A 115343-nucleotide genomic window follows, 5' to 3' on the forward strand; every position below is an offset into this window, starting at 1 on the left:
AGAGGACCTTTATAAATAATATGAAGAAGGCGCTGAGAAAGCCGGTATCTTTACTTCTGATTATCGGGGGCTTCGTGTATGCAGTTTTTGTTGCAGTGATGCTGGGCAACCTTGTGAATATCATACATTTTGATTCTGTAAAAGGGCTGATTGTCATCATAACAATCTGGACGCTTTATATCTTCCTTGCCAATTTTGCATCATATGCTTCCAGAAAAGGGGTTATTTTCAAACCTTCACATGCACACTTTGTCTTTACGGCGCCGGTAAATCCAAAGCTGATTCTGCTTCACAGTGCATGGATGAATTATCTTGTTTCGATAATCGTCAGTGTTCTGTTTTTCATCGGGGGACTGGCTGTATTCGGGGTGGAACTGTGGAAGATGGTTCTGTTTTTCCTTGTAGAATGTGTTGTGGAAATTATGTTTGAAATCAGTATTATGATACTGATGTATACGAATGACAGGATTCCGGAAAAAGCGAAGATCTGGATCGGCAGAGGCATTAAGGTATTTCTGATTGGAGTTGCCGTTTTTATTGTTCTTTATTTTAAGAAATATGGAGTGTCTGTTGAGAGTGCATCGGCGTTTATTGACTGGCCGGGGCTTCAGATGATACCGGTGGCCGGCTGGAATATTTCTGTCTACCGTCTGATCCTTCTGGGACCGGATACACTGAATGTGATCTGTACCGTTTTATACCTTTTAACGGCAGCGGGTGCGCTGCTGGCGGCTTGCAGGATGAAATGTGACGGCGGGTATTATGAAGATGCAGCAAAGTTCGCAGATGACTATGCAGAGATGAGAAGACGCAAGGTCAATGGCGAGATGGTGATGAGTATCGGTGAGAAGAAAAAGAAGTTCCGCCGGGTCAATGAATCTTTCCGTGCAACAGGTGCAAAAGCGATTTTTTACAGGCAGCTGCTGGAGTACAAGAAGGAAAAGTATTTCATTTTCTCTAAAATGACGGTGATGTGCCTTGCCATCGCAATCCTGTTATCCAGAGTGATGCGGGCGAGTGTGATGAAATCAGGCATGCCTGCAATGTATCTAATGGGGATCATTCTTTATATGACGCTGGTCCTGTCAGGGTATGTTGGAAAATGGGAGAATGAGCTTAAGAGTCCTTATCTCTTCCTGATTCCGGACAGCCCGGTTAAAAAACTCTGGTATGCGACGCTGATGGAGCATATTAAAGCGCTGGTGGACGGCTGTATTTTCTGCATCCCGCTCGGTGTGGCATGGAAAATCAGCCCTGTGCAGATCGTACTTGCAATATTGACATATGCTGTCCTTCAGGCAAACAGGATGTACACGATGGTAATATCGCAGTGTCTGTTGGGAGAATCCCTCGGAAAGACGGGGCAGGGGATCGTCAGGGCACTGATCCAGATGACGATTCTGGGAATCGGTGCGGCAATTTCCGTAGTAGCAGGACTGGTAATTAGTATAGATTTGGTCTTTCCAATTATTCTCATTTATAGTATGATAGTAACAGTAGCCATAGGCCTGCTGGCATCCATACGTTTTCATTCTATGGAACAGCTGGTATAATTAAAAAGGGCTGACAGAATAATGGAGGTAGTACATATGCTGGAAGACAATTACGTAACTTTGGAAATTGGCAAGGCAAAGCATATCGCGCTGGTCGCACATGACGGCAAGAAAAAAGAGCTGGTAGACTGGTGTGATAAGAATAAAGAGATTTTAAAAGGGCACTTTTTATGCGGGACGGGTACAACTGCAAAATTGATTGCGGAGAGAACCGGACTTCCGGTCAGGGGATACTGCAGCGGACCTCTTGGCGGTGACCAGCAGATCGGTGCAAAGATTGTAGAAGGACAGATTGATTTCATGATCTTTCTCTGGGACCCTCTGGAAGCACAGCCTCACGACCCGGATGTAAAGGCGCTGCTTAGAATCGCAGTTGTCTATGACATTCCGATTGCAAACAATCTGGCGACAGCAGATTTTATGCTGAATTCAAAGTTCATGAATGAGCCTTACTGCAGACAGATTGAGAATTTTAACAAGACAATTCATGACAGAGTCGAGAAGATGAAATAATGATTTATTATCAGGAATCCCCTGTAGTATGAAGAAACAGATTCATATTACAGGGGATTTTGCATGTCTGTATGTACCCAGAGAGAGAACGGTAACGATAGGCAGTAATAATTTTGTATTCGCACCATTTTTCGATTGACACAGGGATATGTCCCGTGGTACTATACCAATAGTGCTTTAATACTTTAAAGCGTAACGCTTTAAAGCAAATTAGCAAGGGCAGAGGCATCATAAAAAGGAAAGCATATGAGAGATGAGGAAGAGAGATGGGCGTTAAGTTAATTTTACTGATTGTATTTTTTGCTGTAATGGTAGGTGTGGGCTTCTATGCAAGAAGACACACGAGAAGTGTAGATGGTTTTGTGCTGGGCGGGCGTTCTGTTGGACCGTGGCTGACGGCATTCGCATATGGAACCTCTTATTTTTCAGCGGTTGTATTTGTAGGGTACGCCGGGCAGTTCGGATGGAAATACGGAATTGCATCCACATGGATCGGCATTGGAAACGCGGTGATCGGAAGCCTTCTGGCATGGGTAGTGCTGGGACGGAGGACAAAGGTTATGACCCAGCACCTGCGTTCGAAGACGATGCCGGATTTTTTCGGGGAACGCTATGACTGCAAGGCATTGAAAATCACGGCTTCTGTGATTGTATTTATTTTCCTGATTCCTTACACGGCTTCTGTATACAACGGATTATCCAGACTGTTCGGGATGGCGTTCCATATTCCATACACAGCCTGTGTAGTTGTTATGGCACTATTTACGGCGGTCTATGTTATACTTGGCGGTTACATGGCAACGGCTATCAACGATTTCATTCAGGGAATCATTATGCTGGTAGGAATTGTTGTAGTTATCGGTGCGGTACTGAGCGGAAAAGGGGGATTCCTTCAGGCAATCCAGACAATGGCGCAGATACCGAGTGATGTGGCAGTGACTTCCGGACAGCCGGGAGCTTTTACTTCCTTCTTCGGCCCTGACCCGCTGAACCTTTTGGGGGTTGTAATCCTGACCTCTCTGGGAACGTGGGGGCTGCCGCAGATGATCAATAAGTTTTATGCAATTAAGGATGAGAAGGCGATCAACACAGGGACAGTCATTTCCACTTTGTTTGCAGTCGTAGTTGCAGGAGGTTCTTATTTCCTCGGCGGTTTCGGAAGACTCTTCGATGACCCGGCCATCTATGACCAGACAACAGGCTCAGTAATCTATGACAGTATTATTCCGTTTATGCTTTCGAGCCTGCCGGACATCTTAATCGGCATCGTAGTCGTACTTGTTTTATCGGCATCTATGTCCACACTGTCTTCACTTGTTCTGACGTCCAGCTCTACAATGACTCTGGACCTGCTGAAGGATAATGTGATGAAGAATATGAGTGAGAAGAAACAGGTCATTACCATGCAGCTGCTGATTGTATTTTTCATCGTAATTTCTGTTGTGATTGCGCTGAATCCGCCGACCTTTATCGCACAGCTCATGGGGATCTCATGGGGGGCGCTGGCCGGGGCATTTCTGGCTCCATTCCTCTACGGACTGTACTGGAAAGGTGTGACACGCGCCGCTGTATGGGCAAGTTTTATCGCAGGAGTGGGAATTACTGTTTCAAATATGTTTATCGGATACATTGCTTCACCGATCAACGCGGGAGCGATCGCCATGATAGCCGGACTGGTTATTGTGCCTGTGGTAAGTCTTGTGACCCCGAAGGTGAAAAAAGAGAAGGTGGATGAGATCTTCACGTGCTACGATGAAAAGGTCACAATTACAAAGAAGCGCTCGCTGGAGGCAAACTAAGGAAAGCGAAACGGTTTATACATAAGGATATGATCAGGCCCCGGGCATTTTGCCCGGGGCCTTTAGCTGTAGGGAGCACATAAAGCCGCCGGAATTGCTTGACAGGAAAATGGCAATGTCTTAAGATAAACCTTGTTGGCCAAATTTGTTTATAATAACCGGCCAGATTTTTAAACGATAAAAGAGAGGATCTAAAGAGATATGAAGAGAGAAAAATTTGGTTCCAGACTGGGGTTCATCCTGATTTCGGCAGGATGTGCCATCGGACTTGGAAATGTATGGCGGTTCCCTTATATCACAGGGGTATACGGGGGCGCGGCTTTTGTGCTGATTTACCTGTTCTTCCTTGCAATACTCGGGCTTCCAATTATGATTATGGAGTTCTCTGTAGGCAGGGCGAGTCAGGTGAGTGCGGCTCTGTCATTTGACAGGCTGGAGCCTGCGGGGACAAAGTGGCACTGGTATAAATACGGTGCGATGGCAGGAAATTATCTCCTGATGATGTTCTATACGACCATTGGGGGCTGGATGCTGTTATACTTTGTAAAGATGGCGGGCGGTAAATTTGAAGGCCTGAATGCAGATGAGATCGCAGGGGAGTTTGGTTCACTTACCGCACAGCCGGTGCTTATGACGGTCTGCATGGTAATTGTTGTTGCGCTTTGCTTCGCAATCTGCAGCATAGGACTCCAGAAGGGTGTTGAGAAGATTACAAAAGTGATGATGCTGATTCTGCTTGTACTTATGGTGATACTTGCAGTCCGCTCCGCGACGCTGACGGGGGCTTCTGAAGGGCTTCGCTTCTATCTTTACCCTGATTTTTCCAAGGTAAAAGATGCCGGTATCATGAATGTTGTGTTTGCAGCGATGGGACAGGCCTTCTTCACATTGAGTCTGGGAATCGGTGCAATTGCTATTTTCGGGAGCTATATTGACAAGAAACGCACACTGACTGGAGAGGCGGTCTGTGTCACTGTGTTAGACACATGTGTGGCACTCGTGGCAGGAATGATCATTTTCCCGGCCTGCTTTGCATTCGGAGTCAATCCCGACAGCGGACCGAGTCTGATCTTCATTACACTGCCGAATATTTTCAACTCCATGAGCGGTGGCAGAATCTGGGGAACCCTGTTTTTCCTGTGTATGTTCTTCGCGGCGGCATCCACGATCATTGCCGTATTTGAAAATATTATATCCTTTGCTATGGACCTGACTGGATGCAGCCGTAAGAAAGCAGTACTTATCAATCTGGCTGCAATCATCATCCTATCACTTCCATGCATCTTAGGATTCAACATATGGAGCGGATTCTCACCACTGGGAGAGGGCAAAAACATCCTGGATCTGGAAGACTTCTTCGTAAGCAACAACCTCCTCCCAATCGGAAGCCTGATCTACCTCCTCTTCTGCACAAGCAAAATCGGATGGGGATGGAAAAACTTCCAAAAAGAAGCCAATACCGGAGAAGGCCTCAAATTCCCCCAATGGGCAAGAATATACGTCTCCTGCGTACTGCCAGTAATCGTACTCTTCATCTTCATACAAGGTTACTGGTCCATGTTCCACAAATAGGCTGGGTTAAAGAAGTACATTTAAAAAATGTATCTTTTGACCGGAAATCCCCACCCCGGACGATCTTCACGTCCCACTGGATGAACGAAGCCTGCTGAAAGTCAGGCGGAAAGGCCCCTGCAAGCTGTGTGGCCTGTTCAAATGCATAGAATGCACGTTAGAACCACTTATGTCAAAAACGGCCCTCCAAAGGGAGAAAATCTGTTTTCCAAAACAGATTTTCAGACCACCTGCGCCGTCCAATCATCAAGATTGGACGGCAAATGTGGTCGGTGCCCTGCTGGAGGGCCGTTTTTGGCATTAGTGGTTCTTCGTAAATGAAAAGCATGCGAACAGGCCACACAGCTTGCAGGGGCCTTTCCGCCTGATTTTCAGCAGGCGTACCATTCAATCATTCAGAAATATAAAGATCGTACACTAATTTCCAATTATGGGTGGAAATGTCTGATAACTTATCGTATAATATGCATATGGTTTGAATGTTGGAAAAATAGAATCATTATGTCTTTTAGAAGAAAGAAGGGATTCCATGAATGTAAATGTGCTTCAAAAGAAGCTTCATAAGCATTTTGGAGAGAGTGTTTCGGTCCGGATAGAGAACCGCTGCATTATTGTGTCAGGGCATCTGGACAGCTGGGATAAAATTGTTGCGGCATGCAGCATGTGTGTGAATAAGAAGTCGGGTATGCATGTTGTGAATGATATCAGACTGGACGGGGTGACGATACCAGAGATGCGGATACCGGACGTAAAGGATGATTCTCTTGATAAGAAGAAGCCGGATGTCCTGATCATTGGAGGCGGGATCTCGGGAGCGAGCATTGCGAGGGAACTTTCCAAATGGAAGCTGGATATCCTGCTCGTGGATAAGGAGGCAGATCTTGCAGTGCAGGCGTCAGGCCGCAATGACGGGGAAGTGCATCCGGGAGTCGACCTGAACCGGGGCAGCTTAAAGCAGCATTATGTGCTGAAAGGCAACCGGATGTTCGGCAGAGTCTGCAAGGAGCTCAGTGTTCCCTTTGACCGGTGTGGGCAGTATGTGGGATTTACCGGAAAATGGATGTATCCCCTCATATGGGCTTACGTCTGGCAGCGCAGGCATATCTGTAAGGTGAAGGATACACGGATTCTGAAGCGGGATGAACTGTTTAGGAGGGAGCCGAACCTGAACCCAGAGTTTCAGTTTGCCATATTCAACCCGTCAGCGGGCTGTGTATGTCCTTACGGACTGACAATTGCTTATGGGGAAAATGCGGTGGAGAATGGAGCAAAAGTATCGTTGAATACGGCGGTGCTTGGCATGGAAGTGAAGAACGCAAAGATCCGTTCCGTGACGACGAACCGGGGGACGGTCTATCCGAAGATCGTGATCAATGCGGCCGGAGTGTTCGCGGAGGATGTGGCAAAGATGGCGGGAGACCGCTTTTATTCGATACATCCGAGAAAAGGTACCAATTCTATTCTGGATAAAAAGTCGGGCAGTCTTGTAAAGGGGATTGCATCGATCAAGACACTGAATCAAAATACGAAGCATACAAAAGGCGGAGGCATCCTGCATACGGTTCACGATAATCTGCTTGTCGGTCCGAATGCGGTGGAAACGTATGAGAAAGAAAACTTTGCCACAGAGCAGGGCAGTATTGATGCCGTTTTTGAGAAGCAGAAGCTGACGGCTGGGGCACTGAGCGAAAGAGATATCATTACATATTTTACAGGTGTCAGGCCGGCTACCTTTGAAGAGGACTTTGTGATTGAAAAGGGCAGGAGGACAAAGAACTTAATCCACTGTGCGGGAATCCAGTCGCCGGGACTTACCACGGCACCGGCGGTTGCCCTCGATATTGAGAAGATGGTGGTCAAAGAACTTTCAAAGAGCAGAAAAGTGGAGAGAAACCGGGATTTCCAGCCGGTCAGGAAGGCAGCACCGGTATTGAACCGGCTTTCCGATGAAGAACGGAACCGGCTCATACAGGAAAACCCGGATTACGGGGAGATTGTGTGCCGCTGTGAGGAAATCAGCAAGGGAGAGATACTGGATGCGCTGAAGTCCCCGATTCCTGTGTCGACGATAGATGGGATCAAGAAAAGGGTGCGACCCGGGATGGGCAGATGCCAAGGTGGTTTCTGTATGCCCCTCGTAACGAAGATTATCAGTGAATATGAGCAGATTCCTGCGGAAAAGGTGCGAAAGGCCGGGGCCGGGTCGGAAATTCTGCTTCGTGAGACAAAGCCCGGAAAAGGGGAGGCGGTATCGTGAAAACATATGATGTCATTGTAATAGGCGGCGGGCCGGCAGGTCTTGCAGCGGCAGTGTCTGCGGACAAGAAAGGAGCATCGGTTTTCCTGATCGAGCGTGAGGCCAGACTCGGAGGGATTCTCAAGCAGTGTATCCATGACGGGTTCGGGCTGATACGTTTCGGTGAAAAGCTCTCGGGGCCGGAATATGTAGAGCGGTTTATCAAGGAGTTCAGGGAGCGGGAAATCGATCATAGCCTGCTGACTTTTGTTACGGAAATGAAGCATACAGACGGCGGTTTTGTGCTGAAAGCCGTGAACCGCCGCGGCGTTCAGGAATATTGCGCGAAGGCGCTCGTACTCGCTACCGGGTGCAGGGAGCGGACGGCAAAACAGGTCCAGATCCACGGAACCAGACCGGCCGGGATCATGACTGCTGGGACGGCACAGCATTTTGTGAACCTGCAGGGGAAAATGCCTGCCGGTAAGTGTGTGATTCTCGGAAGCGGGGACATTGGCCTGATCATGGCGAGAAGGCTTACGCTGGAGGGCGCAGAGGTATTGGGGGTCTATGAGGTAAAGCCGACGCCTTCCGGCCTGACAAGGAATATTGTACAGTGTCTGGACGATTATGGGATTCCTCTTCATTTGTCACACACAGTAACGAGGGTCTTTGGGGAACAGAGACTTACCGCCGTGGAAGTGGCGGAAGTGGATTCAAACATGAAGCCTGTGGAGGCCACGAAAAAAAGGGTCGCATGCGACTCATTAATTCTCTCGGTGGGGCTTATACCGGAAAATGAAATGGCGGAAAAGCTGGGTGTACGGCTGGACGCCAGAACGAAGGGACCTGTCTGCGACAATCGATTTATGACAGAGACGGAAGGAGTTTTTTCGTGCGGGAATGCACTGCATGTGAATGACCTGGTGGATTATGTATCCGAAAGCGGGGAACTGGCAGGCGCAGCGGCAGCAGAATTCACACGGCGGGGGGCAGATACGGTTACAAAGCAGGGAAAAAACAGCAGGGCAGTTTCTGTAGAATTAAAGCCGGATACATCCTTACAGTACCTTGTCCCGCAGAAGCTGACACTGTCGGATGAACTGAAACAGGTGGTGTTCTATTTCCGCAGCAGGGAAGTACTAAGCGCGGGAACGCTTGTATTTCTGCTGAACGGGAAGGAGATCTTCCATAAAAAGTACAGGAACTTAAAACCGCCGGAAATGGAACGGCTGGAACTGGACTTAAGCACATTTAAAATTGAGAAAGACAGCCGGATTGAGATTGCGATCCGAAAGGAGGGAGACATTTGAGAGAGCTGACCTGTATTGTCTGCCCCAACGGGTGCAGTTTGAAAGTAGAGGAGAGGGATGGCGTGTGGGAAGTCAGCGGGAACCAGTGTAAACGAGGGGAAGCATTTGCAGTGGAGGAAATGACCCATCCCATGCGGACGATCTGTTCCACGGTCCGTACTGTATTTCCCGGGGTTTCGGTGATTCCGGTGAGGGTGTCTGCGGAGATACCAAAGGAACGGATATTTGACGTGATGAACCAGATCAATCAGGTGACGGTTGACCGGATATGTGGAACAGGGGAGCCTGTCATCGAAAATGTCCTCGGACTGGGCGTGGATGTGATTGTAACAAGTGATATATTAAAAGAGTATGAGAACGCAGAAAGTGTTTCTTAGAAGTACAGCAATGGATGTCAGAAGGGAGAAGATGAATTATGAGCAATAAACCGTATAAAGATTTTGAACCGAAATGGGTGAAAACACCTGCACCGAAAGATAGCTACCGGTCTATTTTCCGCTGGGGGGACCCGGAGTATGTGAAATACCCGAAGGAATCCTTATATAAGATGATGAAGGAAAAATTCAATATGACAGACGAGGATTTCAGGTCCTATGACGGCGATATCGGGATGGACCCGGTGAAGCTGGATGCACCGTGCAATCTTGCCCCGGAGCATATTGAGGCATTGAAAAAGATTGTCGGGGATGAGTTTGTTACGACAGAGGATTATCCGAGACTCGCTGTTGCTTACGGCAAGACGGGGTATGATGCGGCCAGACTCCGCCAGCGGATCATCGAGAATCTGCCGGATGTGGTTGTATATCCGGGAACGACGAAACAGATCGAAGAAATCGTGGCGTACAGTACAAAACACGGCATCCCTCTTTATGTATACGGCGGGGGAAGCAGTGTGACGCGCGGTGTGGAACCGGTAAAGGGCGGGATTTCCCTGGATATGAGGAAACGGTATAATAAGATCGTTTCTTTTAATGAAACCGACCAGACAATTACTGTACAGAGTGGCATGTCGGGTCCAAAACTGGAGCGTGCCCTGAACCATGCACCGCAGCTTATGGGGGCAAAAAGGGCCTACACCTGCGGCCATTTCCCGCAGTCCTTTGAATATAGCAGTGTGGGAGGCTGGGTCGTAACGAGGGGAGCCGGACAGAACAGCACCTATTACGGCTGTATCACGGATATTGTTATGTCACAGAAGTATGCCACCCCGATTGGTAATATCCAGACCAGCCATTACCCGAGGGAGGCGACCGGCCCGAATCTGAACCAGATTATGATGGGGAGTGAAGGAACCTTTGGTGTACTTACAGAGGTGACACTAAAAGTATTCCGCTATATGCCGCAGAACAGGCAGAGGTTTTCCTATATTTTTAAAGACTGGAAGACCGCGCAGGAGGCGGCACGTGAGATGATGCAGTGTGAAGCGGGATTTTCTTCCGTATTCCGCCTGTCTGACCCGGAGGAAACGGACCTGATGCTGCGTCTTTATAATGTGGATGAAACTCCGCTGTGGAAGCTTCTTGATGCAAGAGGATACCGGGATATGGAGAGATGCCTGTTCCTTGGTTTCACGGACGGGGAGAAAGGATTTTCTGAAAATGTGGCTCGCAATATCCGCAGGATTGCCAAAGAATACGGAGGCATGAGCCTGACCTCATTTGTGACAAAGAGCTGGGAAAAAGGGCGTTTCACAGACCCGTATCTGAGAGATACCCTTCTGGACTTTGGAATTATGACCGATACTCTTGAGTGTTCCGTGAACTGGTCCAACATGGGCAAGGTACACGAGGAGGTGCGTAAGGTCTGCCATGCACTGCCGAATACGATTGTCACGACGCATATGTCACACTGCTATCCGCAGGGTGCAAACCTGTACTTCATTTTTATCACAAGGATGGATGATGCGGAGGAATTTAGGAAATATCACAGCACTATTCTGGATGCAATCCAGAAGTCCGGGGCGGCGCTGAGCCATCACCACGGCATCGGCAAAATGTTCGCACCGTGGCTGGAGGGGCAGATCGGCAGAACGGAATACGGCATGATCCGTGCCCTGAAAAATTATTTTGACCCGGGATATAACATGAATCCGGGCGGTACGCTGGGACTGGACCTGAAGGAAGAGGAAAAACGGTTTTTGAGAGAGGACATTCAGTGAGGAATTGCCATGAAAGAGGTCGAAGAAAGGATTGTCCTGACATTTGATGTGGGGACACAGAGCTCCCGTGCCTTATTAATCAATAACCGGGGAGACATACTGGGGAAAGGACAGAAAAAACATGATCCGCCGTATTTCTCAAAAGATGCGGACCAGGCGGAGCAGGATGCCTTGTTTTACTACAGGAATATCTGTGAGGCGGCTCAGGAGTTAAAGTCGTCGGCTGAAGACGGGCTGTGGGACAGGATTGAGGCTGTCTCCGTCACGACGATCAGGGATACGGTCATCTGCGTGGATGAGAACGGAATTCCATTACGTCCCGCAATTATCTGGCTGGACAAACGGAAAGCAGACGGGGCCCCGAAGTTTTCCCAAGTAACGCGTATGATGCTGAAGGCAGTCGGAATGGAAGAGACTGCGAAAATGCAGTTCCAGAAGGCGCACTGCAACTGGATTATGCAGAAAGAGCCTGATATCTGGAAGAGAACCTATAAATATCTGCTGTTAAGCGGATTTCTGACGTTCAAGCTGACAGGGAATATGGCGGATGCGGCGGCCAGCCTGGTCGGAAGGCTGCCGATCGACTGCCAGAGCCGGGGGTGGCAGAACAAAGGCGCCCTGACCCGGCCGGTGTTTGATGTGGAGCCGGATAAACTCTGTGAGGTGAAGGAATCCGGTGAGCTTCTGGGGAAGATTACCAGACAGGCGGCAGAGGATACCGGGTTAAAAGTGGGCCTTCCAGTCCTTGCCTCAGGTGCCGATAAAGCGTGTGAGATTCTGGGGCTGGGCTGTACGTCGAAGGAGAAGGCGGCAATCGGATTCGGAACGACCGCCACGATTACATTTAATATAGAGCGGTATCTGGAGCCGGAGCGGTTTATCCCGCCATATCCATCCGTTATACCGGGATTTTTCAACCCGGAGATCGAGATTTTCAGAGGGTACTGGCTGATATCATGGTTTAAAAAGGAGTTTGCGGAAAAAGAGGTGGAGCAGGCAAAGCTGCAGGGGACATCGGCCGAGGAACTGCTGAATAAGCGCTTAAAAGAGATTCCGGCAGGCTGCGACGGGCTTTTGTTCCAGCCGTATTTTACCCCGAATGTTACGATGCCGTCGGCGAGAGGGGCGATCATCGGATTTTCGGACCAGCATACCAGAATCCATATTTACCGGGCGATTATCGAGGGAATCAACTTTGCACTTATCGAAGGAATGAAGCTTTTAGAAAAGCGCTCCGGCCATGCATTCGAGGAGATCCGGCTTGCCGGGGGCGGCTCGCAGAGCGATGAGATATGCCAGATTACGGCGGATATGTTCGGGATACCCGTAAAGAGAACGGTTACCCATGAGGCCACCGGAATCGGGAGCGCAATGGCGGCCTTTGTGGGCCTGGGAGTATTTCAGAACTATCAGGAGGCACAGGAGGCGATGGTGCATCTGAAGGATACATTCGAACCTGATATGGGCCAGCACCAGATTTATTATGAACTATACCAAGATGTTTTTCAGAACATATATGGAAAACTGGCCCCGTTATATGCAAAGCTGCATGATATTTACCATCGTGACTGATGAAAGAGCAGATCCTGTGCACTGTTTTGGGTGTGCACAGGATCTTTTTTCTTTTTCAGATATTCTTCCACATCAGCAATTGTGATTGTATTCAGATAGTCACTGCACATCTCATTTAATTTTCCGTATAAAGAGTCCATAAAATCTGACATTCCTGACGCGATCATACATTCGTTGTCCCTGTCCCCGCTGTGCCACGACGAGTCTGCAAACTGCACGTCCAGAGCCCTGCTGATATCACCCAGAGTCACTGTTTTGGATTTGTAATAAGCGTAGCCTCCGTTTGCCCGGCCCTCGTGTGTCTCTGCCAGTCCGGCCTTTTTCAACTTCGCCATAACACGCCGTACCCGCACCGGGTTTGTACAGATATTCTGTGCGAGTACTTCACTGGAGATGGTCCCGGTTTTATGGTGGAGAAAAACCATAGCATGTACGGCTACGATAAATTCACTGTTCATGGTGTCCCCTCACTTTCTGTAATATATGCCTGTGATCAGGATTGCTGGATACCTGCAGGAAAATGTTTTACTGCAACTTAAAATATTACAGTTTATACTGTAATAATAGCAGTAACAGTTTAAAATGTCAAGGAGAACCCGGACAGCATCTGCGATTTATTAAGGTTTTAATAGATTTTTCTCTTGACAGGCTAGTAACCACTAGCTATACTGTGTATATAAGCTAGTGATTACTAGCCTGATACTATTTGGTGGAGACAGTGAATAAGATGCATGGTCATCGAATATCACAGAAAGAAGGCGGATATGCAGTCATTTCAATTAGAAGAGTATTTAAGCAGGGGTACGGACCGCATTATAAAAGGGATTCTGAAGGCCTCTTTGAGTAATCCGGGGGAAAGTGCATTTATGATGCAGTATTCGAAAGCAGCGAAGGAGGCCAGAGAACTGCGCAGGGAAGCGGAGGCGCGGGGAGAACATATTCCGCCTTTTTTGATTGCGAGTATTACCAGCCAGTGCAACCTGCACTGTAAAGGATGCTATGCAAGGGCGAATGAGTCATGCGGGGAGTTTGAACGGAACGGACAGCTTGACAAAGAGCAGTGGGGAGATATTTTTTCGCAGGCGGAGGAACTTGGAATCGGATTCATACTGCTCGCGGGCGGGGAACCCCTTGTCAGGCGGGATGTGGTTGAGACGGCGGCCCGGCACAAGCGGATACTGTTTCCTGTATTTACGAACGGGACGCTTATGGATCAGGATTATGTAAAGCTTTTTTCAGGTCACAGGAACCTGATTCCGGTTTTCAGCATGGAAGGGAATCAGCAGAGGACGGATGACAGAAGAGGGGCAGGGGTATACCATACATTACTGGGGACGATGGAATGCATGAGGGAAAAGGGGATTCTGTTCGGAACCTCGATTACGGTGACGAAGGAAAATCTGGACGAAGTGACTTCGGATGAATTTACATGCCGGCTGGCAGGGGCGGGATGTAAGGCGGTGGTTTATGTGGAGTATGTGCCGGCGGATCCAAAGACACAGGGGCTTGCGCCGGATGAAGAAGACCGTATCAGGATGGAACAAAGGCTCATGAAGCTGCGGGAGAAAAAACAGGCGATGCTTTATATTTCGTTCCCCGGGGATGAGAAGGCATCCGGTGGGTGTCTGGCAGCAGGAAGGGGATTTTTCCATATCAATGCAGATGGAGGTGCGGAGCCCTGCCCGTTCTCACCGTTTTCCGATACCAGCCTGAAAGAAACCAGACTGCGTGAGGCATTGAAGTCCCGGCTGTTCGTGAAGCTGCGGGATGGAGAACTCCTGACAGGGGAACATAGTGGGGGATGCGTGTTGTTTGGGCAGGAAAAGGCGGTAAGGGCGCTGGTATCCGAATCAGAGAGGGATGCGTAACAGAGAGGATTACATATGACGACAAAGGAACTGATTATAGAAAAGGCACTGACCCTGTTTGCGGAGAACGGGTATCAGGGGACCAGTGTGAAGAATATTGCGGATGCGGTCGGGATTAAGGACAGTTCGCTTTATAAACATTTTAAAAGCAAGAAGGAAATCTTTGACACAATTGTGCAGGAGATGTCCTCGCGCATGGAGCAGATGTCACTGGGGTATGGTCTGCCGGATGAGGACGGGATGGAGTCTGCAGCTGCCTTATACGGAGCTCTGACACTCGGGGCCCTGCTTGACCTGAGTAAGAAGATTTTCCTGTTTTACCTGAAGGATGAGTTTGCCGCCCGTTTCCGCAGGATGCTGACCATCGAACAGTACCGGGACAGAGAAATCTATGAGGTATACAGGCAGATTTTCATGGAGGCAGGCATCACATATCAGGCAGCGCTGTTCGAAGAAATGTGCCGGCAGGGGATATTCAGGAGCAGTTCCCCGGAGATAATGGCACTTCATTTTTATGCACCGATTTTCTTCCTGCTGAACAAGTATGACCAGGAGCCTGAAAAGAAAGAGGAGGCGCTGAACGTACTCGAGGCACATGTGAGGGAGTTCGCACGTGTTTACCGGCAGAATCAGGATTAGCCGTTAAAGAAACTCTGTGATTTCCAGAGCACGGTCCATTTCTGGTGCTCTACATAATATAGTAAATGAAAGATATATTTGCGGGAGTTTACTACGGCATCGCATTCGTATTCCAGAGTAGGGATGCCGCAGTAATTCTTTTTTTCAAAAGTACGGACATGCAGGTTTGACAGGGTGCGGATGTGGCCATCTGCATCCTGAAATTTTATCATCTTAGGAATGGCCGTCCCTGTGCTTGTATACCAGACCCCGCACGCGACGGGCTCCTGATGTCCCTTGATTTTACCTGCATCCGGTGAATGGACGTTGATGCCAATGCCCATACCCATGATGATACACCTCCTTATCTGATCTGTCTTTTTATCTGTATCCGGCGTAATCTACTCGATCAACAGGCGGGAGTAGTCCACGCTGCGTTTTTCGCGGGAGACCCCTCCTTCCATATGATCGAGGGGCACATCGAGAAACGCGGCCCGCCTGACGGAATCAATCCCGTATCTTTTCCGGATAGAATCAATCGTCCTGTCTAATTGTTCCAGTTTCGCATAATCTGTCGTATCAAACAGACTCATCTGCCTGAGCGTGCCCCCCTCATGAAGCCGGCCGGTATGGATTCCGAGATGCCGGATCGGTGTTTTTTGATCCCAGAGCTGGTCAAAGAGCCGGCAGGCGCAGCGGTAGAGTTCGGTTGTAATATTCGTCGGACTCTTCAGAATCATCTGATGGCTGGCATAGCTTAAGTCATAACTCTTGATGCCGACCGACATTAATTCGGCCTGCACGTCATCTTCCCGCAGTCTCGTCCCGACTGTTTCTGCCAGACCGAGGAGCACGAGGCGGGCTGTATCGGCATCCTCTACATCGAAGGCGATCGTTGTGGAATTGCCGTACCCTTTCTGGGGAGGCGGCGCAGGCTCCACGGGGGAGCTGTCGAGGCCGTTGGCAAAGGCCCAGATGGTCTTCCCGTGCTTTTTTAAGTGGAGGGAGAGAAGATCAGGGTCACTTTGTGCAAGCTCGCCGATCGTATGGATTCCGAGGCGAAACAGCTTTGCGGTGGTTGCCCTTCCAGCAAAAAAGAGGTCTGACACAGGCAGGGGCCACATTTTATCCGGGATTTCTTCGGGGAAGAGTGTGTGCACTCTGTCGGGTTTCTTCATTTCACTGGCCATCTTTGCGAGCAGCTTATTACAGGAAATCCCGATATTGACCGTGAAGCCGAGTTCATTTCTGATGCGGGACTGGATATGCAGTGCCGTATCAAGCGGAGTGCCGAAGAGACTGACCGTTTCCGTCATGTCCATAAACGCCTCATCGATGCTGTACTGTTCCACAGTGGGTGTGTATTCCCTCAAAATTTTCATAAAGGCATCGGAGCATTTCTGATACAGCCCGTAATTGGGCGGCGCCATGTAAAGGGCGGGATATTTCTGCCGGGCCTCCAGAATAGTCTCTCCCGTGCGGATGCCGTATTGTTTGGCCGGGATGCTTTTCGCAAGGATGATGCCGTGCCTTGCGGCCGCATCTCCGGAAATGGCAGAGGGAATCGTGCGCAGGTCCAGCGTACCGCCCAGATGGTGGATGCGGTAGGCGGCCTCCCAGGAAAGATAGGCACTGTTTACATCGACGTGATAGATGACTGGCTGCATGGCATTGCACCCCCCTTTTACCGTTTGCGTGCTTTAAACTGATTATATCAGAACGTATGTTCTATACACAAGTGGGAAAGTTTTCCTGAAAGGGGATGGAAAACGTTGGTATTCCAGTGGAATAGGGGGCAATATCATACTGCTGGTAATAGATAACAATCCCATTGTCATCCAGATAATAATTTTCCGGATGGAAGTTTTTCCGAAGCAGGACCGCGTAATCGTCGAAATAAGAGGACGGGGTCTCTTTTTGGCGTCCGGATATCTGGGATTCGATCTCCTGAAAAATTGTTTCGGTAAAAGAAGGATCGGAGGGAAAAAACTGTTCCAGCGTAAGTCTGGTACAGGTCTTAAAGTTCCATGTATCGGACAGGCGCGTTGTGGATCCGTGTGCGCCGCCCAGATACTCGTACCTGTCGGTGTACAGGCTGACGATGCAGTCCCGGTTACAGGTGGTCTGGTACTCGGACAGGAACTGGTAACTATTAAAAGGTGGCTGGTTATCAGGGATATATTTTGCATTATCCGCGGCCTGTGGAAACAGGATTGTGCGGCAGTACTCCTCTGTTTTACGTGCATACTGAGAATAATACTGATTGATCGTCCTCGCTGCTGCAATGTTGTATGTGGTGTGGAAACAGGGATAGCTGATTTTGTATTGAAAGACGGGGATACCTCGTGAATACATGGTGCGCTGGCATATGTTTGTGGATATGGTCTGCATGGCGGCCTCTTTCGATGGTGTTTTTACAGTATATTGCGCGGGCGTGAAGAAATATGCCGGGAAAAACAGTATCTTAAGGTGATCTTTAGGTTGGATTTATTTTCACTTAAAGTAAATGAACTACAATAAAAGCATCTTAAGAGAAGGAGAGAATGTTTATGAACATGTTATCATGCAGAAATCTGAAAAAAATATACCAGAAGCAATGTGTTGTGAATGGCTTAAGTTTTGCAGTGCAGGAAGGTGAGGCGTTTGCCCTGCTGGGAAGCAACGGGGCAGGGAAGACGACAACGATTAAAATGATTCTGGGACTGATTCCCAAAGACGGGGGAGACGTAGAAAAGCAGGAGAATATCAGAATCGGGTATTCGCCGGAAACCCCATACTTCCATCCGTTTCTGAACGGCAGGGAGGTGCTGGAATTCTACGGGAGCCTCCAGAATATTCCTAAGAAAGAACTGAAAGAGCAGATTCCGGTACTGCTTGAGCGGGCAGGACTGGAGGACAGCAGGACGAAGGTTAAGAATTATTCCAAAGGAATGCTGCAGCGTCTGGCGCTGGCGCAGGCTTTGCTCGGGGACCCAAAACTTCTGATTCTGGATGAACCGTCGGCAGGGCTGGATGCCCTGGGGCGCGTGGAAATGATGCAGACGATCAGGAGCCTTAAGGAGGACGGCAAGACGATTATCATCAATTCCCATATCCTCGGTGATATCGAGCGGGTCTGCGACAGGGGGATTATTATTAAAAAAGGAAACCTGCTCTATGAGTGGGAAAAAGGGAAAGAAAACAGAAGTCTGGAAGAAATTTTTGTAGAGAAAATCGGAGGAATGTAGAGATGGGAATTATGAAAAATGCTTTGAGGGAACGGATCAGGAGAAAAGATATCTATGTTGTGATTATGATTGGAATATTGATCGTCATGATGTGCATGAGCGGTGCGGCCACTCTGTCAATAAATGGGGTATCGGTGACGGAGTTTCAGATGGTCATGCCGCTTGTTATGAATGTCATTTCCGTGCTCGGCGGCGGAATTGCGATTGCGCTCAGCCTGCGGACGATTCCAAATGAATATGAGCGGAAAACGAGCCACCTTGTCTGGATCCGCGGCGTCAGCCAGTGGAAGTACCACGGACAGCTGGCACTGGCGAATATCGTCAGTTCAGTCGGTGCACTGTTTATCCTGTATGCGGGCGTGATGATATTTGCGGCAGTGAGAGGGGAGACTGGCGTCTTGGTAAAAGGAGTTCCGGCATTTCTTATTTTTTCGGTGAGTACGGCGGCAGTCAGCCTGTTTACCAGTGCGGTCAGCCTGGTGCTCCCCTCGATGGCGGCGGGGGTGCTCTGCGCGGCGTTTATGCTGGCAGGGACGATGCACCCGATTCTGGAGACGGTATCCGGGATTGTGTCAGGGGTGTCCAGACAGCTTGTCAGGGCTATCTTATTTATTGTACCTGACCTGTATGCGGCAGAATCGCAGGCAGCGAACCTGCTGTCAGGGAAAACGGTTCAGATACACAGTATACTGGGGGGACTTCTTGTACTGTATGTGTGCGGCCTGCTCTTATTTGTGATCCGCAGGAAGGAGGCGTAGGGATGAAGAAAACAAAAACTGTGCTGTCAGGAAAACAGCTCCTGTGTAAGGGGGCGGCGGTACTGTCAGGGGCGGCGCTTCTTGCAGGCTGGATTCTGACGGGAAACACAGGGATTGCCAGTGAGGATAAGAAAATATATGAAGAAGCTGCGAGTCTGCAGCCGGTTGTGGATGAGATTGGATTTCAGGACTTTAAACTGAAAGATTATCCGGTTGCGATGTATGATGGAAAACATGACTATGTATTCTACGAGGGGGAAATCGAAAAAAGAGAGCCGGTTCTGGAGACATTTGCCGGGACCGCCTATCCGGTGGGGGACCATTTTGAAGTCATCATCCCGACGATGAAGCGGTTTGAAAGCCTGCTGTCTCTTGCAGGCGGTGTGGAAGGGATGGCTTCGGGCAGCGGATACGGGGAAGAAGAACAGACTGCCACGATCTGGCATGAGGCGTTTCATGCATGGCAGCTTAGCAGCCACCAGATTATGGGGGAACGAATGACGCCCGAGGATTTTACGGAGGATATGGAGACGGCTTCCGGTCAGGCAGGAAAAACGGAGGAGGATTTCTTTAAAAAGGAAGTGGACCAGAAAAAGGATGTGAAAAAAGAGCTTGAACAGGAGATGAGGCTTCTTAAGAAGATCGTGACCGGAAGTGCAATGGAAAAAGGAAAGATTGACGAAGTCAGGAATGCTGTATTAGAATATAGGAAGCTTGAAGACGGACGCAGGGAAAAGATGACGCAGGAAGCGGCTGATGCCGAGCGGCGCTGTGAATTGACCGAAGGGACTGCGTATTATGTAGAAGGAATTGTTTTGAAGGCAGAAAAAGGCAGTGACAAAGGCGGCCAGACATACAAGGAGCGGTATCTGGAAACGCTGGATAAATATGAGGACGGACGCGGAAAGTATTACCGGATCGGGATGGCAAAGTGTCTGATTCTCGATCAGCTCTCCCCGGACTGGAAGGAAACGATGGATTTTTCCAAAAGTCTGGACGAGATGCTGGATGAGGCCGTCAGTGCAGTAAAATAAGAGGAGAGGGCGGATATGGTCCGGGGGGAGGATGCGATGGAATATACGATTTTGGCAGCAGATGATGAGATTGAGCTTTTAGATGTACTGGAGCTGTATCTGGGCAGGGAGAATATCCGGATCAGAAAGGCGAAGGACGGAATCGAGGCGATGGAGATTTTCCGCACAGGGGGAATCCATCTGGCGCTTCTGGATATCATGATGCCCGGGCTTGATGGTTTTTCAGTGCTGCGGAAAATCAGGGAAACGAGCAAAATCCCTGCGATTATGCTGACTGCGAAGAGCGAGGACTATGACAAAATACTTGGGCTGGAGCTGGGGGCCGATGATTATGTGACGAAACCTTATAATCCACTGGAAGTGGTGGCAAGGATAAAGGCGCAGCTTAGGCGGAATTATGATTACCATGAAGATACGGCAAAGAAGCCGGATATTCTTCAGGCGAAGGGGGTAGTTCTGAATGCCGGGGAAGGTGTTGTGACGCTTGACGGGAAGGCGCTGGAGCTGACATCCACGGAATTTAAAATATTCAGGCTCTTTCTTAGCAATCCCGGAAGGATTTTTACAAGACAGCAGATCTTCGAACAGGTGTGGGAGGAAGATTATGCTGGTGATGACAACACGGTCATGGTACATATCAGCAATCTGAGGAGTAAACTTGACCAGCCGTCGGGACAGGAAACACTGATTAAAACGGTGAAGGGGCTTGGATATAAGATAGAAAGGGAAACAAAATGAAGCAGAGGAAGAAACAGGGAAGTGTCTTCAGACAGCTGGTAACGAGTTATATTTTATTTGCCGTCCTGCTGGTGGCAGGGCTGTATGTGTGCCTGTTCGGAGTTCTGCTGTCCCTCGGCGGCGGGACTATTGAGTCGCTTGCGCCTTATGACATGATAGATGAGAATGGGCAGGTGAAAGACTTAGGCTCTTTGGAACGAAACGGTATGTGGATCGAAAAGCTGGATGAAGACTATCATATACTGGAGGTGTACGGGCAGAAGCAGGATAAGCCGCAGTCTTATACTCAGGATGAGATTTATGAATACCTGGTCACAGACAACATGGTAGACACGGATACACCGGCCGCCCGGTACCGCGGGTTTATCAATACCATAAAACTGGGCGGGGAGAAGTATTACTATTTCGTAAAAGCAGAAAGAAATATATTGAGCCTGTCATATAACTATAATGCAGCAGGCAGCGGTGCAGGGCAAAGGATCGTAGCTGTATTTTTCGTCGTGTTTACATTGTTCTTCTTTGGAAATTGTTACCTGATGAGCCGCTATCTGTCCCGAAAAATAAAAAAACCACTCAGCGAGATCACGGTTGGGATGGAACAGGTCATCAACCACGGTGTCGATCAGGTACGTCTGGATTTCCGGGCGCAGAAGGAATTCGAGGAAATCCGCGACAGCTTCAACATCATGACCGAACGGCTGGAGAATGAAAAAAGAGAGAAACGCGTACTGGAAGAAAAAAAGAACCGGATGCTGCTAGAACTTTCCCACGACATCAAGACCCCTGTCTCAACTATTAAAAGCTATGCAAATGTGCTCGAGGAGGGACTAATCAGGGAAGAAGACTTGAGAGGATACTACCAGACCATCGATAAAAAGGCAGTCAGGGTCGACGAACTTGTAAATGAAATGTTCCTAATGCTGAAGCTGGACAATCCCGAGTACGAATTTGAAATAAAAAAGACAGATATCTGCGAGTTGCTGCGTACCATATGCGCCGGATATTACGAGGACCTCGAAGCAAAAGGAATCGAAATGCACATAGAAATCCCGGAAACCCCGATCTGGGCCGGCATTGATCAGAAAGAAACGAAAAGGGTTATAGAAAATCTGCTCGGCAACATCATAAAATACAACCAGACCGGACAGGGTGCATGGGTATCAGTAAAAGAAAACAATGAAACAGTAGAAATCCAGATTCAGGATGACGGAGAAGCCATTGCACAAGAAATCCACACAATCATGTTCGACCCATTCGTACGGGGTGACCAGGCAAGATCCTCAAAAGGAGGTACCGGCCTCGGTCTCGCCATAGCCCGGAAAATCGTAGAAAAACTGGGCGGAGAGATAACATATCAGTACGAAGAGGGGAAGAACAGCTTTTTGATAAAACTATTTAAAAAAGAAAGAGCATAATTGGTATGAAGTTTCGGATGGGGACACAATATATGGGGAAAAGGTCAAAAAGTGACAGGGCAGATCCCAAAAAGTGACACCACAAAAGTTAATTGGGGACGTAGTAAAGTTGAGGTTTACTACGTCCCCAATTTCCATGTTTGTATTTCTTTTAAGCGTTCTTTTATTTTTTGTTCTTCTCCCTGCCCGGTAGGGTGGTAGTATTCCCGGTCTTTCAGTGAGTCCGGCATGCACTGCATATGTGTTAGTTTTTCTTCGGTATCGTGTGCGTATTCGTAGCCTTTGCCATATTCTAGTTCTTTCATCAGACGGGTGGGGGCGTTCCGGATCTGGAGGGGGACCGGTTCGGCACGGAGTTCGCGGACGTCTTTTTTGCAGTCTTCGCAGGCTTTGTATAGTGCGTTGGATTTCGGGGCCATTGAGAGGTAGGTGACGGCGTGGGTCAGGTGGACGTCGCATTCCGGCATTCCGAGGAAGTGGCAGGCCTGATAGGCGGCTACGGCTACCTGGAGTGCATGGCTGTCGGCCATCCCTACGTCCTCGCTGGCAAAGCGGATCAGGCGCCTTGCAATATAGAGTGGGTTTTCTCCACCTTCCAGCATCCGCATCATCCAGTAGATGGCGGCGTCTGGATCGCTGTTGCGCATGGATTTGTGCAGCGCGGAGATCAGGTTATAGTGTTCCTCGCCGTTTTTGTCGTAGAGGAGGGATTTCCTGCTGATGCACTGTTCAAGGCCTTCGTTTGTTACGGTAATGCCTTCTGCACTGATTTCTCCGTTGATGACTGCCATCTCCAGTGTATTCAGCGCAGTTCGTGCGTCTCCGTTTGCAAATGCAGCGATTGCCTGTACCTGTTTGGGAGAAATCTGTACATTCTGGCTGCCAAAGCCGGATGGATGGGAAAGTGCATTGTTCAAGAGCCTGACCAGATCTTTCTCCTCCAGTGCTTTCAATACGAAGACACGGCAGCGGGAGAGCAGGGCGGCATTGATCTCAAAGGACGGATTTTCCGTGGTGGCGCCGATCAGGATGATGCTGCCTTTTTCTACAAAAGGAAGAAATGCATCCTGCTGTGCCTTATTGAAACGGTGGATCTCGTCCACAAAGAGGACGGTCCGGATCCCCATGCGCCGGCTGTTCTCGGCCTGGTTCATGACTTCCTTGATTTCTTTGATCCCGCTCGTGACGGCACTGAAATTGATAAAGTCGGCCTTTGTCTGTCCGGCAATGATACTGGCGAGGGTGGTTTTCCCGACGCCCGGCGGCCCCCAGAATATCATGGAGGAAATCTGGTCCCGTTCGATGAGCTGCCTGAGCATCTTCCCCTTTCCAAGCAGGTGCTCCTGTCCTACGAAATTTTCCAGAGAGTCCGGGCGGAGCCGGCTGGCGAGGGGAGCCGTCAGTTTGCGGTCATCAAATAATGTCATTTGTTCCATAGTGAAATTCTCCTTTGTAAAAAACAAGATTAGCGGGTATATCCTAAAATCAGGCGAAATGTGTAAATTGCACTAAAACATATTTGCCGATTCATTGTAATCGCCTTAAAGATCATAAAAGAGGCAGTGTCTGCTGTTCATATTCCGCTTCTTTCTTTAACGGCCCCGGCACTTTATGCAGAATCAGTTCTGTCTGCGAATCATCAAAAATCCATGCATCCAATTCTTCTTCATTTAAAACCAGAGGCATCCGGTCATGAACGTTTTTCATGGAATCATTCGCATCAGTCGTCAGGATGACGAAGCGTACGCCTTTGTCAAATTCTTTATAGAAACCGGCAAGGTAACAAGTCCTGCCATCCGGTTTCCGGAAGGTGTATTTTTCCTTATCACTGTTCCATTCGTAAAAACCGGCGGCAGGAATGGCACACCGTCTTGACTGGATGCTGTCGCGGAAAGTCTTTTTATCGAGTGCAGTCTCAGAACGGGCATTGATAATCAGGTTTGACTTGCCGAAACCCGGGAATCCCCACGTGAAAAGTTCCGCCGCAAATTCATTCTGACGCCCGGTAATGACCGGTGCCTGCCCGGATGGAAAGACATCCCTTTTCCCAGCCCCGGTTAATTTCTGATCGAGATGGCGGACGAGCCGTTCAATTTCTCTGGCTGTCTCGTCATCAATATAATAACGTCCACACATAACAGGTACTCCTTTCAAAATAAAAAAGTCCGGAGGCGGCATGGATACCAATCACCGCTTTCTTGTAGCCGTATCCTGAAAACAGAAATAATCCGGCCGGTGCCGGGACTGTGTATATTCGAACATAATACCGTCCGCATTATAAGTCTGCCCCGTGATCACTGCAAGACAGTTATAGTCATTGAGCTCCAGATATTTTTCATCAATCTCTGTTGCGCGCTCCACCGTCATTTTTCGTTTACTTGTAACAATAGCCATTCCCAATTCATTTTCAATATATTCATAAATGGAATTCCCGGCAATCTCTTTTGTCAGTCCGGGAACCTCGGATTTCAGAAACATATTGATATCCAGAATCAGCGCCTTATCTTCCAGATAACGGACACGCTGAATATAGTACAGCTCACTCATGACCGGAAATCCCGTATTGGCGGCAACCCGTTCATCGGCCGTGATTTCGGCAAAACGGACAACGTCCGTGCGGGTCCTTTTATGATTTCTGACAGCAGATTCTTTAAAGGATTCGATCCCACCGATAGTAAAGGAAGCCTGATCGACCGGCTGGTAAATCACGCGCACCCCTTTCCCGTGCAGAGACTGGACATACCCCTGTTCAGCCAGCTCGGACACGGCCCTGCGGATTGTATTCCGGGAACAGTCATAGATCGTTACCATCGTGTTCTCCGAAGGAAGCAGTTCCTGATAAGGATATTCCTGAGATTCAATTTTCTTTTTTAAATCTTTATATATCGTTTCAAATTTGGCCTTTGGCATAAATATCACCTTTCTAAAGCGTTTTTGCTTGTTTAAACATCTGATTTTATTATAGCTGATAAAAAAAAGAAGTCAAGAAAGCCGTGGGGATTAAAGTATCTATCGCTAATGCATTTATAGAAAAAACTAAGAAATTTCTAAATATAGGTTGACTTGTTTAAACAAGTGTGGTATAAAAGAATTATAGAACTTGTTTAAACAAGATAATGGTAGAAAATAAGACACCTAGAGTAAACAAGATACTGAGCGAATAGTCTGATTGAAAAGTTTGGGAGGAAAAGTCATGGGCAAATATGCAGAGGACGCAAAAGAGCTTCTGGAACTGGTAGGAGGAAGGCAGAACATAGCGGCTGTCTCACATTGTATGACGAGAATGCGGTTTGTGCTTAGCGACCCGTCAATAGCGGATGTGAAAAAGATTGAGGCGATGAAGACAGTGAAAGGCAGCTTCACCCAGTCCGGCCAGTTCCAGGTCATTATCGGGAATTCAGTGGCAGATTTTTATAATGATTTCGTGGCAGCCGCGGGGATTGAAGGGGTATCAAAGGACGCTGTAAAGCAGGCGGCAAAGAAGAATCAGAACCTGCTGCAGCGGGCGGTCACGGCGATCGCCGAAATCTTCGCACCATTGATTCCGGCAATCATTGTCGGAGGTCTGATCTTAGGTTTCCGTAATTGTATTGACAGCTTGTATTTATTCGAGAACGGAACAAAGACACTCTGCGATATCAGCCAGTTCTGGTCCGGTATCGACAGCTTTCTCTGGCTGATCGGCGAAGCGGTATTCCACATGCTTCCGGTCGGAATCTGCTGGTCTGTTACGAAAAAAATGGGAACGACCCAGATGCTTGGAATCGTCCTTGGACTGACACTCGTGTCAGGACAGCTTCTGAACGCATATGCAGTGGCTTCCACGGCGGCAGCAGATATCCCATTCTGGGACTTCGGATATTTTAAAATCAACATGATCGGGTATCAGGCACAGGTCATTCCGGCCATACTTGCAGCATTTACACTCGTATATCTGGAAAAGTTTTTCCGGAAGATTACACCCCAGGTAGTCTCTATGATTGTTGTCCCATTCTGCAGCCTTGTACTGGCAGTTATCGCGGCACATTTTATCCTCGGGCCGGTGGGGTGGAAGATCGGTTCTGCCATTTCCAGTGTCGTATATGCAGGAATTACGGGCTCCTTTAAAGTTATTTTCGGTGCAGTCTTTGGATTCGTGTACGCCCCTCTCGTCATTACGGGGTTGCACCATATGACCAATGCCATCGACCTTCAATTGATCGCGGATTACGGCGGCACGATGCTGTGGCCCATGATCGCGCTGTCAAACATTGCACAGGGCTCTGCTGTTCTTGGAATGATTACGCTGCAGAGGAAAAATGCTGCGGCACAGGAGGTGAACGTCCCGGCCTGCATCTCCTGTTACCTCGGGGTCACAGAACCGGCCATCTTCGGCGTCAACCTGAAACATCTCTACCCGTTTGTGTGCGGGATGATCGGCTCGGCTTGTGCGGCAGTCATCTGTGTAGCAACAGGCACAACGGCAAATGCAATCGGCGTCGGAGGACTCCCCGGAATCCTTTCCATCCAGCCGAAATATATGCTCTCCTTTGCAATATGCATGGCAGTGGCAATCGCAGTCCCGTTCCTGCTTACCGTAATTGTAGGAAAGAAAAAAAGTATGAAAAGATCAGAAACTGAAATGATTCCAGAGGATACAGAAGAACCCGTAAAAGAATTAAAGGCTTTTCTGGACGGCAGAGTCATTCCGTTAAAAGAAGTAGGAGACGGTGTGTTTTCCGAAGGAGTCATGGGAGACGGACTGGCAGTGATCCCGGAAAATGAAACACTGTGCGCCCCGGCAGACGGGACCGTGACGGTGCTGATGGAGGAGTCCAGACACGCCTGCGGCCTGACGCTTTCCAATGGCATGGAACTGCTTCTCCATGTTGGGATCGATACTGTCGACATGAAAGGAGACGGGTTTGAATATCTCGTGAAAGAGGGGGATAAAGTCCGTACGGGAGATCCGCTCATCTGTTTCGACAGAAAAAAAATCAAACAGGCAGGCCATCCAGATACAACGGTGTGCATTATTACGGATGAAGGAGAGGCGCGCGGTATCCAGTTCCATACGGGTATCCGTGCAGAGGCAAATGATACGGCGGTGATTACATTTGAATAAGCAGGAGGAACAGAGCATGGCCGGTTTTAAAGATAAAGTAGTATATCAGATTTACCCGAAATCATTCAAAGACTCAAATGGGGACGGATTCGGGGATTTAAGAGGAATCACGGAAAAGCTGGATTATCTGGAATCACTGGGTGTAGATTACCTGTGGCTGACCCCGTTTTTCATTTCCCCCCAGCATGATAACGGATACGATGTGGCAGATTACTTAAAGATCGATCCGCGGTTCGGTACGATGGAGGATTTGGAGGAGCTGATCAAAAAGGCGGACGAAAGAGGAATCGGCCTGATGCTGGATATGGTATTCAATCATACTTCGACGGAGCATGAATGGTTTCAGAAGGCACTGGCGGGCAGTGAGGAATACATGGACTATTATATCTTCCGGGATGGAGAGAAAGACCGGCTGCCAACAAACTGGATTTCGAAATTCGGCGGGCCGGCATGGGAGTATGTCCCCCATCTGAAAAAATGGTATCTCCATCTGTTTGACGTGACGCAGGCAGACCTCAATTGGGAGAACCCGAAGGTCCGCGGTGCATTAAAGGATGTGATCCGGTTCTGGAAGGAAAAAGGAATCAAAGGGTTCCGGTTTGACGTCGTGAACCTGATATCGAAGCCGGAAGTATTCGTGGATGATTACGAGGGCGACGGGAGAAGGTTTTATACAGATGGGCGGCATGTACACGAATTTTTAAAGGAACTGGTGCGTGATACCGGGATTGAAGACATGGTGACGGTGGGCGAGATGTCATCCACATCGCTGGAAAACTGTATCCGGTATTCCAATCCTAAGGAAAAAGAACTGTCTATGTGTTTTAACTTCCACCACTTAAAGGTGGATTATAAAAATGGAAACAAATGGGAACTGGCAGAACCGGATTTCGCAGCCCTGAAGGAACTGTTCAGGCAGTGGCAGACCGGGATGCAGAATGCGGACGGCTGGAATGCAGTCTTCTGGTGTAATCACGATCAGCCGCGTGTCGTATCCCGCTTCGGGGATGACAGGAAGTACTGGAAGGAATCGGCGAAAATGCTGGCCGCGGCAATCCACCTGATGCGGGGGACCCCCTATATTTATCAGGGTGAAGAGCTGGGAATGACGAATGCCGGGTACCGGTCCATCGGACAGTACAGGGACGTAGAGAGCCTGAATTATTATGAAATCCTGTTAAAAGAAGGAAAAACCACGGACGAGGCACTGGACATTCTGGCAGGGCGTTCCAGAGACAATGGCCGCACGCCGATGCAGTGGAGCGGGGAAGACCATGCAGGGTTTTCGGACGCAGAGCCGTGGATCGGACTGCCTGAAAATTACCGGGTAATCAATGTCCGGGAGGAAGAAAAAGATGAAGACTCGATTCTGGCGTTTTATAAAAAACTAATCAGGCTCAGGAAAGAAAAACCTGTAATTGCAGAAGGAAATATTGAGTTTATCGATGAGGAAGATCCCGGCCTGATGGTATACCAAAGAAGTCTGGGAACCGAGAAACTTCTTGTGCTGTGCAATTTCCGGCCGGAAGCTGTCAGGGTAAAATCAAAAGAGGCACTGGCGGCACTCACGGGTGGATATGATAAAATACTCGGCAATTATGGGGACGGGCCGGAAGATGGCACCTTACGTTCTTATGAGGCAGTTGTTTTATATTCTGTTTCCGTATAAAATTCATGCATACGATATATAATATTTTCCAAAGCAGGCGTATAGGAAGAACGCTTTAAAAGCCGGGAAAGGAAGTAGAAGCAGATGGAATTAAAAGAAATCGAACTGACGCGGATCGACGGTACGAAGGAGAAAATGGAGGACTATTCAGGAAAAGTGCTCCTGATCGTAAATACAGCAAGCAAGTGTGGATTTACCCCGCAATATGCCCAATTAGAGGCGCTCTACAAAAAATACCAGGACAAAGGCGTAGAAATACTGGCGTTTCCCTGCAACCAGTTTAAGGAGCAGGAACCGGGGGATGACAAGGAGATTGATACCTTCTGCCGGAAAAATTACGGAGTGACATTTCCGGTATTCTCGAAAACAGAAGTAAAGGGAGAACATATACACCCCCTGTTCCGGTATTTGACAGAGAAAAAAGGATTCGAAGGTTTTGACAAGGATCATCCGCTAAGCGGCAAGCTTCATGAAATCCTCTCAGAGGAAAATCCGGAATATGAAAAAAGCAATGATATAAAATGGAATTTCACCAAGTTTCTGCTGAACCGGGATGGAACGGTCATTAAACGGTTTGAGCCGACGGCCCCTGTGGAAGAAATCGAGAAAGATATTGAAGAACTCGTGGGGTATGAGGATAGATAAAAGCAGGCAGGAACAAAAAGATAACAACGATAAGGGAGCGGCTGCCAAAGCCGCTCCCTTATGTGGTGATGATGCTAACATTTTTTTAAAAGCCGTACATAGAATTCCACGGTTTTTACGAGTGTATCGACCGGGACACGCTCATTATTCCCGTGGATCATACCCCGCTCCTCTTTGGAAAGCTTCATGGCCGAGAACTTATACACTCTGTCGGTGATCCGGCAGTAATGCCAGGAATCACTGCATGCCATCATCAGATAGGGAGAGACAATGGCATCCTGCCAAGTATCCACAACGGCCTGACAGAGGCGTTTGTATTCCTCGCAGCCGGTGTCTGATTCTGCGGAAGGATTCCTTCCTTCATAGACCGTCACATCAATGTTCGGATTGTGAATGGTCTTTTCCAGATAATCTCTTGCGGATTCCACTGTATCACTGCCGAGCAGGCGCAGGTTCATTCCCACAGATGCTTTCGGAGGAATGACATTGAAGGCTTTTCCACCTTCCATTTTCGTGACGGCACATGTGGTGCGCATCATGGCATTGAGCTCCCCGCCGGATGCCCTGCATATCCTGTCAAACAGTCCCTCAAAACACCAGAGGTTTGCAAAAATGAGTTTGTATGTAAAGGTAGAATAACGGCCCAGTGTATCCAGCATTTCCCGGACCGGTTTTGTAAGCTGCCGCGGGAACGGGTGGTTTTCCACTTCCGTGACGGCCTGTGCCAGTTCCCCGACAATCGTATGTACAGGGGGCATGGAGGCGTGGCCGCCGCCGCTCTTTGCATGGAATTCGATGTTGGTCAGTCCCTTTTCGGCGATACCGATCAGTGCACACTCCTTATCAACGCCCGGGAAAACATTTTCCACAACAGCGCCGCCCTCATCGACGACAAGCGCAGGGCGGATGCCGCGCTGTTCGAATAAATCCACGATGGCGGGGCAGGTCGGCCCGTTGATCTCTTCCTGTCCGGAAAATGCAAAATAAATATCATGCTCCGGAACAAAACCTTCCTGTATCAGTTTTTCAGCGGCTTCCATAATTCCGCACAGAGTCCCTTTTGTATCCAGCGTACCCCTTCCCCAGAGAACACCGTCCTCCACGATTCCATCGAATGCCGGTTTATCCCACTGGGACTCCTCGACAGGGACGACATCATAGTGGGACATTAGCACGACGGGACTGTCAGGGCTTTTTCCCTTCCAGCAGTAAAGCATTCCGTTTTCACCTACAAATTCCCGGGAACATGCTTCATGGATATGTGGGAACAATGCAGGGAGCAGTTCCTGAAACTTACGGAATTCTTCCTTGTCAATCAGAGCGGGATCATTATAAGAAATCGTCCTGCAGCGGATCATTTCTGCCATATCTTTTACAATCTTATCGCTGTCCAGGGCAAGGGCATCACCGGACGGCATGTATCTTTCTTTTGGCTTGTAGCCGAGCGCACGTACAATCAGCACTGCAAGAAAAAGCACAATTAAAATGAGAATAACCCATAGAACTATCATAATAAAACCTCCTTTGTAACTGCTCAGTGACAGATTACAGTTTTCCTTTTTTATAAAGAATCCGGGCACCGCCGATGGCGATCAGTGCACCAACCGGAACAAGGACACCGACAGAACCGGAGAGTGACGGCACCAGCAGGAACAGCACAATCATGAAAATGAGCGGCGCAATCGAAATCTTCCAGTTTTTACTTACATATACGACCGCAAGTCCTCCAAACAGGGAGGGAAGTATATTATCGAAAGCCGGTTTCAAGAGCGGTGAATTTAAGATCGGGGTCAAAGGCACAAGGAGCGCAACGCCCACGGCGATGATCAGGGTTGTAACGATGGATGAGGTGGCAATGGCAATCGTGGACACCACTTCGCCTTCTTCACTTCCTGGTTTCACCTTCATATTCTCCATTGCTGTCAGTGCCGCAGGTACCTTTAAGTTTGTCAGGTTGCCCGTAACAAAAGCGAGGTACGATCCGGCCGTTCCGAGCATGGGGACAAACGTGAGCACTTCGATCAGCCCGACTGTCCAGAAGATCGGGGCAACGCCGAGCAGTCCTTTGAGCACAGGCGTCCATCCCGGCCATGCATCATAGTAGATACAGGCGGCAACAGGGAAGGAAAAGATCATGATAAGAGCCGTGAGTATCCAGATCCGCCCGTAAAGGTGTGTTTTGTCTTCGTAAGTACGATTCGTCTTCATTGATATCAGCCTCCTATCAGTGGTGTAATAAACGCTGCAAATATCATGGCTCCCAGCATACTGACAGGGAGGGCATAGTTTTCCAGCCATTTCATGCTGCATTTTTTAATAAGCAGTCCGCAGACTCCCATGATCAGGGCCGAGAATAAGAGGACGAAGATCGGAATCCAGCCCTTTAAGCCCGAGCGGATATCAGCGAATACCATCCCGAGGAATGCGGAAATCATTCCAAGAAACAGGGCCGTCATCAGGATATCCCCCCATTTGCTGTCCTTGTTCTTGATCTTCATCAGCCCTCCCTGAATCTTGCGGATGAACAGTGGTACCCAGAGAAGCCCCGGGAAGATTCCGAGGGTCATAACCCATGCGATTGCGGTGTATACCTTCGGGTCCGTGATCGTCTCAGATAGTGCAGAGATGCCGAGCGCATTTGCTGTCGTGGTCGCTGCGGGAAGTTCATATGTAATGGCGCCGATCACACTTAAGCGCAGCCACGGCAGCGGAAGCCCCAGAAATTTCGAGAGTGTGATGACTCCAAGCAGTATGGAAAGTGCCGGAGCAAAGGTAAAAATGGCAGTGGAAATCATCGTTTTTTTGATCTTGCCCATGTCCATACCGAGCGATTTCCCCCTCCGGTATGCCCGCACAAGGAAAAATACAGACTGGCAGATAACGAACAGAATGATCATGCCTGCGAGTAAAAATAAAAAAGTGCTGCTGGGATTAAAATTCATGTCTCTCCTCCTTTGATAGTAAGTAAGTACAGGCGGGAACGCAGACTGCACCGTAAGTAAGATGCCGTAATATGGCCCGTACAGGGAAAACCGTTCCACCTGATATAGTCTTTATTATATCACGTGAAGTCTGAAAATAATACAAAATACACTATGAAAAGCAAAAAAATAATTGCAAAAATAAGCAATATATACAAAAAGCAGAGGCGCGGTTCAGCACCTCTGCTTTATTCCCTTTATCATCCCGAAAAGGGATGAGGTCAGAATTTTTCCAGATAAATTTTTTCAATCAGGTTAATGACTGCATACAGCCCCATCGCCATAATACAAAGAAGTACGATAGACATCAGGAGCCAATCCATTTTAAACAGGCGGGACGGCAAAATGACAAAATGTCAGCCTCTTTGTTGACAAAAAGGTAACTTGTTGCTATAATCGAGTAACAAGTTACCAAATAAGGAGGGGCTCATGGAAATAAAAGATTTGATAGAAAGATTTTCAGATTCGCCGGAAAATCAGGGGAAAGCTATTTTCAGCACACTATTTATTGCGGGGAACAGGCTTCAGACAGTTTTTGATAACAATATTCCGGAGGTGTCGCTAAAGCAGTTCATGCTTTTAACGATGATCAGACAGTCGAAGGAACAACTGACATTCACTCAATTAGGCAGGCTTCTTGGCTGTTCCAGACAGAATATCAAAAAATTGGCACAAGCTTTAGAAAAAAAAGGATTTGTCGTCATAAAACAAAGCGAAAATGATCTGCGTGCCGCGGGTATTTATCCGACAGAAAAATTAACCGAATACTTTAATACCGTATTTGCAACATACGAAAAGCAGCTAAATTATCTATTTGAAGTCTATACTATTGAAGAAATCGGACAGTTATTTACTTTGATGATGAAACTGTATGCCGGCATAGACAATCTGGAAAAGAAGCTGCGATAACGAATGGAGACGAAAAGGAGAATAAATATGTGTAAAATTCTGGTACTGTACAAATCGAAATACGGCGCTTCAAAAAAGTATGCCAAAATGCTGAAGGAGGAGTTTTCCTGCGATGTTTTTGAAATCGGAAGCTATAACTTTAGTGGGATAAAGAAGTATGATTTCATTGTGGCCGTCGGCGGCATGTACGCAGGCGGCGTGTCGGTTATGAAATACATACGGAAGAATATCAGGCTTCTTGAAGATAGGAATATCATTATTTTTGCTGTTGGTGCAAGCCCGTTTCATGAAAAAGAATTCGAAGCGGTTAAGGAACATAACCTGAAAAGCCTTCCCTTTGAAATTCCGATGTTCTATGGCAGAGGTGCATACGATGAGACGGTTATGGACTTTAAAGACAGAACCTTATGCAGAATGCTGAAAAAATCGTTGAGCAAAAAAGATCCGAATACACTGGAACCGTGGATGAAAGCATTTTTCGAAGCAGATGGCGGAAGCTATGACTGGACAGAAAGATCCTATTTGGAACCACTCATCGGTTATGTGAAAAAACATGCAGATTCTATCAAAAAATGATTCATAAGTACAAGGCGTTTTCTCATACGCTAAAGTGACAATGGTAAAAGCCGTGACAGACAATGAAAAATGAGAACGCGAAACAGAAAGATGCCGCAGAGATGAGGATTCTCCTTAAGACGGTCGAAATACTGTGCCGTGAGAAATTGATATCCGTGGCCGGGCGAATCCGGGCAGAAAACCAGATATACCGGAGGTACAGGCTTTGACCAGGGCCGTCATATACTGCCGCTGCAGTACTGAGGAAGAGAGCCAGCAGGATGCCCTTTTTAAGCAGGCCGCCGAATCACGGCTTAGCGTGGCACGGCAGGGATGGCTGCTCGTAGATGAATATATAGAAGCAAAAAGCGGGACAACGACGGCAGGGCGGGACGAATATAACCGCTTATACGAAGAATTACAGACGGATAAATTTGACATTGTAGTCATCAAGAGTCAGGACCGGCTCATGCGCAACACAAAAGACTGGTACTTATTTATAGACCGTCTGGTTACAAACGGTAAAAAACTGTTTATGTATCTGGAAGGTAAGTTTTATTCGGCGGATGATGCCCTGATTACCGGGATCAAGGCGATTCTGGCCGAGGAGTACAGCAGGGAGCTTTCGAAAAAGATAAACAATGCCCATTACTACAGACAGCGGGACGGCAGGAAATTCATTCTCCCGTCCCGGACCTACGGATTAAAAAGAAACCCGGATGGGTCGGTTGAGCTTCAAAAGGAGGAGGCAGAAGCAATCCGGATTATGTTTTTCCTATGTAAAAGCATGGGGTGTACTTCAATCGGGCGTTATCTGGAGGAAAACGGAATCCGTGACAGGAACGGAAAAGTATTTCAGGCAGAAACCATCCGAAGGATTATCCGTAATCCGATCAGGTGCGGAACGGTCATTCAAAATAAAAGGCATTTCGACTTCCAGACCGGAAAGACCTTGCAGGTCCCAAAAGACCAGTGGATGATCCATAAAAATGCCGTTCCGGCCATTGTCCCTGAGCAGGAATGGCAGGAGGCAAACGAGGCAATGGACCGGAGAAAAAGGACGTACAGCCTAAATGCGGACCAGCCAAGGGGGAAAAATCCCGGGAAATACCGGCTTTCCGGGAAAATCCGCTGTGGTGAATGCGGCAGTCCTTACTACCGCCGGTACAGAAAGAAACAGAAAAAAACGGCCGCAGTGTGGCAGTGCCGGAATTACATTCATAATGGCAGGAACCTGGCAAAGCAGGACTGTAAAAACAGCCGGGAAACAGAGCCAGAAGAAGGGCGGGGCTGTGACAATATCCATCTGGATGAAGAACGGCTGTCTGCCATACTGGAAAAGGCAGCAGGGCAATACAGTGACGTGGCAAAAGCAGATGTTTCAGAAATCACAGGTATCATCATGCAGATTCTTACAGAAACGCTGGAGCAGGATGACCCGGCCGGACAGGTGGAACACCTGAAAAAAGAGGCAGAACGCTATGCAGGACAAAAACAAAGGCTTTTGGAGAAACTGCTCGAGGATGTGATCACGGATGAAGACTATAAAGAAAAAAGAACGCAAATTGAACAGAAGATAGAAAACATTAATCACCAGTTGGAAAAATTAAACGATGCAGGGAGCACACAGAACATACCGGAACAAAGACTGGAGAAAATACAGAAGCGTTTGGCAGACGGTGCAGTCCGGCAGGCAGAAATCGAGGTAATGCTGGATTACATCGAAGAAATTGAAGTATTTCCGTCCAGACTCGTTCTTACCTGTAAACCTGAAATGCACGGGGCAGAAAAGAATCCCCGTATAGAAATCCCATTGGATGCCGATTTCCAGTATGCATCAAGAAAAGAATCCGAAAATCAGAGGATTCTGGATTACATGCATGATAATCCCCGGATTACTGCAAAGATGATTGCAGAAAAAGAGGAAATCAGCCTGTCCGCGGCAAATGCAAGAATCCGCAGGCTAAAGCGGCAGGGGAGGATCCATTATAACGGGAAGGGCGGACATGGCGAGTGGAAGGTACGCTTCATAGAAAAATGACCGGGGAACGGAAGGGACGGGATAAGTGATTGTGAAATGGCGGAATATGAAGTATAATAAAATATATATGATAATGAATAGGGACGCGTCTGAAAACGTGTCCTTGTATTATATAAAGAGGAATTATTTGAAAGGGATATTGGGAATATGAGTAAGATGGTTAAAAGGGTGCTTGCCATCATCGTTTTGGTGGTTGTGGCAGCCGGGGCCGGGGGTGTGGTTTATGCGCGTATGATACAAAGGCCAGCGGCACCGGTGCCAGCGGATGAGGAAGAAGTAAAGGAGCCTGCGGTGAAGACGGATGAGGAAGAACAGGAGGAGCCGAAGCGCGTGACTGAAAAGATAAGGGTGGCGTGTGTCGGAGACAGTATTACCTATGGTGCAGGTGTGATGACATCCCGGGAGCGGGATTCTTATCCGGCAAAGCTGGCGGGACTGCTCGGGGATGGGTATACGGTCCTTAATTTCGGGGTAAGTGGTTCCACACTGCTGAGTGAAACGAATAAATCATATAGAAATCAGGATGCATTTAAAGAATCACAGGAAGCAGATCCGGATATCGTCCTGATTATGCTGGGTACAAATGATTCGAAGGCATACAACTGGAATGCAGGGGAATATGAAAGACAGCTTCGGGATTTTGTTAACGGATACAAAGAACTGCCGGGCAGTCCGAGGGTATATCTGATGACATGCTGTGCCGCTTTCGGCGCAGACGGCAAAGACGTGGTTGCGTTTCAGGTGAACAAGTCGGTGCTGGCAACGGAGATTGTGGCAATTATTAAAAGAGCCGCAGAAGCATGTGATGTTCCGGTCATAGATATCTATAACACGACAAAGGAACATCCCGGCTACTTTGTGGATGGGGTTCATCCAAATGCAGAAGGTAACGAAGTGATCGCGGAGACGGTATATAAATTTCTTAAGCTGACAGAGAATCAAGAGGATAAAAAGCAGGAAGTACCAAGTGGGAGCATCAGAAAAGATGGGGAGAAAGAAATGTTATGCAGTTACTATTAAAAGATCAGCTATTAATGGAGATAGAAGAGAATGGGCTGTTAACCGCGCCCTGCTTTCCTGAGTGACAGACAATGGGGGCAGGTGTTAGATAGGGCGGCAGTATTAAAATCTGTTTGATGTGTGTTGAGGCGGCCTCAGTGTATCGCACCGGTGTCTGACATTGTGTCACTTACACAACACAGCTGAATACCTGGCTTGAGTAGATAATCAGATATCCCAGTCCGTCCCGTGCGGCCAGAAATTCGCCGATGATCACACCGACAAGGCACAGCCCAATGTTGACTTTCATATTGCTGATGATGGCGGGGATGGAGCTCGGCAGAACCACTTTAGAAAGGGCGTGCCATTTGTTCCCCCGCAGCGTATAGATGAGTTTGATTTTTTCTTCATCTACAGTCGTGAAGCTGGTATATAGATTTAAAATACTTCCGAAGATGGCAACGGACATTCCGGCAACGATGATGGTTGTTTTAGTAGCGCCCAGCCATACGATGAGCAGTGGTGCAAGGGCAGATTTCGGCAGGCTGTTCAGTACGACCAGGTAGGGGTCCAGAATTTCCGACAGCTTTTTACTGCACCATAAGATCACAGCAATCAAAACGCTGATGGCGGTGACGAGCAGAAAGCTGGCAATTGTTTCGTACAATGTGACCCATAGATGGACAAAGATACTTTTATCCAGAACCATCCCCCAGAAACATAAGGCTATTTTGGACGGGCTGCTGAAGATAAAGGAATCAATGATCCCCACATTAGCCGTAAATTCCCACAGAAATAAAAAACTCAAAAGGATTGCCACGCGTGAGACACGCACAATCCTTTTGTGCTTTTTGCGCATATTCAGGTAACTTTGCTGTCCAACAGAGATTTCACTCATTTTGATTCAACTCCCCCCATATAATATTGAAATAGTTTTTAAATTCGGGAGCATTCCTCCGAAGAAGAGGAGTGTCTTTTTCAAGAGTAAATGTGACCGGCACGATTTTGGAAATGTGGGCCGGCCGGTTTGTGAGAATGATTACCCGGTCGGCAAGGCTGACGGCCTCGGATAAGTCGTGCGTTACTAAAAGTGCTGTCTTATGTGCATTGCGTATGATCTGCCCGATGTCATCCCCGACAGATAAACGGGTCTGATAATCCAGTGCGGAAAACGGCTCATCCAGAAGCAGAAGGTCCGGTTCCAACACCAGAGTTCTGATTAATGCGGCACGCTGCCTCATTCCGCCTGATAATTCAGAAGGTTTTGAATTGGCAAATTGTTTTAGTCCATACAATTCCAGCAATTCATTAGCTTTTGCCCGTGTTTTTGCAGAGAGCATATGCTGGATTTCCAGCCCGAGAAGAATGTTGCTGTATACAGTCCTCCATTCAAACAGGTGGTCATGCTGCAGCATATATCCGATATTCATCGTACTTTCTTTCCAGTCTTTTCCATTCATTTTTATCAGCCCTTCTTCCGGTTCCAGCAGTCCTGAAATAATGGACAGGAGGGTGGACTTCCCACACCCGGATGGGCCGACCAGAGCGACAAATTCGCCGGCGGCAATAGAAAAAGAGATATCTGTCAGTGCCTTGGTTTCTCCTTCTAAAGTGTGGTACGCATAATTTATGTTTTTTAATTCAAGTATTGGTTCCATGCAGACACTCCATTCGACAAGTATATAGTTAGTTTATGAGAAAACAGAAGATAGGTGACAAACACTTAATGTAAGAGAACCAAAGGCTGTAAAGTGATTTTAAAGGAAGATTCAAATCTTTAGAAAAGTATGGTATTATAATAAAAGTATGGCTTTTTTTAGAAGAAAGGTGCAGAATCAAGATGAACTATCGAAATATAAACTACCAGAAGGAACTGGACAAACTGATTGATGTAATCCAGAAGGAGGGGCGTGTGCCGACACTTCTGCTTCACAGCTGCTGTGCTCCCTGCAGCAGTTATGTGCTGGAATATTTGTCGGAGTATTTTGAAATTACCGTGTTTTATTATAATCCGAATATTTTTCCGGAAAGTGAATATACGAAACGCCTGCTGGAGCAGCAGACACTGATTGGCGATATGCACTTTAAAAACCCGGTATCTTTTCTGGCAGGGAATTATGATAAAGAGAAATTTTATGAAATGGCGGCAGGAATGGAGCATTTGAAAGAGGGCGGTGCACGGTGCTTCAAATGCTATGAGCTCCGTCTTACAGAGGCGGCCGAGATGGCAGTGAAGGGCGGCTTTGACTATTTTACGACAACGCTGAGCATCAGTCCTTTAAAGAATGCGGAAAAATTAAATTCGATCGGAACCAAGATTGCATCCCGCTATGGGGTAAAGTATCTGCAGTCGGATTTTAAAAAGAAGAACGGGTACAAGCGTTCCATTGAACTGTCAAAGGAATACGGCCTTTACAGGCAGGATTACTGCGGCTGCGAGTTTTCAAGATAATGAATGTAAAAAAGTTCTAAAGAAAGTACTGGAAAAGAGAGCAAAACCGTAAACTTTCATGTGGACATTAACACGTTACTATGATAAACTAATGAGAAAATCACAAAAAGAGAAGAGAGGATAAAGAAATGGCACAGTTATGGGGCGGTCGTTTCACGAAGGAAACAGACCAGTTAGTGTACAATTTCAATGCATCAATATCTTTTGACAAGAAATTTTATGAGCAGGATATCCGCGGCAGTATCGCGCATGTTACGATGCTGGCGAAGCAGAAGATTCTGACAGAGGATGAGAAGAATCAGATTATAGAAGGTCTGGAGGGCATCCGTTCAGATGTGGAGCGAGGTGTGCTTGAGATTACAGATAAGTATGAAGATATTCACAGCTTCGTGGAGGCAAATCTGATTGACCGGATCGGGGACGCGGGCAAGAAGTTACATACAGGAAGAAGCCGTAATGACCAGGTGGCTCTGGATATGAAGCTCTATACCCGTGATGAGATTCTGGAATTGGACAGACTTCTAAAGGAACTTCTGGAAGTTCTGCTGAGGCTGATGAAGGAAAACACAGAGACCTACATGCCCGGGTTCACGCATTTACAGAAGGCACAGCCTATTACGCTGGCACACCATCTTGGCGCTTATTTTGAAATGTTTAAACGTGACCGCTCACGCATGAAGGATATTTATAATAGAATGAATTACTGCCCGCTCGGGTCCGGTGCACTGGCCGGTACGACCTATCCCCTTGACCGAGAGTATACGGCAGAACTGATGGAGTTTGCGGGTCCGACGATGAACAGCATGGATTCCGTATCCGACAGAGACTACCTGATCGAGCTTTTGTCGGCAATGTCAACGGTGATGATGCATCTGAGCCGTTTCTCAGAGGAAGTGATCATCTGGAATTCCAACGAGTATCAATTTGTGGAGATTGATGATGCCTACAGTACAGGGAGCAGCATCATGCCGCAGAAGAAGAACCCGGATATCGCCGAACTTGTCAGAGGGAAGACAGGACGTGTCTATGGGGCGCTGATGTCTCTGCTGACAACCATGAAGGGAATCCCCCTTGCATATAATAAAGATATGCAGGAAGATAAAGAACTGGTATTTGATGCCATCGATACGACAAAAGGATGTCTTGCCCTGTTTACAGGCATGATTAATACCATACGTTTCCAGAAAAAACGTATGGAAGACAGCGCGAAGAACGGTTTTACAAATGCAACCGACGCGGCTGACTATCTCGTGAATCATGGCGTACCATTCCGGGATGCACACGGCATTGTCGGACAGCTGGTACTTCACTGCATCGAGAAGAACATTGCTCTTGATGATATGACACTGGAAGAATACAAGGCAATTTCTCCGGTATTTGAAGAAGATATCTATGATGCAATCAGTATGAAAACCTGTGTAGAGATGCGTAATACAACCGGCGCCCCGGGCAAATCAGCTATGGGGGACGTTATCATGGCGTATGATATGTATCTGAATGTAGAATAAGGATTATCAAATTTTGTGAAAGATAAAGGAGAGGGAAAGATGGAACAGAAATTAAGAGTTGGTATTTTAGGTGCAACAGGAATGGTTGGTCAGAGATTCATCTCCCTGCTTGAGAACCATCCGTGGTTTGAAGTAGTAACAGTGGCTGCAAGCCCGCGTTCAGCAGGAAAGTCCTATGAAGAGGCAGTAGGGGACAGATGGAAAATGGATACCCCGATGCCGGAGGCAGTCAAGAAACTGACTGTACTGAATGTAAACGAAGTAGAAAAAGTGGCGTCTACAGTAGATTTCGTATTCAGCGCCGTGGATATGACAAAAGAAGAAATCAAAGCGATCGAGGAAGAATATGCGAAGACAGAGACACCGGTTGTATCCAACAACAGCGCGCACCGCTGGACACCGGATGTACCGATGGTAATCCCGGAAATCAATGTGGAGCATTTTGACGTAATAGAAGCTCAGAAAAAGCGTCTCGGAACTACCCGCGGGTTCATCGCAGTGAAGCCGAACTGTTCGATCCAGAGTTACGCACCGTGTCTTGCAGCATGGAAAGAATTCGGCCCGAAGGAAGTAGTTGCAACCACGTATCAGGCAATTTCAGGAGCCGGCAAGACATTCAAAGACTGGCCGGAAATGGTAGAGAACATCATTCCATATATCGGCGGGGAAGAAGAAAAGAGCGAACAGGAGCCGTTGAGAGTACTCGGCAAAGTGGAAAACGGAGAGATCGTAAAAGCACAGCTCCCGAAGATTACTTGCCAGTGCATCCGGGTGCCTGTCTTAAACGGCCATACGGCAGCGGTATTCATCAACTTTGAGAAGAAACCGACCAAAGAAGAATTAATAGAAAAACTGGTAAGCTACAAAGGGTTCCCGCAGGAGGCCGAACTTCCGAGCGCACCAAAGCAGTTCATCCAGTATCTGGAAGAAGATAACCGTCCGCAGGTAAAAGCAGATGTAGATTATGAAAACGGAATGGGTATATCCATCGGACGTTTAAGAGAAGACAGCATGTTCGACTATAAATTTGTCGGCCTGTCACACAATACTGTGCGCGGCGCTGCAGGCGGGGCCGTATTATGTGCAGAAACACTTACAGCCAAGAAATATATTCAGGCAAAGTAAATCAGAATTCAAATGAAATGAAAGAGGAGGTTGTCGCAATGGGAATGACAATGACGCAGAAGATTCTGGCGGCTCATGCAGGGCTTGATTCTGTAGAGGCCGGACAGTTGATTGAAGCGAAATTAGACGTGGTGATGGCAAATGACATTACAGGGCCTATGGCTCTGCCGATTTTCAGACAGATGGCAGAACAGGTTTATGATAAAGATAAAGTAGTACTGGTACCGGATCATTTTACACCGAATAAGGATATCAAGTCGGCTGAAAACTCCAAGTCCATCCGCGAGTTTGCAAGGGAGCAGGGACTGAAGTGGTATTTTGAACAGGGAAAATCCGGGGTTGAGCACGCAATCCTTCCAGAGGCTGGAGTGGTTGCTGCCGGGGAATGCATCATTGGTGCGGATTCTCATACTTGTACATATGGCGCTCTGGGAGCATTTTCTACAGGCGTGGGAACGACGGATATTGCAACAGGCATGGCGACAGGGGAACTCTGGTTCAAGGTGCCAAGTGCCATGAAGTTTGTATTGACTGGAAAACCGGGACCGTATGTAAGCGGAAAAGATGTGATCATCCATATTATCGGTAAGATCGGTGTGGATGGTGCACTTTATAAATCTATGGAATTTGCAGGAGAGGGGCTTAAGAACCTTTCTATGGATGACCGTTTTACAATTGCAAACATGGCGATTGAAGCAGGCGCGAAGAATGGGATATTCCCTGTAGACGAGCAGACAGAAGCTTACCTGAAGGAGCATTCTGTTAAGGAATATCAGGTATACGAGGCAGATGAGGATGCGGTGTATGACGAAGTGATCGAGATTGATCTGTCACAGGTACGTCCTACCGTGGCTTTCCCACACCTTCCGGGGAATGCGAAGACGATTGATGAGATCGAAGCAATGGAACCTGTCAAGATCGACCAGGTGGTAATCGGTTCCTGTACAAACGGCAGAATGCAGGATATGCGCAAGGCGGCAGCCATCCTGAAAGGACGTCAGGTCCATCCGGATGTGCGTGTCATGGTAATACCTGCAACACAGAAGATTTATAAGCAGTGTATTGCAGAGGGACTTCTGGATATCTTTGTAGACGCAGGATGTGCAGTCAATACGCCGAGCTGCGGCCCTTGCATGGGCGGGCATATGGGCGTTATGGCAGCAGGGGAAAAGTGTGTTTCCACGACAAACCGTAACTTCGTTGGACGAATGGGACACGTAGATTCTCTTATTTATCTGGCTTCCCCAGAGGTGGCGGCTGCGAGTGCGATTGCAGGATGCATTGCGAATCCGGAGAAAGTAGGTGACAAATAATGAAAGCATTGGGACACGTTTTTAAATATGGAGACAACGTAGATACAGACGTTATCATACCGGCAAGATACCTGAACTCTTTTGATGCGCAGGAGCTTGCAAGCCATGCAATGGCAGACATTGATCCGGACTTTGTAAAGAAAGTAAAACAGGGCGACCTGATTGTGGCAAATAAGAACTTTGGCTGTGGTTCTTCCAGAGAACATGCTCCGTTGTGCTTAAAGACCGCAGGAGTGAGCTGTGTCATCGCGGAGACATTTGCAAGGATTTTCTACCGCAATGCAATCAATATCGGCCTTCCGATCATTGAATGTCCGGAGGCGGCAAAAGGGATCGATGCCGGAGATGAGGTAGAAGTTGATTTCGACAGCGGAAAGATCTATAACCGCACGAAAGGAACGGAGTATCAGGGGCAGGCTTTCCCAGAGTTCATGCAGAAACTGATAGCGGCCGGAGGATTAGTGAACTACACCAATAGTAAGAAGTAGGTGATGGGATTTTTTGGGCGGAGGATGAAGGGGGACGCTTGCCGCGGAACAGGAATGGCCTTGCACGGATGCGGGTTTTCAGTATAACTGCCCCTAAATCAAAATAGAAGCCAACACGATGAACACCGCCGACAAACGCAAGAATGCTTGGATGCATTCTCGCTAAGTCGGCTGAATCGCAGGACTTGATGTCCTGCGATTCGTTCATGTGTTGGCTTCTATTTTGATGAAGGGGCAGTAATTCTGAAAAGACGCATCCGTGCAAGGCCATTCCTGTTCCACGGCAAGCTGGTTCATCCGGCCGGCAGAAAAAATTCTATCACGGGGGGACTTCTACGGCTTAAGTTGGAGGGGGAGGTTACTGGCTATTAAGGGGGAGGAGGGGGATTTTGGTGTTGACTTTTTGAGGGGGATTGGTATAATGGGGTTAATAGTTACCAAAGGGGTATACTAATATGGAAATGTGCTTTCAGGTTAAGGAGGTAGAAGGATGCTATTGTTGTCAAAGAAGGATATTAAAGAGGTTTTTTCGATGAAGGAGGCGGTTGAGGCTGATAAGGAGGCGTTCCGGCTTTTTTCGGAGGGGAAGAGTGAGGTGCCGCTGCGTACGAATATTCAGGTGCCGAAGCATGACGGGTCGTTGTTGTTTATGCCGTCTTTTGTGGAGGAGCTGGATGCGGCGTGTCTGAAGGTGGTGAATGTGTTCCCGAAGAATATTGAGCAGGGGCTTCCGACGACACCGGCACAGGTGCTGCTGATTGATGCGTCGAACGGGCTTGTTGTTTCTGTTCTGGACGGGACTTATGTGACACAGCTGCGGACCGGGGCTGCTTCAGGGGCGGCGTTTGACGTGCTGGCGAAGAAGGACTGTAAGAAAGGGGCGCTGATCGGGACCGGCGGGCAGGCGGCGACGCAGCTTGAGGCAATGGTGGCTGTCCGGGATCTGGACGAGGTGAAGGTATTTGACCTGAATGCAGAAAGATTAGGTGCATTTGTCGATCAGATGAATGAGGAACTGGCGAAGTTTGGAACAAGAATTGTGGCTGCATCAAGCTCTGATGATGCGGTGGAGGATGCGGACCTGCTTGTCTGCGTGACACCGTCTTCCCGTCCGGTATTTGACGGAAGAAAGGTAAAGGCAGGGGCTACAGTGAGCTGTGTCGGCTCTTATCAGCCACATATGCAGGAGATGGACCCGGAAATACTTGTACGTGCATCCAAAATCTATTTTGATTCTGTGGATGCGGTTCTGTCAGAAGCAGGTGATATTCTGATACCTCTGGAGAGCGGGCAGATTACACGCGATGATTTTACCGGGGACCTTGGAGATGTACTTCTGGGGAAAGTACAGGGCCGGGAAAATGATGAGGAAATCATTGTCTTTAAAACGGTCGGCATTGGCACACAGGACCTGATGGCGGCAAAGCGTATCTATGATAAGGCAAAACAGGCAGGGGTCGGCACGATCTGGGAATAGCCGGGATGAAATTGGTATTGATTATTTAGGAGGATTAGAAGATGGAATCATATTGGAACGGAGCAGAGGCGGCACACCGCCGTGTTATGATGAAAGCAGCAGGATATTCTGATTCAGATATCCGCAAAAAACCGCATATCGGGGTACCTAATTCCTATATGGAAGGGTCACCGGGAAGCGCGCACCTCAGGCAGATTGCAGAAGCCGTGAAGCAGGGAATCTGGGCGGCAGGCGGTGTGCCGGTCGAGTTTGGGATACCGGCCACATGCGGGAATATTGCAAATGGAGCCGAGGAACTGAAATATGAACAGGTGGGCCGTGATATCGTGGCGATGTCTGTCGAGTTTGTCTCAAGAGTACATAACTTTGACGGCCTTGTCATGGTGGCATCCTGTGACAATATCATTGCCGGGTGTTATCTTGCTGCCGCGAGAGTCAACATCCCGTCAATGGTTGTGACAGGCGGTTCTATGCAGCCGGGTCACCACTGCGGCAAGACCGTAGTAGAAGCGGATCTGGATGTGGCAAGATTTTCCGGATCTGCAGAAGAAGACCTGATGGAGCTGGAAGAGGCGGTGTGCCCGTCCTTCGGGGCGTGCCCTTCGATGGGAACGGCCAATACCATGCAGATGCTGGGCGAGGTGATGAATCTGGTCATGCCGGGAACGGCTACGATTCCTGCATCTGACAACAGGAAACTGCGCCAGGCGCGGGAGGCCGGCAAGTTTGCGGTAAAACTTGTGAAATCAGGACTGAAACCGTCGGATCTGATTACAAAGGAGATTCTGTTGAATTCGATTATGTTCGATATGGCAGTGGCTGGCTCTACAAACGCGGTGCTCCATATTCTGACGATGGCGTATGAGCTCGGGATTGATATTACACTGGAAGATTTTGAAACATATGCAAAAGAAATACCGTGTATCAATGCGGTTATTCCAAGCGGCCCATATACGGTTGTAGATTTCCATTACGCAGGCGGTGTGCCGAACGTGATGAAAATGCTGGAGAGCCGTCTGTTTACTGATGCCCCGATGATGAATGGCGGGACATGGGGAGAATATCTTTCTGGTGTGAAGGCGCAGCCAAACGAGGTGATTCATACCCTCGAAAAGCCGCTTTTCCATGAACCGGGCCTGAAGATACTGCGTGGAAACCTTTCACCGAACGGGGCGATTGTGCGTCCGACAGCGGTACCGGATTCCGTGAAATACATGAAAGGCAAAGCAAAGGTATTTGACGGGGACAGAAGCGCGTTCGAAGCCATCGAGGCCGGTGAAATCGTACCGGGTGATATCATCGTGATCCGTTATGAAGGCTGTAAAGGTGCTCCGGGAATGAAGGAACTGATGCTGAGCATCGATGCCCTGATCGGGCATGGACTTCATACCAGTGTCGGCCTTGTGTCAGATGCGAGATTTTCCGGATTTAATTTCGGGGCCATTATAGGACATGTATCCCCGGAGGCATATGACGGCGGTACAATCGCACTTGTGGAAAACGGGGATGAAATTATCATTGATATTCCAAACGGCCAGGTATCACTGGAAGTGACAGAAGAAGAATTGCAGAAAAGAAAAGCAAACTGGGTATGCCCGCCGCTGAAGGAAGAAAAAGGATGCCTGAACCTGTTTGCACGCAACTGCAGGCCTGCGGAACAGGGAGGCGCGATGCAGCCCTGGTAGAAAGAACAGAAAATCAAAGGATTGCGTAAGGAGAGATAAGGTATGCTGCTGGAGGATAAGATTTTTTTACTCAATAAAATCGGGCTGACAGACGCTGAGGCGAAAGTATACCTGACACTGCTGAAAAACGGCAGTGCGTCGGGGTATGAGGCCAGCAAATTTTCGGCTGTTCCACGTTCCAAAATTTACAATGTGCTGGAATCCCTTGTCATGAAAGGTTTTATATTGTATTCTGGGGAGGAGAATACCAACCGTTATGCCGCTGTACCGATCGAAGAGATATCAGGAAGGGTGAAGCATGAGACTGATGCGACACTTGAAGAGCTTACTGTTCAGCTGAAGGATTACAGGGCACAGACGGATATGGATGAGTTCTGGCATATTAAAGAATACGAGAATGTATTTGCAAAATGCCGCAGTATCTTAAAGGGAACGCAGTCAGAGCTGCTTCTGCAGATCTGGGAGGAGGACCTTCCAAAACTTCTTTGGCAGTTACAGGAATTAGAAGAAAGAGGTGTCCGGCTTGGAATTGTCTACTTTGGGGAGGCAGAAGAAAACGGGATACCATTGAAACATGTCTGTTTTCATGGGATGCTTCAGGAAAAGAAGGAAGAGATGGGGGGCAGATTCCTGACACTTGTCTCTGATAAACAGGAAGTTGTATTCGGACAGATTATCAGTGACGCGGCGTCCGAAGTAATCTGGACCCGGTCGAAGCCGATGGTTGCGATGGCCGCAGAGTGTGTCCGGCATGACATGTACTTTTATAAGAGTGCGGAACTGTTTACGGACCAGATGCAGAAAGAGCTCGGTGAGGATTTCCATAAGATACGGGAAATATTTTAACAAAGAGAGGATATGGAATGAGACAGGAGAGTACAACAACAGAAAACGTAAAGGGCAGGGCCATTGCCCTGCTTCCCATTGCAGTGTTCCTTGTGATTTTTCTGGGAGCAGGAATCATAACAAAGGATTTCTATGCAATGCCGGCGATTGTTGGTTTCTTAATCGCCCTTTTCGTAGCATTTTTACAGAACAGAAAGTTAAGTTTCGGGGAAAAACTGAAGGTGATAGCAGGAGGTGCGGGGGAGGAGAACATCATAACGATGAGCCTCATTTTCCTGTGCGCGGGAGGATTTTCCGGTGCGGTGACTGCGGCAGGTGGTGTAGAGAGTACAGTTAACTTTGGGCTCTCGATCCTCCCGGCTCGCGTTGCCATTGTCGGCCTGTTCGTGATCGGGTGCTTTATCTCCATTTCAATGGGAACTTCAATGGGAACGATTGCGGCACTTGCCCCGATTGCCGTAGAGATATCGAAACAGACCGGATTTGCGCTTGCCATCTGCATTGGTGCAGTCGTATGCGGAGCAATGTTCGGTGACAATCTGTCTATGATTTCGGATACCACAATCGCGGCAGTCAAGACCCAGGGATGTGAGATGAAGGACAAGTTCAAGGCGAATTTCCTGATTGTGCTGCCGGCGGCAGTTATTACTATACTGATATTCTGGGGGATCACGCGGAATGTACAGCTTGAGGTTACATCAACGATGGATTACAATCTGTGGAAGGTACTGCCCTATATCCTCGTTCTGGTCGGGGCACTGCTGGGAATCAATGTCTTTTTAGTCCTGATCGGAGGGACTGTGGTTTCCCTGATTGTAGGAGTAGCGACAGGCAGTATAGCCCTGCCTGAAATCTTTACCGTGGTAGGCAGCGGGGTAACGTCGATGTACGATATTACGGTGATATCCATTATCGTTGCCTGCATTGTTTCACTCGTGAAAGAATACGGAGGGATCCAGTTTATCCTGAATCTCATAAAAAGCCGCATCAGGGGAAAACGCGGCGGAGAACTCGGAATCGCTCTTCTGGCTTTGTTTGTAGATTTGTGTACTGCGAACAATACCGTGGCGATCGTGATGGCAGGCCCTATCGCTAAAGAAATCAGCGATGAGTTCGAAATCACCCCCAAACGCTCGGCATCACTTCTGGATATCTTTACGTCGGTAGGACAGGGGATGATTCCTTACGGGGCACAGCTGTTGTCAGCAGCCAGCCTGACAGGGCTGACGCCGTTCCACATCATGCCGTACCTGTTTTATCCAATGCTGATGGCGGCCAGCGGAGTTTTATTCATCTTTCTGCGGAAACAGAATTAAGAAAAATTCCTGTACATGCCCGGGTGTGTACAGGAATTTTTTGTGGGCATCCGGTCTGTGCGTCAGCGGTATGCAGAGCGGATGCCCCGCCTTTGTTTTTCTTGAATATAGAGGCAACTTGTGTTATAATGCAGTGCAGTAACAAAGTGAAGAAAAGAATAAAGAGGGTAGAAGAATGAATCTATTATACAAAAGTACAAGGGATGCCAGTAAGACAGTAACAGCTTCCGAAGCCGTATTAAAGGGTCTGGCTGAAGACGGCGGGCTGTTTGTACCGACAAGCATTCCAAAACTGGATGTAACAATGGACGACCTGAAAGACATGAGCTATCAGGACACAGCATATGCGGTCATGAAACAGTTCCTGACGGATTACACGGAAGAAGAACTGAGACATTGTATTAACAGCGCATATGATGAGAAGTTTGATACAGAAGTGATCGCTCCGCTTGTAAAAGTGGGAGATACCTATCATCTGGAATTATTCCACGGGGCTACGATTGCATTCAAGGATATGGCTCTGTCTATTCTCCCGCATCTGCTCACGACGGCCGCTAAGAAGAATCATGTGACGAAGGATATCGTGATCCTTACCGCTACGTCCGGTGATACGGGAAAAGCGGCGCTTGCAGGATTCGCAGATGTACCGGGTACGAAGATTATTGTGTTTTACCCGAAGGACGGCGTAAGCAGGGTGCAGGAACTCCAGATGGTAACACAGAAGGGAAAGAATACTTCTGTAGTGGCTATCCACGGAAACTTCGACAACGCCCAGAGCGGTGTGAAGGCTCTCTTTGAAGATAAAGAACTGGAAAAAGAACTGTGTCAGGCGGGATACCAGTTTTCATCCGCTAATTCAATCAATATCGGACGGCTCGTTCCGCAGGTGGTTTATTATGTGTATGCATACGCGAAACTCCTGCTAAACGAGGAGATCGAGGCGGGAGAACAGATCAATGTGACTGTCCCGACAGGAAACTTCGGTAATATTCTTGCGGCATATTATGCAAAGCAGATGGGGGTACCGATCGCAAAACTGATCTGTGCATCCAACGAAAACAAAGTACTGTTTGATTTCTTCCGCACAGGAACCTATGACAGGAACCGTGAGTTCGTCCTCACTTCTTCTCCGTCAATGGATATTCTGATTTCCAGCAATCTGGAGCGTCTGATTTATGCAATTGCAGGAAATGATGCTGTGAAGAATGCAGAATTTATGAATAAGCTGAAGACAGAAGGCGTGTATGAGATTACTCCTGAGATGAAAGAAAAACTGAAGGATTTTGAAGGCGGCTATGCAACAGAAGAGGAGACGAAAGAGACAATCTCTGGAACTTACCGTTCCACGGGCTATGTGATGGATACCCACACGGCAGTGGCTGCGCATGTATGCAGGGCTTACAGGGAAAGCAGCGGCGATCAGCGTAAGCAGCTGATTGCGTCTACGGCAAGCCCGTACAAGTTTGCAAGAAGTGTGATGACTGCGATTGACAGCTCTTATGACGAGCTGGATGAATTTGCACTGATTGATGAACTGGAGAAGGTATCTGGGGTCGAAGTTCCGGCAGCCATCGAGGAAATCCGCAATGCAGAGATTCTCCACACTATGGAATGTGACGCTGATAAGATGAAAGAAACCGTGAAGGAAATTCTGGGAGTAGAGGTGTAATCTATGGACAGCATGTTTGGTGCAATTAGTATTCTGATATTATGCTGTGGCGTATATAGTCTTTACGCGTGGGCGAAGATGAAAAAAGACGGCCATATCAACGAAGTGCTCCTGCTTGGCAAGAATTTCACCGAGCGGGACTGCAAGGATAAGAGTGCGTATATGCAGAAGGCAGTACCGGCCGTATTGGTTTTAGGGGTTATCACAACCTTGTATGGAGCGATTGACGCAATTCATTTTTATGTTACACCAGTCAGGATACTCGATTTGATTGCTATGGCGGTATTTTTCGTCGTACTGATCTGGTTTATGGTATACACGACGAAGCTGAAAAATAAATATTTTTAGTCAGCGTTGAAAAAGTGTATTAGTGAAACATTTAACAAGGAAGTTGCAGAATAATCTCTGAAAAGTAATAAAATATCAAGAAAAAGATAAATAAACAACGTGAAAATGCAGGAATGAAAAATAGAACTTGCATTTTCACGTTCTTTTTTACTCTTTTTCAAGTATTAGCACGCATAAATGAAACTATGGGCAATATAACTTTCAGTAAAAGTATTGACTTTTCAATATAAACATGAGATAATTGAACAAATTTCGATTTGAAGGAGGAAATTAACACTATGTCAACTAAAGCATATTATCCAATTAGTGAAATTGGAAAAGGCAAACCAGGATTTTCAAAGACAAGATCTATTATTGAAGCAGCATTTTACGGAAACAACGTAGTTCCAGTTAACACATTAAAAGAGGCTTATAACCTTGCAAAGAATTCTCCGGGAACAATCGTAACCGATATGCCTGTATACAGAGGCGAAGAATTTGGCCTTGATGCAGACGCTAAAGTTCTTTTATTCAACGATGGTGCCATCACAGGACGCTACGCAGCAGCACGCCGCATCGCAGGTGAGCCGGGAGTAGACTGTGAGAAATTGGACAAAGTGGCTATGGATGCAATCTACAGCGCACGTTACAAAAAGCTGTATCATGCAACTGTATATGCAGGACTTGATCCTGAATTCATGGTAAAAGTACACCTCCTGATTCCGGAAGGCGAAGAGAACATCATGTATTCCTGGATGCTGAACTTCCAGTACATGTCAGATGACTATGTAAAGATGTACAGAGATTCTGTAGCTGTCGGCGAAGGAAAAGAACCAGACATCTACATCTTCTCAGACCCGCAGTGGGCACCGGTTTCTCATCCGGGAGTTGACTACAGCTGCTTAAGCGACCCGCAGACCCTTTGCTACTTCAACACAGATACAAACTGTGCATGCATCCTTGGTATGAGATACTTCGGAGAGCATAAAAAAGGTACACTTACAATGGTATGGGCAATTGCTAACCGTAACGGGTATGCTTCATGCCACGGCGGACAGAAAGAATATACACTTGCTGACGGAAGCAAATATGTTGCATCTGTATATGGTCTGTCAGGATCAGGTAAGTCTACAATTACACATGCTAAGCATGATGGAAAGTATGAGATCAAAGTTCTTCATGATGATGCTTTCATCATCAACACAGATACATGTGCATCTATCGCGATTGAGCCGACATATTTTGATAAGACTCAGGATTATCCGACAGGATGCGAAGACAACAAGTACTTACTGACAGCCCAGAACTGCTCAGCAACACTTGATGAAGACGGAAAGATCCAGTTAGTAACAGAAGATATCAGAAATGGTAACGGACGTGCTATCAAGTCTAAATTATGGTCACCTAACCGTGTAGATAAGATTGACGCTCCTGTAAATGCAATCTTCTGGATCATGAAAGACCCGACAATCCCGCCGGTAGTTAAGTTAAAAGGATCTTCCCTTGCATCAGTCATGGGTGCTACACTTGCTACTAAGAGATCTACAGCAGAGAGACTTGCTCCTGGCGTAGACCCGAACAAGCTGGTAGTTGTACCTTACGCTAACCCATTCAGAACCTATCCTCTGGTTAATGACTATGAGAAGTTCAAAAAACTGGTTGAAGAGAAGAATGTAGACTGCTACATCATCAACACAGGAGACTTCATGGGCAAGAAAGTACAGCCAAAGGATACACTTGGAATTCTGGAAGCAATCGTTGAGAAGAAGGCTGAGTTCCACCAGTGGGGACCAATTTCAGACATCGAGATCATGGATTGGGAAGGATTCGTTCCGGATATGAACGACCCAGAGTATGTTGGACAGCTGAAAGCCCGCATGAATGACCGTGTAAACGAGATCAAAGCATTCGAGACAGCAAAAGAAGGATATGACAAGCTTCCTGAGGATGCACTTGCAGCAATCCAGAAAGTTGTTGACGAATTAAACTAATAAACAAATTGGCTGCGTGACCAAACATTCTCCATTCACGCAGCCAGATAAAAGACCGGCCCGGCTTTATGGACGAATCATTCCATTAGCCGGGCCGGTCTTTTGCTTATTCCCGCGGGCAGAGAGTCTGGCGGAAATTCTTTTTACAGGAAGATGTCTGCTGCTTTATCATTCTGGCAGACTTTTGTGAGCTTTCTCTGAGCCATTTTCAGTTTAAATTTATTGACATATCTTGCTTTTTGTTTGCAGCCGCGCACACATTTCAGACATGAGATACATTTCTTGTTATTAGTCTTCTTCGGGTCTGCTGAGGAAATCGCACCGGATGGACAGGACTTTGCACAGGCTCCGCATTCAGTACAACGGCTCACATCTGTCTTCGGATAAAGGGGAGTACGGCTGTACTTTCTGTAAGGAGAGTTTCCGGGCACCTGAATGTTGAAGCCGTCAAAAGATTCCCCCTGTTTCAGGCGTCTGTTCAGCTGGATGCCAAAGTCGGCTATGATCTTCATATCGGATTTGTTTGGACGGCTAAGACCGATCGAACGTACGATAGAGTGCTCCACAGGGAAAGCACCGGCCCCAATTACCTTGAATCCACGGTTCTCCACCTCAGTCTTTAACTCCAGAAGTGCGTCCTCGTATTCCCGGCATCCGTATGTAGCCATCAATGCGGCCGGGGTGTTATCACCTTTGAGTGTGTCAAAGTATTCCAGAAACGTCTGGGGGACACGACCACCATATACCGGAATACCGAAAATTACGAAATCATTTTTTTTGAACTGCAGCACAGGTTTCTTTTCCTTGTGCACCGTGAGGTCGAAGGAGACGGACTTTAAATCGATATTTCTGGCAGCCTCCATGATGACCTTGCGAGTGGTGCCTGTCGGGCTGAAATAGACTAGTTTTAACTCATTCATTTTCATAAACTATGACTCCTTTATCAGATAAGTATACGCGCCTGACAGTATGCCCGGCACGTTTTGGGTATAAAAATAACTATACCATATAATAGTAGAAAATGCACGCGGCATGTGAGAAATAAAATTAGGATTCAATACCAGTTGTAAAATTTATTTAAATGGGGTATAATACATTTAGAGAAAACCTGGAATGTTCGATAACCCTGTTATTTTGAACCTACAATACTTTAAACGGGATTCTTATATTTCTGTAATATGTCAGGCCTCCGATTAGCAGTGGAAGACAGAAAAGCAGATGCGGTTGCCCACCTAGCTGCGGCTAGGAGTCAAAATACAGGACCGGCATTTTGGGGAAACTTACTAAAGATAAAGACAGCTGTCAGCGTGCAGCTGTCTTTTCTTTTTATCCAATTTACAGCTTTTTGAGGCTTTTGCTCATATACAGGGAAGACCGCGGTTATACTTGTAAGAGAACAGTAACATTATGGCACGGTTTGAACAGACCAGAATGCGGTCAGACTTGAATAAATTTCCTCTTTATGGTATGATTTGAAATATTTCTTTTATAAATGTGTAAGACATGTTAAAAGGTCAAAAAGAGCGGGGTGAAGGGAAGAATGAAGAAGACTTTTGGAAAAGTGAGTTCACTGGCACGTATAGTAGGTTCACACCATACAGGGGCGTATGCGGCACAGGCGGCTTATTTTTTTGTACTTTCCTTAATCCCTACTATATTATTGCTGCTGACGCTCGTCCAGTTTACCCCTGTGACCCGGCCGGATGTGATGGAGGCGGTGACACAAGTGTTTCCAAGCTCGGTGGAAGGGCTTATCGTATCCATTGTGGATCAGGTTTACGCACAGTCCGGCAGTGTGATCCCGATAACGATCATCGTGGCCCTGTGGTCTGCGGGGAAGGGAGTACTTTCCATGACGTCAGGACTGAACCTGATTTATGAAAATACAGAGACTAGAAATTATATATATCTCCGGTTCAGGGCATCTTTTTACACTGTTATATTTATTCTTGCAATTGTACTCTCCCTGACGCTGTCTGTATTTGGCAACAGCATCAGTTTATTTGTCTATAAACATGCGCCGGTGCTGACAAAGATCATGGATCTTATCATACGGATCAGGACACTGCTGACGCTGGTCGTCCTGACACTTTTCTGGGATCTGGTGTATAAGTTCCTGCCGAACAGGACGAACCTTTCGAAGACGACGATGAAGCAGCAGCTTCCGGGAGCTGTGTTTACTTCGTGTGGCTGGCTGCTGATATCTTTCGTGTTTTCTGTATATCTGGATATATTTACAGGTTTTTCCAGTATGTACGGGAGCCTCACAACGATTATACTGATTATGCTGTGGCTGTATTTCTGTATGTATGTCATCCTTCTGGGAGGGGAACTGAATGCACTGCTGGAAGGATACGGGAGCAGGTAAAGGCGCCAGTGGCAGATCGTAAGATATGCGAAAAAGTGTGCACGAAAGGAAAGGGGTTTGTGATCTTATGGATAAAAGGCTCATAGCAGAGTTTGCAAGGCAGGAAACGGAAGACCTGTACAGGATGACAGAGAGTCTTGAGAATTCAGTGAGTGAAGAATTTGGCAATGCAAAACAGCTGATCCCGATGATTCAGAATCACATACCATATACACAGGCGGAACTGTTAGAGTTTTCAATTAACGAGTCACTGGTCAGGATTTCAGCGGAATTCAGCATGAGAAAGCATACATCCTGTCTTCTTCCCTATTACCACAGCCATGATTTTTATGAAATAATCTATGTGTGGCAGGGGGCAGGCGGGCAGATGCTGCCAGGCAGTCCGCGGCGGATAGAACTTCATGAGGGAGACTTGTGCATCCTGACTCCGGGTATGGTCCATACCATGCTTCCCTGCGGGGCTGGGGATATTGTTTTGAAAATTATTGTACCGGTTCCTATGATGAAAACGTTTCTTCATAATCTGCAGGCGGAAGATGGTGAACTTGCAGATGAGGAAACCGGACTGCCGGAAATGCTTCTGAAAAAAAATGAATTCTATATATTTTATAATAGTACTGAGACAAGTCATGTAATCAAACGGCTGGTGGATGATCTTTTGCATGAAACCTATTGGGGAACCTCTTACAGGATTCCGGCAATCAAGAATCTCCTCCAGCTTTTGCTTATTGCACTTGGCCGGAGCAGTCTTGAAAAAGCAGAGGACAGTATTTTCCATGAGGTTTGTTCTTATATCCGGCAGAATATATGTACTGCGAATTTTGAGGATCTGGCCCGTCACGTTGGATACAGCGGGAGACAGCTGCGCCGAAAGATCGCGGATTCAACAGGCGGGACTTTTTCAGATATTCTCTGGCGGATCCGCATTGAGGAGGCGGCATCGCTTTTGAACGGGTCGGACATTCCGGTAGAGGAGGTTGCGGGAGTGATCGGATATAAGAGTACTTCCGGTTTTTATAAAAGATTTGTGCATGTATTTCATATGACTCCTGCGGCGTATCGAAAGTTATACCGGGGACCGGTGAGCTAACATGTCCTTTCAGGAAAAAAAGGTGTCCTTTGGGAAAATTGTTTTTACATACCTTCCGTGATATTGTCTATGCATACTGCATTTAGACAAGCATAAGGAGGTCACGCGTGAATGAAGAGTAAAACAAAGAATCTGTTAACCGAGGATGAAATCAAACATCTTGTTAAGGTGAATTTTGGCAGTTCCTGTGAAGTGGGCGGCATTGAGGAATTAAAAGGCGGTATGTTCAATTCTATCTACCTGATCCACCGTCTCCATGAAAAGGATAGTATTGTATTAAAGGTCGGAGTCATCCCCGGAACAACTCTGCTGACCTATGAGCAGGACGTCATGCCTACAGAAGTCGAATGTTACCGGATGATCAGGGAGAAGACTACAGTGCCCGTACCGTCAGTACTGGCCTGTGATTTTAGTAAAGAACATATAAAGAGCAATTATTTCTTCATGAGTACATTAACCGGAGTGACTCTGCAAAAAGCAAAAAAGAAAATGACAAAGGAGAATCTGAATAAGATTCAGGCTGAACTTGCAGGATATCTGGCACAGCTCCATGAGATCAAGGGACCTTATTTTGGTTATTTCAGCGAAGATACCAAAAAGCAGTATCCTACATGGAGGAAAGCATTTTTTCGGATGTTTCAGCAGATTTTGGAAGATGCAAGGGAACATCAGGTCAGGATTCCATATGGGAAAATAGAAGCGGCTTTAAGAAACAATGCCGGATATCTGGACGAACTTCTGACTCCGGCGCTTGTGGAGTATGACTGCCATGAAGGAAATGTTTTCGTGAAAAAATGCGGGGACGAATATGTCATCGAAGGGATTCTCGACTTCGAGCGAGCGTTCTGGGGAGACCCCATCGCCGATTTTCCGACGGCATTTGTATTTACCGATGATATTCGGAAAGAAAAAGCATTTCTGGAAGGGTATCTGAAGGCAGCCGGAAAGGATGCCTATAGCGAAGCAGATGCAGTAAGATATCAGCTCTACCGTCTGTATATCACAGTGATTATGGCTGCTGAGACATTCCGCTATGATTTCCCGTATTCCAGAATACAGGGGATGTGGGCAAAATACCAGATCAGGAAGTGCCTGAAAGCACTCGGACAGTGAGGCACCTATGGAGACGAATGATAATCAGGCTCTTTTGGAAAATGCCCCGGTTAGTACGTTAATAAGAAAAATGTCTGTCCCTTCCATCATCGGGGTTATGGCGTATAACCTTTATAATCTGTTTGATACCATTTTTATTTCAAGAGGTGCGGGGAGCAGTGCCGTAGGTGGTGTGGCTGTCTCGTTCCCCCTTTTCCTCTTTCTGTCAGCAGTTTCCTCGACGCTGGGCAGCGGGGCGGCATCTGTGATGTCACGGGCATTTGGCCGGAAGGATTACGAAAAAGCCACTAAAACGGCGGCAAATACCTTTTTACTGTTTTATATAACTGCAATTCTGGTGACCATCCTTGGCCTTTGCTTTCTGGAACAGTTTTTGTATGCTATGGGTGTGACGGATACCCTGCTTCCTTATGCCAAAAGCTATACCCGGATCATACTGGCGGGAGCCGTGACCAGCACTGGTTTTTCCAGTCTGATCCGTGCGGAGGGGAGCAGCAGATATGCAATGTATATCTGGGTGATACCTATGTCTGCTAATATTTTACTGGATATACTGTTTATCTTTGGACTTCGCATGGGGGTTATTGGAGCGGCGGCCGGAACCGTAATGGCACAGGCAATTTCCATGTTCATGAGCATTTATTACTTTTTCCTGTCCGGCAAAAGCTGTCTGAAGTTTTCAGTGAAAGATTTTATACCGGATAAAGACATCATCAGGGAAGTCATATTGATTGGAATACCATCCTTTCTGCAGATGTCAGGATACAGCATATCTATCATCATCGTGAACCAGTTTTTGAGAAAATATGGCGGTGATCTGCCGATCAGTACATATGGAATTGTAAGCAGGGTTAATACCCTTTTTCTTTTTCCTGTCATGGGACTTGTCCAGGGGATACAGCCCATTATAGGTTACAGTAATGGTGCCGGAAAACCGGTAAGGATAGCCGAAACGTTGAAAAAATCTTCGATACTTGCGGTCCTGTACGGGGCTTTTGGATATCTTGTGATCCTGCTGTTTTCCAGTCAGATCCTTCGTCTCTTCACAACAGATGAAGGCATCCTGAAGCTGGGAAGTACTGTTTTAAAACTCACGAATGCAGGAATGATACTGAATGGTCTTTTAAATATCCAGTCGGCATATTTTCAGGCGGTTGGGAAGAAGCTGCTTTCTCTGTTTCTAGTGCTGTGTAATCAGGTGATCTGCTTTATTCCGATTACATTTTTACTTGGCAGTATATTCGGATTATCAGGAATCTGGTACTCATTTCCTGTATCAGCCCTGCTGGCATCCGTGGTTTCTGGCCCTGTTACCGTATATTCGGTGAGAAAATCCTTGACATTCAAAAACCGTATGTTACAATAATAACGTGAATTCGATATATTTCGAAGAATATAATAGACCAGAAAAAAGCGATAACCGTGTACAGTAGAGCCCCATTTCCTATCAGAGAGAGAAAATCACTGGCTGAAAGTTTTCTTTAGTTCAGATGGCAATCGAAATTCCCACGATAGCTGCATTCTTGAAATGAGTGAAGAGTAGAGAATGACGTATGTTGTACGTTACACAAGACTAAGTGTCCATAGCTTATGCTGTGGGAATTAGGGTGGTACCGCGAATATCTGACTTCGTCCCTTTTGGGGATGAAGTCTTTTTTATTTCACAGGAAAGCCCTGTGAAATAAAAGGCCCTCCGGGCGGGATGCGCACTGCGGCGTATAATGTAAATGTCGCGAGGCGACCGCCGCAGGCGCGAGTTTCGCAAGCGAAACTCTATGAAAAGTATGAGAGGAGAATGATTCATGAAAGAAAAATTGGAGCAAATCAAAGCGGAAGCGATTGCACAGATTCAGTCATCTGATGTTCCGGAGAAGCTGAATGATGTGCGTGTAAAGTTTCTTGGGAAGAAAGGTGAGCTGACGGCAGTCCTGAAGGGAATGAAAGACGTGCCGGCTGAGGAGAGGCCGAAAGTCGGACAGCTTGTGAATGAGACAAGGGCCGCGATAGAGGCTGTGCTGGAAGAATCCAGAACGAAAATGGAGAAGATTATCAGGGAAGAGAAGCTGAAAGCAGAAGTAATTGATGTGACACTGCCATCCAGAAAAAATACAGTCGGACACAGACATCCGAACACGATCGCGCTGGAAGAGGTAGAGCGTATCTTCGTGGGTATGGGATATGAAGTCGTAGAAGGGCCGGAAGTCGAGTATGACATGTACAATTTCGAGAAGCTCAATATCCCGGCTGACCATCCGGCGAAAGATGAGCAGGATACATTTTATGTGAATAAAGATATTGTGCTGCGTACCCAGACATCACCGGTTCAGGCACGCGTGATGGAGCAGGGGAAACTTCCGATCCGTATGATTGCGCCGGGAAGGGTATTCCGTTCAGATGAAGTGGACGCGACACATTCACCTTCTTTCCACCAGATAGAGGGACTCGTTATTGATAAGAATATCTCATTCGCAGACTTAAAAGGAACGCTTGAGGTATTTGCAAAGGAGCTGTTCGGGCCGGAGACGAAGACCAAATTCCGCCCACATCATTTCCCGTTCACAGAGCCGAGTGCCGAGGTGGACGTAAGCTGCTTCAAATGCGGCGGGAAAGGATGCCGTTTCTGTAAGGGATCAGGCTGGATTGAGATTCTGGGCTGTGGAATGGTGCACCCTCATGTATTGGAGATGTGCGGCATTGACCCGGAAGTATATTCAGGATTTGCATTCGGGGTAGGGCTGGAACGTATCGCTCTTTTGAAATATGAGATTGATGATATGAGACTGCTGTACGAGAATGATATCCGTTTCCTGAAACAGTTCTAAACTTATTATAGAAAGATCAGAATCAGAAAGTGAGGAAAATTATAGATGAATACTTCATTATCATGGATTAAAGCGTATGTTCCGGATTTAAATGTGACTGCGCAGGAGTATACAGATGCAATGACGCTGTCAGGAACTAAGGTGGAAGGGTTCGAAGAACTGGATGCCGATCTTGACAAGATCGTGATCGGACAGATAGATAAGATTGAGAAACACCCGGATGCGGATAAACTGATTATCTGCCAGGTGAATGTCGGCAAAGAGATTGTACAGATCGTGACAGGCGCAAGCAATGTACACGAAGGTGACAAGGTTCCGGTCGTACTGGACGGCGGACGTGTCGCAGGAGGACATGACGGGTCTAAGACACCGGGCGGGATTAAGATTAAAAAAGGAAAACTGCGCGGGATTGAAAGTTTTGGAATGATGTGCTCTATCGAAGAACTGGGCTCCACAAAGGAGATGTATCCGGATGCGCCGGAAAATGGAATTTACATCATGCCGGAGGATGCCGAAATCGGGGCAAGCGCTATAGAGGCACTGGGATTGAACGATGTCGTTTTTGAATATGAAGTGACGTCCAACCGTGTAGACTGCTACAGTGTGATAGGAATCGCACGGGAGGCAGCAGCTACTTTCCGCAAAGAGTTCATTCCCCCGGTTGTAACAGAGACGGGAAACAGTGAGGACGTGAACGACTACATCAAGGTTTCCGTAGAAAACACGGACCTCTGCCCGCGTTACTGTGCAAGAGTCGTAAAGAATGTCAAAATCGCGCCTTCACCGGAGTGGATGCAGAGAAGGCTGGCTTCCGTAGGAATCCGCCCGATCAATAACCTGGTTGATATTACAAACTATGTAATGGAAGAGTACGGACAGCCGATGCATGCATATGACCTTGAGACGATCGCAGATCATCAGATTGTAGTAAAGACTGCTCAGGACGGCGATAAATTTACAACACTGGACGGACAGGAAAGAAACGTGGATAAAGATGTCCTCATGATCTGCGACGGTGAGAAAGCCATTGGTCTTGCGGGAATCATGGGCGGTGAAAATTCCATGATTACTGATGATGTGCAGACAATGCTGTTCGAGGCGGCATGCTTTGACGGTGTAAATATCCGCAAATCCAGTAAAAGGGTCGGACTTCGCACTGATGCATCCGGTAAGTTCGAAAAAGGGCTTGATCCCAATAATGCAAAGGCTGCCATTGACCGCGCCTGCCAGCTGGTAGAAGAACTGGGAGCAGGAGAAGTGGTAGGCGGAACCGTCGATGTATACGGTAAAGTAAAAGAACCGGTACGTGTACCGTTCGATGCAGATAAGATAAATATCCTGCTCGGAACAGAGATCCCGGAGGCGGAGATGCTGGGATATTTTGAGAAGATAGGTCTGGAATATGATGCAGAAGCAAAAGAAGTGATTGCACCGACGTTCCGTCACGATTTATTCAGACTTGCAGACCTGGCTGAGGAAGTTGCAAGATTCTACGGATACGATAATATTCCAACGACCCTTCCGACAGGGGAGGCTACAACAGGAAAGCTTTCCTACAAGCTCAGGGTTGAGGAAGTTGCAAGAGACATCGCCGAGTTCTGTGGCTTCAGCCAGGGAATGAGTTATTCCTTCGAAAGCCCGAAGGTATTTGATAAATTACTGCTTCCGGCAGACTCTCCGCTTCGCAGTACTGTTGAGATAATGAATCCGCTGGGAGAAGATTACAGTATTATGAGAACGACCTCCTTAAATGGAATGCTGACTTCACTGGCGACAAACTATAACCGCAGGAATAAAGACGTGCGTCTGTATGAACTGGGAAATATTTACCTCCCGAAGACACTTCCGCTGACAGAACTTCCGGAAGAACGCATGCAGTTTACTCTGGGTATGTACGGGGACGGCGATTTCTTCAGCATGAAGGGAGTAGTGGAAGAGTTCTTCGAGAAGATCGGTATGAAGAAGAAAGAAACTTATGATCCGAATGCGGGCAAACCATATCTGCACCCGGGACGTCAGGCAAATATTATATATGAAGGTAAAGTTGTCGGATTCCTTGGAGAAGTCCATCCTGAGGTGGCGGATAATTATGGTATCGGTGAGCGTGCTTATGTGGCGGTGATCGATATGCCAGAAATCATGGAATTTGCCACATTTGACAGAAAGTATACCGGTATCGCAAAATACCCGGCAGTAACCCGTGATATCAGTATGGTGGTGCCGAAGAGCATTCTGGCAGGGCAGATAGAAGAAATTATCGAGAAAATGGGCGGAGCTTATCTGGAAAGCTATAAGCTGTTCGATTTATATGAAGGTGCACAGATCAAGGCAGGCTTCAAATCCATTGCATACTCCATTGTGTTCAGGGCAAAGGACAGGACGCTGGAAGAGGCAGATGTTGCAGCGGCAATGAAGAAAATCCTGAAAGCACTGGAAGAGATGGGAATCGAGCTGAGACAGTAAGGAAACCTGACGATGAAAGAAGGAAAAGAGATTGAAGACAAGTGATTTTTATTATGACCTTCCAGAGGAACTGATTGCCCAGGACCCTCTGGAGGACAGGTCAGGTTCAAGGCTCCTTGTGCTGGACAAGGAGACCGGGGAAATAAAGCACCGGATGTTCCGCGACATTACAGAATACCTCAGGCCGGGAGACTGCATGGTTATCAACGATACAAAGGTGATTCCGGCAAGGCTGATAGGCTCTAAAATAGGAACAGATGCAAAGATAGAAGTACTTCTTCTGAAAAGGAAGGAGAATGATGTCTGGGAGACTCTGGTAAAACCCGGCCGCAAAGCAAAGCCCGGTACAAGGATTAGTTTCGGGGACGGCCTGCTTGTAGGAGAAGTCATCAATGTAGTGGAAGAAGGCAACCGGCTCATCCATTTTGAATACGAAGGTATTTTCGAGGAAATACTCGACCGGCTTGGACAGATGCCACTTCCTCCCTATATCACTCACCAGCTTCAGGACAGAGACAGATATAATACAGTATACGCGGTCCATGAAGGATCAGCTGCGGCACCCACGGCCGGCTTACATTTTACGCCGGAGCTGCTGGAGGAGATACAGGAAAAGGGGATTGAGATTGCACGTGTTACGCTCCATGTCGGACTCGGGACTTTCCGTCCGGTCAAGGTAGATGACGTGACGGAGCACCATATGCATTCGGAATTCTATCAGATTGATGAGGAGGCGGCCGGAAAGATCAACCGTGCCAAAGATAACGGCGGCCGGGTGGTCTGTGTAGGCACGACAAGCTGCCGGACAATCGAATCAGCAGCCGATGAGAACGGCCGTCTGAAAGCTTGCAGCGGGTGGACAGAGATCTTTATCTATCCGGGATATCAGTTTAAGATACTGGACTGCCTGATCACAAACTTCCACCTGCCAGAATCTACGCTGATCATGCTCGTATCCGCGCTGGCTGGAAAAGAGCATGTACTGGCGGCTTATGAAGAGGCAGTAAAGGAACGGTACAGATTTTTTAGTTTCGGAGATGCTATGCTGATTGTTTAATACCGTTTTCTAAAATTTTGACATATATGAAGTATAATGACGTGATGGGAGATGACAGATGAAAATACTGGATTTATTAGAAACATACAAGGTGTCAGAGAGACTTGCTATGATTTCTGAAACAGAGACCCTGACTTACCGGGAGCTATGGGAGAAGTCGGAAAGTCTGGCAGCATATATCAATGACAAGTGTGGGACAGATAAGACTCCGGTTATCGTATATGGACATAAAAGCCCCTGGATGATGGTGTGTTTTATTGCATGTGTAAAATCAGGCAGGGCTTATGTTCCTGTGGATATCAGTGTACCCAAAAGCAGGGTGGAGGCTATTATCGATTCTGTAGAGCCGAGGATAATACTTGCATCAGAGGAGTTTGGTGCATACAGGGATTATTTCTGTTATGATGTCAGGCATAATACATATCACGGGGGCACTAAAGTAAGCCCGGAGGGATATGTAAGGGAAGAAGATATCTTCTACATTATATTCACATCAGGCAGTACAGGGGTGCCAAAAGGTGTACAGATTACTTATGGGGCACTCAACCATTTTACGGAGTGGGCACTTAGTCTGGGGCAGATAGAGAAGCAGCATAAGAAGATTATCAATCAGGCACCATTTTCCTTTGATTTGTCAGTCATGGATTTATATATGAGCCTGGCAAGTGAGTCCTGTCTGTGTGTTCTGGAAAAAGAAGCACAGCAGGAGTATAAAAGGCTGTTTGAACGGCTGGCCGTGACGAATGCAGATGTTTGGGTCTCTACCCCTTCATTCGCCGATGTTTGTTTGGCAGACCCTTCGTTTAACCAGAAACTGATTCCAAATCTCCGCTTATTTCTATTCTGTGGGGAAACCTTAACGAATAAGACAGCAGGCGCATTATTGCAACGTTTTCCAAAGGCAGAGGTATACAATACTTACGGTCCTACAGAAAGTACTGTTGCGGTTACAGAAGTGAAAGTAGATTCAAAGCTGAACGGGCAGTTTCAGCCCCTTCCGGTAGGCAGGGTGAAGCCGGGAACTCAGATTCACATTATGGATGGGGAGAAGATTGTTCCCGAGGGGGAAAAGGGAGAAATTGTCATTTCTGGAAATACAGTCAGTGCAGGATACTTCAAGAACCAAAAAGAAAATGACAGGGCATTTTATGTAACAGATCAGGGCGGAAATCTCTTACGCTCATACAGGACAGGGGATAAGGGATATTTTAAAGATGGAATGCTGTTTTACTGCGGCAGAATTGATTTGCAGATTAAGCTTCACGGCTACCGGATGGAATTAGAGGATGTGGAGGAAAATCTGATGAAAGTGCCTGGAGTAAAAAAGGCGGCTGTGGTTCCTGTTTCAGATAATGGCAAAGTTAAATATCTAAAAGCTTGCTGTATTTATGAAAATAATATAGAAGATAAACGTCGGGAAATGAAAAAAGTGAAAGCCGAAATGGCTAAGTTCGTACCAGACTATATGGTTCCAAGAAAAATAATATTTGTGGAATCTATCCCTATGACTAACAATGGAAAAGTGGACAGAAAAAAATTACAGGAGATACAGTGATGTCTTTTTATGATAGCTTATTATTTTTTATGGTGCTGATCATTGCTCTGATACCAGCTTTTATAATGGGAATTGTGGAAAAAAAGAAAAAACTGTACATTGTTTTTATTTCCGTAGTTATGCTTGTGCTGGTCTATAAGGATACACCGTCAGAGTTGTTGTATCTGGGTGCTTTTACTTTTTTGGAATGGCATATCATTGCCATATACCAGTGGATTCTCCGTCGGTATGGAGCAGTGAAGCAGATGTTCCATCATGCGGTCTTTCTTGCGTTGCTTCCGTTGGTTATTTCAAAGCTGAGCGGTCTTTACGGTCAGCATTGGTTTTCATTTTTAGGAATATCCTATGTGACGTTTAAATCGCTGCAGATTATTATTGAAAGCTATGATGGTATCATCGTAAGAAGCCAATTTATACCGACGATGGGGTTCCTCCTCTTTTTTCCGTCTATCAGCTCAGGTCCTATAGACAGGAGCAGAAGGTTTGAGGAAGATCTGGAATACATCAGAAGCCGGAAGGAATATTTGGAACTGGCAGGAAAAGGAATCTGGAAGATTATGGCCGGGCTTTTGTATAAGTTTGTCCTATCCTCTGTTGCTTTTGAAATTCTTCAGATGATTGACGGAAGATATAAACCGCAGTATTTGGTTGCGTATGCGTATGTATACGGTATATACATGTTTTTTGATTTTGCAGGCTATAGCCTTATGGCAATTGGTACAAGCTATATTCTGGGAATTTGTACCCCTGATAACTTTAATAAGCCGTTTATCAGCAAGGATATCAAGGAATTCTGGGACAGATGGCACATTACATTATCCCATTGGTTCAGGGATTTTGTTTTCTCGCGATTTATGATGAGTGCCATTAGGGGAAAATGGTTTAAGAACCGCTTAAATGCCGCCGCAGGAGGATTTATAGTTAATATGTTGCTCATGGGACTGTGGCATGGTCTGACCGTTGATTATATTCTATATGGACTGTACCATGGAGTCCTGCTTGCGGGAACCGAAGTTTATCAGAAAAAAAGTAAGTTTTATAAACAGAATAAAGGAAAAAAATGGTATAAAGCTTTGTCATGGTTCATTACTTTGAATTTGGTGATGTTTGGTTTCCTGATTTTTTCGGGATATTTATCACAGACGTACCTTGCGGTGGCAAAAAGCATTTAACTGAGTAGAAAGGAGAGTCAGAAGAGTGGAAGAGAAGTTATTGGATATTATGGAAGAGATTTGTGACGATGGGGCAGTGAGAGAAGATTTAGATTTGGATTTGTTTGAAGAGGGATTTTTGGATTCTCTGGCAATTGCGGAATTGCTGATTGAGATTGAGGATGCATTCCATGTTACACTGTCACCAACGGAATATGATAAGGAAGAATTTTCAACTATCCATAAAATAGAGCAGATATTAATCGGAAAAGGTGTAAAATAACATGAGAAAGATATGTGCCTTTATAGTCGGCATTCTTTTATTCATCGCGGCTGTATTTTGCTTTGACAGGCATTTGGACAGCAGTATTAGCAAGAACAAAGAGGCAGTCAGAAACTATAGAAGCTATGAAAGGTTTTGGAGTTATGACATTCAGAAACAGGTGATTGATGAAAATACCCTGCCCATCTTTGGGTCATCTGAATTAGTTTCCCTCGGGGACTGCCAGAGTTATATTTCAAGTTTTTTGAACAGTGATGATATGAATATTGTTACAATTGGCGGGGATTATTTCCAGTCGCTCAGTCATATCATGGAGTTGGGATCCATAGAAGACTGTCTGAAAACTAAGAAAGTAGCACTCTTCTTATCTCCCCAGTGGTTCGAAAAAGGAGGAATTTCATCCGATGCATTCCCGCAGCGGTTCGGAGAAGAACATTTTTTGAACTTTCTGGCAAATAAGCGTATCAGCGATAAAAATAAGGAGTATGTCATAGACAGGACATTGGAGCTTTTAAAAGACAGTCCTATCCAGCTTGCGAGAGTAGAGAACTATAAAAAAGGTTATGAGAATAAGCTAGGTATATATGGGATGTATTCTAAGCTGATGTCGGAATTCTGGGAGCTGAAGGACAAATATGCAGTTTATAAAGATTTAGATTCCATGGAGCACAATTTGCCTAAAGTGGATTTGAAGAACATGGACTTCACTGAAATGCTGAATTTAGCTGAGGAACAGGGAAAGGTATACTGCACGAATAATGACTTTGGAATCCATAACCAGTATTGGACCGACTATGTGCAGGAGCCTTTTGAGAATGGGGAAGTGGAAAAGAAAGAGCAGGCTTTTACGGAGTCCATTGAATATGATGACCTGACCTGTTTTCTGGATGTGGCTAAGGAGCTCGGTATTGAGGTGATAGTAGTAAGCATACCAGTCAACGGTGCTTGGTATGACTATCAGGGTATGCTCTGTGATGATTATTATAAAAAAGTTGCCAATCTGGTGAAACCCTATGAAAATGTAGCTTTTGTTGATATGACACCATACGCACACGAAAAGTATTTTATGCATGACGTTATGCATCTTGGATGGAAAGGATGGACGAGGGTGAATGAAGCACTTTATAGAGAATTTACGAAAGAATGAAATACTTCAGCTTGCAGGGGGAAGCCTTGCAGTCTGTCTCATAGCCTGTCTGTGCCTGCTGCATTTTCTGAATGCAGACATTTCACAGGCACCGGCCTTTATATACAGTCAGTTTTAAGTTGGACAAAAAGACATCCCTTGTTAAGAAATTTATTCTTAATAGGGGATATCTTTAGTTTACAGGTATAAAAGCTGTATCATCCACCGCCAGTTAAAAAGGGAAGGTTACCTTGTTATTTTTTGAAAATTGTCTATATATTCCTTTGCCCCGTCTGCATAATCAGCTCATCCACGTCGGCAGGCTGTCAAAATCAATCCAGCTAATAGTCTGTTTTTTGAAAAGTGAAATACATACGATGGCAAACGTCCTGACAGGTAAGATTTTTCCGGCTTCCTCAAGCTGTTCTAAATATTTTTCGTACATAATAAAACCCTCCAAGTAAAATCAGTAATAATCAAATCCCAGCTTGTGGCAGGGACATTATTGCGGAAAAACACCTAAAACAGTATTTGAATATATAGATTTTCAACCATTAGAAACACATTCCCATTTAACAGGTTTCATCCATAATTCAGATCATTCTAAGAAGTTACCTTCCAACTCGTTTTTCACCTCTTCACAAAGGACCCCAAGAATCATTTTGACTGGCTTCTCCAGTTTTTTGCGTTTCTTACAGACATAAGCATATTCCATACTCAGCGGGAGCTGCCGCAGTGGGATTGATATCAGATCGTTGCGCCGCAGGACACGCTGGTGGGTCTGGAAGGTTATCATGACACCATTTGGAAATGTATCCAGAAAATCCATATTGGAAGAACGGACATTGCGTTCAAGAATCCGGCATTCTTTGGGGAGGTAGGTGCCCAGTGATTCATCTTTTAATCTCATACTGTGCTGTGTGCTGCTTAGAATGCAGTGTTTCAGTTTGTTTAAATCAGGCTTTTCCCCTTCTCTAAAATAAGGGTTCTGGCGGTTTGTCAGCAGAAAATAGGGTGTTCTGCAGATTGGGAAATAGGCCAGGCCATGTCCGGAGAAATACTTCTCATAATTTTTCTGCTGTGAATAGGGAATGATGATCAGACCAAATTCTGCTTTCTCACTTTCAACCAGTTCTATGACCTCATCCAGATCATTTTCCGTGAATTCGATAGGCAGTTCAGGATATTGCTGCATCGCATCCAGAATATGGTTGATATACAGGGAAGATTCTATGGTTGCTATCGTTACATGCGAAAGCTGTTCACAGCGGCATGCTTTTTCCAGATTTGCAAGCTCCTCGAGAAGGCCCTCGGCCTGTGTCAGATATCGTTCTCCCTGGCTCGTGATAGTGAGTCCTTTTTTGCTTCTGGAAAAAAGAGCAAATCCCAATTCTTCTTCCAGTGCGGCCAGTGTCCTGCTCAGATTAGGCTGCGCCATAAACAGAACATCTGCGGCTTTTGATATTTTTCCATATTTTCTAATTGTCAGTGCACATCTGATTGCCTGAAATTTGTCCATGATATTCCCCTTTATTATATGTATATCAATTTTGATATGTCAATATGCACAAATAGAATTTCATTTTTAAAGTGATGAATGATATTATAAACAAAAATACAGAGAAAGTAAAGGAGGTCATATGAAAAAGAAGCTTCTTCTTATTGCGACCGGAGGGACGATTGCATCAAAATCTTCCGGAAAAGGGCTTTCCCCTTCCATATCTCCGGAGGAACTGCTGAACCAGCTTCCAGAAATACCGGAAGAATGTGAAATCGACACGTATTCCCTGCTGAATATCGACAGCACGAATATTCAGCCGGAACATTGGCTGCTGATTGCAGGAACGGTAGAAAAAAACTATCCATTCTATGACGGGTTTGTTATCACACATGGGACGGATACGATGGCGTATACCGCGGCAGCTCTTTCTTATTTGATTCAGAATGCAGATAAGCCGGTGATTCTGACCGGTTCACAGAAACCTATCATCGATGCAGTTACAGATGCGTGGAAAAATCTGCTTGATAGTTTCCTGTTTGCCTGTCATGAGAATGTGTACGGAGTATATGTGGTATTTTCCGGTCAGGCCATTCTGGGTACACATGCAAAGAAAATAAAATCAAAAAGTTTTGAGGCTTTTAACAGCATCAATTATCCTGCGGCCGCATTTATCAATGGACGCCATGTGATACAGTACACGCCTTCACAGAGTCCTGCAGAGAAGGTGAGATTTTACCATAAACTGAATCCACGGGTGTTTGTCCTGAAGCTGATACCGGGAGTGAACCCGGACATACTTGATTATATTGCCCTCCATTACGATGCTGTTTTAATAGAAAGTTATGGTGTGGGAGGCCTGCCCTTTGCAAGCCCGAGAAATTTTATTGACAAATTGGAGCATTTAAAGGAACAGGGCTGTATTGTGGTGGTTGCTACACAGGCGATGTATGAGGGCAGTGATATGTCTGTTTATGAAGTAGGAGTCAGGGCGCTGCAGGAATATGACGTGCTGCAGACTTACGATATGACCGTGGAGGCGGCAGTTACTAAGCTGATGTGGATTCTGGCAGAGGAAGAAGGGGGTGTAAGGATAAAAGAGATTTTTTATACTCCGATTAACAATGATATCCATACCTTCTTCTAATAAGCGGTAAAAAAGATAAGTGAAAATAACAGGAAAGGAATTGAAAACGATGAATATTCAGGAATATGCAGAGGAGATTCAGGGGGAAATTACAGACTGGAGGCGTGCCATGCACCAGTTTCCTGAACTCGGGGTGAGCCTGCCGAAGACGGCCCGGTACATAGCAGGGCAGCTTGACAGGATGGGGATTTCATACAGCAAATGTGCCGATGGTTCCGGAATTGTTGCTCTGATTGGAAAACACAATACGGGAAAAACAGTTGGTCTCCGGGCAGATATGGATGGACTTCCAGTCAGTGAGAAGACCGGACTGGACTTCGCCTCATCGAACGGCAATATGCATGCATGCGGACACGATTCACACGCGGCAGCGGCTTTGGGGGCGGCGAAGATATTGAAGGCAATGGAAGATGAGCTTCCCGGACGGGTAAAGATTTTATTTCAGCCGGGTGAGGAGACTCTGGACGGAGCAAAGGCAATGATTAAGGATGGGGCTCTTGAGAATCCTAAGGTCGATGTCCTTTTGGCGATGCATACGATGAACAAAGAAAATGTTAAAAACGGCAGTATTGAAATTGTGGAGAATGAGCGTCATGTGTATTCTGCGTCCAGTGATGCATATATCATCCGTATCTATGGCAAAGGAGGGCATGCGGCAATGCCGGAAAACTGTGTTGATCCGATCCTTCCGCTGTCTCAGCTTATCGCAGCTATTCAGCAGATTGTCAGCCGGGAGATTGCCCCGATTGAACCTGCGGTTATAACAATATCCGGAGTGCATGCCGGAAACGAATCTTTTAATGTTATTCCCGATTATGCGGAACTCAGGGGGACCTACCGTACCCAGAACCCCTTTGTCCGGACCTATATCACAAAACGTCTTAAGGAACTTGCATCAGCTGTCTGCACTGCATTTCGGGCGTCGTGTGACGTACAGATTGAGGAAGGGGTCCCATCCCTTGTAAATAGCCCGGAGGTTTTGGATACAATAGCAGATACTTATCAGACAATGAAGTGGAAACAGGATTTGATCCGCAGCAGCACGCCGCTCATGGGCGGGGAAGACGCGGCCTGTTTCTTTGAGAAAGTCCCGGGAGGATATTTCATGTTCCTTACAAATAAAACATGCAAAAATTCTTATTATCCCGTCCATAATGCCATGTATGATCTGGATGATGAAATATTATATCAGGCTTCCGGGCTGCTTGCAGAAACTATCGTAAATCTTATGAAAAAATAAGAGCAATTCAACCGTGTTCAGGAGGTATTTTCAATGAAAGAATATTTAAAAGTGGCAAACAGCCCTATTTTCTATATTATTACTTTTATACTTTTTGCAATCATTATTGTTCAGGTCTTTGTTTTTATCCGGATGGCTCTTAAGAGGGCCAAACAGCTGAATATTCCCCATTCACAGATAAAAAGTGTTGTGAAAACCGCATCTGTTACGACGGTGGTTCCTAGTATTGCGACGGTCATCGCGCTGTTGACACTGGTACCTATTATGGGGCTCCCATTTTCCTGGGCCCGCCTTTCCGTGATTGGTTCGCTTTCCTATGAACTGGCTGCCGCTAACATGGGGGCGGATGCTATGGGAGTGGCACTGGGGCAGAGTGGCTATACCATGCAGGCATTTTTGAATTCTGTCTGGACTATGACTATTGGTTCAAGCGTTATGATAACCTTTACACTTTTCTTCTTTAAGAAATACAAACAGCAGTTGTCAAAAAGCATGGAAAAAAACAGGAATTCAAATTGGAATAAAATATTTATATCCGCCGTTTTACTGGGTGTCTATGCCAAGTTTATTCTGGAACCGGTCGTTTCGGGGGGCTCCGCGTTGGCGGCTATGCTGACAAGTGCTGTATTTGCGCTGATTATTGAATGGTTTATCAAAAAAACAGGTTTCAGGTGGCTGCAGGATTTTTCCTTATCTATCAGTATGATTTGCGGAATGGCGGCAGCATGCCTGTTATAATTAAAAATTAGTAGAAATGGAGAGAAATATTATGAATGATATAAGTACGGCATATGATAATCAGGCTCACAGAATAGGACGGATTTCTCTTGTTATTGCATTCGTCTGTACTCTGTTTTTCCCGACGGCGATTGCAGTTTACTATAAAGTACCGCTTCCGTTTCATGCGATGGGGGCAAGCTTTACGGCAATTATGTTAATGATGATTCCGGCATCTATCGGGGACTTCTTCAGTATCGCGCCGATCGTCAGCCCATCTGGTATGTACATGATGGCGCTTACAGGGAACTTTACGAATATGAAGATTCCGGCTACGATAGCAGCACTGGAATCTGCGGGGCTGGATCCGACAGAATATACGGAAGAATCCAATGTACTTTCAACTCTGGCTGTCGGCGCATCAACAATTACATGTGAACTGGTAATTTTCGCAGGTGTCCTGCTGCTCACACCGCTGTCGAAACCACTGGGTAATCCTGCCCTGGCACCGGCCTTCAACAATATCGTGCCTGCCTTATTCGGTGCACTCGGGGTTACCCTGATTAAAAAGTCACCGAAGCTGGCAATTGCACCGATTATACTGGGATTCCTTATCATAAAATTCCAGCTGATCCCAAGTTCATTTATACTGCTTGCACTGGTACTCCTTTCAGTTGCAGGGGGACGTATTATCTATAAAATAGATGAAAAGAAAGCTGAAAAATAGAATTACAGAATCAAAACGAACGGCCAGAAGGTGAAGTCTCCTGGCCGTTCATTTTGATTTCCGCCTGCTGATGTGCAGGCAAAACAATTGCCTTTTTAAAAGTACTATGATAAAATCAAATGGTATATATTAGCTTTTTCTAAACTGCACATTTATTCCAAATAATAATACATAAATCTCAAAGACAGAGGGGTGAAATCATGTTTTCACGGAAAAAAATTTTAGTTGTGGAAGACAATCCGCTAAACAGGGGCTTATTATGTGAGATTCTTGCTTCTGATTACGATGTACTGGAGGCGGAAAACGGGCAGGAGGCCCTGGATGTTTTAAAGCAATATAAAGAGGGCATTTCTCTTATTCTGTTGGATATTGTTATGCCGGTCATGGACGGCTATACCTTTCTATCTATCATGAAAGCAGATCCGGCTTATTCCTCAATACCTGTTATTGTAACAACACAAAATGACGGTGAATCGGATGAAGTTGCGGCATTGTCCCACGGGGCATCTGACTTTGTTGCCAAGCCTTACCGGCCCCAGATAATCCTGCACCGCGTGGCAAGTATCATTAATCTGCGGGAGACTGCGGCTATGGTGAACCTGATACAGTATGACAGACTGACAGGGCTGTACAGTAAGGAGTTTTTCTATCAGCAGATTAAGGACATACTGCTTCGGAATCCGGAGAAGCAGTATGATATTATCTGTTCAGATATTGAAAATTTTAAACTTATTAATGACGTTTTCGGAGTGCCGACAGGGGACCGGCTGCTGTGCGGCATCGCAGATATGTATAAGAGGCGCGTGGGCAGCAGGGGAATCTGCGGACGGATGAATTCAGATCAGTTTGCATGCCTTCTGGAGCGGCGGGACGGGTTCACGGAGGAACTCTTCAGGACGGCGACGGAAGAAGTCAATGCATTTATGGATGTCAGGAACATCGTGATGAAATGGGGAATCTATTATATCGAAGACAGGACAATCTCTGTAGAGCAGATGTGCGACAGGGCGCTTCTTGCTGCCCGCAGTATCAAGGGACAGTATGGCAAATACATCGCGGCTTATGATGATACGCTCCGCAACAGTATGCTCAAGGAACAGATGATTACAGACAGCATGGAATCGGCACTGGCACAGAACCAGTTCCAGATATATCTTCAGCCCAAGTACAGGATAGAGGATCAAAAGCTGGTTGGCGCAGAAGCGCTGGTCAGATGGATTCATCCGGAGTGGGGATTCCAGTCTCCGGCTGAGTTTATCCCCTTATTTGAGAAGAATGGATTTATTACAAAGATGGACCAGTATGTATGGGACAAGACCTGTGCTATCATAAAGGAATGGGAGGTGGAAGGGCTTCCCCCGATATCGGTATCTGTGAATGTATCCAGAGCGGATATCTACAATGCAGATCTGGCAGAAATTTTAATGAGGACGGTTAAGAAGTATAACCTGTCCCCATCACATCTGCATTTGGAAATTACAGAGAGTGCGTATACGGAAAATCCGACACAGATTATTGACACGGTCAGACAGCTGCGTGAACTTGGGTTTATTATAGAAATGGATGATTTCGGAAGCGGTTACTCTTCACTAAATATGCTGAATGAGATGCCTATTGATATCCTGAAGCTGGACATGAAATTCATCCAAAGCGAGACTGCCAAGCCGAACAGCCAGGGAATCCTGCAGTTTATTATTGCACTTGCGCGCTGGATGCATCTGAGTGTAGTGGCAGAAGGGGTGGAAACAAAAGAGCAGTTTAACCGTCTCAAGGAGATTGGCTGTGATTATGTTCAGGGTTACTATTTCGCAAAACCAATGCCATGTGCGGAGTTTAAAGAACTTCTCGGGAAGCAGGAGCATTCAGACACAGAGGAGTTTCCGGCAGAGATGAAATATAAAGGACAGGCGAGTGAATAGATACAGTCCGCAGAAAGAGGATTCAGAATGATAAAACAAAGTGATGCACAGCAGACGATATACGCATTCTGCGAAGCATGGTTTCAGGAGAGGAGTCTGGAAAAAACAGTTTCTTTTCTGGCAGAAAATATGAAATTTACTGGTACTGGTTTTCACGAGTCCGCAGATGGGATCGGGGAGATGCAGGAATATCTGAAACGAGATATCTGTGAAATCCCGGAGCCATTCCAGATGGAACTGAATGTTCTGTATGAACAGCCCCTGACCGAGGAGATACACACTCTTGCAGCAGAGTTAGTGTTAAAAAATTCATTATACAAATGGCATCTTCGGCCTTTCTTTATCTTAAAGAAGTGTGGACAAAAGTGGTTTATACTTAACATGCAGATAGCGGAACCGAGCAGCAGTCAGAGAGGAGATGAACATTATCCGCAGACACTGGTCATGGAAAATGTTATGAAACAGCGTCAGGAGCTGCTTGATGCTTCTTTGGCAGGCGGTATGATGGGCGGATATATAGAACCAGAATTTCCTTTTTATTTTATTAACCGGCGTATGCTGGACTATCTGGGGTATGAGAACGAGGAAGAATTTGTCACGGACATAGATGGTATGATCAGTAACTGCATGCACCCGGAGGACAGAAACAGGGTGGATGAAGAAGTCGGGGACCAGATCAGACTAAAAGGTGAATACAGCGTAGAATACCGGATGAAACGAAAAGACGGTACTTATATCTGGGTACATGATAACGGACTTCGCACAGCAGATGAGAATGGCAGACAGGCAATTACGTCTGTGTGTATAGATATTACTGCACAAAAGAGAGCACAGAATGAAGTACTGCACATTTATAATAACATACCGGGAGCGGTCTTCAGGTGCCGTTTTGATGAAGATTTTTCTGTAATTGATGCAAATGACGGATTGTTTGATTTTCTGGGCTATACAAGAGAAGAGTTTGCGGCTATGGGAAACAGGATGTCCGCTGTTATATATCCGGATGATCTGGAGATCATGGCGGATAAGCTCAGGTCCCAGCTTGAACATGGAAACACAATCCAGAATGAGAACAGGCTGGTCTGTAAAGACGGCTCTGTAAGGTGGATATCAATCAAGGCACAGCTTCTGGATGAAGAGGACGGGGATGAATATTTTTACTGTGTTTTTGTTGATGTGACGGACACAAAGCAGCTTCAGGACCGGATTAGGGAAGTGTATGAAAAGGAACTTCATTATTTTGCGGCATTATCCTCGGCAGGTGACAGTATCCAGGGGCGCATCAATGTGACAAAAGACCGGGTGGAAAGTTATCTCAGTAACTCTGATTCGGCAGTTACAACTGTAGGTGCAACCTATCGGGAAACGTTTGACCGCTTTGCGGCATCAGCCGTGGAAGAAACTGCAGCGTATACAATTCTGACCGAGATGGACAGGGATAAAGTGATATCAGACTATGCCGAGGGGAAAGTAGACTATCATTTCGAGTTTTTAAGAAAACGGAATGACGGAAGTGTGTTCTCGAGCAGTACGAATATGCGTTCATACCAGAATCCTGAGACAGGTGACCTTATTATTTTCTTCTATACATTTGATATTACCGAACAGAAACTGCAGGAACAGCTGTTGAATAAAATTACAAAACTGGATTATGACATTATCGCAGAAGTTGATATATTCCACGGTACACACAGGCTGATTTCTTTTGATGAAAAGGAGAATACAATTCCCCTCACGGGGAATTTCCAGGATGAAATTAGAAAAATTGCTGATGCTTATATGCCTGAGAGTGCGAAAGACGAAGCTCTTAAGAAACTCTCTTTTGAGTATATGAGGGAACAGCTTGCAGAGAAGGAATGCTACTCTTTTATAAGCGAGGTAAAAGACAGGCACGGCCGACTCCGCGTAAAACGTTTTCAGATATTTTATATTGACAGGGAGCTTGGAAAGGTCTGCCTTGCCCAGACGGATGTCACGGATGTTGTACATAAAGAGCAGAAACAGAAAGATGAACTTGCGGCTGCGCTGGTTGCAGCAGAACAGGCCAATGCAGCTAAATCCGATTTCCTTTCCAGAATGAGCCATGAGATCAGGACGCCTATGAATGCGATTATCGGTATGAGTACAATTGCGGTCCAGTCTCTCGGGGATGATGAACAGGTGGCTGACTGTATTTCCAAGATCGGGATATCTTCCCGTTTCCTGCTGTCACTGATCAATGATATTCTGGATATGAGCAGGATTGAAAGCGGAAAGATGCTGTTAAAGAATGAAAAGATACCGACAGAGGATTTTTTAAACGGAATTAATTCAATCTGTTATGCACAGGCCTCCAGCAAAGGCGTAGAATACGAATGTATTGTCGATCCGGTGCTGGATGATTATTATATCGGGGATGCCATGAAGCTCCAGCAGGTGCTGATTAATATTCTGAGCAACGCGATCAAATTCACTGATGAAGGTGGAAAAGTTACCTTTTCAGCAGCTCAGCGGAGAAGGGCAAAGAATGATGCTGTACTCAGGTTTATTGTAAATGACACAGGCGTCGGCATGAGTGAAGATTTTCTGCCGCATATTTTTGAGCCGTTTTCACAGGAATCGACGGGGACGACAGCTTTGTATGGCGGCACAGGGCTAGGGCTGGCAATTTCAAAGAACATCGTTGATATGATGGACGGAAGGATTACGGTCAGATCCATCAAAGGAATTGGAACAGAATTCACTGTAGATGTAAAGCTCGGGATTACTGAGGAAGAAAAACAGAGGCATAACCAGAAGAAACCACAGTTTAATTTTTCACATTTAAAGACACTGGTCGTGGATGATGATGTAGCAGTCTGCGAAAGCGCTGTTGTAACACTGGAAGAGATGGGGATCAAAGCCGAGTGGGTGGACAGCGGACGTAAGGCAATAGAAAGAGTGCTCATGCTTCATAAAGAAGACCGGTATTTTGATATGATACTGATCGACTGGAAGATGCCGGAAATGGATGGTATTGAGACGGCAAGGCGGATTCGGGGTATCGTGGGACCGGACGTGACGATCATTATCATGACGGCCTATGACTGGATATCAATTGAGCATGAGGCAAAGATGGCGGGCGTGAATCTGCTTATGAGCAAGCCGATGTTTAAATCCTCGCTCGTATCTGCGTTTACAAGGGCGCTTGGGAAGAAAGAAGAACTCAAACGGCAGGCAGTAGAGGTTGATTATGATTTTACAGGCAGACGTGTCCTGCTTGTGGAAGACAACATGATCAATACAGAGGTGGCAGTTATGCTGCTGGAAGGAAAAAATTTCAAGGTAGAAACTGCGGAAAACGGTCTGCGGGCGATGGAATTATTCAGTAAATCAGAAGAAGGCTACTACGACGTTATTCTGATGGACATCCGGATGCCTATTATGGACGGACTGACGGCTGCGGCGAATATCAGGCATCTGAGTAACCGGGATGCGGAAACGATACCGATCATAGCCATGACGGCCAATGCATTTGATGATGATATTGAGAAGAGTAAGGCAGCTGGTATGAACGCCCATCTTGCCAAACCGATTGAGCCAAACCGGCTTTACCAGATTTTATATGATTTTATATGCGGAAAGGAGGTCTGAGAAATGTCAGGATTTCGGGAAATATTTGAGGAATACGGCGGAGATTACCAGACAACTATGGCCAGATTTATGTTTAAAGAAGATATGTATCTCCGGTTTTTAGACATGCTTTTCCAAGACGAGAATTTGCAGAAGCTGGGAGAGGCACTCGAGGCAGAAGACTTGCAGGCTGCTTTTGAGGCCGCGCACACCATGAAGGGTGTTGTAGGCAACATGGGGCTGGAACCGCTGTTCTTAGCTGTATGCAGGATCGTGGAGCCGCTGCGTTTGAAAGAGGCGCGGATGGACTACAAGGAGATGTATCAGGAGATTCAGAAGGAGTTTGTAAGGGTGGATGGTTTGAAGGAGAGACTGAAAAAGGGGGAATAGGTGTGATACAGAGAGAATCTCTCTTTCCGGGAGAGATGGAAGATATCATCAACGCAATCCCCGGTGGTGTTGCCATCTATAAAGTTTCAGATATTTTTGAAACCGTGTATTTCTCAGACGGAGTGCCGGAACTGAGCGGATATACGGTCGCGGAATATCATGAACTGGTCAAGGGTGATGCCGCGGATATGACCTATTGGGAAGATACGGATATGGTAGTATCGAAGGCGAGGGAAGTTATAAGAACACATGCCGTTGCTGAATTTGAATTTCGTAAGCAGCACAGGGACGGCCATATTGTCTGGGTGCGTGTTCAGGTGAAGTGGATCGGGGAGGAAGATGGCTGCCCGCTTCTTCATTGTGTATTTCATAATATCTCGGATTTCAAAGAAGCGCAGCTGGAGATGGAACACCTGATCAATTCCATTCCCGGTGGAATCGCCAGCTACAAGGTGGAAAATGAGCGGTTCATTCCTGTCTTTTTTTCAGATGGGGTGATGGCACTTTCCGGCCATACGAGAGAAGAGTATAATGAAATGACCAGGGATGATGCCCTTGACATCATTTATGAGCCGGACAGAGAACGTGTTTTTAATGCTGCAAAAGCAGCACTTGTAAGTGGTGAGGTACTGGATGTTTCCTACCGCATGTTCCACAGAAATGGGAGCCTGGTCTGGATACATCTAAATGGACGCCGGATGGGGCCGCTGTCTGAATCCAGCAGATTCTATGCGGTGTTTACAGGAATGTCATCTGAAACCCGCCTTTTTCAGAGTATCGTAAATGATACATCAGACAGTATTTATATTATTGGCAAGAAAAATTATGACCTTCTTTATGTCAATATACGCGAAGAAGGTCCGGGTAAGGGACAGAATTATATAGGCCAGAAGTGTTACAAGGCCCTGTATGGAAAAGACAGCCCGTGTGAATTCTGTACTCTTAAGACACATGGGGCGGATGGTAAGGAACATGAAATGAAAGTGACAGGAACAGAACGTTCTTACAGTACCCGCTTCCGTGAGACGGACTGGAATGGAATCCCGGCTTATCTGAAGTATGTTAAAGATATTACAGAAGAAGTGAAAAATAGAAAAGAGAGAGAACGTCTCGAACAATATTTCCAGACAGTTGTAAAGAACCTCCCTGGAGGTATATCTGTTATGCGCTGCAAAAAGGATGGCGGTCTGGTTACGGAGTTTTTGTCAGACGGCTTTATCGATATGACAGAAATGAGTTCAGAAGAAGCATGGGAATTGTACAAGTATGATGCCCTTGCGGGGGTTCATCCGGATGATTTGGAGATGCTGGAAAGGACAATTGATGGTTATATAACCGGCGGGGACGGAAAATGTGAAGCGGTTTACCGTTTGAGAAAAGGAAGTTCAGATTATGTCTGGGTAAAAAGTACGTTTTCCCTGATTCGGAATGAGGGCGGTGAAAGCAGATTTTATGCAGTTTACCATGATATGACAAAGGAGCTCATAGAACAGGAGAAAATCCGTGCCCAATACAGGGAACAGATCCTGCAGCATTACCGCACCCCGGACCCGGATGCGCTTGTCATCGGCCACTGTAATATCACTCAGAATCTCATACTGGAGATTATTGACAGTACAGATTCCGATCTGCTTAAGAACTTTGGTGTTAACAGAACGTCGTTTTTCACAGGGGTTTCAACCCTTGTTGTTGATGAGCGGGAGAGGCAGCAGTTTTTAGACATGTATTTAAATGAACCGGCTCTTGAGGCATATGGGAAAGGTGATACAGAATTGATCCTTAAGTGTTTTATCCGGCTGCCTAAAGAAGAGACAGGCCGCTATGCCCAGTTCAAGGTTAACCTTCTGGAGACACCTGATACCGGAGATATAACAGGAATTCTGACAGTTACGGATATTACGGAGCAGACAATATCTGACAGGATTCTTCACAAGCTTTCAGTAACGAGCTATGATTTTGTGATAGACCTGAACTTAATTACGGATACATATACGGTGCTGGCCCGCAACGAGAATGTGGATTGTATGCCGGAACATCTTGGAAGCCACAGGAAACGGCTTGAGTATATGTATCGAGAGGTAGTAGTGCCGAAGAACAGGGAAGTATATAAAAAGGGACTGGAACCAGAGGAGATGTGCCGCCGTCTGGAAAAAGAAGGCTCTTATACGTTTGTATTTTCCGTAATAAATGAGTCCGGTGATATCCGGACAAAGAATATCACGGTATCCGCAGTAGACCTGCGGATCGGCAGAATCTGTCTGGTTCGTACGGATGTGACGGATTCCGTGCGTGAGCAGCAGGGGATGCTGAATATGCTGGCTTATACATTTGAACTGGCGGGATTTATTGATGTCATCAGCAAATGTCTGACGCTATATACCAGGCAGACTGTCCTCGAGAACCTGCCCCCATACGTGATAGAGCATTATGATGACGCTATTGCTGATTTTGCTGCCAACTACGGAACAGAAGAGAATCAGAAAGAGGCACAGGAAGAATTCAGGCTGAGTTCCATGATTGAGGGATTAGAAGAGAAACCTTCAGGATATGATTTTGTGTTTCCTTATCAGTCAGAAGGGGAACTCAGGTATAAGCAGATCAATGTCCTGTGGGGAGATGAAAACCACAGCACAGTATGTGTGGTTCGGGCCGATGTGACTGACATGCTGACATCGGAACGAGAATCTAAAGAGGCGCTTAAGAAAGCACTTGCCCTTGCAGAAGAGGCGAATCACGCAAAGAGCGAATTCTTATCGGCCATGAGCCATGATATACGAACACCGATGAATGCAATTATGGGAATGACGGCGCTTGCAACTGCACATATAGATGACAGCAGCCGGGTGGCGGACTGCCTGAAGAAGATATCAACTTCATCCAAGCACCTGCTGAGTCTGATCAATGATGTTCTGGATATGAGCAAGATCGAACGCTCGCAGATTACGTTGGGGAGAATGCGCATTACCATGCAGGAAATGCTGGGGCAGCTTACAGCCATCATTGCGCCTCAGGCAAAGGCATCGGGTATCCGTTTTCTGGTCAGCAGTGATCATATCGTGCATGAGCAGTTTTATGGAGATCCTCTGCGTATGAACCAGATACTTCTGAATATTTTGAGTAACGCGGTTAAGTTTACCCCGGAAGGTGGGAAGGTAGAGTTTCTGACGGAGGAGATTCCGTCGGATGCTGAAGATGAGAAGGTTCGTTTCCGGTTTACAGTCAGTGATTCTGGTATAGGTATGTCGGAAGAATTCATGAAACACCTTTTTGAACCATTCACCCGCAGCAGTAATGCCGCACAGGTCGAAGGAACCGGTCTGGGCTTAAGTATAACAAAAGGGCTTATTGACCTGATGGGCGGCAGCATTTCTGTAGAAAGTCATATTCATAAAGGAACTATATTCAAAATAGAATTAGAATGCGAATGTCTGGATGAGACTGTGGAGTCAAAGGAAAAATGTGATGCATGTATGACAGACGAGGAGATTGAAAGTCTGTTTGCAGGACGGCGTTTCCTGATTGCAGAGGACAATGCAATTAACGCAGAAATTTTGGTTGAACTGCTTGCGATGCATGGGGCGAAATCGGTAGTGGCAACAAACGGGGCACAGGCAGTCGGGCTTTTCAAGGCAGGGAAACCGGGTACATACGATGCAGTCCTGATGGACATACAGATGCCTGAGATGAATGGATATGAGGCCACGAGGTCGATTCGTGAGATGAAGAGAGAAGATGCTCTGAATATCCCGATCATTGCAATGACTGCGAATGCATTTGCAGAAGATATTCAGGCATCTGTAGATGCAGGAATGGATGCACATGTTGCAAAACCGATTGATATAGAGGTGCTCAGGGCTACACTGACCAGAGTGCTTGGGGATGCGTCATGAAAATCTAATATCATAAAGCAGGAATCACCCTCATATATTACTATATGGGGGTGATTTATATTATATATGTAGTGAAAAGCGGAGATACTTTATATTCTGTTTCTGAGGAGACAGGGGTGCCTATGTGGAAAATCGCCTTTGACAATCAACTGGTGAACCAGGAACAACTGGTTGTGGGGCAGGCGCTTCTGATTTTGCAGCCGGAAGAGTCGGGGAGTATGAGGGGGGATATGTATGTCACGGGATATGCATATCCTTTTGTTGAGCCATATATACTGGAGCAGGCATTTCCTGCTTTAAATGAACTGTTGATCTTTTCTTATGGTTTTACATTTGAGGGGGAACTTGTACCGCCTATGCAGGATGAACTCTGGATGATCGAGGCCGCCTGGGAGGAAGGAATTGAACCCCTGCTTGTGCTGACCCCGTTTTCAAACGGGGCCTTTAATAACCAGCTTGTAAAGGTTCTTGTTGAAAATTTAGAGATCCAGCAGCGGGTCATCGATAACCTGCTTCGTACTGTTGAGGAGCGCGGTTACTCCGGAGTAGATATTGATTTTGAATATGTCCTTCCGGAAAACAGGATAGATTATGCGGAATTCGTCGGCAGGGTCCGGGAAGTTATGAATGCAAATGGATATACAGTATCTGTGGCACTGGCTCCGAAGACATCTGCGGACCAGCCGGGGCTTTTGTATGAGGGGATGGACTACGCGCTGCTGGGGGCAAATGCAGATCATGTATTTTTGATGACTTATGAATGGGGCTACACATACGGGCCGCCCATGGCAGTCGCTCCGCTGAATAAGGTGCGTGAAGTCGTGGAATATGCGTTGACGGAGATTCCCAGAGAAAAGATTCTAATGGGAATCCCCAATTATGCCTATGACTGGACACTTCCATATGAAAGGGGAATCACCAAAGCACGGCTGATCGGAAATGTGGAGGCCGTCAGGATTGCGGCGGAGAACGGGGCATCCATACAATTCTCGGATATCGCACAGAGTCCGTATTTTACCTATATGCGGGACGGCTTTTCCCACGAGGTCTGGTTTGAGGACGTCCGGAGTATTCAGGCGAAGTTAAACCTTGCAAGGGAATATGAATTACTGGGGGTTGGGTACTGGAATCTGATGCGGCCGTTTCGGGCGAACTGGCTTCTATTGGAAAAATAAGCAGAGTAACTATCCATACATAATCTTTCTAAAAAGAGACACATCCCCCACCCCTTCTACATATACTATGCAGAAGGAGGGTAATGTTATGGTCGAAAAATTAAACGGAATGCCGGAGGCATATGCAGAAGTAAAAGGTTCAGATCAGTATCCGGAAATACATGGCATGGTATACTTTTTTGATGTATACGGCGGGACAATCGTGATGGCAGAGATATACGGGCTGCCAGATGAAGAGAGCCAGGAGACAGGGGAGTTTTTCGCATTCCATATTCACGAGGGGAAGGACTGCCGGGGAGATGGCAAAGAAGCGTTCCCGGATGCAGGAAAACATTATAATCCAGAACATAAAGAACATCCGGAGCATGCAGGAGACCTCCCGCCGCTTTTATCCACCTACGGTGCGGCGTGGAATGCTGTCTACACGGGGAGGTTCCATCCGGATGATGTGACCGGGAGGACTGTGATTATACACAAAGACCCGGATGACTTCCATACCCAGCCATCAGGAAACAGCGGTGAGATGATTGCATGTGGTGAGATCAGGGAATGGGCGCTGCAGGAGATGGAAAAGTAATAACAAATAAAAAACCCGGAAAGCCATCACAGGATTTCCGGGTTTTTTATTTGTTCTGTTTTAGAATATGTCCGTAATACATAGCGGTTCTTTCCGGAAGCCTTTGCATCATAGAGAGCCTGGTCAGTAAGTTTAAAAAGTGTATCAAAATTTGTAACCTGCTTCTTAAGGCAGACAGCACCGATACTGCAGGAGGTTTTTACCAGAGGATTTCCTGACAGGCTCTTGACCAGATCGGTCTGAAAGGTAGTGAATGTTTTTTTCAAAGTATCTTCAGAATCATAAAAGTCTTTAATCAGTACCATAAATTCATCGCCTCCGACCCGCCCAATGATGTCGGTCGGACGAAACGATGACAAGAGCAGCCTTCCAGTCTCTGCCAGAAGTTTGTCGCCACAGGAATGTCCGGCAAGGTCATTCACTTCTTTGAAATTATCCAGATCCATGAAAAGCAGGACACATGTACGGGGGATTCCGACATCCAGATAACTCCGTATTGCATCTTCACAGGTTTTTTTATTGAGGATGCCTGTCAAAGAATCCAGCATACTGAGCCGCTTATACCGGGAACGGATATCATGGTCCTCGGAGCGCAGTTTCAGGATGACCTGGGCGACAGCCAGCGCGAACAGAAAACCAACGATGGAATTGAAAATGTCATTTTCAGCCATTGACTGTATCTTGACTGCCTTAACGGAAACAATAAAAACGATCTCGGCCCACAGCATAAGAAAAAAGATATGGCTGAACGGCAGGATAAAAAGTGCAGGCAGTGCAACATATATTACCGGCATAAAAGTAGCCGGTGCGCTGGGATAAGGGAAAACATCAATCAGGATAACAAAAACAAAAACTACGACGACATACAGCTGGCATAATCCGGTAATAGTACGGCTGCTTTTTAAATACGACTTCATAAGCAGGCTGGATAAAATAAAAAACAACAGGGCAGCCGGGAGAAATAATAAATGCTGCAGTGTAATTGTCCAGCCCTTTACGATAAAAGGCGTGAGTATATAAAAGAACAGCAGCAGAACAACATTGATCATACTTGATATTCTCAGCAGTCCAAGGTTCTTTTCTGCGATTTCTAATTCTGCATCTTTGAAATATTCTTTTTCCAATCTGAGCATATTCTTTACATTAGTCATAAAACGCTGCCACACTTAAATATTCCCCCTCGTGGATTTGTGATTTGTCATACAAAAATAAATATAAAATTATTATACCGTTTTTTTCCTGTTAGTACAACTGTTACCGTATTACTGTTTACAGGCTGCCTGTGAACAGCAGCATTTTCGGTGATTTTGAAAATTTCCATCGGTACATCAGTCAGGTATCTTGACTTTCACCGCGTGATTACTTACAATACAGCCATGAAGAAAATAGAGATGATGATCATTAGTTTTACAAAGTCAGGCAGTATATTGAATGCAGAATTAAAGCGAAAATTCACAGAAAACGGAATGGAATGCACAGGCTTCAGTGTCAGAAGGTTTGCCGGGGGAGAGGACGGCATACAGGCGCTGCCGGAGGATGTGAATGCCTGGATAGGGGCAAAGTGGGGAAAAGCAGCGTTTCTTTTTATTGGAGCCTCTGGGATTGCAGTCCGTTATATCGCTCCCTGGGTGAAAGACAAGTTTACCGATTCACCGGTTATTGTGATGGATGAGAAGGGCTCGTTCGTAATCCCACTTTTATCTGGACATGTGGGCGGTGCGGTGGAGATTGCGAAAATGGTATCTGTATGGACAGGTGCCGTGCCTGTTATCACAACGGCAACAGATGTACAGGAAAAGTTCGCCATAGATGTATTTGCCGAAAAAAACGGGATGCAGATTGAAGACAGGAGGCTGGCAAAAGAAATTTCGGCAGAGATTCTGGAGGGCGGGAAAGTTGGCTTTTACAGTGTGCTGCCAGTTTCAGGAAAAGTGCCTGCTGAATTAAGCGTATGTACGTCACCGGGGGAACTGGAAAGGTTTCCTTTCGGTGTGGCTGTGACAGACCGGAATGAAAAGATCCTGCCGCATAGGGGGAATATCCTCACACTGCATACAGGGGCTGGAATGATTGTGGGTCTGGGCTGCCGCAGGGGGACGAAGCGGGAGCAGTTGGAGGCAGGGCTTCAGGCTGTCCTGAAAGAGAACCGCATTCTGCCGGAACAGATAGAAGGTTTTGCAAGTATTGACCTCAAGTGTGATGAAGCCGGGATTCTGGAGCTTGCAGATGCATGGGGAGTCCCTTTCAGGACCTTTTCGGCGGAAGAATTAAAACAGATCGAAACAGTCAGCAGCCATTCTGCATTTGTGGAGCAGACAACCGGCGTGGACAATGTCTGTGAGCGGGCCGCAATTCTGCACTGCGGGGCTGGGGAACTGATACAGCCGAAAATCTGTTCAGAGGGTTCCACATTTGCACTTGTTAGAAAAAAAAGAAACCTTTCTTTTTAAACTGAGAGGCGAAAAGAGGATAAGATCATGGAGGAAACAAAACAGCAATTAGGGATCAGCCCGGAAACTGCAGAAATCAGGATACTTCTGTTTTCCGGGACAACGGAGGGGCGTCAGCTCGCAGAGTCACTGAAGGAACTGCCGGTTTATGTCTATGTCAGTACGGCTACGGAATATGGCCGTGAATGTACCGGCACCGGAGATAATATAGAGACAGCAGCCGGACGGATGGATGAGACGGCCATCCGCTGTTTTCTGGATGTACATAAGATTGATCTGGCGGTGGATGCAACACATCCCTTTGCAAGGGTGGTGACGGAGAATATACAAAACGCCTGTAAAGCAAACCGGACGGAATATATACGGTGTCTAAGGGAGAAACAGGACATAGAGGCATTAGAAACAGACCATGTTATATTCAAAAAATCCGTTTCAGACGCCGTGGAATATTTAAAAGGGAAAGAGGGGAAGGTTCTGATAGCAACAGGGAGCAAGGAACTGAAGCTGTACACTGAAATTGATGATTATCAGGAGCGGTGTATTGCGCGGGTACTGTCGACCAGAGAGGCTGTAGAAGAAAGTACGGCACTTGGTTTCAAAGGCCGCAGTCTGATTGCCATGCAGGGACCGTTCAGCAAGGAACTAAACATAGCGATGCTCCGCTATACGGGGGCCAGATATTTCGTGACAAAAGAATCTGGGAAAGCAGGCGGTTTTCAGGAAAAGGCGGAAGCGGCAAAAGAAACGGGGGCCCGGCTGGTCGTGATTACCCGTCCTGAAGAGTGTGGTACAAGCCCGGCTGAAACATTGCTTTATATCAGGCAGAAAATTAGAAAAAAGGGCACGTCCTGCTGATGCGGGCATGCCCTGTGCGATACGTATATTACCGGAACTGCTTGGGTGTCAGCCCGGTATATTTTTTAAATACCTTTGAAAAGTAACTCTGGTCTTCGAATCCGATCGCAACCGCAATATCAATGATAGAGAAGTCTGTATTGGAAAGCAGCCTTTTGCTCTCTTCGATACGAACCATATTCAGATATTCCTTGAATGAGGAACCGGTTGACTGTTTGAACATGGTCGAGAAGTAGGACGGGTGCAGATGTACATGCATGGCAACATCCTCCAGGGTGAGTGGTTCGTTGAAATGCTTGGATATGTAGATCATGGCTTTCTTGATCAACTCACTGTTCTGGGACGGTATATAATTAAAAAGGCTTTCCGTAAATGATTCTACAATCTCCTGCAGCTTATAGCAGAGTGTTTCCATCGTATCGACAAGCTGTATGTTTTTCAGGAAATGATTATTAAGCTTCAGTATGTTGTCCGTCTGGGCACCACCTTCAATCGCAGCACGGGAAAGCAGGGAGCAGAGTTCGATTGCTCTGGCTTTCACGATTTCCAGGCTGTTTCCTTCGGAGAAAAGTACATATCCCAGCAGTTCATTCAGAATGGCATTGGCCTGCTTGACATCACCCAGCTTTACTTTACTGATTAATTCCTTTTCCTTTTCATAGGGATAGGAATTGGTACTGATATTTTCTTCCTTGTAACGCTGGATGGACTCATTAATCCGGGACTGTTGGAAAAGCTTCTGGTTATTTTGCTTCAGCTCTTCCTTACTGTCGTTGATCAGGTTGGCAAACATGTAGTAGAGAAGCCGGCTGATATGATTCACCTTGGCGGGTGTGGCCAGCGGGATGCTGGCAGTCTCATCGTACAGTTCCAGTGCTTCGGTAGTCGGAATATGATACTTCTTTGCAATATCAGAAATCAATATCGAGTCCGCCGGGTCCATTAAAAAGGGCCCTACGAGAATAGAACCGAGAAACGTTTTCTTGCTGATCAGCGGGAAAACGATATGGTTCAGTTCGGCGTGACAGGCGAATATATAAGGTTCACCAAGTGTTATGGCTTTCTTGCTTGCGGAAATATGCATCTTCTCACAAGAGTCGCCGCTGGGAAGATAATCCTGAAAGCAGCGGCAGAAATTTGCCATCTGTCCGCTCTCGGCAATAAACTCTCCATGCTCGTCAATGACCTGGATCGGCAGCTGCATGCAGGCGTAAAAAGTATCAGTCATGGCCTTCAGGGTTTCCTCCGGAACGATAGAGTACAATAAAGGTTTCAACATTATCCCTCCATTAATCTTTGGTTCTGTAAGTAGTTCCTATTTAGTTTATCACATTATAAACGAAAATGGGATAAAGCCTGCAAAAAATAAAAAGAAAATATTTGTACAAAGATTCTAAAATAATTACCAGAACAATAGTAGGAAAATAGATAGAATGAAATACAGAAACAGCCAGACGGCAAAAAGATAAGTTGGAGGGAATGAAGTTATGTCTATTATTCAGGAAATGTCAGAATTTCTTCAAAAAGGAAGAGCAAAAAATGTAAAAGCATTAGTACAGCAGGCTTTAGATGAAGGTGTTGATCCAAAGGAAATTTTGAACGAAGGTCTGTTATCTGGAATGATGATTATCGGGGCAAAGTTTAAGAACAACGAGGTGTTCGTACCTGAGGTTCTGGTTGCGGCGAGAGCTATGAATGCAGGATTATCTGTTCTTGAGCCAAAGCTTGTTGAAGTTGGGAATGAGCCCGTAGGTAAAGCAGTTATCGGAACAGTTCAGGGAGATTTACATGATATTGGCAAGAACCTCGTAGTGATGATGCTCAAAGGGGCTGGATTTGAAATCTACGATCTTGGAGTTGATGTTGAGACATCCGTATTTATTGATAAAGCAGAAGAAGTCGGAGCAGACGTGATCTGTATGTCAGCGCTTCTTACAACAACTATGCCGAAGATGCAGGACTGTATAGACCAGTTGAATGAAAAAGGACTTCGCAGCAAGTTTATCGTAATGGTCGGCGGAGCTCCGGTAAACGACAGTTTTGCACAGCAGATCGGTGCAGATTTCTATACACCGGATGCAGCAACGGCAGCAGAAGTAGCAAAGAAAGCAGTTATGGACAGGAAGTAATTTCGAATCAGAACATAGAAAAACGATTGTAAAAATCAAGGAAACCGGTGTGAATCCGGTGCAGGCTTGCCCCTACTGTAAACGGTGACGAAGAATAACAGCCATTGTCCTTTCAAAGGATGAGAAGGCATTCCAAGGATGAACCGTGAGCCAGGATACTTGTCATTGTCAGCAGCCGATCGTGGGTAGGAGATGGCCGCTGGTTATAATTGAATCAGGAAAATCAGCAGAAACTCTTTTATGGGAGTTTTTCTTTATATATAGAAATTGTAGCTGCCCGGAACTATGGACAGTTATCGGAAACTATTATAATTGTGTTAACTATAGAGAGGGCGGCAGGATGATAATTAAAGATTTTGACATCAAGATATGTAAAGAAAGTGTTTTGAATTTAATAGACTGTTATGAGGACAGTGAGATCTATGATGAGGTCCTGGAAGAATATGAGGAAATGCTGCCCGAAGCATATAAAAAAATAGAGCCGGCGGCTCTGCTTGCGTTTGGCAGTGTGGAGGAATTCCATCTGGCGGAGTATGAAGGAGAGAGTCAGGAGGCCTTGTTTAGCATTACATCGGTAGGCAGCGAAATCAGCCGGTGGGCAACCGAGCTGTTTGCACAAGGCAATTATCTGGGCGGGATGCTGGCCGATGCTATGGCGGACGATTATCTATTCCAGATGGACCACCTGCTTTCAGATACCATTATCAGGCTGTGCAGGGAGAGAAAGCGCGGTGTTATACGGCGGATGGAGGCTCCGCAGGATATCCCTATGGCGGCGCAGAAAAAAGCTCTGGAAGTAACAGACGGGGAAGCACTGGCAGGGATACATATCAAGGAAAGCTTCATGTATGACCCGGTAAAGACGACCTGCCAGATTTACCTTTTGGATGAAAATTCTGACAATTTCAAGATTGAACATGACTGCAGCAAATGTCCGAATTTAACGTGTAAGCTGAGGCATATCCCGGACTTCACGATGAAGGTTTCATCGGCAGGCGGCAGCGGCGGTTCCGAAGAGGTCGTTGTAACAATTACCGGGAAAAAGGACCAGACGCTCATGGAAGTGCTCAAGGAGCATAATATATTCCTGAGTGCTGTATGTGCCGGGCGTGGTACCTGTGGAAAATGCCGGATCAGGGTATTGGAAGGGGAAGTAAAGCCGTCAGCGGAGGACAGCCGGTTTTTCGATGAGGATGAGATCCGGGCGGGGTTCCGTCTTGCCTGCCGTGCCTATGCATCCGGGGACTGTACGATTACACTTGACTGTGGACAGGAGGAAGGATTTGCAGTCCTTACGGATTTCGGAGAAGAGGCAGGGCGCGGGAAAACCTTGCAGGCAGAGGACGGAAACGCTGGAGATTACGAAGGGGGCAGATTCGGGATTGCCACGGATATCGGTACGACAACGATTGCCATGCAGCTGGTCAATCTTACGAGTAAACGCGCAGTGAAGACTTATACGGCCATGAACCGTCAGCGCGCATATGGTGCAGACGTAATCAGCAGGATCGAGGCATCCACGAATGGTAAGGGAAACGAACTGAAGGAAAGCATTCAGGAAGACCTGATGTCCGGAATAAAAGATCTTACAGAAAACGGGAAGATCCTTCCGGAACGAATGGTAATCGGGGCCAATACTACGATGGTCCACCTGCTTATGGGATATCCATGTGAGACGCTCGGTGTCTTTCCCTTTACTCCGGTCAATCTGGAACAAATTACGACGGATGTAAAAGCACTTTGCGGGAAGTCAGCAAATGATTTTGACGGTAGTTTTGAAGTAAACATCTATCCGGGAATTTCAACCTATGTGGGTGGGGATATTACAGCGGGAATGTACGCCCTTAATTTCCAGAACAGGGAAAAAGTGTCCGTGCTGATTGACCTGGGAACGAACGGAGAGATGGCAGTCGGCAATAAAGATAAGATCTATGTGGCATCAACGGCGGCAGGGCCTGCATTCGAGGGCGGTAATATTACATGCGGTACGGGCAGCATCCCCGGTGCTGTCTGTAAAGTTGAAATCCATGACGGGAAGGCCGTTACAGAGACAATACAGGACAAGCCTATATCAGGAATCTGCGGTACGGGGGTTGTGGAGATCACATACGGGCTTTTAAAAGAAGAACTGATCGATGAGACCGGACTTCTGGACGAGGAGTATTTTGAGGACGGGTTCTATCTGGGTGAAGATGCACAGGGGAGAACCATCGGTTTTTACCAGAAAGATGTAAGGGAGATCCAGCTTGCCAAGTCTGCTGTACGGGCGGGGCTGGAGACGTTAATCCTGAGATATGGAATCCCTTATGACGAAATTGAAACTGTCTATATAGCAGGCGGTTTCGGGTATCAGCTGGACATCAAAAAGGCGGTCGGCATCGGACTCCTCCCGAAAGAGTGTGAGGGAAAGATCGAGGCCGTGGGCAACAGCTGCCTGAAGGGGGCGATTGCAAAATTACTGGAACCGGATGCAGATGAAGTGATAGAAAAGATCAGAAGCGTCTCGGAAGAAATCAGATTGTCCAATGATAAGGACTTTAATGAATTTTATATGGATTACATGTTTTTTGAAGAGGACTAACATTCCTTTTAGAACATAAAAAGGATGGCCGGCAGCACGCGGGGCCATCTTTTTTATGGTAATCTTTATTAGTTTATAATCCCTCGGTCGCAGTTGCCCGGATTTCTATAATTCCTACTAAGTATCCTTAAAAAATTACAATACATAGGGGGGACAGCCGTTTACAATAATATATGCGTAGATATTTTTGCAATAGAGGCCGTTTTACGGCCCGGTCACGGATTGCATATTTCCATGAAGTGTGATAAAATTTTTAAGATTGAATCCTGTATGTATAATCAGGCAGGGCTCAATCGGGTTGAACAGCTCTTGTTCAATTTATAAATCTTATTCGGGCCGGAGGCTCAATAAGCATAGTTCAGATCTGGCAGACAGTTTAAAAGTAAGCCGTTTTTTAAAACGGCAGGGGAAGCAGGTTGGAATCCTGCACAATACCCGTTGCTGTATTAGAGGAGCGGTATTCCATAAGGTCACTGTGGGGATTCTCATGGGAAGGCGGAATATCGTGATGATACTTAAGTCAGAACACCCGCTTTTAAAAGGATCTGGATGGTTACGGGGAGATGACCAGTTGTCCTTACGAATCTCTTACGATTTTGTGATGGACCTGGGCTATTTTCAGCAAATTCACAAAAAAAGGAGAGAGGAAGACATGACAAAAAAAGAAAAAATCTTACTCAAAGCATCCATCGCGTTCGCCGTGATGTTTGCAGTCACACCGGCAGTAAATGCAATGCACATTATGGAAGGATACCTTCCTGCAGGATACTGTATTGCATGGGGCGTTATTTGTGTCCCGTTCTTAGCAGCCGGATTTATTTCCCTGAAAAAAAGAATGAAAGAGAACCGCAAATCCATCACACTGATCGCAATGGCAGGGGCGTTTATTTTCGTGATTTCATCCCTGAAGATCCCTTCCGTTACAGGAAGCTGTTCCCATATGACGGGAACCGGACTGGGGGCGATCCTTTTCGGGCCTGCGGCTGTCAGTATACTTGGAATTATCGTACTCTTATTCCAGGCAATCCTGCTGGCACACGGCGGACTGACAACACTGGGAGCCAATACATTCTCAATGGCAATTGCAGGACCCCTTCTGTCATTCGGAATCTATAAACTGTGCATGAAATTTAAAGTAAATAGAAAGGTTACTGTATTTCTGGCTGCGTGCTTAGGTGACCTGTTTACATATTGTGTAACAAGTATCCAGCTTGCTCTCGCTTATCCTTCAGAGTCTGGCGGTGTTGCTGCCTCGGCAGTCAAATTCCTCGGTGTATTTGCACCGACACAGGTTCCGCTGGCAGTCATCGAAGGGATCCTTACCGTTATCATCGTAATGGCGCTTGAGTCCTATGCAAAACCGGAACTAAAGGCAATCGGATTTATGAAGGAGGCGAAATAAGATGAGTAAGAATGCAAAAACAGTTATCATTTTATTAATTATAGCGGCACTGATCGCTTTTGTTCCCCTGTTTGCTTTAAAAGGAGCCGAGTTCGGCGGCTCTGACGATGCGGGAAGCGTTGTAGTGGAAGAACTGCAGGGCGGTGAATATACTCCCTGGTTTACCCCGGTTCTGGAGAAGATTATTGGCGGTGAGATTCCAGGAGAAGTGGAGAGCCTTATCTTCTGCCTCCAGACAGGAATTGGTGTCGGTGTGATCGCATTCATAATGGGGCGCTTTGTCGAGCGCAGGAAATGGCAGAAAAGCGAAGAGTAAAGGAAAATAACGAAACAGCGCCGGAGAGGAGCAAGATATGATTGTAGTGGATAAGCTTTGTTATCGTTCGAAGCTTAGGCTTGTGAATGCAGGAGAGAAATTCATATTTTCTGTTATGACACTTTTATTCTGCATCATCAGCCGCTCTCTTTTAATAGCGGGAATTGCCTTTTTTGTAAATGGGTTCCTGACGGTAAAAAAGGGCGGGATTTCATTTGGACGATACATACGTCTGCTGGCTGTACCATTTACATTTCTTATATTGAGTACTCTTGCGATTATCGTAAACTTTTCTAAGGTCCCACTGGATGCATATGCAGTGCCAGTGGGCACCTTTTTTATCACAGGAAGCAAAGCATCTTTGGCATTCGCTATTCAGCTGATAGCAACTGCTATGGCAAGTGTATCCTGTCTGTACTTTTTATCCTTAAATACAACAATGACAGATATTCTCGATGTATTAGCCAAAATGCACTGTCCGGAGATGATGATTGAACTAATGATGCTGATCTACAGGTTCATCTTCGTGCTGATGGAAACAGCTTCCGCTATCATGGTTTCACAGAAGTCCAGACTGGGCAATAAAAATCTGAAAACATCTGTGAAGTCTTTCGGGCATATGGGTGCAGGACTCTTTATCAGAGCTCTCAGACGGTCCAATTTTTTGTATGATGCGATGGAGTCCAGATGCTATAACGGAAAAATAAAGGTGCTTAGTGTACAGCATCCTGTGAAGAAAGAGGAGGCGGTGGGAATCCTGCTCTTTGAGCTTCTGCTGCTCGGTCTTACGATATGGAGGAAACTGGTATGAGTATAGGTACAGAGGATATTATAATAGAAGTAAAAGATGTTCACTATGCCTACGAGGAGGATGGACCGCATTCATTAAACGGTGTCAGTCTCCGGATTAAGAGAGGGCAGAAAGTCGCCTTCATGGGTGCAAATGGATGCGGTAAATCCACACTGTTCTTATGCTGTAATGGCATCTACAGGCCGGACAGTGGAATGATTCTGTTTAATGGGAAACCTGTTGACTATTCCAAAAAAGGGCTGCTTGACTTAAGGAGCAAGGTAGGGATCGTCTTTCAGGACCCGGATAACCAGTTGTTTTCGGCGAGTGTTTATCAGGAAATCTCTTTTGGACCTCTGAATCTGGGGCTGCCGGAGGATGAAGTGAGAAAGGATATCGAGCAGGTGATTGAATATCTGGAGATTACGCCTTTTTGTGACCGTCCGGCACATGCCCTGAGCGGGGGACAAAAGAAGCAGGTTTCGATCGCTGACATCCTTGTTATGCATCCCGATGTGATTATTCTGGATGAACCGGCGGCTGCTCTGGATGCGAAACATACGAAGATGGTGAACCAGATAGTGGACAGGCTGGCAGATGAAGGAATCACGATACTAATGGCTACCCATGATATTGATTATGCCCTGTCATGGGCGGATGAGATTGTCCTGATGCACGAAGGGAAAGTTCTGCTTCAGGCGGATCCGGTCACGGTATGTACGGACCAGGAGGCTCTTGAGATGACGAATCAGGAAGAACCTGCTGTTTTGAAATTATTTGACAAACTGGTAAAAAAGGGGGTTCTCAAGGAGAACCTCCGGCCGCCTGTCAGCATGGGACAGTTAGAACAATATATAGAACATGGAGTTTAAAGCAGTGAACCTGCATAAAGGGAGACGGATATGGAGAGAACGGCAGAGACGAAGAAAGCGATACTGGCTGTAAGCTTTGGAAGCAGTCATATGGATACTCTGGAAAAGAACATAGACAAGATCGAACAGCAGATTGCAGAGACATTTCCGGATTACCGGGTGTACCGTGCATTTACAAGCCAGATGATTCTGAAGAAGCTGAAAAAGACAGAGAATCTGCATTTTAATACGGTGAAAGAGGCAATGGAGCAGATGGCGGCCGAGGGCATTGAGAATGTGATCGTGCAGCCGACACATATCATTAACGGGATTGAAAATGACAGGATGATGTGTGATGTGATGGAATACACAGATAAGTTCCGGAAGATCCGTGTCGGAAAACCCCTGCTCACCAGTGTGGATGATTATAAGAAGGCAATCCATGCAGTGATGTCAGAAGTAGATCTGGAAGACGGCGAGGTTCTTGTATTCATGGGGCACGGGACGGACCACCATGCAAATTCAGCATATCCGACGCTGGAGTACACGTTTCATTCCTTAGGCTACAGTCAGGTTCTGGTGGGAACCGTGGAAGGGTTTCCGGACTTAAAAAATGTGATGACAAAACTGGAAATATCCGGTGCAAAGAAGGTCATGCTGATGCCGTTCATGCTCGTGGCAGGAGATCATGCGAAGAATGACATGGCGGGAGAAGAAGATTCATGGAAAACGGAGCTTGAAGAAGCCGGCTATGAGGTGAAGGCGGTCATCAAAGGATTAGGAGAGATGAGGGGTATCCGCAATATTTATATAGAACACATCGAAGCAGTTATGTAAAGGAGCATCCTTATGACAGAAAAAGATCTGAACAGGTACCAGTCGGAAGAAAAACAGGGGGCGTTGATCTGGAAAAACCAGAAACAGCTCCGCTCAGGTTATACGACCGGCAGTTGTGCGGCTGCCGCGGCGAAGGCAGCGGCACATATGCTGCTTACGGGAGAGACGATCTGGCAGGTTTCCCTTCTGACTCCCAAGGGTGTTTTGCTCTATCTGGATGTGGAGGATATACAAATCGGTCAGGATGCGGTCAGTTGTGCGGTCCGTAAGGACAGCGGGGATGACCCGGATGTGACGGACGGTATCCTTATCTATACAAAAGTCAGCAGATGCCCGGGGACAGAGCTGCATCTGGACGGCGGCGAGGGAGTCGGCCGGGTGACAAAGAAGGGACTGGAGCAGAAGATCGGGGATGCAGCAATAAATAAAGTTCCCCGCAGAATGATCCTTCAGGCGGTGGATTCCCAGAGAGAGGAGTCTGGCAGCACAGACGGGCTCGAAATTGTGGTCTCCATCCCAAAAGGGAAAGAACTTGCCCGGAAAACCTTTAATCCCCGTCTCGGGATTGAAGGAGGCATCTCGGTTCTCGGAACGAGCGGAATCGTGGAACCAATGAGTGAGCAGGCGCTGACAGCTACGATTCATCTGGAGATGAAGATGCTCAAAGAAAACGGTTATGACTGGTGTTACGTCGTACCCGGCAACTATGGCAGTGACTTCCTGACACAGACGCTGAAGTTTAATGGGGAATTGTCTGTGAAGTGCAGTAATTATATCGGGGATACCATCGATTATGCGGTCAGTCTTGGAATGAAAGGGATTCTCCTCATCGGACATATCGGGAAGCTTGTAAAGCTGGCGGCAGGGGTGATGAATACCCATTCCAGACAGGCAGACTGCCGGATGGAGGTATTTGCGGCACATGCCGCCCTGCATGGGGCATCACAGGAAATAACAGGCAGGCTGATGGGAAGCCTGACGACGACGGAGGCCGTGGACCTTCTGAAGCAGGAAGGAATGCTGGATGTTGTTATGCGGAGTATCCTTGAGAAGGCTGAGTACCACTTAAAGCACCGTGCAGGAGAGAAATTGAAGATCGGGGCGGTCGTATTTTCTATGGAGGAAGGGATTTTAGGAAGTACATCCGGCACCCGGGAATTACTGGAACAGATACAGCGGCTTAAACCGTGATCAGTTACCCAACAGATACATAAAGGAGAGAACACAAGATGGATGGTATATTTTACGGAGTAGGAGTAGGGCCCGGAGATCCGCAACTTCTTACTTTAAAAGCAGTGAAAGCGATACAGGAATGTGAGGTCATTGCGCTGGCAGTGTCTTCCCCGGACTTCCGGGAACCTGTATATGAGGAGGCGGGAACGGTAAGCCAGTTCTCCCTTCTGCTAGAAAAATGTGTGGCGTGGCAGATTGTACTGCCCGTAGTTCCAGAGATGGAACACAAAGCCAGACTCTTTCTGCCTATGCCGATGATGAAGGAAAAAGAGGTATTAAAGGAGATCCATGACAGGTGTGCCTCAGTGACGGAAGATTTGCTCAGAGCCGGGAAGGATGTCGCTTTTATTACACTGGGAGACCCGACCGTATATTCTACATGTCTGTATGTACATAAGCGGTTAAAGAAACGTGGAATGAAGACTGCACTGATCCCCGGAATCCCGTCTTTCTGCGCGGCAGCGGCAAGGATGGACATGGGACTGGCGGAGAACCGCGAGGAACTGCATATTATCCCTGCCTCCTACGGAGTCGAGGAAAGCCTTGATCTGAAAGGGACCAAAGTACTGATGAAGGCAGGAAAGAAAATGCCGTATGTGAAGCAGGTAGTCAGGGAAAAGGGACTGGAAGCGGAAATGGTGGAAAACTGCGGGATGAGCCAGGAACATATTTACAGGCAGGTGGAAGAAATACCGGATGATGCCGGGTACTATTCGCTCGTGATCATTAAAGATAAGGGGGAAAAGAGATGATTTTATTTGTAGGGGCGGGCTCTGGAGCTGAAGATCTGATCACGGTCAGGGGGTACCGCTATCTTCAGGAAGCGGATATCATTGTATATGCAGGCTCTCTCGTAAATCCGGGCCTTCTGAAGGTGAAAAAGGAAGGCTGTGAGGTTTATAACAGTGCGAAAATGACCTTGGAAGAGGTTCTGGAAGTAATGATAAAAGGGGAGAGGGAAGGCAGGAGCGTCGTCCGCCTCCACACCGGGGATCCCTGCCTGTACGGGGCAATCCGTGAGCAGATGGATGCACTGGATGCAGAAGGAATTTCTTATGAATACTGTCCGGGAGTCAGTTCTTTCTGCGGCGCGGCGTCAGCGCTTAAGGCAGAATACACTCTCCCAGATGTGTCACAGTCCGTGGTCATCACAAGAATGGCTGGGAGGACGCCCGTGCCGGAACGGGAGTCCATCCGCAGCTTCGCGGCTCATCAGGCGACAATGGTCATTTTCTTAAGCACGGGAATGCTGAAAAAGCTTCAGGAGGAACTGATGGCAGGCGGATATGCGAAAGATACGCCGGCGGCGATTGTCTATAAGGCAACCTGGCCGGACGAGAAAGTACTAAGGTGTACGGTAGACAGCCTTGCGAAAACAGCAGAAAAGGAAAACATCACAAAGACTGCCCTGATTGTTGTCGGAAAGGTGCTGGACGGGGAGTATGACCGGTCCAGACTGTATGACCCGTCGTTTACGACAGAATTTCGTCAGGCATCAGAGGGAGGAAAAGACAATGGGTAAGATTTATGTTGTAGGTTTGGGTCCGGGTGCGGACATGCAGATGACGATGGAGGCAAAAGCCGCCGTAAAGCAGTGCGGGATCATCGTGGGTTACACGGTCTATGTGGATCTGGTAAAAGAAGAATACCCGGACAAGGTGTTTCTGACAACGCCCATGACGCAGGAAGTGAAGCGCTGCCAGATGGCTTTTGAGGAGGCTCAAAAAGGGCAGGATGTGGCCATGATCTGCAGTGGGGATGCCGGAATATACGGGATGGCAGGGCTGATGCTTGAGGTCGGGAAGGAGTATCCTGAAATCGAGGTCGAAATCGTCCCCGGAATTACTGCGGCAAACGGTGGCGCGGCCGTGCTGGGCGCCCCGTTGATGCATGATTTTGCGGTGATCAGCTTAAGCGACCTTCTCACCCCCTGGGAGAAGATCGAAAAGCGGGTGAAGGCGGCGGCAATGGCTGATTTTGTCATCTGCCTGTACAATCCATCCAGCAGGAAACGTAAGGACTATCTGAAAAAAGCCTGTGAGATGATGCTGGAATATAAATCCGGGGACACAGTCTGCGGAACGGTGCGCAACATCGGCCGGGATGGCGAAGAATCACAGATCATGACACTTAGCCGCCTGAAAGACACGGAGGTGGATATGTTTACGACTGTATTCATCGGAAACGAACAGACGACAGAAATTAATGGGAAAATGGTAACACCGAGAGGATATCGGAATGTGTAAGAAAGACCAGACAATTTACCTGATTGGCATTGGCATGGGTGCACAGGATTCCCTCACAGGGGAGGCCCTTAGGCTACTTGGTGACTGTGGCTGTGTGATCGGTGCCAGAAGGATGACGGAGGCCCTGAAAGGCTTGGAAAAACCGGTGTTTCATGCCTATATGCCGGATGAGATCCGCGGATATATTGAGGCACACAGAGAATATAAAAAGATCGCGGTGGCGCTGTCCGGAGATCCCGGTTTCTACAGCGGGGCAAAAAAGCTGGAAGCCGAATTGGAAGGATATGAGGTCATACGCGTGCCGGGAATCTCTTCCGTCGTTTATCTCGCGTCCCGGCTCCATACTTCATGGGAAGATGCCGCCCTTGTAAGCGCCCACGGCAGAATACAGAATTACATTCACGCAGTGGCACACAATGAGAAAACCTTTCTCCTGCTGGGCGGTGAAACCTGCGGGGCTGCACTGTGTGAAAAACTTCGTTACTACGGTCTGGAGGATGTGGACTGCTGGATCGGGAGACGGCTATCCTATGAGGATGAATGTATCATACATAAAAAGGGAAGCAGTCTTTCCCCGGAGGACTGTTCCGGGCTGGATGTGGCACTCATTCTCAATGCACATCCGTGCAGGCGGACCTTCTGCCATGTGGAGGATGAGGAATTCATACGCGGCAAAGTACCTATGACAAAATCCGAGGTGCGCGCGGTTAGTATGGCAAAGCTCCAGCTCCATGAGGATGCAGTGGTTTACGATATCGGCGCCGGGACTGGTTCGGTTGCGGTGGAGGCCGCGATGCAGTCAGGGACGATCCGGGTCTATGCCATTGAGAAGAATCCGGAAGGGGCGCTTCTGATCGAGGAAAATAAAAAGAAGTTCAGGACGGACTGGGTGACGGTCGTGGAAGGCACGGCCCCGGAGGCACTTCTGAATCTGGAAGCACCTACCCATGTGTTCATTGGAGGGAGTTCGGGAAACCTGAAGGATATTCTGAAGACGGTGAAGCGTAAGAACCCGGAGGTACGGATTGTCCTGAATGCGATCTCTCTGGAAACGGTGAAGGAAGCAATCGAGGCTGTGGAGGAAGGCATTCTGAAGGAACCTGAGATCGTACAGATTGCGGCATCCAGATCCAGAAAGCTTGGCGCATATCATATGATGACCGGTTTGAACCCGGTATATATCATTACAGAAGGGAAGGCATAGCAATGAAAGGATCTCAGTTTATGATCGCAGCGGCATCCAGCGGAAGCGGAAAGACCGTGATCTCCTGTGCACTGATGGCGGCCTTTTTACAGAAGGGCATGAAGACTGCCGCATGTAAATGTGGGCCGGATTATATCGATCCCATGTTCCACAGGGAGGTGCTTGGAATTGAGTCAGAAAATCTGGATCTTTTCTTCTGCGAACCAGAAGTGCTAAAACCGCTTTTTCTGGAACATACCCGCGGTGCGGAAGTGACCGTAATCGAGGGAGTGATGGGATATTATGACGGGATGGCCCTGGACTCGGACCAGGCCAGTTCTTTCCATGTGGCCGGTACACTCGGTATTCCGGTGGTCCTGGTAGTGCCCTGCAGGGGGATGGCACTTTCGGTTCTGCCCATGATTCTGGGAATGCTACAGTTTCGTGAGGAAAGCCACATTCAGGGGATCTTATTGAACCGCATTTCCGGAATGCTGTATCCGAAGATGAAGGCCATGATTGAGGCCGGACTCAAGGAAAAGGGATATCAGATCCCGGTCGTCGGTTATGTGCCTGAGGATGAAGTGTTTGGGCTGGAAAGCAGACATCTCGGACTGGTCACACCGAAGGAGGTTCTTGGAATCCGTGAACGCCTTATGCGGGCAGGAGAAATCTTAAGTGGCACGGTGGATCTGGAGCAGCTGCTGGAAATCGGAAGAAACGAAGGTAATGCAGATACAGAAGCAGCGGGGCAGGCAAGGGAAGTTCAGACGGGTAAAAAAGCCCGGATAGGTATCGCCCGTGATGAAGCATTCTGTTTCTATTATAAGGATAATCTGGAACTGTTAAAAAATGCGGGCTGTGAACTGATTCCCTTTAGTCCGCTCCATGACAGCCGGCTGCCGGAAGGGCTGCAGGGAATGATCATCGGAGGCGGTTACCCGGAGCTTTATACAGAAACACTTTCTGCAAACGGCGAGATGTGTACGGCAGTCAGAGAAGCAGTTGAAAAGGGAATGCCGTGTCTGGCAGAATGCGGCGGGTTTATGTATCTGCATGAGGAAATGGAAGGAAAAGACGGAGTCTTTCGTTCTGTGGCCGGTGTCATAGAAGGTCGGGCAGTAAAAAAAGACAGGCTGGTCCGATTTGGTTATATTGACCTTCAGGCACAGAAAGACGGAATCTATTTCAAAAAGGGAGAGCGGCTGAGAGGACATGAATTCCATTACTGGGACAGTACCGACAACGGTACAGACTGTCTGGCGGTGAAGCCGGACAAAAAACGTTTCTGGGAGTGTATCCATATGGAGGGCAGCCTGTTTGCAGGATATCCCCATATTCATTTCTACTCCAATCCCGTTTTTGCAGAACGGTTTATCGAAAACTGCAGAAAATTTCAATCAGAATAGGAAGGTATGAAAAGCGATGGCACAGGTGACAGAAATTCCGGAAAAGATCACTCCGGAGGAATTGAAAATGATGATTGAGCCCGCCGATCAGGCAAGTGTCGAGGCTGCGAAGAGAAGATGGATGTCCGTGGCAAAGCCTCTGTTCAGTCTGGGGAAATTGGAGGATGCCGTGATCCGCATGGCGGGGATGAAGCGGACAGCAGAGTATGATCTGGAGAAAAAGGGCCTGATTATCATGTGTGCGGATAACGGCGTCGTGGAAGAGGGGGTGACACAGACGGGGCAGGAGGTTACGGCGATTGTGGCTGATAACTTTACAAAGAAAGCAGCCAGTGTTGCAATCATGAGCGAAATCGCGGGAGCCGACCTGTTCCCGGTCGATATCGGGATGGCGGTGGATGTGCCGTCCGTGACAAAGACATCTCAAAAGATTGCTTATGGAACAAAGAATCTGGCAAAGGAACCTGCGATGACAAGGGAAGAAGCATGGAACGCCATACTGGTCGGAATCCGCATGGCCGGTGACCTGAAGGCGCAGGGATATGATATTCTCGCAACCGGTGAGATGGGCATTGGAAATACCACGTCAAGCAGCGCCGTGGCCGCTGTACTCCTGAACCGGCCGGTCGAGGAAGTTACCGGAAAAGGGGCAGGCTTAAGCAGTGAAGGGCTGGAAAAGAAGATTGGTGCAATCAAGCGGGGGATCAGTCTTCATAAGCCGGATCCAGATGACGCTCTGGATGTGCTGGCAAAGGTAGGCGGACTGGATATCGCGGGACTGGCCGGGGTATTCTTAGGCGGTGCACTGTATCATGTACCAGTCGTGATCGACGGTTTTATTTCAGCGGTATCTGCCCTGACTGCCCTTCGCATGGTTCCGGCTGCGGGAGACTACATGATGCCTTCCCATGTATCCAAAGAGCCGGCCGGCCAGATGCTTCTGGATGCGCTGGGTATATCCCCGTTTCTGACCTGTGATATGTGTCTGGGTGAGGGCAGCGGTGCCGTAGCAGTCTTTCCACTTCTGGAGATGGGACTTTCAGTTTACCGCAGGATGAGCACCTTTGAAGAGACAAAGATTGAAAAGTATGAAGTTTTGAAGTAACTGGGGGACAAGGAGGGAATATCATGTATCTGCTTGAATCATGTGCTGTGGCGATGTCGATGTATTCGAAAATACCGATGCCGAGAGTGGAATGGAATGAAAAGAATATGAAGTATGCGATGTGTTTTTTTCCTTTCATTGGTGCAGTGATTGGCATACTGGAAGTCCTTCTGGGCAGTCTGCTTTTGAAAAGCGGTGCCGGGAAACTGTTCTTCGCGGCGGCAATGACGCTGCTGCCTGTGCTGGTCACGGGCGGGATTCATCTGGACGGTTTTATGGATACGATGGATGCTGTCAGTTCCTACGGGGACCGGGAGAAAAAACTTGCAATCCTGAAAGACTCAAATTCCGGTGCCTTCGCAATCTTAGGACTGGGCTGTTACTTTCTGTGGAGCGTGGCTGTGTGGAGCGAGGTGACACTGGACATGCTGCCCGTGATCGGGTGCGGGTATGTTCTGTCCCGCTCTTTCAGCGGATTCTCCATCGTAACCTTTCAGGCCGCCAGAAACTCCGGACTTGCTAAGACTTTTCAGGACGGGGCCAAGAGGAAGAACGTCAGGATTACGATGATGATCTACCTTTTTGTTTTCTCAGGGCTGGTCCTGTGGCTGAACTGGGTTCTCGGACTTGCTTCCCTTGTGGCAGCAGCATTGGTCTTTCTATATTACAGGCGGCTGTGCAACAGGCAGTTTGGCGGAGTGACCGGGGATCTGGCGGGGTATTTCCTCCAGCTCTGTGAACTGGCGGTGCTGACCGGAATTGTACTGGCAGGGAGGCTGCTATGAAGGTAGTTATGATTCGGCACTTCCAGACGCCGGGAAATCTGGAACGAAGATATGTAGGCCGGACAGACGAGCCCCTGCTCGAAGGGGAAGGGCTTATCAGGATGGCAGAAGAAAAACGAAACCGTATTCAGACGCTGGGGAAACCGGACTGTGTGATTGCGAGTCCGATGAAACGCTGTATCCAGACCGCAAATCTGCTCTTTCCGGGTGAGAAACTGCTGCTCTGTGCGAAGATGAGAGAATGTGACTTCGGGCTGTTCGAGGGAAAGAACTACGAGGAACTCAAAGATCTTCCCGCCTATCAGGAATGGCTGGATTCCCGTGGGACGATACCTTTCCCGGAAGGGGAGAGCCATGAAGCGTTCAAGGCCCGGTGCGTGGAAGGATTCGCGGAAATGGCGGCAGAGCTGGTCGAAAAAAGGTGTGAGACGGCGGCTATGGTCGTCCACGGGGGAACGATTATGGCCGTGCTGTCCCGGTTTGACCGGGGAGACAGTGAGTTTTATAACTGGCAGGCCGAAAACGGCGGCGGGTATGTGATTTCTCTGGATGAGGCGGCATGGGGCAGAGGACAAAAAGAATTCAGGGAGATAGAACGGTTATGATGGTATTGTTAGCCTGTGGGACAGGATTTATATTAGATTTTCTATTTGGAGACCCGGTATGGCTGTATCATCCGATCCGGCTGATTGGCGCACTGATTGCATTTTTGGAAAAACAATTCCGGAGAATCTGTAAAGATCAAAAGAATGCACAGTTTGTGGCCGGGGGGCTCTTGTGGATCCTTGTCGTGCTCGTTTCTGCAGTGGTTCCGTGTCTTTTCCTGTATGCAGCGGGACGTGTACACCCGGTACTTCGATTCCTGCTGGAAAGCTTCTGGTGCTGGCAGCTTTTGGCGGCGAAGGGACTGAAGCAGGAGAGCATGAAGGTATATGCAGAAGTCAAAAAAGGAGACCTTCCCGGAGCCAGAAAGGCGGTTTCCATGATCGTGGGAAGGGATACACAGTGTCTGGATGAGGCCGGTGTCGTGAAGGCGGCCGTAGAGACTGTTGCGGAAAATACTTCAGACGGGGTGACGGCGCCGCTTCTGTTTATGATGATCGGAGGCGCCCCCTTAGGATTCTTTTACAAGGCAGTCAATACAATGGACTCCATGATCGGCTATAAGGATGAAAAGTATCTGTATCTGGGACGATGCGCGGCAAAGATGGACGATGTGCTCAATTATATCCCGGCCCGTCTGTCCGCTTTTCTGATGATTGCGGCAGCGTGGGTGCTGAAGATGGACGCACGCGGCGCGTGGCGCATCTATCTGCGGGACCGGAGAAAACATGCCAGCCCGAATTCGGCGCAGACAGAGGCAGTCTGTGCGGGGGCACTTCAGATCCGGCTCGCCGGGGATGCGTGGTATTTCGGGAAGCTGTATAAAAAAGATTACATCGGTGATGACATCCGGCCCGTTGAGGCGGAAGATATTCCGAGGGCGGACAGGCTGATGTATGGGACGGCAGTACTGACATTCCTGCTGTTCGGGATGGTAAAACTGGTGTTCATCTTGTAATGGTTCCTTTTTTGGAACAGCTGTTTGACTTTGGAGATTTAGATGCGGGAGGATTTTATGGATTACATGCATGGCGGTGATATTTACACATATGAAGGCATGATTGACTTTTCTGCCAATATCAATCCTTTCGGGCCGAGCCGGAAGGTGAAAGAGGCGGCTGCCTTAAGTTCTGAATGGATCGGTGTGTATCCGGACAGCCGTTTAAGCAGACTGAGGAAGGCACTGGCAGAAAAAGAAGACATCGACGGAGAGCTGCTTGTCTTTGGAAACGGTGCGGCGGACCTGATCTTTTCCATCGTCTTTGCAGAGCGTCCGAGAAAAGCGGTGCTGACGGCCCCGTCTTTTTCCGAGTACGCTCAGGCCTTAAAGGCAGCAGGCTGTAAGATCGTGTACCATTATCTAAAGGAAGAAGAAAATTTTAGGCTGACAGAGGAGTATCTGGATCTATTGACGGAAGATACGGACATGGTTTTCTTATGCAGTCCGGACAATCCGACAGGGCAGACCGTGGACAGGGAACTTCTGCAGGAAATCATTCAAAGATGTCAAGAACGGCATATCAGGCTTGTTTTAGATGAATGTTTTTATGAGTTTCAGGAGGACCAGACAGGCATCCTGTCGGCGAAGGAAGCATTGGTAACAAAGGAAGTATTTCTGATGCGGGCGTTTACAAAGATGCATGCAATGCCCGGCCTGCGGCTTGGGTACGGCATCAGTTCGGACAGGGGCCTTTTAGAGAAACTCTGTGCTGTCAGGCAGCCGTGGAGCGTCTCCGTGACCGCGCAGGAGGCGGGACTTGCCGCCCTTACGGAGCCGGAGCGGGTAGAGATGACCAGGTGCTTTGTAAATGAGGAACGGAAAATGATGGAAAAAGAATTGGGAAGAATAGGAGTCAGGTATTTTCCGTCCTCAGCAAATTATATGCTGTTAAAAAGTAAATATGATTTATTTGAGCTTTTAAAAGAGCAGCACATACTGATCCGGGACTGCAGCAATTACGAAGGACTGAAAAAAGGCTATTACCGCATTGCGGTGAAAAGCAGCAGTGAGAACAGGCAGCTGCTATCGGCACTGGAAGAAATCTATTCAAAAGACTGCAGGACTGCAGAATAAAAAGAAGGAGAACCGATATGTCAAAATGCATTATGATACAGGGGACCATGTCCAATGCGGGAAAGAGCATCCTCGTGGGAGGCCTGTGCAGGGTATTTGCCCAGGACGGATACAGGACGGCCCCGTTTAAATCACAGAATATGGCCCTGAACTCTTTTATTACAAAAGAGGGACTGGAAATGGGACGAGCCCAGGTCATGCAGGCAGAGGCAGCCGGGATCGAACCTTCTGTACTGATGAACCCGATCCTGCTGAAGCCTACCAATGATACAGGGTCCCAGGTCATCGTTAACGGAGAAGTGACCGGGGTGATGTCAGCCTCGGAGTATTACCGCTCCAAGAAGAAATTCGTACCGGCTGTTCTGGACGCATACCATGAGCTGGAGAAGTCGTATGATATTATTGTGATTGAGGGAGCGGGAAGCCCGGCGGAAATCAACTTAAAGGACGAGGATATCGTCAATATGGGATTAGCAGAGCTTGTGGATGCACCGGTCCTTCTGGTCGGAGATATCGACCGGGGCGGGGTTTTTGCACAGCTGGTAGGCACGGTCATGCTTCTGGAGGAACAGGAAAGAAACAGAATCAAGGGAACGATCATCAATAAATTCCGTGGAGATAAGAATATACTTGCACCGGGACTTCAGATGCTGGAAGAGAAAACCGGGATACCGGTCCGGGGCGTGGTGCCCTATTTCTATCTGGACATTGACGATGAGGACAGCCTCACGGAACGGTTCGACAGAAAAGAAACGGCAGGACTGGTGGATATTGCTGTCATACGCCTTCCGCGGATTTCAAACTTTACGGATTTCATGGCGCTGGAATGTATGGAAGGAGTTTCCGTGCGTTATGTTTCTGCACCCGGAGAGTTTGGAAATCCGGATGCAGTGCTCATTCCGGGAAGTAAGAATACCATCGGCGACCTGCTCTGGATGCGCCAGAACGGGCTGGAGGCCAAGGTCATACGACACAGCGGACAGGGAAAGTTAGTCTTTGGAATCTGTGGGGGTTACCAGATGCTCGGGGAAGAGATCACCGATCCCGAAGGGGTGGAACAGAAAGGAACCGTACAGGGGATGGGACTCCTGCCGGCGAAAACGGTTTTTGAGCAGGAAAAGACAAGGACGCGCGTGCAGGGGACCTTCCTAAGCCCCGGCGGGATACTGGATTGTTTAAGCGGTGTCCTGATCGAGGGGTATGAGATCCATATGGGAGCCACAGAACTGACAGGCGGGTCTCCGATCCTGACGTTGAGAAACGATGTCACGGAAGAATCCCAGAAGATGGATGGAGCCGCCCACGGCAATGTATATGGCTGCTACGTCCACGGTGTATTTGATAAACCGGATGCTGCCGGAGGTCTGGTCCGTGCACTGCTGAAGCAGAAGGGACTGGACCATGAGGATATCAGGGCCGTCGATCTTGAAGAATATAAAAACCAGCAGTACGATAAACTTGCGGACATCATCCGGGAGAGTCTGGATATGGATGCAGTCTACCGCATACTCGAAGGGGGAGAATAAATATGGTGCAGCCTATCATCCGGATCGGAAGCCGGGAAAGCAGGCTTGCCGTTATACAGGCAGAACTGGTAAAGAATGCGATTGAAAAATATAACCCTGGAATAAAAGTGGAACTTGTGACCATGAAGACGACAGGAGACAAGATCCTGGATAAGAGTCTGGAACTGATCGGGGGAAAAGGACTGTTTGTCAAGGAACTGGACAGGGCACTTATGGAGGGCAGGATTGATATTTCTGTACATAGCCTGAAGGATATGCCGATGGAGGTGCCAAAAGAACTTCCATTGATCGGTTACAGCAAAAGGGAAGATCCCAGAGATGTCCTGATTTATAAGCCGGGGAGGACGGAAATTCCGGAAGGCGGGATTATCGGGACTTCCAGCCGGAGAAGGTCACTGCAGCTAAAGAAGCTGTTCCCATCCTGTTCCTTTCAGGGAATCCGTGGCAACGTCCAGACGAGGCTTCGTAAACTGGAGCAGGAAAACTTTGATGGTACGGTGCTTGCTGCGGCAGGGCTGAGACGTTTACAGATGGAGTCCGTAATGGGCAGGATATTTGAAACTGATGAGGTCATTCCGGCTGCAGGACAGGGGATACTGGCTGTGCAGGGAAGACGCGGGGAGGACCATTCCTATCTGGAACCTTTCTTTAGCAGCAAAAGCGAAGCCGAGGCTCTTGCAGAACGCGAGTTTGTATCGGCACTGGACGGGGGCTGCACATCACCGGTTGCAGCGCATGCCAGTGCAGTGGGGACGGAAATCCGGCTTACGGGTCTGTATTATCAGGAAGAAGACGATACATACTGGGTGGAAACAAGAACGGGGGAGACTGCCAGAGCCAGACAGCTTGGTGCCGGTCTGGCAGAGGACATGAGACAAAGGAGTAAATCATGAAAGAGAAGATAGAAAAAGTACCCGGGGCAGAACCTTGCGGCAAGGTATGGCTTGCCGGGGCAGGCCCGGGAGATGCAGGACTTTTAACGGTCAGGACAAAAGAACTGATGGAACTGGCAGATGTGATTGTTTATGATGCCCTGATCAGCGCCCAGATCCTGAGTCTGATCTCCCCGAAGAAAGAGATGATCCATGTGGGAAAACGTTCGGGTCACCATATGGTGCCGCAGGAGGAGATCAACCAGATTCTGCTTGAGGAAGCAAAGAAAGGGAAAAAGGTGCTCCGCTTAAAGGGCGGTGACCCCTTCATATTTGGGAGGGGCGGCGAGGAACTGGAACTGCTTAAAGAACACGGGATCCCATTTGAAATCGTCCCCGGAATCACTTCGGCAGCAGCAGTTCCGGCCTATGCGGGCATTCCGGTGACCCACCGGGATTTCACGTCATCCTTCCATGTGATAACGGGGCATCCACGAAAAGACGGAACGAGCAGAATCGATTATCCGTCTCTTGTAAACCTCAAGGGAACGCTCGTCTTTTTAATGGGGATTTCTTCCATGAGAACGATCCTGAAAGGACTGACGGACGCAGGAATGGACCCTCAGACACCTGCTGCGGTTCTGGAAAAGGGAACACTTTCTGCGCAGAGACGTGTGGTTTCTACGGTAGAACATCTTGCAGAGGATGCAGAGAAAGCGGCAATCGGCACACCGGCGATCATCGTAGTCGGTGAAGTCTGTGCACTGGCAGATACCTTCCACTGGGCGGAGGACCGGCTTCTTGGGGGGAGGCAGATTCTTGTTACACGTCCGAGGCAGAACGGTTCCAGGCTCTCCGATAAACTGCGTTCTCTGGGCGCCCAGGTCATCGAACTGCCTGCAATTGATACAAAAACAATCTCACCAAATCCGGTACTAGAACGTGAAATGAAGGCGTTCGGGCATTTAGCAGAGGAGGAATGGCTCGTCTTTACAAGCCCCATAGGTGTCAGAGTCTTCTTTGAACAGATGGCTGAGCTTAAAATGGACTTAAGAAAGCTGTTTCGATGCCCCGCAGATGTGAAGATCGCGGCGATCGGGTCTGCCACGGAGAAAGAACTTGCCTTGTACGGGCTGTTTGCTGATTTAGTACCAAACGTATACTGTGCTGCAAGTCTGGGCACCCAGCTGGCAGAAACGGCAAAAGCCGGAAGCAGAGTCACCATCGTGCGTGCGGCAGCCGGGTCGGAAGAACTGCTCCCGCCGCTTGAGGAGGCAGGCATCAAAGCCGTGGATATCCCATTATACGAAACAGTTTATGAGACTCATGGGCAGGTCAGGGAAAAGATACAAAAGCTGTTTGAAGATAGTGAGATCGATGCAGTCACATTTACCAGTGCATCTACGGTGAAAGGCTTCGTGAACGCAGTTGGTGCACTCGATTACAAAAAGATAAAGGCGGTCTGCATCGGGGAACAGACTGCCGCAGAAGCAGAAAAATACGGGATGCAGATTCGGATTTCGAAGAAGGCTTCCATTGACAGTATGGTGGAGCTGATTAGCTCTATGTTCTAAAATGGCGGGGCCTGCAAGGGGAAAGGAGGAGAAGCAGATGCTGAGATATACGTGTAAAAGAATCCTGACTGGTATTCTTTCGCTTTTTGTGCTCGTAACAGCCGCTTTTTTCCTGACCCGCATGATGCCGGGCAGCCCCTTCCAGACAGGGAATGTAACGGAGAGCGTGCTTGAGTCTATGGAAGAGGAATATGGTCTGAATGATCCACCGGTCCGTCAGTACCAGACCTATCTGGGTAACCTGCTGAAAGGGGATCTGGGCGTTTCCTTTAAAAAGCCGGGGGTCTCTGTGAGTGAGGTCATCGGCCGGGCATGGCCCGCCACGGCTTCCCTTGGTGCACTTGCAATACTGGCGGCGGTTGTTGTGGGAACGTGTCTGGGAATCTGGCAGGCTTCCACGAAGAACCGTGCGGTAAAGGGCGGTATTTTCTTTGGAACCATACTGGGAACGGGGATTCCAAACTTTGTTATTGCGCTCCTGCTGATGCTGTGCTTCGGGGTGAAATTAAAACTCCTGCCTATCGCGGGGCTTAAATCGGCTGCAAACTATGTTCTTCCCGTAATCTCACTGGCTGTGTACCCGGCTTCGGTAATTGCAAGGCTGATGCAGAATACGTTCCGGGAGGAAATGAGCCGGGATTATGTGGTGCTGGCGAAGGCAAAGGGGCTGAAATGGAGGCGTACCGCCGTGACACATATACTGAAAAATGCGTGGATACCGGTCCTCAATTACATTGGTCCGGCAGCGGCCTTTTTGATGACAGGAAGTTTTGTTGTGGAGAGCGTGTTTACGATACCGGGACTGGGACGGGAATTTGTCAATTCCATTGCGAACAGAGATTATACTCTGATTCTGGGGCTGACAATTTTCATGGGAGTCACGGTTATCGTGATTAATCTTCTTACGGACCTGCTCTGCGCATGCCTGGACCCCAGAGTGAGGAGGACATACCGATGAGAGTAAAATACAGAAACAAACTGTTTTTAAGCGGAATCCTCCTGCTGCTTTTGCTTACACTTCTGGCAGTATTTGTGCCTGCATTTTCCCCTTATTCCCACACCGGGCAGAATGCAGAGATACAAAATACAGCTATGTCCCTGGCGCACCCCTTTGGCACAGATAAGTTTGGCCGGGATATCTTTGTCCGTGTCTGGTACGGGACGAGGATCAGTCTGGCTGTGGGGATTGGAAGTGCCCTGATCTGCGGTGCGGCTGGAATTTTTTTCGGCAGTATTGCTGGCCTGACGGGGGGAAAAACGGATCTGGTGCTGATGCGTGCGGCGGATGTGATTGATGCCATTCCGTCCCTTTTGTATGTCATATTGATTACCCTTGTGATGGGGGCAAATGTGGGAAGCATCCTGCTTGGAATCTGTATTTCCGGCTGGATTGATCTGGCCCGGATCGTGCGTGGGGAAGTACAGCGCCTTAAGACAAGGGAATTTTGCACGGCGGCCCGTCTGGCGGGGGCAGGTGCGGGAAGAATCCTGCTTAAACACCTTCTTCCCAATGCCGCGGGACCTGTGATTGTGAATCTTACATTTATGATTCCGAAAGCCATATTTACGGAGGCATTTTTAAGTTTTGTAGGTGTAGGGATCTCAGCGCCGGTGGCAAGTCTGGGGACACTGATACAGGATGCCAGAAGCCAGATGCAGGTATATCCGTCACAGATGCTTTTCCCGATATTGGTACTTTGTATTCTGATTCTCTCCATGAATTTTATCGGAGCCGGGCTGGAACAGTCTGTCAGGCAGATTGAGGAAGGATAGTATAGAAATGAAGCTGTTGAGTGTACAGGATTTGAGCGTACAATTTCATGACAGGTATGAAGGACAGGAGGCAGTAAGCCACGTGTCTTTTGAAGTGGGCCCCGGAGAAATCGTAGGGGTAGTCGGAGAGTCCGGCTCCGGAAAAAGTACGGGTATGCATGCTATACTCGGTCTTCTTCCTAAGAAGGCGGAAATTACATGCGGCAGTATGACGCTGGAAGGCGACGATATCACACCTCCCGGTCCGAAAGGCTGTGGGAGGCAGAGAAAAGAATACGAGAGAAAAATGGAGACTGTCCGCGGAAACCAGATTGCGATGGTCTTTCAGGACCCGCTGACCTATCTGAATCCGACGGTGAAAATAGGAAGGCAGATCACGGAGACTATCCGTGCACATAGGAAAGTCAGCCATGCCGAGGCGAAAGAGAGAGCCGTGGAACTGTTGGACATGGTGGGAATCAGGAACAGCACCCGGCGCATGGGGCAGTATCCCTTTGAACTTTCCGGCGGGATGCGGCAGAGGGTGGTGATTGCCATTGCACTTGCGTGTGAACCCAAACTGCTCATTGCTGACGAGCCTACGACGGCGCTGGATGTGACGGTGCAGGGACAGATTCTGGAGCTTTTAAAGAAAATATCTGTGGAAACAGGGACGGCCCTCCTCTTTGTCAGCCATGATTTAGGCGCGGTCGCATCGCTTTGCAGGCGTGTACTCGTGATGCAGGAGGGGAGGCTGGTAGAAGAGGGGACTGTGGAAGACATTTTTTACGAGCCGAAGCATCCGTATACACAAAAACTTCTCTCCCAGGCAACAGGCCTTTTGAAACTTCCGAAGGAGCAGCATGCTGCATCCATTCTTCTGAAAGTAGAACATGTGAGTAAGGACTACTTTGATGCAGGCAGACTGCACAAATCCGAAAAGACAGAAGCGGTCCATGATGTATCTCTACAGATTGGCAGAGGGGAAACGTATGGACTGGTGGGAGAAAGCGGCTGCGGAAAATCTACGCTGGCGGGAATGGTCACGCAGATGCTGGAGCCGACGGCAGGAAAAATATCTTACATGGGTGATAAGACAAAACTGAAATATCCGGTACAAATGATTTTCCAGGACCCTTATGCCTCTTTGAATCCACGCATGTGTGTGCAGGATATTCTGGAGGAGCCCCTTTTGTTAAACACATCGGATTCCCGTGGGGAGCGCGTCCGAAAGGTAAAGGAAATGCTGCATCTGGTAGGATTAAAAGAAGAAGATGCGAAGAAGTTCCCAAGGGCATTTTCGGGCGGCCAGCGCCAGCGAATCGGGATCGCAAGGGCACTGATTCTGGAACCGGAGCTTCTGGTCTGCGATGAACCGGTATCTGCCCTGGATGTGT

At 47.3% G+C, this 115343-nt stretch carries 100 protein-coding genes, 1 other RNA gene, 1 pseudogene, 2 riboswitches and 1 other annotated feature (2 of these 105 cut by a window edge); of the genes and pseudogenes, 84 read left to right on the plus strand and 18 right to left on the minus strand.

Annotated features, from left to right (window positions below):
- The 9 genes from ABIN22_RS07850 to ABIN22_RS07890 all read left to right on the plus strand — a co-directional run.
- Positions 1 to 1553 carry the 3' portion of a putative ABC exporter domain-containing protein gene (locus ABIN22_RS07850; protein WP_346907774.1) on the plus strand. The gene continues 25 nt to the left of window position 1, outside the view, so the window shows 1553 of its 1578 coding nt (coding positions 26-1578); the start codon falls outside the window, past its left edge; it ends in the stop codon at positions 1551 to 1553.
- A gap of 36 nt (positions 1554 to 1589) precedes the next feature.
- On the plus strand, positions 1590 to 2066 hold the full coding sequence (locus tag ABIN22_RS07855) for a methylglyoxal synthase (protein WP_118620851.1): 477 nt from the start codon (positions 1590 to 1592) through the stop codon (positions 2064 to 2066).
- Positions 2067 to 2332: 266 nt separating this feature from the next.
- Positions 2333 to 3865, plus strand: a complete 1533-nt coding sequence (locus tag ABIN22_RS07860) for a sodium:solute symporter family transporter (protein WP_109732067.1) — start codon at positions 2333 to 2335, stop codon at positions 3863 to 3865.
- A gap of 201 nt (positions 3866 to 4066) precedes the next feature.
- Entirely contained in the window at positions 4067 to 5437 is a 1371-nt protein-coding gene (locus tag ABIN22_RS07865) for a sodium-dependent transporter (protein ID WP_118620850.1), read from the plus strand.
- Between the two features lie 529 nt (positions 5438 to 5966).
- Positions 5967 to 7694 (plus strand): NAD(P)/FAD-dependent oxidoreductase, encoded by a 1728-nt coding sequence (locus ABIN22_RS07870; RefSeq protein WP_346907777.1) that lies wholly within the window; start codon positions 5967 to 5969, stop codon positions 7692 to 7694.
- Positions 7691 to 8986, plus strand: a complete 1296-nt coding sequence (locus ABIN22_RS07875) for an NAD(P)/FAD-dependent oxidoreductase (protein WP_346907778.1) — start codon at positions 7691 to 7693, stop codon at positions 8984 to 8986. Before ABIN22_RS07870 ends, ABIN22_RS07875 begins: the two co-directional genes overlap by 4 nt.
- Complete coding sequence (locus ABIN22_RS07880) at positions 8983 to 9363, plus strand: DUF1667 domain-containing protein (protein ID WP_346907780.1); 381 nt, start codon at positions 8983 to 8985, stop codon at positions 9361 to 9363. The genes ABIN22_RS07875 and ABIN22_RS07880 overlap by 4 nt, the downstream gene beginning before the upstream one ends.
- Before the next feature lie 38 nt (positions 9364 to 9401).
- On the plus strand, positions 9402 to 11144 hold the full coding sequence (locus ABIN22_RS07885; RefSeq protein WP_109732072.1) for an FAD-binding oxidoreductase: 1743 nt from the start codon (positions 9402 to 9404) through the stop codon (positions 11142 to 11144).
- A gap of 9 nt (positions 11145 to 11153) precedes the next feature.
- A complete protein-coding gene (locus tag ABIN22_RS07890; RefSeq protein WP_346907783.1) occupies positions 11154 to 12716 on the plus strand; it encodes an FGGY-family carbohydrate kinase in 1563 nt (520 codons plus the stop codon).
- On the opposite strand, the gene ABIN22_RS07895 is transcribed toward ABIN22_RS07890, so the two are convergent.
- Entirely contained in the window at positions 12701 to 13174 is a 474-nt protein-coding gene (locus tag ABIN22_RS07895; RefSeq protein WP_346907785.1) for an RrF2 family transcriptional regulator, read from the minus strand. The two genes, ABIN22_RS07890 and ABIN22_RS07895, sit on opposite strands and share 16 nt — an antisense overlap.
- A gap of 306 nt (positions 13175 to 13480) precedes the next feature.
- On the opposite strand from ABIN22_RS07895, the gene ABIN22_RS07900 reads away from it, so the two are divergent.
- A complete protein-coding gene (locus ABIN22_RS07900; RefSeq protein ID WP_346907787.1) occupies positions 13481 to 14584 on the plus strand; it encodes a radical SAM/SPASM domain-containing protein in 1104 nt (367 codons plus the stop codon).
- Positions 14585 to 14599: 15 nt separating this feature from the next.
- Entirely contained in the window at positions 14600 to 15223 is a 624-nt protein-coding gene (locus tag ABIN22_RS07905; RefSeq protein ID WP_346907789.1) for a TetR/AcrR family transcriptional regulator, read from the plus strand.
- Here the strand turns inward: ABIN22_RS07905 and ABIN22_RS07910 are convergent.
- From ABIN22_RS07910 to ABIN22_RS07920, 3 genes are all read right to left on the minus strand, one after another.
- Complete coding sequence (locus ABIN22_RS07910; RefSeq protein ID WP_109732078.1) at positions 15220 to 15552, minus strand: hypothetical protein; 333 nt, start codon at positions 15550 to 15552, stop codon at positions 15220 to 15222. The two genes, ABIN22_RS07905 and ABIN22_RS07910, sit on opposite strands and share 4 nt — an antisense overlap.
- A 51-nt stretch (positions 15553 to 15603) precedes the next feature.
- Positions 15604 to 16869, minus strand: coding sequence for a Y-family DNA polymerase (locus tag ABIN22_RS07915; RefSeq protein WP_346907791.1), 1266 nt, complete (start codon positions 16867 to 16869; stop codon positions 15604 to 15606).
- 61 nt (positions 16870 to 16930) lie between these two features.
- The gene (locus tag ABIN22_RS07920) at positions 16931 to 17593 is read right to left on the minus strand and encodes a DUF3298 and DUF4163 domain-containing protein (protein ID WP_346907793.1); all 663 of its coding nucleotides are present in this window, start codon (positions 17591 to 17593) and stop codon (positions 16931 to 16933) included.
- Positions 17594 to 17751: 158 nt separating this feature from the next.
- On the opposite strand from ABIN22_RS07920, the gene ABIN22_RS07925 reads away from it, so the two are divergent.
- The 5 genes from ABIN22_RS07925 to ABIN22_RS07945 are packed head-to-tail and all read left to right on the plus strand — an operon-like array spanning position 17752 to position 22374.
- Positions 17752 to 18429 carry an ABC transporter ATP-binding protein gene (locus ABIN22_RS07925; RefSeq protein WP_346907795.1) on the plus strand — a complete coding sequence of 226 codons (678 nt, stop codon included), beginning with the start codon at positions 17752 to 17754 and terminating at the stop codon, positions 18427 to 18429.
- A gap of 2 nt (positions 18430 to 18431) precedes the next feature.
- Entirely contained in the window at positions 18432 to 19187 is a 756-nt protein-coding gene (locus ABIN22_RS07930; protein WP_346907797.1) for an ABC transporter permease, read from the plus strand.
- Positions 19188 to 19189: 2 nt separating this feature from the next.
- On the plus strand, positions 19190 to 20221 hold the full coding sequence (locus tag ABIN22_RS07935) for a hypothetical protein (RefSeq protein WP_346907799.1): 1032 nt from the start codon (positions 19190 to 19192) through the stop codon (positions 20219 to 20221).
- Between the two features lie 15 nt (positions 20222 to 20236).
- Complete coding sequence (locus tag ABIN22_RS07940) at positions 20237 to 20959, plus strand: response regulator transcription factor (RefSeq protein WP_346907801.1); 723 nt, start codon at positions 20237 to 20239, stop codon at positions 20957 to 20959.
- Positions 20956 to 22374 (plus strand): HAMP domain-containing sensor histidine kinase, encoded by a 1419-nt coding sequence (locus tag ABIN22_RS07945; protein ID WP_346907803.1) that lies wholly within the window; start codon positions 20956 to 20958, stop codon positions 22372 to 22374. The genes ABIN22_RS07940 and ABIN22_RS07945 overlap by 4 nt, the downstream gene beginning before the upstream one ends.
- A gap of 119 nt (positions 22375 to 22493) precedes the next feature.
- On the opposite strand, the gene ABIN22_RS07950 is transcribed toward ABIN22_RS07945, so the two are convergent.
- The 3 genes from ABIN22_RS07950 to treR all read right to left on the minus strand — a co-directional run bounded on the left by ABIN22_RS07950 (position 22494) and on the right by treR (position 25284).
- On the minus strand, positions 22494 to 23810 hold the full coding sequence (locus ABIN22_RS07950; RefSeq protein ID WP_346907805.1) for a replication-associated recombination protein A: 1317 nt from the start codon (positions 23808 to 23810) through the stop codon (positions 22494 to 22496).
- A 112-nt stretch (positions 23811 to 23922) separates the two neighbouring features.
- On the minus strand, positions 23923 to 24510 hold the full coding sequence (locus ABIN22_RS07955) for an SOS response-associated peptidase (RefSeq protein ID WP_346907807.1): 588 nt from the start codon (positions 24508 to 24510) through the stop codon (positions 23923 to 23925).
- Positions 24511 to 24561: 51 nt separating this feature from the next.
- Positions 24562 to 25284: a trehalose operon repressor gene (gene treR / locus ABIN22_RS07960; protein ID WP_109732088.1), complete on the minus strand. Its 723-nt coding sequence runs from the start codon at positions 25282 to 25284 to the stop codon at positions 24562 to 24564.
- 283 nt (positions 25285 to 25567) lie between these two features.
- On the opposite strand from treR, the gene treP reads away from it, so the two are divergent.
- The 3 genes from treP to ABIN22_RS07975 all read left to right on the plus strand — a co-directional run bounded on the left by treP (position 25568) and on the right by ABIN22_RS07975 (position 29792).
- Positions 25568 to 27478, plus strand: a complete 1911-nt coding sequence (gene treP, locus ABIN22_RS07965; RefSeq protein WP_346907809.1) for a PTS system trehalose-specific EIIBC component — start codon at positions 25568 to 25570, stop codon at positions 27476 to 27478.
- A gap of 16 nt (positions 27479 to 27494) precedes the next feature.
- Positions 27495 to 29147, plus strand: a complete 1653-nt coding sequence (treC, locus tag ABIN22_RS07970; RefSeq protein WP_346907811.1) for an alpha,alpha-phosphotrehalase — start codon at positions 27495 to 27497, stop codon at positions 29145 to 29147.
- Between the two features lie 84 nt (positions 29148 to 29231).
- The gene (locus ABIN22_RS07975) at positions 29232 to 29792 is read left to right on the plus strand and encodes a glutathione peroxidase (RefSeq protein WP_346907813.1); all 561 of its coding nucleotides are present in this window, start codon (positions 29232 to 29234) and stop codon (positions 29790 to 29792) included.
- A 74-nt stretch (positions 29793 to 29866) separates the two neighbouring features.
- On the opposite strand, the gene ABIN22_RS07980 is transcribed toward ABIN22_RS07975, so the two are convergent.
- From ABIN22_RS07980 to ABIN22_RS07995, 4 genes and pseudogenes are all read right to left on the minus strand, one after another.
- Positions 29867 to 31303 (minus strand): M20 family peptidase, encoded by a 1437-nt coding sequence (locus tag ABIN22_RS07980; protein WP_346907815.1) that lies wholly within the window; start codon positions 31301 to 31303, stop codon positions 29867 to 29869.
- Between the two features lie 34 nt (positions 31304 to 31337).
- Positions 31338 to 32000, minus strand: a complete 663-nt coding sequence (locus tag ABIN22_RS07985) for a hypothetical protein (RefSeq protein ID WP_109732093.1) — start codon at positions 31998 to 32000, stop codon at positions 31338 to 31340.
- A 5-nt stretch (positions 32001 to 32005) separates the two neighbouring features.
- Positions 32006 to 32734 (minus strand): DUF5058 family protein, encoded by a 729-nt coding sequence (locus ABIN22_RS07990; protein ID WP_118620836.1) that lies wholly within the window; start codon positions 32732 to 32734, stop codon positions 32006 to 32008.
- A 260-nt stretch (positions 32735 to 32994) separates the two neighbouring features.
- Positions 32995 to 33111: pseudogene (locus tag ABIN22_RS07995) on the minus strand (ABC transporter permease); the annotation flags it as partial.
- 91 nt (positions 33112 to 33202) lie between these two features.
- Between ABIN22_RS07995 and ABIN22_RS08000 the strand changes: the two are divergent.
- From ABIN22_RS08000 to ABIN22_RS08020, 5 genes are all read left to right on the plus strand, one after another.
- Positions 33203 to 33682, plus strand: a complete 480-nt coding sequence (locus ABIN22_RS08000) for a MarR family winged helix-turn-helix transcriptional regulator (RefSeq protein WP_118620835.1) — start codon at positions 33203 to 33205, stop codon at positions 33680 to 33682.
- 27 nt (positions 33683 to 33709) lie between these two features.
- Positions 33710 to 34258 (plus strand): flavodoxin domain-containing protein, encoded by a 549-nt coding sequence (locus tag ABIN22_RS08005; RefSeq protein ID WP_346907818.1) that lies wholly within the window; start codon positions 33710 to 33712, stop codon positions 34256 to 34258.
- A 62-nt stretch (positions 34259 to 34320) separates the two neighbouring features.
- A complete protein-coding gene (locus ABIN22_RS08010) occupies positions 34321 to 34467 on the plus strand; it encodes a hypothetical protein (protein ID WP_182440716.1) in 147 nt (48 codons plus the stop codon).
- Positions 34464 to 36278 carry a recombinase family protein gene (locus ABIN22_RS08015; RefSeq protein WP_346907820.1) on the plus strand — a complete coding sequence of 605 codons (1815 nt, stop codon included), beginning with the start codon at positions 34464 to 34466 and terminating at the stop codon, positions 36276 to 36278. The genes ABIN22_RS08010 and ABIN22_RS08015 overlap by 4 nt, the downstream gene beginning before the upstream one ends.
- Before the next feature lie 147 nt (positions 36279 to 36425).
- Positions 36426 to 37298, plus strand: coding sequence for a GDSL-type esterase/lipase family protein (locus ABIN22_RS08020; protein ID WP_346907822.1), 873 nt, complete (start codon positions 36426 to 36428; stop codon positions 37296 to 37298).
- A 169-nt stretch (positions 37299 to 37467) separates the two neighbouring features.
- Here the strand turns inward: ABIN22_RS08020 and ABIN22_RS08025 are convergent, their stop codons facing one another.
- Together ABIN22_RS08025 and ABIN22_RS08030 are read right to left on the minus strand one after the other, a co-directional pair.
- Positions 37468 to 38175: an ABC transporter permease gene (locus tag ABIN22_RS08025; protein ID WP_346907824.1), complete on the minus strand. Its 708-nt coding sequence runs from the start codon at positions 38173 to 38175 to the stop codon at positions 37468 to 37470.
- Positions 38168 to 38935, minus strand: a complete 768-nt coding sequence (locus tag ABIN22_RS08030) for an ABC transporter ATP-binding protein (RefSeq protein ID WP_109732099.1) — start codon at positions 38933 to 38935, stop codon at positions 38168 to 38170. Before ABIN22_RS08030 ends, ABIN22_RS08025 begins: the two co-directional genes overlap by 8 nt.
- 182 nt (positions 38936 to 39117) lie before the next feature.
- Here ABIN22_RS08030 and ABIN22_RS08035 point away from each other — a divergent pair, with 182 nt between their 5' ends.
- The 12 genes from ABIN22_RS08035 (at position 39118) to ABIN22_RS08090 (ending at position 53474) form a co-directional block, all read left to right on the plus strand.
- Positions 39118 to 39729: an epoxyqueuosine reductase QueH gene (locus ABIN22_RS08035; protein WP_109732100.1), complete on the plus strand. Its 612-nt coding sequence runs from the start codon at positions 39118 to 39120 to the stop codon at positions 39727 to 39729.
- 128 nt (positions 39730 to 39857) lie between these two features.
- Positions 39858 to 41237 carry an argininosuccinate lyase gene (gene argH, locus ABIN22_RS08040; protein WP_109732101.1) on the plus strand — a complete coding sequence of 460 codons (1380 nt, stop codon included), beginning with the start codon at positions 39858 to 39860 and terminating at the stop codon, positions 41235 to 41237.
- A gap of 39 nt (positions 41238 to 41276) precedes the next feature.
- Complete coding sequence (gene asd / locus ABIN22_RS08045; RefSeq protein ID WP_109732102.1) at positions 41277 to 42362, plus strand: aspartate-semialdehyde dehydrogenase; 1086 nt, start codon at positions 41277 to 41279, stop codon at positions 42360 to 42362.
- 38 nt (positions 42363 to 42400) lie between these two features.
- Positions 42401 to 43675: a 3-isopropylmalate dehydratase large subunit gene (gene leuC, locus ABIN22_RS08050; protein WP_346907827.1), complete on the plus strand. Its 1275-nt coding sequence runs from the start codon at positions 42401 to 42403 to the stop codon at positions 43673 to 43675.
- Entirely contained in the window at positions 43675 to 44163 is a 489-nt protein-coding gene (gene leuD / locus ABIN22_RS08055; protein WP_109732103.1) for a 3-isopropylmalate dehydratase small subunit, read from the plus strand. The genes leuC and leuD overlap by 1 nt, the downstream gene beginning before the upstream one ends.
- 490 nt (positions 44164 to 44653) lie before the next feature.
- Complete coding sequence (locus ABIN22_RS08060; RefSeq protein WP_346907829.1) at positions 44654 to 45640, plus strand: ornithine cyclodeaminase family protein; 987 nt, start codon at positions 44654 to 44656, stop codon at positions 45638 to 45640.
- Positions 45641 to 45681: 41 nt separating this feature from the next.
- Positions 45682 to 47325, plus strand: coding sequence for a dihydroxy-acid dehydratase (ilvD, locus tag ABIN22_RS08065; RefSeq protein WP_346907831.1), 1644 nt, complete (start codon positions 45682 to 45684; stop codon positions 47323 to 47325).
- A gap of 42 nt (positions 47326 to 47367) precedes the next feature.
- Entirely contained in the window at positions 47368 to 48171 is an 804-nt protein-coding gene (locus ABIN22_RS08070) for a TrmB family transcriptional regulator (RefSeq protein WP_243099320.1), read from the plus strand.
- Positions 48172 to 48188: 17 nt separating this feature from the next.
- Positions 48189 to 49487 (plus strand): Na+/H+ antiporter NhaC family protein, encoded by a 1299-nt coding sequence (locus ABIN22_RS08075; RefSeq protein WP_346907834.1) that lies wholly within the window; start codon positions 48189 to 48191, stop codon positions 49485 to 49487.
- 175 nt (positions 49488 to 49662) lie between these two features.
- Positions 49663 to 51156, plus strand: coding sequence for a threonine synthase (gene thrC, locus ABIN22_RS08080; RefSeq protein WP_346907836.1), 1494 nt, complete (start codon positions 49663 to 49665; stop codon positions 51154 to 51156).
- A gap of 3 nt (positions 51157 to 51159) precedes the next feature.
- Complete coding sequence (locus ABIN22_RS08085) at positions 51160 to 51504, plus strand: hypothetical protein (protein ID WP_109732108.1); 345 nt, start codon at positions 51160 to 51162, stop codon at positions 51502 to 51504.
- Positions 51505 to 51782: 278 nt separating this feature from the next.
- The gene (locus tag ABIN22_RS08090) at positions 51783 to 53474 is read left to right on the plus strand and encodes a phosphoenolpyruvate carboxykinase (ATP) (RefSeq protein WP_109732109.1); all 1692 of its coding nucleotides are present in this window, start codon (positions 51783 to 51785) and stop codon (positions 53472 to 53474) included.
- A gap of 143 nt (positions 53475 to 53617) precedes the next feature.
- Here ABIN22_RS08090 and ABIN22_RS08095 read toward each other — a convergent pair whose 3' ends face one another.
- The gene (locus tag ABIN22_RS08095) at positions 53618 to 54400 is read right to left on the minus strand and encodes a 4Fe-4S binding protein (RefSeq protein ID WP_346907838.1); all 783 of its coding nucleotides are present in this window, start codon (positions 54398 to 54400) and stop codon (positions 53618 to 53620) included.
- Between the two features lie 176 nt (positions 54401 to 54576).
- Between ABIN22_RS08095 and ssrS the strand changes: the two genes are divergently transcribed.
- From ssrS to dltD, 12 genes are all read left to right on the plus strand, one after another.
- Positions 54577 to 54755: non-coding RNA, 6S RNA (gene ssrS, locus ABIN22_RS08100), on the plus strand.
- Between the two features lie 259 nt (positions 54756 to 55014).
- Positions 55015 to 55842 carry a YihY/virulence factor BrkB family protein gene (locus tag ABIN22_RS08105; RefSeq protein ID WP_181368750.1) on the plus strand — a complete coding sequence of 276 codons (828 nt, stop codon included), beginning with the start codon at positions 55015 to 55017 and terminating at the stop codon, positions 55840 to 55842.
- Between the two features lie 67 nt (positions 55843 to 55909).
- Positions 55910 to 56932, plus strand: coding sequence for an AraC family transcriptional regulator (locus ABIN22_RS08110; RefSeq protein ID WP_182440711.1), 1023 nt, complete (start codon positions 55910 to 55912; stop codon positions 56930 to 56932).
- 111 nt (positions 56933 to 57043) lie between these two features.
- The gene (locus ABIN22_RS08115; RefSeq protein ID WP_118620809.1) at positions 57044 to 58045 is read left to right on the plus strand and encodes a phosphotransferase family protein; all 1002 of its coding nucleotides are present in this window, start codon (positions 57044 to 57046) and stop codon (positions 58043 to 58045) included.
- 7 nt (positions 58046 to 58052) lie between these two features.
- Positions 58053 to 59411, plus strand: coding sequence for an MATE family efflux transporter (locus ABIN22_RS08120; RefSeq protein WP_346907841.1), 1359 nt, complete (start codon positions 58053 to 58055; stop codon positions 59409 to 59411).
- 41 nt (positions 59412 to 59452) lie between these two features.
- Positions 59453 to 59685, plus strand: a binding site (T-box leader).
- 162 nt (positions 59686 to 59847) lie between these two features.
- Complete coding sequence (gene pheS / locus ABIN22_RS08125; RefSeq protein WP_109732115.1) at positions 59848 to 60867, plus strand: phenylalanine--tRNA ligase subunit alpha; 1020 nt, start codon at positions 59848 to 59850, stop codon at positions 60865 to 60867.
- A gap of 45 nt (positions 60868 to 60912) precedes the next feature.
- Entirely contained in the window at positions 60913 to 63330 is a 2418-nt protein-coding gene (gene pheT, locus ABIN22_RS08130; RefSeq protein ID WP_346907844.1) for a phenylalanine--tRNA ligase subunit beta, read from the plus strand.
- A 31-nt stretch (positions 63331 to 63361) separates the two neighbouring features.
- The gene (queA, locus tag ABIN22_RS08135) at positions 63362 to 64387 is read left to right on the plus strand and encodes a tRNA preQ1(34) S-adenosylmethionine ribosyltransferase-isomerase QueA (protein ID WP_346907846.1); all 1026 of its coding nucleotides are present in this window, start codon (positions 63362 to 63364) and stop codon (positions 64385 to 64387) included.
- 58 nt (positions 64388 to 64445) lie between these two features.
- Entirely contained in the window at positions 64446 to 65942 is a 1497-nt protein-coding gene (gene dltA, locus ABIN22_RS08140) for a D-alanine--poly(phosphoribitol) ligase subunit DltA (RefSeq protein WP_118620805.1), read from the plus strand.
- Entirely contained in the window at positions 65942 to 67114 is a 1173-nt protein-coding gene (dltB, locus tag ABIN22_RS08145) for a D-alanyl-lipoteichoic acid biosynthesis protein DltB (RefSeq protein ID WP_346907848.1), read from the plus strand. Before dltA ends, dltB begins: the two co-directional genes overlap by 1 nt.
- 25 nt (positions 67115 to 67139) lie before the next feature.
- Positions 67140 to 67376 carry a D-alanine--poly(phosphoribitol) ligase subunit DltC gene (dltC, locus tag ABIN22_RS08150; protein WP_118620803.1) on the plus strand — a complete coding sequence of 79 codons (237 nt, stop codon included), beginning with the start codon at positions 67140 to 67142 and terminating at the stop codon, positions 67374 to 67376.
- A gap of 1 nt (position 67377) precedes the next feature.
- The gene (gene dltD, locus ABIN22_RS08155) at positions 67378 to 68523 is read left to right on the plus strand and encodes a D-alanyl-lipoteichoic acid biosynthesis protein DltD (RefSeq protein ID WP_346907851.1); all 1146 of its coding nucleotides are present in this window, start codon (positions 67378 to 67380) and stop codon (positions 68521 to 68523) included.
- A 280-nt stretch (positions 68524 to 68803) separates the two neighbouring features.
- On the opposite strand, the gene ABIN22_RS08160 is transcribed toward dltD, so the two are convergent.
- Together ABIN22_RS08160 and ABIN22_RS08165 are read right to left on the minus strand one after the other, a co-directional pair.
- Entirely contained in the window at positions 68804 to 68947 is a 144-nt protein-coding gene (locus ABIN22_RS08160) for a hypothetical protein (RefSeq protein WP_346907853.1), read from the minus strand.
- 153 nt (positions 68948 to 69100) lie between these two features.
- Entirely contained in the window at positions 69101 to 70021 is a 921-nt protein-coding gene (locus ABIN22_RS08165; protein ID WP_346907855.1) for a LysR family transcriptional regulator, read from the minus strand.
- A 121-nt stretch (positions 70022 to 70142) separates the two neighbouring features.
- Between ABIN22_RS08165 and ABIN22_RS08170 the strand changes: the two genes are divergently transcribed.
- The 10 genes from ABIN22_RS08170 (at position 70143) to ABIN22_RS08215 (ending at position 85373) form a co-directional block, all read left to right on the plus strand.
- On the plus strand, positions 70143 to 71147 hold the full coding sequence (locus ABIN22_RS08170) for an asparaginase (protein WP_346907857.1): 1005 nt from the start codon (positions 70143 to 70145) through the stop codon (positions 71145 to 71147).
- Between the two features lie 19 nt (positions 71148 to 71166).
- Positions 71167 to 72387 (plus strand): M20 metallopeptidase family protein, encoded by a 1221-nt coding sequence (locus ABIN22_RS08175; protein ID WP_346907859.1) that lies wholly within the window; start codon positions 71167 to 71169, stop codon positions 72385 to 72387.
- Between the two features lie 33 nt (positions 72388 to 72420).
- Positions 72421 to 73125: a DUF5058 family protein gene (locus ABIN22_RS08180; protein ID WP_118620798.1), complete on the plus strand. Its 705-nt coding sequence runs from the start codon at positions 72421 to 72423 to the stop codon at positions 73123 to 73125.
- 31 nt (positions 73126 to 73156) lie between these two features.
- The gene (locus ABIN22_RS08185) at positions 73157 to 73831 is read left to right on the plus strand and encodes a hypothetical protein (protein WP_346907861.1); all 675 of its coding nucleotides are present in this window, start codon (positions 73157 to 73159) and stop codon (positions 73829 to 73831) included.
- Positions 73832 to 74031: 200 nt separating this feature from the next.
- Complete coding sequence (locus tag ABIN22_RS08190; protein ID WP_346907863.1) at positions 74032 to 75750, plus strand: two-component system response regulator; 1719 nt, start codon at positions 74032 to 74034, stop codon at positions 75748 to 75750.
- A gap of 27 nt (positions 75751 to 75777) precedes the next feature.
- Positions 75778 to 79362, plus strand: coding sequence for a PAS domain-containing hybrid sensor histidine kinase/response regulator (locus ABIN22_RS08195; RefSeq protein WP_346907865.1), 3585 nt, complete (start codon positions 75778 to 75780; stop codon positions 79360 to 79362).
- Positions 79363 to 79365: 3 nt separating this feature from the next.
- Positions 79366 to 79731, plus strand: coding sequence for an Hpt domain-containing protein (locus ABIN22_RS08200; protein ID WP_118620794.1), 366 nt, complete (start codon positions 79366 to 79368; stop codon positions 79729 to 79731).
- 2 nt (positions 79732 to 79733) lie between these two features.
- Positions 79734 to 83621: a PAS domain-containing hybrid sensor histidine kinase/response regulator gene (locus ABIN22_RS08205; protein WP_346907867.1), complete on the plus strand. Its 3888-nt coding sequence runs from the start codon at positions 79734 to 79736 to the stop codon at positions 83619 to 83621.
- A gap of 59 nt (positions 83622 to 83680) precedes the next feature.
- Positions 83681 to 84796 carry a glycosyl hydrolase family 18 protein gene (locus ABIN22_RS08210; RefSeq protein WP_346908170.1) on the plus strand — a complete coding sequence of 372 codons (1116 nt, stop codon included), beginning with the start codon at positions 83681 to 83683 and terminating at the stop codon, positions 84794 to 84796.
- Positions 84797 to 84884: 88 nt separating this feature from the next.
- Complete coding sequence (locus ABIN22_RS08215; RefSeq protein WP_109732140.1) at positions 84885 to 85373, plus strand: superoxide dismutase family protein; 489 nt, start codon at positions 84885 to 84887, stop codon at positions 85371 to 85373.
- A 26-nt stretch (positions 85374 to 85399) separates the two neighbouring features.
- Here the strand turns inward: ABIN22_RS08215 and ABIN22_RS08220 are convergent, their stop codons facing one another.
- Positions 85400 to 86524: a diguanylate cyclase gene (locus ABIN22_RS08220; protein ID WP_207666096.1), complete on the minus strand. Its 1125-nt coding sequence runs from the start codon at positions 86522 to 86524 to the stop codon at positions 85400 to 85402.
- 150 nt (positions 86525 to 86674) lie between these two features.
- Between ABIN22_RS08220 and ABIN22_RS08225 the strand changes: the two genes are divergently transcribed.
- Both ABIN22_RS08225 and cobK read left to right on the plus strand, forming a co-directional pair.
- Positions 86675 to 87823 carry a cobalt-precorrin 5A hydrolase gene (locus ABIN22_RS08225; protein WP_346907870.1) on the plus strand — a complete coding sequence of 383 codons (1149 nt, stop codon included), beginning with the start codon at positions 86675 to 86677 and terminating at the stop codon, positions 87821 to 87823.
- Between the two features lie 27 nt (positions 87824 to 87850).
- On the plus strand, positions 87851 to 88678 hold the full coding sequence (gene cobK, locus ABIN22_RS08230; RefSeq protein WP_346907872.1) for a precorrin-6A reductase: 828 nt from the start codon (positions 87851 to 87853) through the stop codon (positions 88676 to 88678).
- 28 nt (positions 88679 to 88706) lie between these two features.
- On the opposite strand, the gene ABIN22_RS08235 is transcribed toward cobK, so the two are convergent.
- Complete coding sequence (locus tag ABIN22_RS08235; RefSeq protein WP_243099319.1) at positions 88707 to 89957, minus strand: PocR ligand-binding domain-containing protein; 1251 nt, start codon at positions 89955 to 89957, stop codon at positions 88707 to 88709.
- A 208-nt stretch (positions 89958 to 90165) separates the two neighbouring features.
- Between ABIN22_RS08235 and ABIN22_RS08240 the strand changes: the two genes are divergently transcribed.
- The 24 genes from ABIN22_RS08240 to ABIN22_RS08355 form a co-directional block, all read left to right on the plus strand.
- The gene (locus ABIN22_RS08240) at positions 90166 to 90807 is read left to right on the plus strand and encodes a cobalamin B12-binding domain-containing protein (RefSeq protein ID WP_109732144.1); all 642 of its coding nucleotides are present in this window, start codon (positions 90166 to 90168) and stop codon (positions 90805 to 90807) included.
- A riboswitch (cobalamin riboswitch) is annotated at positions 90801 to 90988 on the plus strand. It overlaps the preceding gene by 7 nt.
- 159 nt (positions 90989 to 91147) lie before the next feature.
- Positions 91148 to 93388 (plus strand): ASKHA domain-containing protein, encoded by a 2241-nt coding sequence (locus ABIN22_RS08245; RefSeq protein WP_346907875.1) that lies wholly within the window; start codon positions 91148 to 91150, stop codon positions 93386 to 93388.
- A gap of 363 nt (positions 93389 to 93751) precedes the next feature.
- A riboswitch (cobalamin riboswitch) is annotated at positions 93752 to 93939 on the plus strand.
- Positions 93940 to 94040: 101 nt separating this feature from the next.
- Entirely contained in the window at positions 94041 to 94790 is a 750-nt protein-coding gene (locus ABIN22_RS08250) for an energy-coupling factor ABC transporter permease (protein WP_118620789.1), read from the plus strand.
- A 1-nt stretch (position 94791) separates the two neighbouring features.
- Positions 94792 to 95106, plus strand: a complete 315-nt coding sequence (locus ABIN22_RS08255) for an energy-coupling factor ABC transporter substrate-binding protein (protein WP_118620788.1) — start codon at positions 94792 to 94794, stop codon at positions 95104 to 95106.
- A 37-nt stretch (positions 95107 to 95143) separates the two neighbouring features.
- Positions 95144 to 95917 carry a cobalt ECF transporter T component CbiQ gene (cbiQ, locus tag ABIN22_RS08260; RefSeq protein ID WP_346907877.1) on the plus strand — a complete coding sequence of 258 codons (774 nt, stop codon included), beginning with the start codon at positions 95144 to 95146 and terminating at the stop codon, positions 95915 to 95917.
- Positions 95914 to 96768 (plus strand): energy-coupling factor ABC transporter ATP-binding protein, encoded by an 855-nt coding sequence (locus ABIN22_RS08265; RefSeq protein ID WP_346907879.1) that lies wholly within the window; start codon positions 95914 to 95916, stop codon positions 96766 to 96768. Before cbiQ ends, ABIN22_RS08265 begins: the two co-directional genes overlap by 4 nt.
- 30 nt (positions 96769 to 96798) lie before the next feature.
- Complete coding sequence (locus ABIN22_RS08270) at positions 96799 to 97584, plus strand: sirohydrochlorin cobaltochelatase (protein ID WP_243099317.1); 786 nt, start codon at positions 96799 to 96801, stop codon at positions 97582 to 97584.
- Between the two features lie 12 nt (positions 97585 to 97596).
- Positions 97597 to 98775: a cobalt-precorrin-5B (C(1))-methyltransferase CbiD gene (gene cbiD, locus ABIN22_RS08275; RefSeq protein WP_118620786.1), complete on the plus strand. Its 1179-nt coding sequence runs from the start codon at positions 97597 to 97599 to the stop codon at positions 98773 to 98775.
- Between the two features lie 38 nt (positions 98776 to 98813).
- Entirely contained in the window at positions 98814 to 99569 is a 756-nt protein-coding gene (gene cobI, locus ABIN22_RS08280) for a precorrin-2 C(20)-methyltransferase (protein WP_346907882.1), read from the plus strand.
- A complete protein-coding gene (cobM, locus tag ABIN22_RS08285) occupies positions 99566 to 100339 on the plus strand; it encodes a precorrin-4 C(11)-methyltransferase (protein ID WP_109732152.1) in 774 nt (257 codons plus the stop codon). The genes cobI and cobM overlap by 4 nt, the downstream gene beginning before the upstream one ends.
- Positions 100332 to 101063 carry a precorrin-3B C(17)-methyltransferase gene (gene cobJ / locus ABIN22_RS08290; protein ID WP_346907884.1) on the plus strand — a complete coding sequence of 244 codons (732 nt, stop codon included), beginning with the start codon at positions 100332 to 100334 and terminating at the stop codon, positions 101061 to 101063. Before cobM ends, cobJ begins: the two co-directional genes overlap by 8 nt.
- A complete protein-coding gene (gene cbiT, locus ABIN22_RS08295) occupies positions 101056 to 102267 on the plus strand; it encodes a precorrin-6Y C5,15-methyltransferase (decarboxylating) subunit CbiT (protein WP_346907886.1) in 1212 nt (403 codons plus the stop codon). Before cobJ ends, cbiT begins: the two co-directional genes overlap by 8 nt.
- A 2-nt stretch (positions 102268 to 102269) precedes the next feature.
- A complete protein-coding gene (locus tag ABIN22_RS08300) occupies positions 102270 to 103655 on the plus strand; it encodes a cobyrinic acid a,c-diamide synthase CobB (protein ID WP_346907888.1) in 1386 nt (461 codons plus the stop codon).
- 16 nt (positions 103656 to 103671) lie between these two features.
- Complete coding sequence (gene cobT / locus ABIN22_RS08305) at positions 103672 to 104760, plus strand: nicotinate-nucleotide--dimethylbenzimidazole phosphoribosyltransferase (protein WP_181368753.1); 1089 nt, start codon at positions 103672 to 103674, stop codon at positions 104758 to 104760.
- A 23-nt stretch (positions 104761 to 104783) separates the two neighbouring features.
- Positions 104784 to 105545 (plus strand): adenosylcobinamide-GDP ribazoletransferase, encoded by a 762-nt coding sequence (locus ABIN22_RS08310; protein WP_346907890.1) that lies wholly within the window; start codon positions 104784 to 104786, stop codon positions 105543 to 105545.
- Positions 105542 to 106150, plus strand: a complete 609-nt coding sequence (locus ABIN22_RS08315; RefSeq protein WP_346907892.1) for a histidine phosphatase family protein — start codon at positions 105542 to 105544, stop codon at positions 106148 to 106150. The genes ABIN22_RS08310 and ABIN22_RS08315 overlap by 4 nt, the downstream gene beginning before the upstream one ends.
- The gene (cbiB, locus tag ABIN22_RS08320; protein ID WP_346907894.1) at positions 106147 to 107106 is read left to right on the plus strand and encodes an adenosylcobinamide-phosphate synthase CbiB; all 960 of its coding nucleotides are present in this window, start codon (positions 106147 to 106149) and stop codon (positions 107104 to 107106) included. The genes ABIN22_RS08315 and cbiB overlap by 4 nt, the downstream gene beginning before the upstream one ends.
- Positions 107107 to 107163: 57 nt before the next feature.
- Positions 107164 to 108222 carry a pyridoxal phosphate-dependent aminotransferase gene (locus ABIN22_RS08325; protein ID WP_346907896.1) on the plus strand — a complete coding sequence of 353 codons (1059 nt, stop codon included), beginning with the start codon at positions 107164 to 107166 and terminating at the stop codon, positions 108220 to 108222.
- Positions 108223 to 108239: 17 nt separating this feature from the next.
- Complete coding sequence (locus ABIN22_RS08330) at positions 108240 to 109748, plus strand: cobyric acid synthase (RefSeq protein ID WP_346907898.1); 1509 nt, start codon at positions 108240 to 108242, stop codon at positions 109746 to 109748.
- 2 nt (positions 109749 to 109750) lie between these two features.
- On the plus strand, positions 109751 to 110641 hold the full coding sequence (hemC, locus tag ABIN22_RS08335) for a hydroxymethylbilane synthase (protein WP_330582257.1): 891 nt from the start codon (positions 109751 to 109753) through the stop codon (positions 110639 to 110641).
- Positions 110638 to 112194 carry a uroporphyrinogen-III C-methyltransferase gene (gene cobA / locus ABIN22_RS08340; protein WP_346907900.1) on the plus strand — a complete coding sequence of 519 codons (1557 nt, stop codon included), beginning with the start codon at positions 110638 to 110640 and terminating at the stop codon, positions 112192 to 112194. The genes hemC and cobA overlap by 4 nt, the downstream gene beginning before the upstream one ends.
- 37 nt (positions 112195 to 112231) lie before the next feature.
- Complete coding sequence (locus ABIN22_RS08345) at positions 112232 to 113152, plus strand: ABC transporter permease (protein ID WP_346907902.1); 921 nt, start codon at positions 112232 to 112234, stop codon at positions 113150 to 113152.
- Entirely contained in the window at positions 113149 to 113967 is an 819-nt protein-coding gene (locus ABIN22_RS08350; protein ID WP_346907904.1) for an ABC transporter permease, read from the plus strand. Before ABIN22_RS08345 ends, ABIN22_RS08350 begins: the two co-directional genes overlap by 4 nt.
- Before the next feature lie 7 nt (positions 113968 to 113974).
- Positions 113975 to 115343: the 5' portion of an ABC transporter ATP-binding protein gene (locus ABIN22_RS08355; RefSeq protein WP_346907906.1), read on the plus strand. Its footprint extends 458 nt past the window's final position; the window shows 1369 of its 1827 coding nt (coding positions 1-1369); it begins with the start codon at positions 113975 to 113977; the stop codon falls past the right edge of the window.

The organism is Faecalicatena orotica (genome assembly GCF_905197545.1).
GTDB classification, from domain to species: domain Bacteria; phylum Bacillota; class Clostridia; order Lachnospirales; family Lachnospiraceae; genus Faecalicatena_A; species Faecalicatena_A orotica.

Bases quoted from the DNA above. Each gene is read 5' to 3' on its own strand.
- ABIN22_RS08095 (WP_346907838.1), bottom strand. From the start codon at position 54,400: ATGAAAATGAATGAGTTAAAACTAGTCTATTTCAGCCCGACAGGCACC.
- ABIN22_RS08085 (WP_109732108.1), top strand. From the start codon at position 51,160: ATGGACAGCATGTTTGGTGCAATTAGTATTCTGATATTATGCTGTGGC.
- ABIN22_RS08325 (WP_346907896.1), top strand. From the start codon at position 107,164: ATGGATTACATGCATGGCGGTGATATTTACACATATGAAGGCATGATT.
- dltB (WP_346907848.1), top strand. From the start codon at position 65,942: ATGTCTTTTTATGATAGCTTATTATTTTTTATGGTGCTGATCATTGCT.
- ABIN22_RS08010 (WP_182440716.1), top strand. From the start codon at position 34,321: ATGAAAAATGAGAACGCGAAACAGAAAGATGCCGCAGAGATGAGGATT.
- ABIN22_RS08240 (WP_109732144.1), top strand. From the start codon at position 90,166: ATGTCTATTATTCAGGAAATGTCAGAATTTCTTCAAAAAGGAAGAGCA.
- ABIN22_RS07975 (WP_346907813.1), top strand. From the start codon at position 29,232: ATGGAATTAAAAGAAATCGAACTGACGCGGATCGACGGTACGAAGGAG.
- ABIN22_RS07950 (WP_346907805.1), bottom strand. From the start codon at position 23,810: ATGGAACAAATGACATTATTTGATGACCGCAAACTGACGGCTCCCCTC.
- treR (WP_109732088.1), bottom strand. From the start codon at position 25,284: ATGCCAAAGGCCAAATTTGAAACGATATATAAAGATTTAAAAAAGAAA.
- ABIN22_RS08330 (WP_346907898.1), top strand. From the start codon at position 108,240: ATGTCAAAATGCATTATGATACAGGGGACCATGTCCAATGCGGGAAAG.
- cobM (WP_109732152.1), top strand. From the start codon at position 99,566: ATGATTTTATTTGTAGGGGCGGGCTCTGGAGCTGAAGATCTGATCACG.
- ABIN22_RS08300 (WP_346907888.1), top strand. From the start codon at position 102,270: ATGAAAGGATCTCAGTTTATGATCGCAGCGGCATCCAGCGGAAGCGGA.
- ABIN22_RS08310 (WP_346907890.1), top strand. From the start codon at position 104,784: ATGTATCTGCTTGAATCATGTGCTGTGGCGATGTCGATGTATTCGAAA.
- ABIN22_RS07985 (WP_109732093.1), bottom strand. From the start codon at position 32,000: ATGAAGACGAATCGTACTTACGAAGACAAAACACACCTTTACGGGCGG.
- ABIN22_RS08035 (WP_109732100.1), top strand. From the start codon at position 39,118: ATGAACTATCGAAATATAAACTACCAGAAGGAACTGGACAAACTGATT.
- pheT (WP_346907844.1), top strand. From the start codon at position 60,913: ATGAATACTTCATTATCATGGATTAAAGCGTATGTTCCGGATTTAAAT.
- ABIN22_RS08195 (WP_346907865.1), top strand. From the start codon at position 75,778: ATGATAAAACAAAGTGATGCACAGCAGACGATATACGCATTCTGCGAA.
- ABIN22_RS08220 (WP_207666096.1), bottom strand. From the start codon at position 86,524: ATGACTAATGTAAAGAATATGCTCAGATTGGAAAAAGAATATTTCAAA.
- ABIN22_RS07890 (WP_346907783.1), top strand. From the start codon at position 11,154: ATGAAAGAGGTCGAAGAAAGGATTGTCCTGACATTTGATGTGGGGACA.
- ABIN22_RS08000 (WP_118620835.1), top strand. From the start codon at position 33,203: ATGGAAATAAAAGATTTGATAGAAAGATTTTCAGATTCGCCGGAAAAT.
- ABIN22_RS07955 (WP_346907807.1), bottom strand. From the start codon at position 24,510: ATGTGTGGACGTTATTATATTGATGACGAGACAGCCAGAGAAATTGAA.
- cbiQ (WP_346907877.1), top strand. From the start codon at position 95,144: ATGATTGTAGTGGATAAGCTTTGTTATCGTTCGAAGCTTAGGCTTGTG.
- ABIN22_RS08265 (WP_346907879.1), top strand. From the start codon at position 95,914: ATGAGTATAGGTACAGAGGATATTATAATAGAAGTAAAAGATGTTCAC.
- pheS (WP_109732115.1), top strand. From the start codon at position 59,848: ATGAAAGAAAAATTGGAGCAAATCAAAGCGGAAGCGATTGCACAGATT.
- ABIN22_RS08215 (WP_109732140.1), top strand. From the start codon at position 84,885: ATGGTCGAAAAATTAAACGGAATGCCGGAGGCATATGCAGAAGTAAAA.
- leuD (WP_109732103.1), top strand. From the start codon at position 43,675: ATGAAAGCATTGGGACACGTTTTTAAATATGGAGACAACGTAGATACA.
- ABIN22_RS08190 (WP_346907863.1), top strand. From the start codon at position 74,032: ATGTTTTCACGGAAAAAAATTTTAGTTGTGGAAGACAATCCGCTAAAC.
- ABIN22_RS08105 (WP_181368750.1), top strand. From the start codon at position 55,015: ATGAAGAAGACTTTTGGAAAAGTGAGTTCACTGGCACGTATAGTAGGT.
- ABIN22_RS07940 (WP_346907801.1), top strand. From the start codon at position 20,237: ATGGTCCGGGGGGAGGATGCGATGGAATATACGATTTTGGCAGCAGAT.
- ABIN22_RS08235 (WP_243099319.1), bottom strand. From the start codon at position 89,957: ATGTTGAAACCTTTATTGTACTCTATCGTTCCGGAGGAAACCCTGAAG.
- ABIN22_RS07915 (WP_346907791.1), bottom strand. From the start codon at position 16,869: ATGCAGCCAGTCATCTATCACGTCGATGTAAACAGTGCCTATCTTTCC.
- ABIN22_RS08170 (WP_346907857.1), top strand. From the start codon at position 70,143: ATGAAAAAGAAGCTTCTTCTTATTGCGACCGGAGGGACGATTGCATCA.
- treP (WP_346907809.1), top strand. From the start codon at position 25,568: ATGGGCAAATATGCAGAGGACGCAAAAGAGCTTCTGGAACTGGTAGGA.
- ABIN22_RS07920 (WP_346907793.1), bottom strand. From the start codon at position 17,593: ATGCAGACCATATCCACAAACATATGCCAGCGCACCATGTATTCACGA.
- ABIN22_RS08200 (WP_118620794.1), top strand. From the start codon at position 79,366: ATGTCAGGATTTCGGGAAATATTTGAGGAATACGGCGGAGATTACCAG.
- ABIN22_RS07935 (WP_346907799.1), top strand. From the start codon at position 19,190: ATGAAGAAAACAAAAACTGTGCTGTCAGGAAAACAGCTCCTGTGTAAG.
- cobI (WP_346907882.1), top strand. From the start codon at position 98,814: ATGGATGGTATATTTTACGGAGTAGGAGTAGGGCCCGGAGATCCGCAA.
- ABIN22_RS08345 (WP_346907902.1), top strand. From the start codon at position 112,232: ATGCTGAGATATACGTGTAAAAGAATCCTGACTGGTATTCTTTCGCTT.
- ABIN22_RS07895 (WP_346907785.1), bottom strand. From the start codon at position 13,174: ATGAACAGTGAATTTATCGTAGCCGTACATGCTATGGTTTTTCTCCAC.
- ABIN22_RS08090 (WP_109732109.1), top strand. From the start codon at position 51,783: ATGTCAACTAAAGCATATTATCCAATTAGTGAAATTGGAAAAGGCAAA.
- thrC (WP_346907836.1), top strand. From the start codon at position 49,663: ATGAATCTATTATACAAAAGTACAAGGGATGCCAGTAAGACAGTAACA.
- cobJ (WP_346907884.1), top strand. From the start codon at position 100,332: ATGGGTAAGATTTATGTTGTAGGTTTGGGTCCGGGTGCGGACATGCAG.
- cobA (WP_346907900.1), top strand. From the start codon at position 110,638: ATGAAAGAGAAGATAGAAAAAGTACCCGGGGCAGAACCTTGCGGCAAG.
- dltD (WP_346907851.1), top strand. From the start codon at position 67,378: ATGAGAAAGATATGTGCCTTTATAGTCGGCATTCTTTTATTCATCGCG.
- ABIN22_RS08350 (WP_346907904.1), top strand. From the start codon at position 113,149: ATGAGAGTAAAATACAGAAACAAACTGTTTTTAAGCGGAATCCTCCTG.
- ABIN22_RS08250 (WP_118620789.1), top strand. From the start codon at position 94,041: ATGACAAAAAAAGAAAAAATCTTACTCAAAGCATCCATCGCGTTCGCC.
- leuC (WP_346907827.1), top strand. From the start codon at position 42,401: ATGGGAATGACAATGACGCAGAAGATTCTGGCGGCTCATGCAGGGCTT.
- ABIN22_RS07910 (WP_109732078.1), bottom strand. From the start codon at position 15,552: ATGGGTATGGGCATTGGCATCAACGTCCATTCACCGGATGCAGGTAAA.
- ABIN22_RS07980 (WP_346907815.1), bottom strand. From the start codon at position 31,303: ATGATAGTTCTATGGGTTATTCTCATTTTAATTGTGCTTTTTCTTGCA.
- ABIN22_RS08020 (WP_346907822.1), top strand. From the start codon at position 36,426: ATGAGTAAGATGGTTAAAAGGGTGCTTGCCATCATCGTTTTGGTGGTT.
- ABIN22_RS07865 (WP_118620850.1), top strand. From the start codon at position 4,067: ATGAAGAGAGAAAAATTTGGTTCCAGACTGGGGTTCATCCTGATTTCG.
- ABIN22_RS08070 (WP_243099320.1), top strand. From the start codon at position 47,368: ATGCTGCTGGAGGATAAGATTTTTTTACTCAATAAAATCGGGCTGACA.
- ABIN22_RS08025 (WP_346907824.1), bottom strand. From the start codon at position 38,175: ATGAGTGAAATCTCTGTTGGACAGCAAAGTTACCTGAATATGCGCAAA.
- ABIN22_RS08160 (WP_346907853.1), bottom strand. From the start codon at position 68,947: ATGTACGAAAAATATTTAGAACAGCTTGAGGAAGCCGGAAAAATCTTA.
- hemC (WP_330582257.1), top strand. From the start codon at position 109,751: ATGGTGCAGCCTATCATCCGGATCGGAAGCCGGGAAAGCAGGCTTGCC.
- ABIN22_RS08245 (WP_346907875.1), top strand. From the start codon at position 91,148: ATGATAATTAAAGATTTTGACATCAAGATATGTAAAGAAAGTGTTTTG.
- ABIN22_RS08120 (WP_346907841.1), top strand. From the start codon at position 58,053: ATGGAGACGAATGATAATCAGGCTCTTTTGGAAAATGCCCCGGTTAGT.
- ilvD (WP_346907831.1), top strand. From the start codon at position 45,682: ATGGAATCATATTGGAACGGAGCAGAGGCGGCACACCGCCGTGTTATG.
- argH (WP_109732101.1), top strand. From the start codon at position 39,858: ATGGCACAGTTATGGGGCGGTCGTTTCACGAAGGAAACAGACCAGTTA.
- ABIN22_RS07860 (WP_109732067.1), top strand. From the start codon at position 2,333: ATGGGCGTTAAGTTAATTTTACTGATTGTATTTTTTGCTGTAATGGTA.
- ABIN22_RS08185 (WP_346907861.1), top strand. From the start codon at position 73,157: ATGAATGATATAAGTACGGCATATGATAATCAGGCTCACAGAATAGGA.
- asd (WP_109732102.1), top strand. From the start codon at position 41,277: ATGGAACAGAAATTAAGAGTTGGTATTTTAGGTGCAACAGGAATGGTT.
- ABIN22_RS07990 (WP_118620836.1), bottom strand. From the start codon at position 32,734: ATGAATTTTAATCCCAGCAGCACTTTTTTATTTTTACTCGCAGGCATG.
- treC (WP_346907811.1), top strand. From the start codon at position 27,495: ATGGCCGGTTTTAAAGATAAAGTAGTATATCAGATTTACCCGAAATCA.
- ABIN22_RS07925 (WP_346907795.1), top strand. From the start codon at position 17,752: ATGAACATGTTATCATGCAGAAATCTGAAAAAAATATACCAGAAGCAA.
- ABIN22_RS08075 (WP_346907834.1), top strand. From the start codon at position 48,189: ATGAGACAGGAGAGTACAACAACAGAAAACGTAAAGGGCAGGGCCATT.
- ABIN22_RS08060 (WP_346907829.1), top strand. From the start codon at position 44,654: ATGCTATTGTTGTCAAAGAAGGATATTAAAGAGGTTTTTTCGATGAAG.
- ABIN22_RS08165 (WP_346907855.1), bottom strand. From the start codon at position 70,021: ATGGACAAATTTCAGGCAATCAGATGTGCACTGACAATTAGAAAATAT.
- cobK (WP_346907872.1), top strand. From the start codon at position 87,851: ATGGAGGAAACAAAACAGCAATTAGGGATCAGCCCGGAAACTGCAGAA.
- ABIN22_RS08315 (WP_346907892.1), top strand. From the start codon at position 105,542: ATGAAGGTAGTTATGATTCGGCACTTCCAGACGCCGGGAAATCTGGAA.
- cbiD (WP_118620786.1), top strand. From the start codon at position 97,597: ATGACAGAAAAAGATCTGAACAGGTACCAGTCGGAAGAAAAACAGGGG.
- ABIN22_RS07870 (WP_346907777.1), top strand. From the start codon at position 5,967: ATGAATGTAAATGTGCTTCAAAAGAAGCTTCATAAGCATTTTGGAGAG.
- ABIN22_RS08270 (WP_243099317.1), top strand. From the start codon at position 96,799: ATGGAGAGAACGGCAGAGACGAAGAAAGCGATACTGGCTGTAAGCTTT.
- ABIN22_RS08255 (WP_118620788.1), top strand. From the start codon at position 94,792: ATGAGTAAGAATGCAAAAACAGTTATCATTTTATTAATTATAGCGGCA.
- ABIN22_RS07945 (WP_346907803.1), top strand. From the start codon at position 20,956: ATGAAGCAGAGGAAGAAACAGGGAAGTGTCTTCAGACAGCTGGTAACG.
- ABIN22_RS08005 (WP_346907818.1), top strand. From the start codon at position 33,710: ATGTGTAAAATTCTGGTACTGTACAAATCGAAATACGGCGCTTCAAAA.
- ABIN22_RS07885 (WP_109732072.1), top strand. From the start codon at position 9,402: ATGAGCAATAAACCGTATAAAGATTTTGAACCGAAATGGGTGAAAACA.
- ABIN22_RS08180 (WP_118620798.1), top strand. From the start codon at position 72,421: ATGAAAGAATATTTAAAAGTGGCAAACAGCCCTATTTTCTATATTATT.
- ABIN22_RS08115 (WP_118620809.1), top strand. From the start codon at position 57,044: ATGAAGAGTAAAACAAAGAATCTGTTAACCGAGGATGAAATCAAACAT.
- cbiB (WP_346907894.1), top strand. From the start codon at position 106,147: ATGATGGTATTGTTAGCCTGTGGGACAGGATTTATATTAGATTTTCTA.
- cbiT (WP_346907886.1), top strand. From the start codon at position 101,056: ATGTGTAAGAAAGACCAGACAATTTACCTGATTGGCATTGGCATGGGT.
- ABIN22_RS07855 (WP_118620851.1), top strand. From the start codon at position 1,590: ATGCTGGAAGACAATTACGTAACTTTGGAAATTGGCAAGGCAAAGCAT.
- ABIN22_RS07930 (WP_346907797.1), top strand. From the start codon at position 18,432: ATGGGAATTATGAAAAATGCTTTGAGGGAACGGATCAGGAGAAAAGAT.
- ABIN22_RS07900 (WP_346907787.1), top strand. From the start codon at position 13,481: ATGCAGTCATTTCAATTAGAAGAGTATTTAAGCAGGGGTACGGACCGC.
- ABIN22_RS07905 (WP_346907789.1), top strand. From the start codon at position 14,600: ATGACGACAAAGGAACTGATTATAGAAAAGGCACTGACCCTGTTTGCG.
- cobT (WP_181368753.1), top strand. From the start codon at position 103,672: ATGGCACAGGTGACAGAAATTCCGGAAAAGATCACTCCGGAGGAATTG.
- ABIN22_RS08030 (WP_109732099.1), bottom strand. From the start codon at position 38,935: ATGGAACCAATACTTGAATTAAAAAACATAAATTATGCGTACCACACT.
- dltA (WP_118620805.1), top strand. From the start codon at position 64,446: ATGAAAATACTGGATTTATTAGAAACATACAAGGTGTCAGAGAGACTT.
- ABIN22_RS08110 (WP_182440711.1), top strand. From the start codon at position 55,910: ATGGATAAAAGGCTCATAGCAGAGTTTGCAAGGCAGGAAACGGAAGAC.